The sequence below is a fragment of the Ensifer sp. Root954 genome, from assembly GCF_001429005.1.
In the GTDB taxonomy this organism is placed as follows: Bacteria; Pseudomonadota; Alphaproteobacteria; order Rhizobiales; family Rhizobiaceae; genus Ensifer; species Ensifer adhaerens.
Window position 1 is genome coordinate 440,772 of the sequence record NZ_LMJM01000052.1, and the last position, 108,331, is coordinate 549,102.

122 protein-coding genes, 2 tRNA genes and 1 pseudogene (1 of these 125 running past the window's edge) are annotated in these 108,331 nt (G+C 63.5%); 63 read left to right on the forward strand and 62 right to left on the reverse strand.

The features are described from left to right. Positions 1–53 precede the first annotated feature (53 nt). Positions 54–608, reverse strand: coding sequence for a GNAT family N-acetyltransferase (locus ASE71_RS32630; RefSeq protein WP_060519651.1), 555 nt, complete (start codon positions 606–608; stop codon positions 54–56). Positions 609–692: 84 nt separating this feature from the next. Here ASE71_RS32630 and ASE71_RS32635 point away from each other — a divergent pair, with 84 nt between their 5' ends. From ASE71_RS32635 to guaA, 4 genes are all read left to right on the forward strand, one after another. Beyond that, positions 693–1,145, forward strand: coding sequence for a TspO/MBR family protein (locus ASE71_RS32635; RefSeq protein ID WP_060519649.1), 453 nt, complete (start codon positions 693–695; stop codon positions 1,143–1,145). Positions 1,146–1,221: 76 nt separating this feature from the next. Continuing rightward, positions 1,222–1,674, forward strand: a complete 453-nt coding sequence (locus ASE71_RS32640) for a PaaI family thioesterase (RefSeq protein ID WP_034805179.1) — start codon at positions 1,222–1,224, stop codon at positions 1,672–1,674. Continuing rightward, positions 1,671–2,309 carry a 5'-methylthioadenosine/S-adenosylhomocysteine nucleosidase gene (locus ASE71_RS32645; protein ID WP_060519647.1) on the forward strand — a complete coding sequence of 213 codons (639 nt, stop codon included), beginning with the start codon at positions 1,671–1,673 and terminating at the stop codon, positions 2,307–2,309. Before ASE71_RS32640 ends, ASE71_RS32645 begins: the two co-directional genes overlap by 4 nt. 207 nt (positions 2,310–2,516) lie before the next feature. Then, complete coding sequence (guaA, locus tag ASE71_RS32650; RefSeq protein WP_034804526.1) at positions 2,517–4,079, forward strand: glutamine-hydrolyzing GMP synthase; 1,563 nt, start codon at positions 2,517–2,519, stop codon at positions 4,077–4,079. Between the two features lie 101 nt (positions 4,080–4,180). Here guaA and ASE71_RS32655 read toward each other — a convergent pair whose 3' ends face one another. Continuing rightward, positions 4,181–4,627, reverse strand: a complete 447-nt coding sequence (locus ASE71_RS32655; protein WP_034804530.1) for a MarR family winged helix-turn-helix transcriptional regulator — start codon at positions 4,625–4,627, stop codon at positions 4,181–4,183. A gap of 146 nt (positions 4,628–4,773) precedes the next feature. Here ASE71_RS32655 and ASE71_RS32660 point away from each other — a divergent pair, with 146 nt between their 5' ends. From ASE71_RS32660 to ASE71_RS32685, 6 genes are all read left to right on the forward strand, one after another. Beyond that, a complete protein-coding gene (locus ASE71_RS32660; RefSeq protein ID WP_060519645.1) occupies positions 4,774–5,532 on the forward strand; it encodes an alpha/beta hydrolase in 759 nt (252 codons plus the stop codon). A gap of 265 nt (positions 5,533–5,797) precedes the next feature. After that, a complete protein-coding gene (locus tag ASE71_RS32665) occupies positions 5,798–6,532 on the forward strand; it encodes an SDR family oxidoreductase (protein WP_060519643.1) in 735 nt (244 codons plus the stop codon). 124 nt (positions 6,533–6,656) lie between these two features. Further along, a complete protein-coding gene (locus ASE71_RS32670; protein WP_060519878.1) occupies positions 6,657–6,986 on the forward strand; it encodes an ArsR/SmtB family transcription factor in 330 nt (109 codons plus the stop codon). Then, positions 6,983–7,450, forward strand: a complete 468-nt coding sequence (locus ASE71_RS32675) for an SRPBCC family protein (protein ID WP_034804539.1) — start codon at positions 6,983–6,985, stop codon at positions 7,448–7,450. The genes ASE71_RS32670 and ASE71_RS32675 overlap by 4 nt, the downstream gene beginning before the upstream one ends. Positions 7,451–7,567: 117 nt before the next feature. Continuing rightward, a complete protein-coding gene (locus ASE71_RS32680) occupies positions 7,568–7,981 on the forward strand; it encodes a GFA family protein (protein WP_060519640.1) in 414 nt (137 codons plus the stop codon). A gap of 268 nt (positions 7,982–8,249) precedes the next feature. Beyond that, positions 8,250–8,681: a hypothetical protein gene (locus ASE71_RS32685; RefSeq protein WP_060519638.1), complete on the forward strand. Its 432-nt coding sequence runs from the start codon at positions 8,250–8,252 to the stop codon at positions 8,679–8,681. Positions 8,682–8,748: 67 nt separating this feature from the next. Here the strand turns inward: ASE71_RS32685 and ASE71_RS32690 are convergent, their stop codons facing one another. After that, entirely contained in the window at positions 8,749–9,375 is a 627-nt protein-coding gene (locus ASE71_RS32690; RefSeq protein ID WP_034804548.1) for a glutathione S-transferase family protein, read from the reverse strand. A 170-nt stretch (positions 9,376–9,545) separates the two neighbouring features. Between ASE71_RS32690 and ASE71_RS32695 the strand changes: the two genes are divergently transcribed. Continuing rightward, on the forward strand, positions 9,546–10,604 hold the full coding sequence (locus ASE71_RS32695) for a succinylglutamate desuccinylase/aspartoacylase family protein (RefSeq protein ID WP_060519636.1): 1,059 nt from the start codon (positions 9,546–9,548) through the stop codon (positions 10,602–10,604). A gap of 28 nt (positions 10,605–10,632) precedes the next feature. Here ASE71_RS32695 and ASE71_RS32700 read toward each other — a convergent pair whose 3' ends face one another. Together ASE71_RS32700 and ASE71_RS36130 are read right to left on the reverse strand one after the other, a co-directional pair. Beyond that, entirely contained in the window at positions 10,633–11,106 is a 474-nt protein-coding gene (locus tag ASE71_RS32700; RefSeq protein ID WP_089043352.1) for an Lrp/AsnC family transcriptional regulator, read from the reverse strand. Positions 11,107–11,134: 28 nt separating this feature from the next. Beyond that, the gene (locus ASE71_RS36130) at positions 11,135–11,332 is read right to left on the reverse strand and encodes a hypothetical protein (RefSeq protein ID WP_143106249.1); all 198 of its coding nucleotides are present in this window, start codon (positions 11,330–11,332) and stop codon (positions 11,135–11,137) included. A gap of 15 nt (positions 11,333–11,347) precedes the next feature. On the opposite strand from ASE71_RS36130, the gene tatA reads away from it, so the two are divergent. The 5 genes from tatA to ASE71_RS32725 all read left to right on the forward strand — a co-directional run bounded on the left by tatA (position 11,348) and on the right by ASE71_RS32725 (position 14,825). Further along, on the forward strand, positions 11,348–12,517 hold the full coding sequence (gene tatA, locus ASE71_RS32705; protein WP_060519634.1) for a tyrosine aminotransferase: 1,170 nt from the start codon (positions 11,348–11,350) through the stop codon (positions 12,515–12,517). 8 nt (positions 12,518–12,525) lie between these two features. Next, positions 12,526–13,158 (forward strand): YitT family protein, encoded by a 633-nt coding sequence (locus ASE71_RS32710; protein WP_113293181.1) that lies wholly within the window; start codon positions 12,526–12,528, stop codon positions 13,156–13,158. Positions 13,159–13,279: 121 nt separating this feature from the next. Then, positions 13,280–13,633: an ArsC family reductase gene (locus tag ASE71_RS32715; protein ID WP_060519630.1), complete on the forward strand. Its 354-nt coding sequence runs from the start codon at positions 13,280–13,282 to the stop codon at positions 13,631–13,633. 21 nt (positions 13,634–13,654) lie between these two features. Next, positions 13,655–14,128: a Cys-tRNA(Pro) deacylase gene (ybaK, locus tag ASE71_RS32720; protein ID WP_060519628.1), complete on the forward strand. Its 474-nt coding sequence runs from the start codon at positions 13,655–13,657 to the stop codon at positions 14,126–14,128. A 109-nt stretch (positions 14,129–14,237) separates the two neighbouring features. Next, complete coding sequence (locus ASE71_RS32725) at positions 14,238–14,825, forward strand: dual specificity protein phosphatase family protein (RefSeq protein ID WP_060519626.1); 588 nt, start codon at positions 14,238–14,240, stop codon at positions 14,823–14,825. Between the two features lie 282 nt (positions 14,826–15,107). Here ASE71_RS32725 and ASE71_RS32730 read toward each other — a convergent pair whose 3' ends face one another. Next, entirely contained in the window at positions 15,108–15,563 is a 456-nt protein-coding gene (locus tag ASE71_RS32730) for a MarR family winged helix-turn-helix transcriptional regulator (protein WP_060519624.1), read from the reverse strand. Positions 15,564–15,647: 84 nt separating this feature from the next. Between ASE71_RS32730 and ASE71_RS32735 the strand changes: the two genes are divergently transcribed. From ASE71_RS32735 to ASE71_RS32745, 3 genes are all read left to right on the forward strand, one after another. After that, positions 15,648–16,319 carry a glutathione S-transferase family protein gene (locus ASE71_RS32735; RefSeq protein ID WP_113544684.1) on the forward strand — a complete coding sequence of 224 codons (672 nt, stop codon included), beginning with the start codon at positions 15,648–15,650 and terminating at the stop codon, positions 16,317–16,319. Between the two features lie 93 nt (positions 16,320–16,412). After that, complete coding sequence (locus tag ASE71_RS32740) at positions 16,413–17,291, forward strand: MBL fold metallo-hydrolase (RefSeq protein ID WP_244496878.1); 879 nt, start codon at positions 16,413–16,415, stop codon at positions 17,289–17,291. Positions 17,292–17,379: 88 nt separating this feature from the next. Beyond that, complete coding sequence (locus ASE71_RS32745; RefSeq protein ID WP_060519620.1) at positions 17,380–18,633, forward strand: aminopeptidase; 1,254 nt, start codon at positions 17,380–17,382, stop codon at positions 18,631–18,633. A gap of 90 nt (positions 18,634–18,723) precedes the next feature. Here ASE71_RS32745 and ASE71_RS32750 read toward each other — a convergent pair whose 3' ends face one another. From ASE71_RS32750 to ASE71_RS32760, 3 genes are read right to left on the reverse strand one after another with little or no spacing between them, the layout of a single operon-like run. Then, a complete protein-coding gene (locus ASE71_RS32750; protein WP_034804610.1) occupies positions 18,724–19,122 on the reverse strand; it encodes a VOC family protein in 399 nt (132 codons plus the stop codon). A 21-nt stretch (positions 19,123–19,143) separates the two neighbouring features. Further along, on the reverse strand, positions 19,144–19,836 hold the full coding sequence (locus ASE71_RS32755; protein WP_244497397.1) for an RNA polymerase sigma factor: 693 nt from the start codon (positions 19,834–19,836) through the stop codon (positions 19,144–19,146). Between the two features lie 9 nt (positions 19,837–19,845). Continuing rightward, positions 19,846–20,724, reverse strand: a complete 879-nt coding sequence (locus tag ASE71_RS32760; protein ID WP_060519618.1) for an EamA family transporter — start codon at positions 20,722–20,724, stop codon at positions 19,846–19,848. 89 nt (positions 20,725–20,813) lie between these two features. Between ASE71_RS32760 and ASE71_RS32765 the strand changes: the two genes are divergently transcribed. Continuing rightward, positions 20,814–21,308, forward strand: a complete 495-nt coding sequence (locus ASE71_RS32765) for a MarR family winged helix-turn-helix transcriptional regulator (RefSeq protein WP_113135386.1) — start codon at positions 20,814–20,816, stop codon at positions 21,306–21,308. Positions 21,309–21,314: 6 nt separating this feature from the next. On the opposite strand, the gene ASE71_RS32770 is transcribed toward ASE71_RS32765, so the two are convergent. The 4 genes from ASE71_RS32770 to ASE71_RS32785 all read right to left on the reverse strand — a co-directional run bounded on the left by ASE71_RS32770 (position 21,315) and on the right by ASE71_RS32785 (position 26,208). Further along, positions 21,315–21,905: an NAD(P)H-dependent oxidoreductase gene (locus ASE71_RS32770; protein WP_060519616.1), complete on the reverse strand. Its 591-nt coding sequence runs from the start codon at positions 21,903–21,905 to the stop codon at positions 21,315–21,317. 153 nt (positions 21,906–22,058) lie between these two features. Further along, entirely contained in the window at positions 22,059–22,643 is a 585-nt protein-coding gene (locus ASE71_RS32775; RefSeq protein WP_060519615.1) for a chloramphenicol phosphotransferase CPT family protein, read from the reverse strand. A 66-nt stretch (positions 22,644–22,709) separates the two neighbouring features. Continuing rightward, positions 22,710–24,314 carry an exodeoxyribonuclease VII large subunit gene (xseA, locus tag ASE71_RS32780; protein ID WP_060519613.1) on the reverse strand — a complete coding sequence of 535 codons (1,605 nt, stop codon included), beginning with the start codon at positions 24,312–24,314 and terminating at the stop codon, positions 22,710–22,712. 73 nt (positions 24,315–24,387) lie between these two features. After that, positions 24,388–26,208, reverse strand: a complete 1,821-nt coding sequence (locus tag ASE71_RS32785; RefSeq protein ID WP_113544677.1) for a hypothetical protein — start codon at positions 26,206–26,208, stop codon at positions 24,388–24,390. A 169-nt stretch (positions 26,209–26,377) separates the two neighbouring features. On the opposite strand from ASE71_RS32785, the gene ASE71_RS32790 reads away from it, so the two are divergent. From ASE71_RS32790 to ASE71_RS32805, 4 genes are read left to right on the forward strand one after another with little or no spacing between them, the layout of a single operon-like run. Further along, complete coding sequence (locus ASE71_RS32790) at positions 26,378–27,406, forward strand: glycosyltransferase family 2 protein (protein WP_113544676.1); 1,029 nt, start codon at positions 26,378–26,380, stop codon at positions 27,404–27,406. Continuing rightward, complete coding sequence (locus ASE71_RS32795; protein ID WP_029742895.1) at positions 27,403–28,110, forward strand: class I SAM-dependent methyltransferase; 708 nt, start codon at positions 27,403–27,405, stop codon at positions 28,108–28,110. Before ASE71_RS32790 ends, ASE71_RS32795 begins: the two co-directional genes overlap by 4 nt. 3 nt (positions 28,111–28,113) lie before the next feature. Continuing rightward, positions 28,114–28,482, forward strand: coding sequence for a transporter (locus ASE71_RS32800; RefSeq protein ID WP_234798717.1), 369 nt, complete (start codon positions 28,114–28,116; stop codon positions 28,480–28,482). A 17-nt stretch (positions 28,483–28,499) separates the two neighbouring features. Then, a complete protein-coding gene (locus ASE71_RS32805) occupies positions 28,500–28,709 on the forward strand; it encodes a hypothetical protein (protein ID WP_060519609.1) in 210 nt (69 codons plus the stop codon). Between the two features lie 4 nt (positions 28,710–28,713). Here the strand turns inward: ASE71_RS32805 and ASE71_RS32810 are convergent, their stop codons facing one another. Beyond that, on the reverse strand, positions 28,714–29,493 hold the full coding sequence (locus tag ASE71_RS32810) for a helix-turn-helix domain-containing protein (RefSeq protein ID WP_060519607.1): 780 nt from the start codon (positions 29,491–29,493) through the stop codon (positions 28,714–28,716). 77 nt (positions 29,494–29,570) lie between these two features. On the opposite strand from ASE71_RS32810, the gene ASE71_RS32815 reads away from it, so the two are divergent. Next, on the forward strand, positions 29,571–30,026 hold the full coding sequence (locus tag ASE71_RS32815; RefSeq protein WP_060519605.1) for a hypothetical protein: 456 nt from the start codon (positions 29,571–29,573) through the stop codon (positions 30,024–30,026). A 66-nt stretch (positions 30,027–30,092) separates the two neighbouring features. On the opposite strand, the gene ASE71_RS32820 is transcribed toward ASE71_RS32815, so the two are convergent. Continuing rightward, positions 30,093–31,079, reverse strand: coding sequence for a Gfo/Idh/MocA family protein (locus tag ASE71_RS32820; protein WP_060519602.1), 987 nt, complete (start codon positions 31,077–31,079; stop codon positions 30,093–30,095). A 199-nt stretch (positions 31,080–31,278) separates the two neighbouring features. Between ASE71_RS32820 and ASE71_RS32825 the strand changes: the two genes are divergently transcribed. Beyond that, the gene (locus ASE71_RS32825; RefSeq protein WP_029742451.1) at positions 31,279–32,229 is read left to right on the forward strand and encodes an aldo/keto reductase; all 951 of its coding nucleotides are present in this window, start codon (positions 31,279–31,281) and stop codon (positions 32,227–32,229) included. Between the two features lie 19 nt (positions 32,230–32,248). Next, the gene (locus tag ASE71_RS32830) at positions 32,249–32,722 is read left to right on the forward strand and encodes a GNAT family N-acetyltransferase (protein ID WP_060519600.1); all 474 of its coding nucleotides are present in this window, start codon (positions 32,249–32,251) and stop codon (positions 32,720–32,722) included. Here the strand turns inward: ASE71_RS32830 and ASE71_RS32835 are convergent. Continuing rightward, positions 32,674–33,309 carry a hypothetical protein gene (locus ASE71_RS32835; RefSeq protein WP_060519598.1) on the reverse strand — a complete coding sequence of 212 codons (636 nt, stop codon included), beginning with the start codon at positions 33,307–33,309 and terminating at the stop codon, positions 32,674–32,676. The two genes, ASE71_RS32830 and ASE71_RS32835, sit on opposite strands and share 49 nt — an antisense overlap. An 80-nt stretch (positions 33,310–33,389) precedes the next feature. Next, positions 33,390–34,280: a LysR family transcriptional regulator gene (locus tag ASE71_RS32840; protein WP_060519596.1), complete on the reverse strand. Its 891-nt coding sequence runs from the start codon at positions 34,278–34,280 to the stop codon at positions 33,390–33,392. A 249-nt stretch (positions 34,281–34,529) separates the two neighbouring features. Here ASE71_RS32840 and ASE71_RS32845 point away from each other — a divergent pair, with 249 nt between their 5' ends. The 3 genes from ASE71_RS32845 (at position 34,530) to ASE71_RS32855 (ending at position 36,381) form a co-directional block, all read left to right on the forward strand. Further along, positions 34,530–35,525 (forward strand): aldo/keto reductase, encoded by a 996-nt coding sequence (locus tag ASE71_RS32845; RefSeq protein WP_034804639.1) that lies wholly within the window; start codon positions 34,530–34,532, stop codon positions 35,523–35,525. A 98-nt stretch (positions 35,526–35,623) separates the two neighbouring features. Further along, positions 35,624–35,986 carry a nuclear transport factor 2 family protein gene (locus ASE71_RS32850; protein ID WP_034804642.1) on the forward strand — a complete coding sequence of 121 codons (363 nt, stop codon included), beginning with the start codon at positions 35,624–35,626 and terminating at the stop codon, positions 35,984–35,986. Then, complete coding sequence (locus ASE71_RS32855) at positions 35,983–36,381, forward strand: VOC family protein (protein WP_060519590.1); 399 nt, start codon at positions 35,983–35,985, stop codon at positions 36,379–36,381. The genes ASE71_RS32850 and ASE71_RS32855 overlap by 4 nt, the downstream gene beginning before the upstream one ends. Positions 36,382–36,443: 62 nt before the next feature. On the opposite strand, the gene pheT is transcribed toward ASE71_RS32855, so the two are convergent. The 9 genes from pheT to ASE71_RS32900 all read right to left on the reverse strand — a co-directional run bounded on the left by pheT (position 36,444) and on the right by ASE71_RS32900 (position 44,802). Next, on the reverse strand, positions 36,444–38,870 hold the full coding sequence (gene pheT / locus ASE71_RS32860; protein WP_060519588.1) for a phenylalanine--tRNA ligase subunit beta: 2,427 nt from the start codon (positions 38,868–38,870) through the stop codon (positions 36,444–36,446). Between the two features lie 33 nt (positions 38,871–38,903). Next, entirely contained in the window at positions 38,904–39,986 is a 1,083-nt protein-coding gene (pheS, locus tag ASE71_RS32865) for a phenylalanine--tRNA ligase subunit alpha (protein WP_029742442.1), read from the reverse strand. Positions 39,987–40,038: 52 nt separating this feature from the next. After that, positions 40,039–40,812, reverse strand: a complete 774-nt coding sequence (locus tag ASE71_RS32870; protein ID WP_060519586.1) for a hypothetical protein — start codon at positions 40,810–40,812, stop codon at positions 40,039–40,041. A gap of 145 nt (positions 40,813–40,957) precedes the next feature. Beyond that, positions 40,958–41,362 carry a 50S ribosomal protein L20 gene (gene rplT, locus ASE71_RS32875; RefSeq protein ID WP_029742440.1) on the reverse strand — a complete coding sequence of 135 codons (405 nt, stop codon included), beginning with the start codon at positions 41,360–41,362 and terminating at the stop codon, positions 40,958–40,960. 39 nt (positions 41,363–41,401) lie between these two features. After that, the gene (gene rpmI / locus ASE71_RS32880; protein WP_025425550.1) at positions 41,402–41,605 is read right to left on the reverse strand and encodes a 50S ribosomal protein L35; all 204 of its coding nucleotides are present in this window, start codon (positions 41,603–41,605) and stop codon (positions 41,402–41,404) included. Positions 41,606–41,826: 221 nt separating this feature from the next. Then, positions 41,827–43,194: a sensor histidine kinase gene (locus tag ASE71_RS32885; protein ID WP_060519584.1), complete on the reverse strand. Its 1,368-nt coding sequence runs from the start codon at positions 43,192–43,194 to the stop codon at positions 41,827–41,829. Then, positions 43,191–43,856 carry a response regulator transcription factor gene (locus tag ASE71_RS32890; protein ID WP_029742438.1) on the reverse strand — a complete coding sequence of 222 codons (666 nt, stop codon included), beginning with the start codon at positions 43,854–43,856 and terminating at the stop codon, positions 43,191–43,193. The genes ASE71_RS32885 and ASE71_RS32890 overlap by 4 nt, the downstream gene beginning before the upstream one ends. Positions 43,857–43,865: 9 nt before the next feature. Continuing rightward, a complete protein-coding gene (locus ASE71_RS32895; RefSeq protein ID WP_060519582.1) occupies positions 43,866–44,333 on the reverse strand; it encodes a PepSY domain-containing protein in 468 nt (155 codons plus the stop codon). A 280-nt stretch (positions 44,334–44,613) separates the two neighbouring features. Beyond that, positions 44,614–44,802: a hypothetical protein gene (locus ASE71_RS32900; protein ID WP_029742436.1), complete on the reverse strand. Its 189-nt coding sequence runs from the start codon at positions 44,800–44,802 to the stop codon at positions 44,614–44,616. Between the two features lie 15 nt (positions 44,803–44,817). Between ASE71_RS32900 and ASE71_RS32905 the strand changes: the two genes are divergently transcribed. Next, positions 44,818–45,120, forward strand: coding sequence for a hypothetical protein (locus ASE71_RS32905; RefSeq protein WP_060519580.1), 303 nt, complete (start codon positions 44,818–44,820; stop codon positions 45,118–45,120). Between the two features lie 174 nt (positions 45,121–45,294). Here ASE71_RS32905 and infC read toward each other — a convergent pair whose 3' ends face one another. Continuing rightward, positions 45,295–45,831, reverse strand: a complete 537-nt coding sequence (infC, locus tag ASE71_RS32910) for a translation initiation factor IF-3 (RefSeq protein WP_034804663.1) — start codon at positions 45,829–45,831, stop codon at positions 45,295–45,297. 220 nt (positions 45,832–46,051) lie between these two features. Here infC and ASE71_RS32915 point away from each other — a divergent pair, with 220 nt between their 5' ends. Then, entirely contained in the window at positions 46,052–46,855 is an 804-nt protein-coding gene (locus tag ASE71_RS32915; RefSeq protein WP_060519577.1) for an alpha/beta hydrolase, read from the forward strand. A 289-nt stretch (positions 46,856–47,144) separates the two neighbouring features. Further along, positions 47,145–47,765 carry a transglutaminase-like cysteine peptidase gene (locus ASE71_RS32920; RefSeq protein ID WP_060519575.1) on the forward strand — a complete coding sequence of 207 codons (621 nt, stop codon included), beginning with the start codon at positions 47,145–47,147 and terminating at the stop codon, positions 47,763–47,765. A gap of 72 nt (positions 47,766–47,837) precedes the next feature. Here ASE71_RS32920 and mbfA read toward each other — a convergent pair whose 3' ends face one another. Further along, positions 47,838–48,821, reverse strand: a complete 984-nt coding sequence (gene mbfA / locus ASE71_RS32925; protein WP_029742431.1) for an iron exporter MbfA — start codon at positions 48,819–48,821, stop codon at positions 47,838–47,840. Positions 48,822–48,986: 165 nt separating this feature from the next. Between mbfA and ASE71_RS32930 the strand changes: the two genes are divergently transcribed. Beyond that, positions 48,987–49,817, forward strand: a complete 831-nt coding sequence (locus ASE71_RS32930) for a lipo-like protein (protein ID WP_060519573.1) — start codon at positions 48,987–48,989, stop codon at positions 49,815–49,817. Here the strand turns inward: ASE71_RS32930 and ASE71_RS32935 are convergent. Both ASE71_RS32935 and efp read right to left on the reverse strand, forming a co-directional pair. Next, on the reverse strand, positions 49,807–51,048 hold the full coding sequence (locus ASE71_RS32935; protein ID WP_060519571.1) for an SAM-dependent methyltransferase: 1,242 nt from the start codon (positions 51,046–51,048) through the stop codon (positions 49,807–49,809). The two genes, ASE71_RS32930 and ASE71_RS32935, sit on opposite strands and share 11 nt — an antisense overlap. 160 nt (positions 51,049–51,208) lie before the next feature. Next, on the reverse strand, positions 51,209–51,778 hold the full coding sequence (efp, locus tag ASE71_RS32940) for an elongation factor P (RefSeq protein WP_029742428.1): 570 nt from the start codon (positions 51,776–51,778) through the stop codon (positions 51,209–51,211). A 160-nt stretch (positions 51,779–51,938) separates the two neighbouring features. Here efp and epmA point away from each other — a divergent pair, with 160 nt between their 5' ends. From epmA to ASE71_RS32970, 6 genes are all read left to right on the forward strand, one after another. Then, a complete protein-coding gene (epmA, locus tag ASE71_RS32945; RefSeq protein WP_060519569.1) occupies positions 51,939–52,991 on the forward strand; it encodes an EF-P lysine aminoacylase EpmA in 1,053 nt (350 codons plus the stop codon). After that, entirely contained in the window at positions 52,988–54,040 is a 1,053-nt protein-coding gene (locus ASE71_RS32950; protein WP_060519566.1) for a lysine-2,3-aminomutase-like protein, read from the forward strand. Before epmA ends, ASE71_RS32950 begins: the two co-directional genes overlap by 4 nt. Positions 54,041–54,209: 169 nt before the next feature. Next, positions 54,210–54,641 carry a carboxymuconolactone decarboxylase family protein gene (locus tag ASE71_RS32955; protein ID WP_034804671.1) on the forward strand — a complete coding sequence of 144 codons (432 nt, stop codon included), beginning with the start codon at positions 54,210–54,212 and terminating at the stop codon, positions 54,639–54,641. Position 54,642: 1 nt separating this feature from the next. Then, positions 54,643–55,536, forward strand: coding sequence for an RNA polymerase sigma factor SigJ (sigJ, locus tag ASE71_RS32960; RefSeq protein WP_034804673.1), 894 nt, complete (start codon positions 54,643–54,645; stop codon positions 55,534–55,536). A 90-nt stretch (positions 55,537–55,626) separates the two neighbouring features. Next, the gene (locus tag ASE71_RS32965) at positions 55,627–57,054 is read left to right on the forward strand and encodes an MFS transporter (protein ID WP_082566368.1); all 1,428 of its coding nucleotides are present in this window, start codon (positions 55,627–55,629) and stop codon (positions 57,052–57,054) included. An 85-nt stretch (positions 57,055–57,139) separates the two neighbouring features. Next, positions 57,140–57,955 (forward strand): class I SAM-dependent methyltransferase, encoded by an 816-nt coding sequence (locus ASE71_RS32970; protein ID WP_060519564.1) that lies wholly within the window; start codon positions 57,140–57,142, stop codon positions 57,953–57,955. Between the two features lie 71 nt (positions 57,956–58,026). On the opposite strand, the gene ASE71_RS32975 is transcribed toward ASE71_RS32970, so the two are convergent. Further along, positions 58,027–58,689, reverse strand: a complete 663-nt coding sequence (locus tag ASE71_RS32975; RefSeq protein WP_029742421.1) for an OmpA family protein — start codon at positions 58,687–58,689, stop codon at positions 58,027–58,029. A gap of 203 nt (positions 58,690–58,892) precedes the next feature. On the opposite strand from ASE71_RS32975, the gene ASE71_RS32980 reads away from it, so the two are divergent. Next, positions 58,893–59,531, forward strand: coding sequence for an exopolysaccharide biosynthesis protein (locus tag ASE71_RS32980; protein WP_060519562.1), 639 nt, complete (start codon positions 58,893–58,895; stop codon positions 59,529–59,531). 117 nt (positions 59,532–59,648) lie between these two features. Here ASE71_RS32980 and ASE71_RS32985 read toward each other — a convergent pair whose 3' ends face one another. The 4 genes from ASE71_RS32985 to ASE71_RS33000 form a co-directional block, all read right to left on the reverse strand. Continuing rightward, positions 59,649–59,996 carry a hypothetical protein gene (locus ASE71_RS32985; protein ID WP_060519560.1) on the reverse strand — a complete coding sequence of 116 codons (348 nt, stop codon included), beginning with the start codon at positions 59,994–59,996 and terminating at the stop codon, positions 59,649–59,651. A 99-nt stretch (positions 59,997–60,095) separates the two neighbouring features. After that, on the reverse strand, positions 60,096–61,121 hold the full coding sequence (locus tag ASE71_RS32990) for a histone deacetylase family protein (RefSeq protein WP_060519558.1): 1,026 nt from the start codon (positions 61,119–61,121) through the stop codon (positions 60,096–60,098). Between the two features lie 293 nt (positions 61,122–61,414). Beyond that, positions 61,415–61,942 (reverse strand): GNAT family N-acetyltransferase, encoded by a 528-nt coding sequence (locus tag ASE71_RS32995; RefSeq protein ID WP_060519556.1) that lies wholly within the window; start codon positions 61,940–61,942, stop codon positions 61,415–61,417. A 2-nt stretch (positions 61,943–61,944) separates the two neighbouring features. Next, on the reverse strand, positions 61,945–62,523 hold the full coding sequence (locus tag ASE71_RS33000; protein WP_082566367.1) for a helix-turn-helix domain-containing protein: 579 nt from the start codon (positions 62,521–62,523) through the stop codon (positions 61,945–61,947). Positions 62,524–62,741: 218 nt separating this feature from the next. Between ASE71_RS33000 and ASE71_RS33005 the strand changes: the two genes are divergently transcribed. Together ASE71_RS33005 and lepA are read left to right on the forward strand one after the other, a co-directional pair. Continuing rightward, positions 62,742–63,983: an MFS transporter gene (locus ASE71_RS33005; protein WP_029742415.1), complete on the forward strand. Its 1,242-nt coding sequence runs from the start codon at positions 62,742–62,744 to the stop codon at positions 63,981–63,983. 70 nt (positions 63,984–64,053) lie between these two features. Beyond that, a complete protein-coding gene (lepA, locus tag ASE71_RS33010) occupies positions 64,054–65,880 on the forward strand; it encodes a translation elongation factor 4 (RefSeq protein ID WP_370689543.1) in 1,827 nt (608 codons plus the stop codon). A 175-nt stretch (positions 65,881–66,055) separates the two neighbouring features. On the opposite strand, the gene ASE71_RS33015 is transcribed toward lepA, so the two are convergent. Beyond that, positions 66,056–67,522 (reverse strand): MFS transporter, encoded by a 1,467-nt coding sequence (locus tag ASE71_RS33015; protein WP_060519552.1) that lies wholly within the window; start codon positions 67,520–67,522, stop codon positions 66,056–66,058. Positions 67,523–67,651: 129 nt separating this feature from the next. On the opposite strand from ASE71_RS33015, the gene ASE71_RS33020 reads away from it, so the two are divergent. Continuing rightward, positions 67,652–68,266: a TetR/AcrR family transcriptional regulator gene (locus ASE71_RS33020; protein ID WP_060519550.1), complete on the forward strand. Its 615-nt coding sequence runs from the start codon at positions 67,652–67,654 to the stop codon at positions 68,264–68,266. A 189-nt stretch (positions 68,267–68,455) separates the two neighbouring features. Here ASE71_RS33020 and ASE71_RS33025 read toward each other — a convergent pair whose 3' ends face one another. Genes ASE71_RS33025 through ASE71_RS33040 form a run of 4 tightly spaced genes read right to left on the reverse strand, consistent with a single transcriptional unit; the run spans position 68,456 to position 70,786 of the window. Next, a complete protein-coding gene (locus ASE71_RS33025; protein WP_060519548.1) occupies positions 68,456–68,968 on the reverse strand; it encodes a GNAT family N-acetyltransferase in 513 nt (170 codons plus the stop codon). 26 nt (positions 68,969–68,994) lie between these two features. Next, the gene (locus ASE71_RS33030; RefSeq protein ID WP_060519546.1) at positions 68,995–69,558 is read right to left on the reverse strand and encodes a sugar O-acetyltransferase; all 564 of its coding nucleotides are present in this window, start codon (positions 69,556–69,558) and stop codon (positions 68,995–68,997) included. Then, a complete protein-coding gene (locus ASE71_RS33035; RefSeq protein ID WP_060519544.1) occupies positions 69,555–70,034 on the reverse strand; it encodes a GFA family protein in 480 nt (159 codons plus the stop codon). Before ASE71_RS33035 ends, ASE71_RS33030 begins: the two co-directional genes overlap by 4 nt. After that, positions 70,031–70,786 carry a type 1 glutamine amidotransferase gene (locus tag ASE71_RS33040; RefSeq protein WP_060519873.1) on the reverse strand — a complete coding sequence of 252 codons (756 nt, stop codon included), beginning with the start codon at positions 70,784–70,786 and terminating at the stop codon, positions 70,031–70,033. Before ASE71_RS33040 ends, ASE71_RS33035 begins: the two co-directional genes overlap by 4 nt. Before the next feature lie 354 nt (positions 70,787–71,140). Here ASE71_RS33040 and rnk point away from each other — a divergent pair, with 354 nt between their 5' ends. Beyond that, positions 71,141–71,545, forward strand: a complete 405-nt coding sequence (gene rnk / locus ASE71_RS33045) for a nucleoside diphosphate kinase regulator (protein WP_060519542.1) — start codon at positions 71,141–71,143, stop codon at positions 71,543–71,545. 95 nt (positions 71,546–71,640) lie between these two features. On the opposite strand, the gene ASE71_RS33050 is transcribed toward rnk, so the two are convergent. Next, entirely contained in the window at positions 71,641–72,096 is a 456-nt protein-coding gene (locus tag ASE71_RS33050; RefSeq protein WP_060519540.1) for a DoxX family protein, read from the reverse strand. Between the two features lie 214 nt (positions 72,097–72,310). On the opposite strand from ASE71_RS33050, the gene ASE71_RS33055 reads away from it, so the two are divergent. Together ASE71_RS33055 and ASE71_RS33060 are read left to right on the forward strand one after the other, a co-directional pair. Further along, on the forward strand, positions 72,311–72,592 hold the full coding sequence (locus ASE71_RS33055; RefSeq protein ID WP_029742402.1) for a SelT/SelW/SelH family protein: 282 nt from the start codon (positions 72,311–72,313) through the stop codon (positions 72,590–72,592). Between the two features lie 83 nt (positions 72,593–72,675). Next, a complete protein-coding gene (locus tag ASE71_RS33060; RefSeq protein WP_082566375.1) occupies positions 72,676–73,020 on the forward strand; it encodes a YqaA family protein in 345 nt (114 codons plus the stop codon). 14 nt (positions 73,021–73,034) lie between these two features. Here the strand turns inward: ASE71_RS33060 and ASE71_RS33065 are convergent, their stop codons facing one another. Beyond that, positions 73,035–73,661 carry a ribonuclease D gene (locus tag ASE71_RS33065; protein WP_029742400.1) on the reverse strand — a complete coding sequence of 209 codons (627 nt, stop codon included), beginning with the start codon at positions 73,659–73,661 and terminating at the stop codon, positions 73,035–73,037. A 107-nt stretch (positions 73,662–73,768) separates the two neighbouring features. Here ASE71_RS33065 and ASE71_RS33070 point away from each other — a divergent pair, with 107 nt between their 5' ends. The 3 genes from ASE71_RS33070 (at position 73,769) to ASE71_RS33080 (ending at position 77,473) form a co-directional block, all read left to right on the forward strand. Continuing rightward, complete coding sequence (locus ASE71_RS33070) at positions 73,769–74,080, forward strand: hypothetical protein (protein WP_029742399.1); 312 nt, start codon at positions 73,769–73,771, stop codon at positions 74,078–74,080. 209 nt (positions 74,081–74,289) lie between these two features. Continuing rightward, a complete protein-coding gene (locus ASE71_RS33075; RefSeq protein WP_060519539.1) occupies positions 74,290–75,318 on the forward strand; it encodes a hydroxyacid dehydrogenase in 1,029 nt (342 codons plus the stop codon). Positions 75,319–75,466: 148 nt separating this feature from the next. Further along, positions 75,467–77,473, forward strand: coding sequence for an adenylate/guanylate cyclase domain-containing protein (locus tag ASE71_RS33080; RefSeq protein WP_082566366.1), 2,007 nt, complete (start codon positions 75,467–75,469; stop codon positions 77,471–77,473). A 3-nt stretch (positions 77,474–77,476) separates the two neighbouring features. Here ASE71_RS33080 and ASE71_RS33085 read toward each other — a convergent pair whose 3' ends face one another. From ASE71_RS33085 to ASE71_RS33095, 3 genes are all read right to left on the reverse strand, one after another. Continuing rightward, entirely contained in the window at positions 77,477–78,424 is a 948-nt protein-coding gene (locus ASE71_RS33085) for an adenylate/guanylate cyclase domain-containing protein (protein WP_029742396.1), read from the reverse strand. 279 nt (positions 78,425–78,703) lie between these two features. Beyond that, positions 78,704–78,790 (reverse strand) — tRNA-Leu (locus ASE71_RS33090). 77 nt (positions 78,791–78,867) lie between these two features. Then, entirely contained in the window at positions 78,868–80,295 is a 1,428-nt protein-coding gene (locus ASE71_RS33095; protein ID WP_082566374.1) for a phosphomannomutase, read from the reverse strand. A 222-nt stretch (positions 80,296–80,517) separates the two neighbouring features. Here ASE71_RS33095 and ASE71_RS33100 point away from each other — a divergent pair, with 222 nt between their 5' ends. Next, the gene (locus ASE71_RS33100) at positions 80,518–81,027 is read left to right on the forward strand and encodes a BA14K family protein (protein WP_060519870.1); all 510 of its coding nucleotides are present in this window, start codon (positions 80,518–80,520) and stop codon (positions 81,025–81,027) included. A 233-nt stretch (positions 81,028–81,260) separates the two neighbouring features. After that, on the forward strand, positions 81,261–82,016 hold the full coding sequence (locus ASE71_RS33105; protein ID WP_060519535.1) for a hypothetical protein: 756 nt from the start codon (positions 81,261–81,263) through the stop codon (positions 82,014–82,016). Here ASE71_RS33105 and ASE71_RS33110 read toward each other — a convergent pair. Beyond that, positions 82,005–82,346, reverse strand: a complete 342-nt coding sequence (locus ASE71_RS33110; RefSeq protein WP_060519533.1) for a DUF6665 family protein — start codon at positions 82,344–82,346, stop codon at positions 82,005–82,007. The two genes, ASE71_RS33105 and ASE71_RS33110, sit on opposite strands and share 12 nt — an antisense overlap. 338 nt (positions 82,347–82,684) lie before the next feature. Between ASE71_RS33110 and ASE71_RS33115 the strand changes: the two genes are divergently transcribed. Further along, positions 82,685–84,199 carry a hypothetical protein gene (locus ASE71_RS33115; RefSeq protein WP_156400720.1) on the forward strand — a complete coding sequence of 505 codons (1,515 nt, stop codon included), beginning with the start codon at positions 82,685–82,687 and terminating at the stop codon, positions 84,197–84,199. A gap of 136 nt (positions 84,200–84,335) precedes the next feature. Here the strand turns inward: ASE71_RS33115 and rpsA are convergent, their stop codons facing one another. The 4 genes from rpsA to aroA all read right to left on the reverse strand — a co-directional run bounded on the left by rpsA (position 84,336) and on the right by aroA (position 89,021). Beyond that, a complete protein-coding gene (rpsA, locus tag ASE71_RS33120) occupies positions 84,336–86,060 on the reverse strand; it encodes a 30S ribosomal protein S1 (RefSeq protein ID WP_082005877.1) in 1,725 nt (574 codons plus the stop codon). A gap of 149 nt (positions 86,061–86,209) precedes the next feature. Further along, positions 86,210–86,848 carry a (d)CMP kinase gene (gene cmk / locus ASE71_RS33125; protein ID WP_060519525.1) on the reverse strand — a complete coding sequence of 213 codons (639 nt, stop codon included), beginning with the start codon at positions 86,846–86,848 and terminating at the stop codon, positions 86,210–86,212. Beyond that, positions 86,845–87,651 (reverse strand): hypothetical protein, encoded by an 807-nt coding sequence (locus tag ASE71_RS33130; protein ID WP_060519523.1) that lies wholly within the window; start codon positions 87,649–87,651, stop codon positions 86,845–86,847. The genes cmk and ASE71_RS33130 overlap by 4 nt, the downstream gene beginning before the upstream one ends. Before the next feature lie 23 nt (positions 87,652–87,674). Further along, positions 87,675–89,021, reverse strand: coding sequence for a 3-phosphoshikimate 1-carboxyvinyltransferase (aroA, locus tag ASE71_RS33135; protein ID WP_060519521.1), 1,347 nt, complete (start codon positions 89,019–89,021; stop codon positions 87,675–87,677). A 297-nt stretch (positions 89,022–89,318) separates the two neighbouring features. On the opposite strand from aroA, the gene ASE71_RS33140 reads away from it, so the two are divergent. Continuing rightward, positions 89,319–89,711 (forward strand): TIGR02300 family protein, encoded by a 393-nt coding sequence (locus ASE71_RS33140; protein ID WP_029742385.1) that lies wholly within the window; start codon positions 89,319–89,321, stop codon positions 89,709–89,711. A 200-nt stretch (positions 89,712–89,911) separates the two neighbouring features. Further along, positions 89,912–89,987, forward strand: a tRNA-Ala gene (locus ASE71_RS33145). A gap of 32 nt (positions 89,988–90,019) precedes the next feature. Here the strand turns inward: ASE71_RS33145 and ASE71_RS36135 are convergent. Further along, positions 90,020–90,550 carry a hypothetical protein gene (locus ASE71_RS36135; RefSeq protein WP_143106248.1) on the reverse strand — a complete coding sequence of 177 codons (531 nt, stop codon included), beginning with the start codon at positions 90,548–90,550 and terminating at the stop codon, positions 90,020–90,022. Between ASE71_RS36135 and ASE71_RS33155 the strand changes: the two genes are divergently transcribed. The 3 genes from ASE71_RS33155 (at position 90,519) to ASE71_RS33165 (ending at position 92,577) form a co-directional block, all read left to right on the forward strand. Continuing rightward, positions 90,519–91,304, forward strand: a complete 786-nt coding sequence (locus tag ASE71_RS33155; protein ID WP_034804736.1) for a YdcF family protein — start codon at positions 90,519–90,521, stop codon at positions 91,302–91,304. The two genes, ASE71_RS36135 and ASE71_RS33155, sit on opposite strands and share 32 nt — an antisense overlap. 107 nt (positions 91,305–91,411) lie before the next feature. Further along, positions 91,412–92,047: a trimeric intracellular cation channel family protein gene (locus ASE71_RS33160; protein ID WP_029742382.1), complete on the forward strand. Its 636-nt coding sequence runs from the start codon at positions 91,412–91,414 to the stop codon at positions 92,045–92,047. 104 nt (positions 92,048–92,151) lie between these two features. Continuing rightward, positions 92,152–92,577 (forward strand): plastocyanin/azurin family copper-binding protein, encoded by a 426-nt coding sequence (locus tag ASE71_RS33165; RefSeq protein WP_034804743.1) that lies wholly within the window; start codon positions 92,152–92,154, stop codon positions 92,575–92,577. Between the two features lie 45 nt (positions 92,578–92,622). Here ASE71_RS33165 and irrA read toward each other — a convergent pair whose 3' ends face one another. Beyond that, the gene (gene irrA / locus ASE71_RS33170) at positions 92,623–93,045 is read right to left on the reverse strand and encodes an iron response transcriptional regulator IrrA (protein ID WP_029742380.1); all 423 of its coding nucleotides are present in this window, start codon (positions 93,043–93,045) and stop codon (positions 92,623–92,625) included. Positions 93,046–93,366: 321 nt separating this feature from the next. Here irrA and fabA point away from each other — a divergent pair, with 321 nt between their 5' ends. The 3 genes from fabA to fabI are packed head-to-tail and all read left to right on the forward strand — an operon-like array spanning position 93,367 to position 95,964. Beyond that, positions 93,367–93,882, forward strand: a complete 516-nt coding sequence (fabA, locus tag ASE71_RS33175; protein WP_029742379.1) for a 3-hydroxyacyl-[acyl-carrier-protein] dehydratase FabA — start codon at positions 93,367–93,369, stop codon at positions 93,880–93,882. Positions 93,883–93,929: 47 nt separating this feature from the next. Further along, a complete protein-coding gene (gene fabB / locus ASE71_RS33180; protein WP_060519519.1) occupies positions 93,930–95,153 on the forward strand; it encodes a beta-ketoacyl-ACP synthase I in 1,224 nt (407 codons plus the stop codon). 4 nt (positions 95,154–95,157) lie between these two features. Next, on the forward strand, positions 95,158–95,964 hold the full coding sequence (fabI, locus tag ASE71_RS33185) for an enoyl-ACP reductase FabI (RefSeq protein WP_029742377.1): 807 nt from the start codon (positions 95,158–95,160) through the stop codon (positions 95,962–95,964). 113 nt (positions 95,965–96,077) lie between these two features. On the opposite strand, the gene ASE71_RS33190 is transcribed toward fabI, so the two are convergent. Further along, positions 96,078–97,583, reverse strand: a complete 1,506-nt coding sequence (locus ASE71_RS33190; RefSeq protein ID WP_060519517.1) for a winged helix-turn-helix domain-containing tetratricopeptide repeat protein — start codon at positions 97,581–97,583, stop codon at positions 96,078–96,080. 139 nt (positions 97,584–97,722) lie between these two features. Here ASE71_RS33190 and ASE71_RS37245 point away from each other — a divergent pair, with 139 nt between their 5' ends. Then, complete coding sequence (locus ASE71_RS37245; protein WP_060519868.1) at positions 97,723–97,974, forward strand: DUF1127 domain-containing protein; 252 nt, start codon at positions 97,723–97,725, stop codon at positions 97,972–97,974. A gap of 13 nt (positions 97,975–97,987) precedes the next feature. Then, a pseudogene (locus ASE71_RS33200) lies at positions 97,988–99,187 on the forward strand (MFS transporter). A gap of 36 nt (positions 99,188–99,223) precedes the next feature. On the opposite strand, the gene ASE71_RS33205 reads toward ASE71_RS33200, so the two are convergent. The 9 genes from ASE71_RS33205 to infB form a co-directional block, all read right to left on the reverse strand. Further along, positions 99,224–99,445 (reverse strand): hypothetical protein, encoded by a 222-nt coding sequence (locus ASE71_RS33205; protein WP_029742372.1) that lies wholly within the window; start codon positions 99,443–99,445, stop codon positions 99,224–99,226. Positions 99,446–99,602: 157 nt separating this feature from the next. Next, positions 99,603–100,619, reverse strand: a complete 1,017-nt coding sequence (locus ASE71_RS33210) for a class I SAM-dependent methyltransferase (protein ID WP_060519515.1) — start codon at positions 100,617–100,619, stop codon at positions 99,603–99,605. 81 nt (positions 100,620–100,700) lie between these two features. Next, positions 100,701–102,854: a polyribonucleotide nucleotidyltransferase gene (gene pnp / locus ASE71_RS33215; RefSeq protein WP_060519513.1), complete on the reverse strand. Its 2,154-nt coding sequence runs from the start codon at positions 102,852–102,854 to the stop codon at positions 100,701–100,703. A 354-nt stretch (positions 102,855–103,208) separates the two neighbouring features. Then, the gene (rpsO, locus tag ASE71_RS33220) at positions 103,209–103,478 is read right to left on the reverse strand and encodes a 30S ribosomal protein S15 (RefSeq protein ID WP_029742369.1); all 270 of its coding nucleotides are present in this window, start codon (positions 103,476–103,478) and stop codon (positions 103,209–103,211) included. Between the two features lie 270 nt (positions 103,479–103,748). Further along, positions 103,749–105,461, reverse strand: coding sequence for a sensor histidine kinase (locus tag ASE71_RS33225; RefSeq protein ID WP_162251849.1), 1,713 nt, complete (start codon positions 105,459–105,461; stop codon positions 103,749–103,751). 183 nt (positions 105,462–105,644) lie between these two features. Beyond that, positions 105,645–106,580, reverse strand: coding sequence for a tRNA pseudouridine(55) synthase TruB (truB, locus tag ASE71_RS33230; protein WP_034804752.1), 936 nt, complete (start codon positions 106,578–106,580; stop codon positions 105,645–105,647). 8 nt (positions 106,581–106,588) lie between these two features. Further along, positions 106,589–106,996, reverse strand: a complete 408-nt coding sequence (rbfA, locus tag ASE71_RS33235) for a 30S ribosome-binding factor RbfA (RefSeq protein WP_029742366.1) — start codon at positions 106,994–106,996, stop codon at positions 106,589–106,591. 79 nt (positions 106,997–107,075) lie between these two features. Continuing rightward, a complete protein-coding gene (locus ASE71_RS33240) occupies positions 107,076–107,528 on the reverse strand; it encodes a hypothetical protein (protein ID WP_060519511.1) in 453 nt (150 codons plus the stop codon). Continuing rightward, on the reverse strand, positions 107,528–108,331 hold the 3' end of the coding sequence (gene infB, locus ASE71_RS33245; protein WP_034804758.1) for a translation initiation factor IF-2. 1,908 nt of this gene lie beyond the right edge of the window; 804 of the gene's 2,712 nt are visible here — the last part of the coding sequence; the start codon falls outside the window, past its right edge — the gene reads right to left on this strand; its stop codon occupies positions 107,528–107,530. The genes ASE71_RS33240 and infB overlap by 1 nt, the downstream gene beginning before the upstream one ends.

Genomic DNA, 108,331 nt, shown 5'->3' on the forward strand with positions numbered 1-108,331 from the left:
CCGCGTCGCCTGGGACCAGCACATCGTGCGGTTGGCTTAGGCCTAAGACGATCTCAGGCGGAAAAACGGCCGTCGCCGGAGAGTTTTGCCAGATCGCTCCAACGATAGGCGGTCTGGTCGTGGTTTTCGCCGCCGAGGCTCACCTGGCCCTGGCCAACGGCAATGGCGCCGAGATGCTCGTAGAAGCCCCGATTCGGGTTGCTGGAAAGCACCCAGGCAAAGAGCGACTTGCCGCCAAGCTCCCGGCAGTGACCGGCGACGCTGCGCACCAGTGCCGAGCCGATGCCCGCGCCTTGGAACTCTTTCAGGATGTAAAGCGCATAGAGCTCGCGGTCGAACCGCGGCGGCATCGAGCGCGCCTTGCCGTAATTGGCAAAGCCGATCACCTTGTTCGTGCTCACGTCAACCGCAACCAGATGGAAGACGTCGGCGATGCGCATGCGTCTTGCGTGGCGCAACGCCTGCTCCTCGATGCTCATGGCGTCGAGAAAGGCATCGGAAATCAGCCCGCGGAAGGTCGATCGCCAGGTTTCGACGATAACGGAGGCGATCATCATGATGTCATCCGGGCCGGCCGGCCGGATGTCGATACGTCGGAAGGTCTTCATGGCAGCTCATATAGGTGGTGCATGATGGCTTCAAAACGGCGGCCCCGCTGGAAAGACGGAAAGTCTGTTCTATCTGGCGAGATCATGAACAAAACCATCGTATACGTAGTCTTCATCGCCGCCGTTCTCGGCCTCGGCCTTCTCATCGGCACCAACAACATCCCCGGCGAATGGTACCGATCGCTCACAAAGCCAGCCTTCAATCCACCGGACTGGATCTTCGCGCCGGTCTGGTCGATCCTCTACGTGATGATCGGCGTTGTCGGCGCCCGCATGTTTCTCGATCATCGGCGCAGCGCCGCCATGCGCCTGTGGCTGGCGCAGATGATCCTCAACTTCCTCTGGTCGCCACTGTTCTTTGGCATGCAGGATATAGCGTCGGCGCTGATCGTGATCATCGCGCTCGTGATCGCGGTTGCCGGCTTCGTCGTCGCAAGTTGGCAACGGGATCGCATTTCAGCCCTGCTGTTCCTTCCCTATCTCGCCTGGGTTGCGTTTGCGACGGCGCTCAACAGCGCGATTTTGCTCATGAATTGAACTTGTCCGACCTTCACGACCGTGCCACTGTCCCGCGGTCATAATGATGCCGCCCGACACAAAGGCCCATGGACTGATGGACGACCGTGATCCCCCCGATTTCCGAAAGCGCATTCGCGAGAGCTTCGCGCGGCAGGCGGCGATGCGCACGATCGGAGCCGAACTGACACTTGTCGAGCAAGGCACGGTCGAAATCGAGCTGCCCTTCGACGACAAGCTGACGCAGCAGCACGGCTTCCTGCATGCCGGCGTGATCTCCGCGGCGCTGGATTCAGCCGGCACCTATGCGGCCTATTCGGTGATTGATCCGGATGCCTCGATCCTGACGATCGAGTTCAAGGTCAACCTGCTTTCGCCCGGGCGCGGCGAACGCTTCCTCTTCCGCGGCGAGGTGACAAAGCCCGGATCGACGATCATCGTTTCCGACGGTCGCGGCTATGCGATCCGCTCCGACGGACCGGCAAAGCTGATCGCCTCGATGACCGGAACGATGATGGTTGTGCGCGGACGCGAAGGGATCGAAGGATGAGTTTTGCCGTCAAGGACGTTGCCGGACGCAAGGTGCTCTACGTCATGGCCGTGGATGCCGAGTACGGTCCGCACCTGAAAGGCCGGATCAAGCCGCTGATGACCGGCGTCGGGCCGGTCGAGGCGGCCGTCGTGTTGACGCGCACGCTTGCCGAACTCACCGCCGAGCGGGCCCTGCCCGATCTCGTCGTTTCGCTCGGCTCGGCGGGTGCCGCCACGCTCGAGCAGACCGAAGTTTACCAAGCGGTTTCCGTCGGCTACCGCGACATGGATGCCTCGCCGCTCGGCTTCGAGAAGGGCGCAACGCCGTTTCTCGACCTTCCGGCCGTGGTGCCGCTGCCGCTGCGCATCCCCGGCGTTCCGGAAGCGCGGCTTTCGACCGGCGCCAACATCGTCTCGGGCGCTGCCTACGAGGCGATCGACGCCGACATGGTCGAGATGGAGACCTTCGCGGTGCTGCGCGCCTGCCAGTCCTTCGGCATTCCTTTGATTGCGCTTCGCGGCATTTCCGACGGCAAGGCCGAACTGAAGCACGTCAACGACTGGACGGAGTATCTTCACGTCATCGACGAGAAGCTTGCAAGCGTGATCGACCGGTTGGAGAATGCGGTTTCGAGCGGCGTGATCCCGCTCTAGACCCCGATGGCTTCGGGTCTGGTCGACCCAAAGCCATAAACGTGATCGATGCTCACAAGTCAGAGCGGGATGCGGGCGGAAAACCGCACGCACTTTTCCTCATCCCGCTCCAAAACCCCGGAATTGTCCGGGTGCAATTGAATCGTTGCGTCGATGGCGGGCTTTCATTAAAGGCTCGCCATGATCAAGCTTGTTTGAAGGCACCCAATGACCCAGACAGCCCATCCCGACACCGTCCTTATCGTCGACTTCGGCAGCCAGGTAACGCAGCTCATCGCCCGGCGCGTGCGCGAATCCGGTGTCTATTGCGAAATCGTGCCGTTCCAGTCGGCCGAAGAAGGTTTTCAGCGGCTGAAGCCGAAGGCCGTCATCCTTTCCGGCAGCCCGGCCTCGACGCTCGATATCGGCTCGCCGCGTGCGCCCTCGGTGATCTTCGATTCCGGCCTGCCGGTGTTCGGCATCTGCTATGGCCAGCAAACCATCTGCGCCCAGCTCGGCGGCAAGGTCGAGAGCGGCCATCACCGTGAATTCGGCCGCGCCTTCCTGGAAGTCGAAAAGGAATGCGCGCTGTTCGACGGTCTCTGGTCCCTCGGCTCGCGCCACCAGGTCTGGATGTCGCATGGCGACCGCGTCACCGCGATCCCCGAAGGCTTCGAGGTCGTCGCGACCTCCGCCAACGCCCCCTTCGCCTTCATCGCCGACGAGAAGCGCAAGTACTACGCCGTGCAGTTCCATCCGGAAGTCGTGCACACGCCCGATGGCGCCAAGCTGATTTCCAACTTCGTGCACAAGATCGCCGGCATCAAGGGCGACTGGTCGATGTCGGCCTATCGTGCCAAGGCGGTCGAGGCGATCCGCCGTCAAGTCGGTGACAAGAAGGTGATCTGCGCGCTCTCGGGCGGCGTCGACAGCTCGGTTGCGGCACTGCTGATCCATGAAGCCGTTGGCGACCAGCTCACCTGCATCCTCGTCGACCACGGCCTGATGCGCAAGGACGAGGCGAAGAACGTCGTTGCGATGTTCGAGGAGCACTACAACCTCCACCTCCTGCACGTCGACGCTTCCGACCGGTTCATCGGCGAGTTGGAAGGCCAGAGCGATCCGGAAACCAAGCGCAAGATCATCGGCCGCCTGTTCATCGAGGTGTTCGAGGAAGAGGCAAAGAAGCTCGGCGGTGCGGACTTCCTCGCCCAAGGGACGCTCTATCCCGACGTGATCGAAAGCGTCTCGTTTACCGGCGGCCCGTCGGTGACCATCAAGTCGCACCACAATGTCGGCGGCCTGCCGGAGCGCATGAACATGCAGCTCGTCGAGCCGCTGCGCGAACTCTTCAAGGACGAAGTGCGCGTGCTCGGCCGCGAACTCGGCTTGCCCGACAGCTTCATCGGCCGCCACCCCTTCCCGGGTCCGGGCCTTGCCATCCGTTGCCCGGGCGGCATCACCCGCGAGAAGCTCGAGATCCTGCGCGAAGCGGATGCGATCTATCTCGACGAAATCCGCAAGGCCGGCCTCTATGACGCCATCTGGCAGGCTTTCGCTGTGCTTCTGCCGGTGCAGACCGTCGGCGTCATGGGCGATGGCCGCACCTACGAGTTCGTCTGTGCACTTCGCGCCGTCACCTCGGTCGACGGCATGACGGCGGACTTCTACCACTACGACATGGAATTCCTCGGCCGCGCGGCGACGCGTATCATCAACGAGGTCCGCGGCATCAACCGCGTCGTCTACGACGTCACCTCGAAGCCGCCGGGCACGATCGAGTGGGAATAAACGCGCGGACGCATCTGCTGCGTCGGTGATAAAAAATGTTAAAGGGCGTGCTTCGGCGCGCCCTTTTTGCTTCCCGGCACAGTCGCGGCCCGGGTGCAGCGCTACTTCACCGCGTCGCGCATGCCATCGCGGAGTTTCCGCACCCGCTCGTTCAAATCGATCATTTCCGGCACCGTGAAGCCGGAGTTTTCCAGAAGCGCATCGGTCAGGCAGCCGGTCTTCACGTGGAGGCCGCGCCCTTTCGCGGTGAGGTGGACCTCGACCTGCCGCTCGTCGGTGACGCTGCGATGCCGACCCAGGAAGCCGGCAGCTTCGAGCCGCTTCACAGCCGGCGTGATCGTGCTCGATTCCAGACCCAGCCGATCGGCAATCGCCGAGATCGTCAACCCATCCCTCTCCCAAAGCGTGCTCAGGACGAGATACTGCGTGTAGGTCACACCGAGCGCATCGAGCATCGGCTTGTAGACGCGGTTGATGGCGATCGACGCCGAGTAGATCGAAAAACAGAGCTGGCTGTCGAGCGGCAGCGTTGTCGGTTCGTCAGGCATTCCAACCTCCTTGTGGCGCTTTGCGGCTTCTTCCGCGAAAATAGATATCGCGATAATTAATATCTTTACAAGAAACCGGAGTCGCCGTATACGATGCTTATCGCGATAATGAATATCGCAAAACAACTCAACGAAGGAGACCCGAAATGCTCAAGTCCCTCATCACCGCCGCCGCTTTCGCCCTCTCCGCAAGCGCGCTGACGCCGGCCCAGGCCGCCCCCGCCACCAAGAATGTCGTGCTCGTTCACGGCGCCTTTGCCGACGGCTCCGGCTGGCAGGGCGTCTACAACATCCTGAAGAAGGACGGCTATAACGTCACCATCGTGCAGAACCCGACCCTGACGCTTGCCGGCGATGTCGCGGCCACCAAGCGTGCGATCGCCGCTCAGGACGGCCCGATCGTGCTCGTCGGCCACTCCTATGGCGGTGTGGTCGTTTCGGAAGCCGGCACCGATGAGAAGGTGAAGTCTGTCGTCTACATCGCCGCCTTCGCGCCGGATAAGGGCGAGTCCGTTTCCTCGCTCATCGCCAACCCGCCGGCCGGCGCGCCCGTTCCGCCGATCCTGCCGCCGGTCGATGGTTTCCTCTCGCTCGACAAGGAAAAGTTCGCCGCCGCCTTCGCGGCCGATGTCGATCCTGAGATTGCCGCCTTCATGGCCGACTCCCAGGTCCCGTGGGGGGTCGAAGCGGCAGCCGGCGCCGTCACCGCTCCGGCCTGGAAGGAGAAGCCGAGCTTCTATCTGGTCGCGACCGACGACCACATGATCCCGCCGGCCGCCCAGCGCCAGATGGCAAAACGCGCCGGCTCCACCGTGATCGAAACATCCGGCAGCCACGCCATCTACGTCTCGAAGCCGGAAGCGGTCGCCAAGCTGATCGAGCAGGCAGCGCAGGCGAGCGAATAAGCGATATCAAGCGGCAACGAAGGCAAAAGGGCGAAGCGCGACGCGTCGCCCTTTTGCTTGTCCCGAAGACAATCCGGAAGATCCTGGTGGACGCCGTTGCCGGCCCCGTTGCCTCCAGATCTTTGGTTAGAATTTCTGACCGCCCCATGCTCGATCGGCACCTCGATCGAACGGATCGCCCTTTCTATCTTCTGTCTCACCGGCGCTCAGGCCCAACGCCCGAGCCGGACTCAAACAGAAACGCACCTTTCGAAAGGGCATATCCATGGAAAATGTTCACGGAAAAGTCGTGGCCGTGACCGGCGCAAGCAGCGGCATCGGCGAAGCCGCTGCGAAGCTGCTGGCGGCTGCCGGAGCCAAAGTCGTGATTGGCGCACGCCGGTCCGACCGGCTGGAACGCATCGCCGGCGAAATCGCCGGCGCCGGCGGCGAGGTCCGCTTTCGCGTGCTCGACGTTACCGACCGCGGCGACGTCGCGGCCTTCGCCCGCTTTGCCCAGGCCGAATTCGGCCGCCTCGATGTCATCGTCAACAATGCCGGCGTGATGCCGCTGTCGCCGCTGGCAGCGCTCAAGGTCGACGAGTGGGATCGCATGGTCGACGTGAACATCAAGGGTGTGCTCTACGGTATCGCCGCGGCCCTGCCGATCATGAGCGCGCAAGGGGCCGGGCAGATCATCAACATCTCCTCGATCGGCGGCCATTCGGTGTCGCCGACGGCCGCCGTCTATTGCGCCACCAAGTTCGCCGTCCGGGCGATCTCGGACGGCCTGAGGCAGGAGACCGACCGCATCCGCGTTACCGTCATCTCGCCCGGAACGACGACCTCCGAACTCGCCGATACGATCAGCGATTTGACCGCACGAGAAACCATGAAGGAATGGCGGGCCGTCTGCATCAGTCCTGACGCCATCGCGTCGTCGATCGCCTACGCCATCGGACAGCCCGACGATGTCGACGTCAGCGAGATCATCGTGCGCCCGACGGCGAGCCCGCATTGAGGCAATGTGCTCCGGGGATCAAAGCGACGGAAGGCACGCCTCGAGCGTGCCTTTTCGTTCTGCAGCAGCATTCAAATCAATAGCGTTGACTAATCAATTAGTATCCGCTATTTATTTATCCATGATGATCGAAACCGCTCCCATCACCGCCGTCATGCGCGCCCTTGCCGATCCGACCAGGCGCGCCGTGTTCGAGCGCATCGCCAATGCCGACGAGATCACCGTCGTCGAACTGACGCGCGGCAGCGGCGTGACGCAGGGCGCGATTTCACAGCACCTCAAGTCGCTGAAACAGGCGGGTCTCGTCGCCGAGCGTCCGGAGGGCCGCAACGTCTATTACCGCGCCGAGCCCGAGGGCCTGGCGCCGCTCGTCGACTGGATGAGCCACTACGGTACCTTCTGGCGTGACCGCTTCGCCAATCTGCGCACCCTTCTCAAGGAGATCGATCCATGACCGACGCAGCAGCCTTGAAACTCGAGACCCAGGATATCGTCGTCGACGAGGTCTTTCCGCATACGCCCGAGACGATCTGGAGGACACTGACCAACGGCGAATTGATGGGCCGATGGATCATGCCGCCGACCGGCTTCCAACCGGTGGAAGGCACCCATTTCACCTTCCGGACGACGCCCGCCGGCGCATGGGACGGGACCATCCGTTGCCAGGTGCTGGAGGTGCGCCCGCATGAGCGTTTCGTCTACTCCTGGAAAGGTGGCGACGAAGGCAACAGCGGCTATGGCTCGCGTCTCGATACGGTCGTCACCTGGACGCTGACGAAGGTCGACAACGGCACCCGCCTCCGGCTCGTTCATTCCGGCTTCGTCACGCCGAAGAACGACAGTGCCTATGCCAACATGAGCAATGGCTGGCCGAAGGTCCTGTCGCGGCTCGGCACCATTACCGACGAACAGCATTGAAGCCCAGGCCGGGTCGCCATAGCGATCCGGCCCCCCCGAAACAGGCAAAGTGATTGGTCGGCGTCGCCCTCGCAGCCACGCGAAAGGCTTTGCCGTGCCCGAGACTGGAGCGAATGTATGAGCAAGTCCTATATCGGCGGATGCGCCTGCGGTGCGATCCGCTACGAGATCTCAGGAGAACCGGTCTTCTCCAACGACTGCCAGTGCCGTGATTGCCAGCACGAAAGCGGGACCGGGCACGGATCGCATATGACGTTCCGCCGCGAGGGCGTGAAGCTCGAAGGTCAGGCCTCGCATTGGGACATGGTCGCCGACAGCGGCCATGTGAAGACGCGCGGCTTCTGCCCCAGTTGCGGCTCTCCGGTCTACATGACCTTCTCAGCCATGCCGAAGTTCTTCAGCGTTCGCGCTGCAAGCCTCGACGATCCCAGCCGTTACAGACCGCAAGCGGTGACCTACGCCGTGCGCGGCCTTGCCTGGGACCGTCTCGATCCGAATTTGCAGAAATTTGGCCGGATGCCGACGGAGTAGCGAAGCAACAGCGTCAGCCAACGGGTGAAGTCTTCCATTCCCCGCCGGATGTCCTTGGCATTGTCAGCCGGCATCCCCATCTCCGGTCGAGACCACATGTAGTGGCGCGCGACCCGGGCGGCGGAGGGTACCATGTCGTCGAACCAATTCGCATTCGATCTCGGCTGTCCCCAGCCAGCGCCGGCAATCGACATTCTCTACTTCGCTTCCGGACGAGCCGGCTGCCACGAAGGCACTGGCGATTGCCGAAAGGGATTTTGCCGACCAGATGGCGGATGGCTTCATCTATCGGCCCGATCGCCTGCACGTCTCTGTCGACAAGCGCTGGCAGGGCCGCGGCTTGCCCGACTTCGCGGTTGCTGATGCGCTGCGGCAGGGTGACCGCGTCGACGTGCCAGCGGTCGAGATCCGCCTCGACAGGTTGGTCAGCAACGGCAATGGCCGCGACCGACCGCGCGCCCTGACGGCGCGCGACGCCGCACCGGGCTTCAGCGCGCTGGTCCGGCAGATCGAGGCGCTCAAACGCCCGCTCATGGCAATCCCCCATATGACGCTCTACCGGAACGATCGGGTCGCGCCGGATCTCCGCGTTTCCGAACCGGTCTCCTGGGTGGCGCGCGAACTCGTTCTGATCCATGCCCGCAAGGGGGCGGGCTCTGCGAAGATCCTCGCCCGCTGGCCGCTATTGCCGTCGCGCTGAAGTCCAGGCGGGGTAGCCGTACACCTTGGTGATGTGCCAGCCCGGCTCCGACGGGGAGCCACCCCCCTTACGCGGGCGGAATGAAGGGCTGGCTGATCGTCTGGAACACCGGAAGCGCTTCAAGCATGTCCGCATGCGCCTGCAGACGCGGATAGCGCCCCATCGCGACCAGATCGGGATGCACCTCCTTGAGGAAGCGCAACACGGCCGCAACGGCGATATCCACATGGCCGATGCGCTCGCCGAACCAGTAGGCGCCCGTGCTTTGCGCGCGGCTCGTTTCGAGCACTTGAAGCGTCTCTTCGATCTGGCGGCGGCAGCGGTCGACCCAGAGTGCCGAGACCGCCCCGTGCAACCGCTTCTCGTAGAACAGGCTGACGGCCTTGTCGCCGAGGCCCGTGGCAAGCGTCGCGATTCTCAGCACCCGATGGCGCGCCGGTTCCGTTCGCGGGAACAGGACCCGGTCGTCGGAAACGAGACTGTCGAGATAATCGAGAATGATATGGCTGTCGGTAAGCACCGTCCCATCGTCCAGCACCAGCGTCGGCACGCGCGTCAGCGGATTGTAGGCCCGAAGCTCGTCGGCATTGCCGAAGGACGACCAGGGACGGTGTTCGAACGGGATGTCGTAAAGGCTGAGCGCGATGCCCACGCGTCGCACGAAGGGGGAGTCATATTGGCCGATCAGGATCATCTTGGTGTCTCCACCTGTGCTGGATGCTTCACAGAACAATAGGACTGCCGATCATGTCAAAGCCAGAGCGACGTCGGCGCAACCCGAAACCGCACCCTAGTTCTTAGCGACTTGCGGAGCGCCTTGGGAATGCCGATAAGCGCGACCAACGAACGATACGGGAGGAGCCCATGGACGTTTCCGAAATCATCATCGCCGGCGATACGCCCGGTATCGAATGGCGCCTGCCGGTTTTCCGTTTCAAGGGCAGAACGGCCGCTGCACCGAAGACCTACATCCAGGCGGCGCTGCACGCCAACGAACTGCCGGGCACCGCACTTGCCCATTTCCTGCTGCAGCGGCTGCAGCAGGCGGAGAAGGACGGCGCCATCCTCGGCGACATCACCGTCGTGCCCCAGGCAAACCCGATCGGCACCGCGCAGTCGCATTTCGGCGAGTTGCAGGGCCGCTTCGACCTCGGCTCACGCACGAACTTCAACCGTGATTTTCCGCTGATCACGCTTGGCGACCGTGACCGGCTGATCGACGATCTCGACCGCTACTCGGCGACGGATCGGCTGAAACGGCAGCTGCTGCATATGGCGCTCGGCGCCGACCTGATGCTCGATCTTCATTGCGACGACGAGGCGCTGCAATACGCCTATATCGACGACGCCTTCTGGCCGGAAGCGGGCGACCTCGCCTCGGCGCTCGATATGGAGGCGGTCTTCCTTTCGGACGGCGAAAGCTCCGCCTTCGAGGAGGCTGTCGCCTATGCCTGGAAATACGAAACCGGGCAGAAGAAGACACGCCTGCCGGGACGCCTCTCGGTGACGGTCGAGCTTCGCGGCACGCGCGACGTCTATCCGGAGCTTGCTCGCAAGGATGCCGAAGGGGTCTTCCGCTTCCTCGTCGCCCGCGGCGTCATTACCGGTGACGAAGAAACGATTGCACCCTTCGCTGGCATCATCGCACCGCTCGACAACATCGAGATGATCCGGGCCCCTGAGGCCGGCGCCATCCTGTTCCACCGGGATATCGGCGAGAGCGTGAAGGCAGGCGATCTGCTCGCAACGATCCTTACGCGCCCCGGCCAGGCGGACGGCGCCCTCGAGGTGCGCGCGCCCCAAGACGGGCTGATTGTCACCCGCGTCTCGACCCGCCTTGCACGCCGGCGCTCGGACTTGATGAAGATCGCCTGCGCTGCGCCGTCGAGCGCCGGGCGCAAACCCGGGTCGCTCGAAGCCTAGGACTTGGGATTGAATGTTCAAGCGGCCGTCACGCCCCCGTGGCGGCCGTCATCTTTGGGCTGTCGAGCAGAATGGTCGAGCGCAACGTCTTGATCTCGGCGATCTGCTCGAATTCGCTCCAGAGCAGGCGTTTGTAATCCGCGACGTCGCGCACCGCGATCTTCAGAAGAAAATCGAAATCGCCGGCGACCGTGTGGCATTCCACCACCTCCGGCATGCGCGACACCAGCTCGATGAAGCGCTGGCCGACCTTGCTTGCGGTGCGCTCCAGCGTCACCTCGACGAAGGCCTGGAAGCCGATGCCGGCTGCCTTCGGATCGACGACCACCGTCTGGCGGATGACGCCGGCCGCATAGAGCCGGGCAAGGCGGCGCGACAGCGGCGCCGGCGAGAGCCCGACTCTCGCCGCAAGCGCGTTGTTGCTGAGCGATGCATCCTCCACCAGAAGGCGGATGATCCGCCGGTCGATCTGATCCAGTTCCACCGCCATCTTCTCGACCATCATCGCCCCCAACGCTTCGATTTCGGCTTCAGGAAATATGCCGCAGCACGCAAATCAGCAAATGAATTGCAGAATTTTGCGCAAATAGCACGCTGTCGATATTGTCTCTGTGGCAAATATCGCATCGATTTTGCGCTTGCGCTGACTTAAGAAGAAAGCCGCAGGGCAGCCGGAGGAACGGCGGCCGGCAGGCTTTCTCGACCGATAACGCATCGCTGCCACTCAAGGGGGAATTTCCGGCATGTTCGACGCTCTGACCCGCCAACCCGATGATCCGTTGCTGGCCCTGATCGGGCTTTACCGCAAGGACGAGCGCCCCGGAAAGGTCGATCTCGGCGTCGGCGTCTACCGCGACGAAACCGGCCACACCCCGATCTTTCGCGCCGTCAAGGCAGCGGAGAAGCGCCTGCTCGAAACGCAGGACAGCAAGTCCTATGTCGGCCCTGAGGGCGATCTCGTCTTTATCGATCATCTCTGGACGCTGGTCGGTGGCGATACCATCGATCGCAGCCATATCGCCGGCGTGCAGACGCCGGGCGGTTCCGGCGCTCTCCGGCTCGCGGCCGACCTCATCCACCAGATGGGCGGCAAGCGCATCTGGATCGGGCTGCCGAGCTGGCCAAACCATGCCAGCATCTTCAAGACCGCTGGCCTTGAGCCCGCCGGTTACCCGTTCTTCGACGTGCCGACGCAGAGCGTGCTCTTCGACAACATGATAACGGCGCTCCAGAGCGCTGCCGCCGGCGACGCCGTGCTGCTGCATGCGAGCTGCCACAACCCGACGGGCGGCGTCATCACGCAAGCGCAGTGGATGGAGCTTGCCGCCGTCATCGCCGAGCGCGGCCTGCTGCCGCTCGTCGACCTTGCCTACCAGGGCTTCGGCCGCGGTCTCGACGAGGATGTCGCCGGTCTCCGCCACCTGATCGGCGTCGTTCCGGAAGCGCTGGTTGCCGTTTCCTGCTCCAAGTCCTTCGGGCTCTATCGCGAGCGCGCCGGCGCGATCTTCGCGGTGACGGCCTCGCCGTCTTCGGCCGATACGGTCCGCTCCAACCTCGCCGGCCTTGCCCGCACCAGCTACTCGATGCCGCCGGATCACGGTGCTGCAATCGTGCGGATGATCCTTTCCGACGCCGAGCTCAAGCGTGACTGGCAAGCAGAACTCGAAACCATGCGGCTGCGCATCACCAACATCCGCCGCGCGCTCGCCGAAGGCTTGCGCGATCGCTGGCAGGCGCTCGGCGCCGTCGCCAGCCAGGAAGGCATGTTCTCGCTGCTTCCGCTTGCCGAGGTCGACGTCATGCGGCTTCGGAACGAGCACGGCATCTACATGCCCGGTTCCGGCCGCATCAACATTGCCGGCCTGAAGACGGCGGAAGTCGACGGCGTCATCGCCAACTTCAAGAACCTCTGAGGACCATGATGGCCGAGCACAGCATCGACGCGACAGTAACCCCGACTGAACGCCATCGCCTCTACGAGGATGCGCTGGCGATCCTGACGGGCACGCTGATCATGTCGCTCGGCATCATCATCTACAGCAAGGCGATGCTGCTCACGGGCAGCACGTCGGGCCTGGCACTGCTTCTGCAATATGCGACCGGCGCCGAGTTCTGGCTGGTCTTTTCGCTCGTCAACCTGCCCTTCTACGTCCTGGCGGTCAAACGGCTCGGCTGGATGTTTGCACTGCGCACCTTCATCGCCGTCAGCCTCGTCTCGCTGTTTTCTCGGCTGACGGCCGGCTGGGTGGAGATTGCCCGGCTTGACCCGATCTATGCGGCGGTCGTCGGCGGCGGGCTGATGGGCATGGGCCTGTTGATCCTCTTTCGCCATCGCACCGGGCTTGGCGGCATCAACATCGTCGCGATCTATCTCCAGGAAAGGTTCGGCGTCCGAGCCGGCTATTTCCAGCTGGCGGTCGATCTCACCATTCTGGCTGCCGCCTTCTTCGTGTTGCCGCCATCGAACCTGGTGCTCTCGGTGATCGGGGCCGCTGTCGTCAACATGACGCTGGCGATCAATCACAAGCCGGGACGCTACGCCGGCGTGACCTGACGCAAGGTCTCGGTCTTCCCTCCCGCGCATCGGGCGGCTATCACTCCTGCCACGCTTTGAAATTGCGCGATTCCCAGCGGCGCGGCCGTTCGGAATTGCTCGCTGTGGCTGGAGCATGGGAATGACGGTTACGATTTACGGCATCAAGAACTGCGACACGATGAAGAAGGCCCGCACCTGGCTCGACGGCCGGGGCATCGCCTATCGCTTCCACGACTACAAGGCCGAAGGCATCGACCGCCCGCATCTCGAGCGCTGGTGCAAGGAGGCCGGATGGGAAACGGTGCTGAACCGCGCCGGCACGACCTTCCGCAAGCTCGACGAGGCCGACAGGCAGGACCTCGACGAACACAAGGCGATTGCGCTGATGCTCGCCCAGCCCTCGATGATCAAGCGTCCGGTGCTCGAAGCGGACGGCAATCTGCTGATCGGCTTCAAGCCGGACCTCTACGAGGCCGTGCTCGCCAAAGCCTGACCCCCATTTGGAGCGACGACGATGTCGAAGACCACGCGCGCCACGCAGATGCTTTCGAAGGCCGGCGTCACCTTCAGCGTGCATGCCTATGACTATGATCCCAATGCGGAGCGCGTCGGCCTGCAGGCGGCCGAGGCGCTCGACGAGGATCCGAGCCGGGTGCTGAAGACGCTGATGGCTGAAGTCGACGGCAAGCCGGTCTGCTGCGTCGTTCCCTCCGATCGTGAGGTCAGCATGAAGAAGCTCGCCGCCGCCTTCGGCGGCAAGTCGGCGGCGATGATGAAGCCGGCGGATGCCGAGCGGCTGACCGGTTACCATGTCGGCGGCATCAGCCCGTTCGGCCAGAAAAAACACGTGCCGACGGCAATCGAGGAGGCCGCACTTGCCGAAGTGCAGGTCTACGTCAATGGCGGACAGCGCGGTCTGCAGGTGCGGCTTGCACCCCGCGACGCCCAGGCCGCGCTAAAGGCGATCGCCGCACCGCTCATCGCCTGAGGCACTGCCATCAAAATATCACAGATGCCTTATACGAGCCGCTGATGCGGGGACGAAATGTGCAATTTTTGCATGCACGCCCGCCTTGGAACGGCGTCGGGTCTCTCACATGGCATTTGCAAGATTTCCCAGCGCGAAGCGTCTTTTGAAGCGCCTCGCCGTCGGCACGGCTGCGCTCGTCGCGGCCCTGGTCATCTACCTCGTCGGTCTTCAGTGGACCGGCAATTTCCATACGCTCGTGGCCGGTGAGGTCTACCGTTCGGCACAGCCGACGCCGGAGGCGATCGCCGCCTATTCCAAGGCCTACGGCATCCGCACCATTCTCAACCTGCGCGGCGAAAAGCCGGACGAGCGCTGGTATCGCGAAGAGGTTGCCGCCGCCGAGCGCAACGGTATCCGGCTCATCAACTTCCCCATGTCCGCTTCGGCCGAGATCGACCGCAAGGAAACCGACGCGCTGATGGCGATCCTCAGGGACGCGCCAAAGCCGCTTCTGATCCACTGCAAGGCCGGCGCCGACCGCACCGGCCTCGTCTCGACGATCTACCTGCAGCAGATCGCAGGGGTCGACGAGGAAACGGCCGAGTGGCAGCTTTCGCCGCTCTATGGACACGTGGCCATTCCCTATCTCTCCGGCACCTTCGCCATGGACGAGACCTGGGAAGCGCTGGAGAAGTCGTTCGGGCTGAGCAGCTAGGCGACGACGGCGTCCCAGATTGACGCTCGACCCGTCGGGGCCCCTCATCCGGCCTGCCGGCCACCTTCTCCCCGCAAGCGGGGCGAAGGAGACGCATGGCACCCGTTCGTCTCAGCAACGACGACCTCCCTCTCCTGTGACGGCTCCGGTCGGCGGCGCTACGAACAGCACGCCAGCACGCCCCCTCTCCCCCCTGCAGGAAGAGCGCTAAGGTGAGGGGTAACTTGCCTGGAAGGCGCTACCCGATCGTTCGCCGGTACCCTCTTTGAGAACTGACGTGCTCTACCTGAGCTTCGCCAGCAGCCCCGTGAGCTGCCGCGCCTCCGCTTCTGTCAGCCGGGCGCCGACATGGGCCTCTATCGAAGGCCCATAAGTCTGCCACATGCGCGCGCGCAGCGCCCTTCCGGCCTCGGTGACGACAACCCATTGGCCGCGACCGTCGGCGTCGAAGGCTTCGCGACGGACCAACCCCTCTTTGACCAGGCGATCGATCAGGCGCGACAAGTTATACTGCGCGAGCAAGGTGCGCGCCTCGATCTCGAAGGGCCGCAGCCGGCCGTCTTCGGCCTGAACCAGTTCCCACAACACGTCGTACCAGCCAAGCGGTGGCAGGCTGGCCCCCTTGAAATCGGCCTCGATCCGAGCAAGCACGCATTCCCGTGCGCGCATCAGGCAGATCCAGGCCGCGGTCGTTTCGGGGCCAGGGCCCTTCTCGTCGATTTTCGTCTCTTTGCCCATAGATGCAATTACATCCATCTTGAAAGTCGAAGCAAGCCCACATACATGCATATGCATCTACTTTACCTCAACCGGGAGATTGCCATGCTTACCCTCGTCAGCCACCATCTCTGCCCCTATGTGCAGCGTGCCTCGATCGCGCTCGACGAAAAAGGCGTCCGCTTCGAGCGGACCTATATCGACCTCAAGGCCAAGCCCGACTGGTTCCTGAAAATCTCGCCGCTCGGCAAGGTGCCGCTGTTGCAGGTGCCGCAGCAGAGCGGCGAAACGGTACTGTTTGAAAGCTCCGTCATCGCCGAATATGTTGAGGAAAGCCAAGCCGGCCCGAAGCTTCACCCCGAAGATGCGCTGGAGCGCGCCCGTCATCGCGGCTGGATGGAATTCGGCTCGTCGATCCTTTCGGATCTCTGGGGCTTCGAGACTGCGAAGGACCGGGAAACCTACGAACAGAAACGCCAGGCGGTGGCCGGCAAACTTGCGACCATGGAAGCGGCACTTGGCGAAGGTCCCTACTTTGCCGGTACACAATTTTCGCTCGTCGATGCGGTCTTCGCACCGATCTTCCGTTACTTCGATCTCTTCGACACGCTTGCAGATCACGGCATTTTCGACGGACTCGATCGTGTCGGCGCCTGGCGCAAGGCGCTCGCCGAGCGGCCGAGCGTCAAGGCGGCCGTGACGCCGGATTACGTTGAGCGGCTGATGACCTTCCTCAGGGAGCACGACGCCTATCTGCTGCGCGCCGGACAGGCATAGCGAAGAGCGCGAGATCACGCCGTCCTTCAGTTTGGCGCGCGCCTGCTCTATGACAGGGCGCAAGCCATGCTGGAGGAGCGCCTCGTGACCGACATGATCTCGACCCTTACGGTTCTTGAGCCCTATCCCGGCGTCTATGCCTACTATGACGGGCGCGTTGCCGGAGTGCGGCTCTATTCGCAGGCGGCGAACTGGCTCGATGACGGCGCCTACGAACTCGGCGTCGCCTCCTATGCCATCGTCGACGGCACGCAAGCGCTGGTCTACGACACGCATATCTCGCTCGATCACGCCCGGGCGATCCGCAACCATCTCGAAAGCCTTGGCGTCACCGCGATCCGCGCCGTGCTCAGCCATTGGCACAAGGATCATGTGGCCGGAAATGCGGTCTTTGCCGATTGCGAGATCATCGCCCTCAAGCTGACGGCAGCGAAACTTGAAGAAAACCGCGAGAAGATTGAAACGGCGACGCCGCCGATCCAGCCCCTCGTGATGCCGAACCGCCTGTTCGACGAGACGCTTGCACTGACCGTCGGCGCACGCCGGGTCGAACTGCATCACTTCGCCATCCATAGCGCCGACGGCAACGTGATCTGGCTGCCCGAGGAGAAGCTGCTGCTGGCGGGCGATACGCTCGAGGATACGACGACCTTCATCAGCGAGGCTGATCAGACGGCGACGCACATCGCGGAACTCAAGCGCCTGCGGCAATGGCCGATTGCTCGGATTCTACCCGCCCATGGCGACCGCGAACGCATCGCCAGCGGCGGCTACGGACCGAAACTGATCGATGCCAATCGCGGCTATCTCGAGCGGCTGACCCGCGCGATCGCGACCGGTGCTGCCATCGGCGCACTCAAGGAATTCGCCGCCGAGGATATCGCCTCCGGCGCGATCCTCTATTTCGCGCCTTATGAGGCTGTGCACAGGAGCAATGTCGAGCGGGTGCGTGCGGGGCTCGGCGCGCGCTGATTGCACTAAACCTCCCGGGCTCAGCCTTCATTTTCGCCGCAAAGCGCTCTAAGTCTTCTTCTTCCGATTTCAGAAAGACAGGTAGATCATGACCTTTCCCGCCAATACGCCCGATCCGATCGACCCGGTGAAACTCGACAAGCTCGCGGAAGTCGCGATCCAGGTCGGCCTGCAGCTTCAGCGCGGTCAGGACCTTGTCATGACTGCGCCGGTCGCGGCGATGCCGCTTGTTCGCCTCATCACCAAGCACGCCTACAAGGCCGGTGCAGGCCTCGTGACGACTCTCTATTCGGACGAGGACACGACGCTTTCGCGTTATGCCTATGCACCGAACGAGAGCTTCGACCGGGCAAGCGACTGGCTGTTCAAGGGCATGGCCGAAGCTTTCGCCGGTGGTGCAGCGCGGCTCGCAATCTCCGGCGACAACCCGATGATGCTTTCGGCGCAGGATCCGGCCAAGGTGGCGCGGGCCAACAAGGCAAATTCCATTGCCTATAAGCCGGCGCTCGAAAAGATCTCGAACTTCGACATCAACTGGAACATCGTTTCATACCCGAACCCGTCCTGGGCGAAGCTCGTCTTCCCGAACGACCCGGAAGAGGTTGCCGTCGAGAAGCTCGCCAACGCCATTTTCGCCGCCTCGCGCGTCGATGTCGCCGATCCGGTGGCCGCCTGGAAGGAACACAACGCCAACCTCGCTCGGCGCTCGGCCTGGCTGAACGGCGAGCGCTTTGCCGCGTTGCACTTTACCGGCCCGGGCACCGATCTGACCGTCGGGCTTGCCGATGGCCATCTCTGGTGTGGCGGCGCATCGGAGGCCAAGAATGGCGTCACCTGCAACCCGAACATCCCGACCGAGGAAGTGTTCACGACGCCGCATGCGCTGCGCGTCGAAGGCCATGTCTCCTCGACCAAGCCGCTGTCGCACCAGGGCACGCTGATCGACAACATCCAGGTGCGTTTCGAGGGCGGCCGGATCGTCGAGGCCAAGGCATCGCGCGGCGAGGAAGTACTGAACAAGGTGCTCGACACGGACGAGGGCGCGCGCCGGCTCGGCGAAGTGGCTCTGGTGCCGCATTCCTCGCCGATCTCGGCAAGCGGCATCCTGTTCTACAACACGCTGTTTGACGAAAACGCCTCGTGCCACATCGCGCTCGGCCAGTGCTATTCCGGCTGCTTCGTCGACGACACCAAGCTGACGCCGGAACAGATCCGCGCCCAGGGCGGCAATTCCAGCCTGATCCACATCGACTGGATGATCGGTTCGGGCCAGGTCGACATCGACGGCGTGCGCGCCGATGGTAGCCGCGTCCCGGTCATGCGAAAGGGTGAATGGGCCTGATCACGGCCCCTCCCCGGTCTCGTCCGACCTGAAAGGCTTGTGGCCGCCGCAACACATGCGGCGGCCTTTTCTATTGGGGGAACTGCCCCTTCAGCCGTTGGCAGCCCGCTTCAGACGCGGCATCTCCGCCGATTGGTAGAGAGACAGCACGTGGCCATCGGGATCGGCGAATTCTGCCGACCAGCCGCCGGGCGCATGGCTCACCGGCGTGACGATGGTGGTTCCCTTTTCAGCGAGGCCCGCGACCACATCGTCGATGCCGCCCTCGGCGAGATCGAACACAACGATCGGTGTGTTGCCCGGCTTGCTCTCCACGACGAAGAAGATCAACTCGACCTCGTCTTCTATCTTCGCCATCAGCCAGGAGCCGGCTTCGTCGTCCTCCATGCGCTGGACGTTGAGACCCAGAACATCACGGTAGAAGGCTTCCGTGCGGGTGAGATCCGAGACGAAGTAGCAGATGGCCCCGATACGTGGTTTCGACAACATTGGTTGCTTCCCTTGTGTTTGTTACGCCGGCTTGTTGCCGCCGGTTGCCGTTTCGTGAGACACGCGCGGCGAAAAATTGATCGCGAAGAGATGGCCGTCCGGATCGTGGCTGGCAAAGGCGGCGCGGCCGCCGCGGGTGACCGGCAGCAGGGCCTGACGAATACGGCCGCTTTCGAGCGGATAGCGAAGTCCGGTCAGCTCCAGATTGGTCTCGACATGGCCGGCATCGCGCCAGGCCCGGCGCAGCATCAGGATGCGCTGGCGCAGCGCTTCATCGGAAATGCCGAGGAGATGACGGATTTCGAGGCGATTGTGGCCGCCGATCGCCAGCAGCATCACGATCCTGAGGCTCGGGGAAAGCGTGACGGCGAAGGCCAGCGGATCGCCAGAGCGCCGCTCTTCCACTTCGGGAACGTCCGCTTGCAGCTCCCGGCGCAAACGGCGAGCAGCGGTGCGCGCCTGCATCGCGGCGAGCTTGCGGAGAACACCGCAGAACCAGGCGCGATCGCCGCCGGTTGGAAAACGCCCTGCCTTGAGCGCGACGATCAGCGCCTCATGCAGCAAATCCTCCGCTTCGGCCGCACGGCGGCTTTGCCGCCTCGCGAAACGGAGGAGATCGGAATAGTGCGCTGGCGTCAGATGCTCGGTCAGGGCGTGCGCTTCTTTGAGGAATGACGTTGCCGGCAATGTGAAGCGCATGCGCTGTGGTTGCAAGCCCTGCTTTCAGGCGCGCGCCGGTCGCACCTTCGGGGCGAGTTGCGCGCGCTGGCTGAGCCAGACGCTGACGAAGACGACGAGGATGCCGAGCGCCTGCACCGGCGTCAGTTGCTCGCCGAGCACGCCCCAGCCGAGCAGGATGGCAACGACCGGGCTCAGGAAACCGAGCGGCGAGACGGCAGAAGGTTCGAGGCGCGACAGGCCGCGGAACCAGAGCAGATAGGTGAAGGCGGCGCCGATCAGGCCGAGATAGGCGAGACCGAGGACGTTGGCGGTGGTCAGCGACGGCAGCGACGGCTCGAAGAACAGCGCCACCGGCACGAGCATGAGGCCACCGGCGGCCAATTGCCAGGCAGTGAAGGTGAGCGGCGGAACCGGCGGCGCCCAGTGGCGGCTCAGCACCGTGCCGAAGGCCATGGAGACGGCTCCGGCGAGACCAGCGAGCACCCCGAGCGGATCGAGCGCGGCGCCCGGCGTCAGCACCAGCAGGGCGACGCCGGCAATGCCCGCAAGGCCGGCAACCACGCTGAGCAGGCGGATCGGCGAGCCCAGGAAGACGCGCGACAACAGGATGACGATCAGCGGCTGAACGGCACCGACGGTTGCGGCGACGCCGCCTGGCAGCCTGTAAGCGGAAACGAACAGCATGGCCCAGAAGAAGGAGAAGTTGAGCGCGCCGAGCACGAAGGTCCGCGGCCACCAGATACCGTCCGGCAGGCGCCGCACAATCAGGAGCAGGAGTAACCCCGCCGGCAGCGCCCGCAGCATGGCAACCGTCAACGGATAGCCAGACGGCAGGAACTCTGTGGTGACGAGATAGGTGCTGCCCCAGATGGCCGGTGCCAGCGCGGTCAAGGCAAGGTCGATGGTGCGGTTCGAACTCATATCTTTACCTCAAGAATCTCTATGTCAAGATAAAATGAGGATAGCGCGGTTTATCTCTAAGTCAAGATACTCTATGCTGAGATAAATGCATGGAGGTTTTGATGGATCGCGTCGACAGGATTTTGGCCCAATGGCACCGGGAGCGGCCGGACCTCGATGTTTCGGCCATGGGCCTGCTTGGCCGGCTCTCACGGGTTTCGACACATATCGCCCGGGAAATCGAGAAGTCGTTTTCCGAGCGCGGATTGAATGCGTCGAGCTTCGACGTGCTCGCGACGCTTCGTCGGTCCGGACCGCCCTATCGGCTTTCGCCCGGAGACCTTCTGGATACGACCATGGTCAGCTCCGGCACCATGACCAACCGCATCGACCAGCTTGAAAAGGCCGGGCTCGTCGAACGGATCGCCAATCCCGAGGACAGGCGGGGGGTGATCATCGCCTTGACCGACGAGGGCTTGCGCCGTGTCGACGAGGCCGCGACCGCGCATGTGGCCAACCAGCATCGCGTCGTTTCCGCGCTGTCGCCCGAGGAACGCGTGGTGCTCAACGCATTGCTGCGCAAATATCTCGCGACCTTCGAGTAGCCGCGATCACAAACTGGAGGCAAGCCGACGGACACGCTGCAGATGCGCCTTGCGCTTGGCGTCGGTCGCCCGGTCCATGTCGTGCAGCGCGAGCATGCGGAAGTTCAGTCCCTTGGCGCAGAAGGCGGCGATGCCGCGCTTCAAAAGCCGCTTCACCGGATTGCCCATGTAGAGATGCACCACCCACCAGGGCGAGCCGGTCGTCGTCAGCGCCCAGAAGAGCTTGATATTGTGGAGCCGCGGGATGATGCGGCCGCCGGCCGGGTCGTTGTCGAAGGCGATGCCCGGCGCAAAGACGCGATCGAAGAAGCCCTTCAGGATCGCCGGAAAATTGAACCACCATTGCGGGAAGACGAGCACCAGCCCATCGGCCGCCTGCAGCCGGCCGATCCAATCTGCCGCGCCTGACCGATCATAGGTGTCGGTGAAGTAACTGCCGCGCTCGGCGACGCTGAGGCGCGGATCGAAATCCTCGCGATAGAGATCGAGCAAGTCGACCGAATGTCCCCTCGCCTCCAAGGCGGCGCACGTTTCACGCGCCACGTTCGCGGCAAAACTGTCTTCGAGCGGGTGGGCAAGCACGAGCAGGATGCGCATGCGGTGTTCCTAACATATTGATCTGGAATCAAGATCCGTCGCCGGGAAAATGAGCTGAAAAATCAACCGAATACAATGCCGTTTTTCGCGACCATCAGGCCGCGCCGAGGAGGCAGTCATGCTCGCTCCCTAGACCGCCAGCAGCCGCCTTCTTCAGAACGGGGATTTGCCCGATCCTGGCCGGGCTTCCAGCCCCAGTGTGTCGAAGACGGAGGGCGAGCGGCGCACCGACCAGGCGGAAATCAACTGCGCGGCGGCGTCATCGGCGGCCTGTCCCGAACCAAGCTCCAGATCATAACACTGTCCGACGTGAATGCGGTGAAAATCATCTGCGGCGCTGCCGATCGGCCGGTCGGCGCGAAGCCGTTCGCGCCGGACCAGTTCGTCGAGTTCACAGTGAAGCGCGACAAAAAACACATCGAACGGCTGAAGCATCACCGCGAGCTCAGACGCCCAGCCGGGCTCTTCGAGAATGTGCTCCAGCAGGAGATTGTTGCCGGCTGACGCATAGGCGACCAGCGAGCGGTGAAAACCGTCGAAGAAACGCGCCCGGTGTTCCTTCCAACGAAAATCGCCGCGGCGGAACCTTTCCATTGGCACCGTCCCCGAATCGCGAAGATGGTCGATCGAAACATGCCAGAACGGCGCGCCGATCTGCGCCTGGACCGCCCGCGCCAGCGTCGATTTCCCGCTGCTGGAAGCGCCGTGGATGAAGATAATCTTGGCTCGCTCGACCATGCCGGGCTCCGTCACTTTCTTGCGAACGCTGGCGTTATGTCGTCGGCATGACAGCGGGATGACGCGCTAGAACAGGTTGCCCTGTTTCGGCGGGTCTCCCGCCGGGTCTGCGGGCTTCGGCTGCTTCTTGCGGGGCGCCGTCGGCGGAGAACCTGGCTCGCCCTCCCCGTCGCCGGCAATCGCCGACACGCGACCGTCGGCAAATTCCAGGCTGAGCGTCATGCCGACCGAGACGGACGCAGCCTGGCGCACCGGCCCGCCTTCGGCATCGCGCACCAGCGCAAAACCGCGCTGCAGGACGTTGCGATAGGAAAGCGACTGCAGGATGCGATCCTGGGCGACGATGACGCTGCGCAGGCGTCGCACGTCGGCGCGCACGGCCGCATCGGACCGGGCAGCAAGCCCGGCGACGCGATCGGATGCCCGATGGATCTGGCCGATGAGGCGCGAGGGTAAGGCGCGCAGCGCAGCGTCGGCCGCAGAAACCCGCGCCTCGCCGCGATGTACCTGCCGCTCGACGATGCGGTCGGCCTTGTTCATGGCATCGACCAGGCGCTGGCGACGCTCGGAAAGCTTGCCCTTGAGAAGGTCGGCACGCAGCTCGGTAGACACGCGTTCGAACTGACGACGCTTGTTCGCCGTGTTCATCGTGAGCCCGCGCCCGAGCCCGAGTGCAGCCTCGTCGAAACGGCGGCGCGGCAGCGCCAGCAACTGGTCGAGCGACGGCAGCGCCCGCGCCAGAGACCGCACCGCCTGGCGGCGATTGTCCATCTGGCGTCCGACAGCCGACTTGAGGCGTGCCGACAGGCCGGAGAGACCGGCTTCGAGATCGGCCCTGACCGGCACCGCCATTTCCGCTGCACCCGTCGGCGTCGGCGCGCGCTGGTCGGCGGCATAGTCGATCAGCGTCCAGTCCGTCTCGTGGCCGACGGCCGAAATCAGCGGGATCCCGGAGGCGGCGGCGGCGCGCACGACGGCCTCGTCGTTGAAGCCCCAGAGGTCTTCGAGGCTGCCGCCGCCACGCGCGACGATCAGGACATCCGGCCGCGCAGTCGGCCCGCCGGGCTCGATCGCGTTGAAGCCGCGGATCGCCGCTGCCACCTCGTCACCCGAGCCATCGCCCTGCACCCGAACCGGCCAGACGACGACATGGACGGGAAAGCGGTCGGCGATGCGGTGCAGGATGTCGCGGATGACGGCACCGGTCGGCGACGTCACGACACCGATCACCTTGGGCATATAGGGCAGCTGCCGCTTGCGATTGGCGTCGAACAGCCCTTCGGCGGCGAGCTTGCGCTTGCGCTCCTCGAGCAGCGCCATCAGCGCGCCGGCGCCGGCCGGTTCCATCGTCTCGATGACGATCTGATACTTCGAAGAGCCCGGGAAGGTCGTGACCTTGCCGGTCGCGATCACCTCCATGCCCTCTTCCGGACGGAAGCGCAGGCGCGAGAAGGTACCCTTCCAGATGACTGCATCGATGCGCGCCCGATCGTCCTTGAGCGCGAAATAGGCGTGGCCCGACGAATGAGGGCCGCGATAGCCGGAGATTTCGCCGCGCACGCGCACCTGGTCGAAGGCCTGTTCGACCGTTCGCTTGATCGAGCCCGAAAGCTCGGACACCGAATATTCGGTGAGGTTGCTCGGAGAATCGCTGTCGAAGAAAGAGGCCATTGCCTCTTTTACCGCACCCTTCGCCGAAGGCCAGCACATCCCTCACGCTTTCCACGCGCCAGGGGCGTGGCGCTCAAGGCGCCAGCGTATAGAGCCGGATGGGCGAGCCTTCCGAAACCGGCAGGGGCGACAGGAATGCCGGCACGCGCCCGGCGGCGAGATCCGCATAGAGACCACGCGGAGCGCGGGCAGCTATGACCTGCGTTTGAGCGTCAACGGCGCAGAAGGCGAGCACCGGCTGCCCGAGCTGGTGCAACAGGACGGCGGCGGCTCCAGGCTCGGCCAGGCCGATCTTCAGTTCGCGGAGCATGCCGGCGGCATTGCGATGATAGGGCGCGCTGAGCACGCGGTGTTCGGTGCGGCGAAGCAGCGTCGCGCCGATATCCGACGGTCCGACGACCAGCGACGGCGCCAGCCGCCCAATATCGGCAAGGGCGGCGTCGGTCAGGCACGCCTCGCCGTTCGTGACCGCTGCTTCCGCGGCAGCAAACCCGCTGATCCCCTTTTCCGCAAGCGTTCCGGCAACGGCCCACATCGCCGGAACGGAAACGAGCAGTGCTCCGACATAGAGAAGGGAGGCGCGGGCGCCAGCCGTTCCGCCGCTCGACCGCGCACGCAGGTCGGTAAGCAGCAGGGCCATCGGCACGATGGCGAGCAGGTTGGAAAATGCCATGCCGCGGACCTGGACGAGGGCGATCGCCAGGCTCGAAAGCACCAAGGCAAGGAGCACCAGATGGAGATCGATCCGGTCGCGACGCAAGATGCGCCAGAGGCAGATGGCCGAGGCAAAGGCGCCGGTGAAATAGTAGGCGCCGATATTGGTCGGCTCCTGCACAGCGATCAGCGTGACGGAACGGGCTTCGGAGATATGGTCGAGCCAGAGCTCGATGAGCAGCGGATCGAGACCGGCCAGTGGATTGCCGAGGCATTGTGGCGCCACAGACAGGGCGACCGCGGCGACGACGAGACCGCAGAGAGCGAGCGCGCCGAAGCGCAGCGCTGGCGCGCGGTGGCTGACAGTGGCGGCGGCGAGCGCGAGGAGGACGCCTCCCGTCAGCGCCAGCGAATAGAAGGCGATCGAGAGATTGTCGCAGGTCGCGACGAAATAGAGGCGCGGCGGCACGGTCGAAAAGAAGATGACGCTGAGGCCGGCTGTCAGCGACAGGCCGAAGGCGACGGTCGAACGCGCGGCCGTCTGGCCGGCCCAGAGCCACTGGCAGGCAACGATTGCGCAGACGATCGCCACGAGTGGCGTGGTTTCGGCACCTACGGCGATCGCGAGTGCGGCCGCCGCTCCCGCAAGCGCATAATTTAGGGCACGATACCGTCGATCGACGAGCATCGCCGCCATGACCGCGGCCAGCACCAGTTGCACATTGTGGTGATCGATGGCGCCCCCGAGGAAACGGTTCGAGGTGGCGATGAAGATCGCGGTCAGCCCCAGGCAGAAATGCATGGCGACCGTGCCGCCGGCACGGCGTCCGGCGAGCCCCATCGCCGCAAGCAGCCCGACCGCGAGCGCCATCGGCCAGATCGCAAGCGCCAGGACTTCCGCCTGCTCCACGCCGACAAAAGGCCGAAAAATCGACATGAGCCCGGCGATCGGCAGATCGATCAGGCGCGACCAGTGCATCAGCGTTCCGCCCTCGAGCCCCAGGCGGGGCTGGGTGAGGTCGAACCAGCTCTGTCCGGCGAGGAGGTCGCGCACCTCGACCAGGCGCATGGCATCGTCATTGTCGCGGCCGAGATAATCCGGCGCCCGCATGAACTGGGTGACGAGGAAAAGAACCGTGGGCACGCCATAGGCGAGCACCATCCCAAGGAGGCTCGACGAGAGCCGCCGCTGCCTGGGCGTAGCCGCCATTTCCGGTAGTGCCGCCATTCCGCTCGACATAGGTTCCCGCCCTCTAGATCGCGTGGATCTTACGTCCCTGCGATCAAGAAAGCGTAAAGCGCGCGGCGGCGAGGCCGGTCGCTTCAACCGGCCCGCGCGGCGCACCTTGGCGTCTTGTTAACACCCTGATCCTATGATGGCGCGATCCAACAGCAACCGAGCCACCTTGATGTTCGACCGCTTCAACATCGCCGTTCTCCTGCCTTGCTACAACGAAGCATCGACCATCGGACAGGTGGTCGAGGGTTTCCAGACGGCACTGCCGACGGCGCGAATTTACGTCTACGACAACAACTCGACCGACGGCACGGCGTTGAAGGCGATGCTTGCCGGCGCGACCGTCGTACGTGAACGCCGGCAGGGCAAGGGGCACGTGGTGCGCCGCATGCTCGCCGATATCGACGCCGACATCTATGTCATGGCCGACGGCGACAGCACCTATTGCCCGACCGATGCGGAAGACCTGATCCGCACCTTGATCACCGAGCGCGCCGACATGGTCGTCGGCACGCGGCGCGGCGTTCACGACGATGCCGGCAGGCAGGGTCACGCCTTCGGCAACAGGCTTTTCAACATTCTGTACCGGGAAATTTTCGGCACCGATTTCAACGACATCTTCTCCGGCTACCGCGTGCTCTCGCGCCGCTTCGCCAAGAGCTTCCCGGCGATTTCCAACGGCTTTGAAATCGAGACGGAGATGTCCGTCCATGCCTCGCGTCTCAAACTGCCGGTCGCGGAGCTTGAACTGGACTATGGCCGGCGCCCGGAAGGTTCCCATTCCAAGCTGTCGACATACAAGGATGGCGCCAAGATCCTCTGGACCTTCGCCATGCTCATGAAAGAAACGCGGCCCTTCACGTTCTTCGGCGTGATCGCCATGGCGTTCTTTGCGACGAGCATCGGCTTCATGATGCCTGTCTTGCTCGAATATTTCGCCACAGGCCTCGTGCCGCGCATGCCGACCTGGGTCCTCGCCCTGGCCATGCTGATGATGTCGATCATCATGTTCACCGCAGGCCTGATCCTCGATTCGGTCTCGCGCGCACGCACCGAGCAGCTCCGGCTGCACTACATCGCGACACCGGTACGGGCTGCGCCGCTGGAGAAGGTCGATAGCGGCGTCGCCCTGCCCCGGAGCGAGGACCAGGAAGCCGGCTTGCAGTCGGCACCACGCATTGTGCGGGAGCGCCGCGGATGAACCGGGAAACGACCAACCGCATACGCTTCCTGATCGAAGACGTAATTCCGCCGATCCTCAGGGATTCACGCCTGTTCAAGGGCATGGCGAGCCTCGCCTGGGGCAAGCACATCGCCCACCTCGCCGACTTTCGCGCACGGGCGCCGTTCCTGTCGGCGAACGAGTACGAGGACCTCTACCGGCAGCACCCGAGAGTGCACGAGGGAACGGACAATTCCGAAGCCTGCGTGCGCAAGATCGCGGCAAGCGTCGTCGGCGACAGCGTCTGCGACGTCGGTTGCGGCACCGGCGTTCTGTTGAAGCGTATCCGGGAAGCCAAGCCCGACCTTAAACGCCTCGCCGGTGTCGACTTCGCCATCGACGATGCGGCCCGGATCGAAGGCATCGAATATCACGCCGCGATGATCGAGGACCTGCCCTTTGCGGACGGCGAATTCGACACGGTCGTCTGCACGCATGTGATCGAGCACATTCTCGACTACCGCAAGGCGATCGCCGAGCTTCGCCGGGTCACCCGCCGGCGCCTGATCATCGTCGTGCCGCGCGAGCGCGAGTACCGCTACACCTTCAATCCGCACTTCAATTTCTTTCCCTATACCCACTCCTTCCTGCGGGCGATGCATCCCGTTCCGGCCGAGCACACATGCGTCGATATCGGCCGCGATATCTTCTATTGCGAAGACAGAACTGCCGCGGCGGAGTGAGGCATGGCGATGAACCTCAATCTCACGCCCACCGTCTGGTTCGGGCTGTTCTTCACGCCGGTGCTGATCTCGGCCGGGCAGATCCTCTTCAAGCTGACAAGCGCGAAGACCGGGAATGCCAGTGCCCAGGGGCTCTTGGCTCTGGCCCTCAGCCCCACCCTGCTGATCGCGCTCGCCGTCTATGGCATCGGCACGATCATCTGGATCTTCACGATCAAGTCGGTGCCACTGACGATCGCCTATTCCTTCATGGCGCTTACCTTCTGCATCGTGCCGCTGCTTGCCGCCGTCTTTCTCGGCGAGGCGGTGACGCTGCGCTACGCCTTCGGCGCCGCGCTGATCATCAGCGGCATGATCATCATCAACTCCTAAGGGGATAAGCGGGCCTCATGATCGTCACCGCATCCTTCGTCCTCGGCATTGCCGTATGCGGCCTCAAATCCGCCCGCGCCTGCCTGTTTGCCGGCACGGGGTTGCTGGCGCTTGCCGGCGCAAGCGGCGACTGGATCCAGGCGGCGGCAGCGATCGGCGCTTACAACATGGGCGTCGCGCTGATGATTTGCGGCGCGATTGCCATCGGCCTGGAGCGCGACCGATAGCCGATCATCCCTTGCGTTCGAAAAACGCCTTGGTCTCCTCGTCGGCCGGAAAGAAAGATTCGATCAGCACCCCCTCGACCAGCGCATCCTGGGTCGAGCCGAAGGTCTGAAGCGTGGTGATGAAGCTTAAGCGCAAGCCGCCGATGTCGAGCTCGATCGGCAGCACCGGCAACCGGTCAGTGTCCGGATGGTTTTCGGTCGCACGCGCCACGGCCGGATTGGACGCCGCTTTTTCCAGCCGCTTGCCGAGGCGGCTGCGGGGACCCTGCAGCCAGGCTTCGGTTCTGACCCGCTGCACCAGATCGGCGGCCGCGGCCTCCCAGTTGACGACCAGCTTGCGCACATTGTCGTTACCGAGAAACGTGTCGAGAAAGTTCTCGCCGGGCTGGAACGGAATGTCGGCGGCAACCGCGAGGCTCGCCAGCGCCGGATTGACGACCAGCAGCGTATACTCGTGGTCGAGCACCAGCCCCGGATAAGGATCGTGGCGCGCCAGGATCAGCCTGATGGCATTGGCAACGACCGGCGGCATGGCGTCCAGCCCGGCGGCGGGCCGCGTCGCCATGCGCGGTCGATAGCCGGCTGCCGAAAACAGCGTGCCCTGGTCGCGGGCGGGGACTTCCAGCACGGAGGCCAGCCGCAGGATCATGCCCTCCGACGGTTTCGAGCGGCCGGTTTCGAGAAAGGACAGGTGGCGCGCCGAGATGCCGGCGGCAACCGCAAGATCAAGCTGGCTCATGCGGCGATGCCCGCGCCATTCCTTCAGATGTTCACCAAACTGCATGGATCGTGATTCTCCGTTCTGCCGGAGAGTGGCGCGCGCCGGTCGTAAAATCCATTACCTCAGAGGTAATTGGTTTGATGACACCGAACCGGCAATCTCCGGTCATCGACAAACCGATGGAGCCGACGATGAACCTCTCGAACCGCAGCCTGCTCAACAAGACCTTCCTTGCCGACGGCGTCTACTCTCTTGCCGTCGGCGCCGTGCTGATCCTTTTTGCCGCCCCGCTTGCTTCGCTCTTCAGCCCCGCCGCGACAGCGCCGATGATGAAGACCCTCGGCGTCGGGTTGGTATTTTGGGGGATCTTCCACCTTGCCGCGGCGCGCAACGGCGGGCCGGTCGCAGCAGCGGCACGCGTCAGCATCGCTGGCGACATCCTTTGGCAGGTGGCAAGCGTAGCACTGCTGGTCGCGGCTTACCCGTTCCTCACAGTCGCGGGTATCGGCTTCATCGTCATCGGCCTGATCACGGTCGCCGACTTTCTGATCTTCAAGCTGCGCGGCCTTGCGCGGGAACAGGCAGCGATTGCCTGACGGGATGATCGCTGGAGATGAAGAGGAAAGGGCCTGCCGGCAAAACCAGCGGGCCCTTTCCGTTGATCAGATGGTCTCCCAACCGTCCCTGGCGCTGGCGCGGTAGATCGCGTCGATGAATTTCTGATTGAGGCGGGAGTTTTCCAGCGTCACCACTTCCTCGTCCTCGCCCTTGGCCGCGCGGGCGAAAGCCTCCGCCTGGAGCTTGTACTGGCGCGCGTCCTGGAAGCGGAAAAGCTGGGATTGGGCGTGGTTCTGGTTCGTCAACTCCACTTCCTCGCGGCCATAGCGGTCAGCGTTGAAGGGCGACTTCACCTCGATGAAGCCCTTGTCGCCGTGGAAGACCATGACCTGGCGGGCCGCCAACTGGGTGGAGATGTAGAAGCTCAGCTCGAAGTCGCCGAAATCGGCGCGCACGCTCGAATAGATATCCGTGCCGAATTCCGGATCGCGATCGGTGTTTGCCTGGACGCGCACCGGCTCCTTGGCCGTGACGAAGCGGGTGGTGATCGTCGGGTATACGCCGATATCCGGCAGGCCGCCGCCACCGAGCGCCGGGATGTTGCGCATGTTGTTGGGGTCGCGGTTGAAATAGGTGAAGGCGCCCTGGACGTGGCGCAGCCGGCCGATCGCGCCTTCGGCGATCAGGGAGCGGACCTTTCGCCAGACCGGGCTATAGGTGACCATGAAGGCTTCGGCGATTACGACGCCGTTGCGGTCACGTGCGGCGATGAGCTGGTCGATCTCAGAGGCGCGCAGGGCAATCGGCTTTTCGCAAAGCACATGCTTGCCGGCATTGGCGGCCTTGACCGACCATTCCACATGTTGCGCCGTCGGCAGCGGAATGTAGACCGCATCGATGACATCGGAAGCGAGCATCTCTTCGTAGGAACCGAAGGCGTGCGGCGCGGAGAAGCGATCGGCCATTGCCCGGGCCTTGGCGAAGTCGCGGCTGGCGACAGCCGAGACGACGGCGTTTTCCGCATCCTGAATGGCCGGCACGACGAGGTCGCGGCCGATCCTGGCCGTGGACAGAATTCCGAAACGTAACATGACAAGGCTCCCTGATTTGGTGGCAGAGACTAGCGCCGAGGTACGTACCTAGCAAGCGGCAGTGAGCGGTTTGGCGAAGAAGTACGACGTGCAGAAAATTGCCGAAAGGCGGGTGACAATGTCAGCTTTTCTGCCCTATCTTTCCTTCGCAATCCTCCCGATCGCAACATGCCCTCATCCAGTCCAATGGAGCGAAACCATGGAAAAACTGAGACTTGGCCGCACCGACCTGACAATCGCGCCCCTCGTCTTCGGCGGCAATGTCTTCGGCTGGACCGCCGACGAGAAGACCTCTTTCGCGCTGCTCGACGCCTTTTTCGATGCCGGCTTCAATGCCATCGACACCGCCGATGTCTATTCCTCCTGGGCGCCCGGCAATCAGGGCGGCGAGTCCGAAACGATCATCGGCAAGTGGCTGAAACAGTCGGGCCGGTCGCGCGACAAGGCCGTCATCGTCACCAAGGTCGGCTCGGAGCTCGGCCCCGACCGCAAGGGGCTTTCGCGCCGCTGGATCCTGCAGGCGGTCGAAGATTCGCTGAAGCGGCTACAGACCGACCATATCGATCTTTATCTCTCGCACTGGCCAGACCCCGACACGCCTTACGAGGAGACGCTTGCGGCCTACGACCAGCTGCTGTCCGAAGGCAAGGTGCGGGCGATCGGCGCCTCCAACCTGAACTCGCTGCAACTGCGCGAGGCGCTCGACGTGTCCGCCAACCAGGGCCTGCCCCGCTATCAGGTGCTGCAGCCGGAATACAATCTCTACGACCGCGACGCATTCGAAGGACCGCTGCGCGACCTCTGCATCGCCGAGGAGATCGGCGTCATCAGCTATTTCGGGCTGGCGCGGGGCTTCCTTTCGGGGAAATACCGCACCCACAAGGACCTCGAAGGCTCCGTGCGCGGCAGCGGAGTCGAGAAATATCTCGACGGACGCGGCATGCGCATCCTTGGCGTTCTCGACGACATCGCGGCCGACACGGGCGCGACCCAGGCGGAAATCGCGCTCGCCTGGATCCGGACACGCAAGGGCGTCACAGCGCCGATCGCCAGCGCCACCAGCCTTGAGCAATTGCAAAGCCTCATTCGCTCCGCGGAACTCAAGTTGTCGGACGAGGCGGTGCAAAAACTCAACGACGTCGGTGAGTGACGGGAGCAAAAACCACACAATGGCATTGACGATACGCGCCGCGACTGGCGGCGACGAGGCGGACTGGCGCCGCCTCTGGGCTGGCTATGTCGCCTTTTCCGGCACCGATCTCGCCGAAGACGTCATCGACCTCACCTGGAAGAGGGTTATGGATCCCGCCGCACCGCTCTTTGCGCGGCTGGCGATGCTCGACGGGCAGGTGGTCGGCTTTGCGATCTGCCAGGAGCAGCTCGCCACCTTCTTTCGCCGGCCGATCTGCTACATCGAGGATCTCTATGTCGATCCTGCAGCGCGCGGCCAGGGCGTGGCGCGGGCGATGATCGACGATCTCATTGCGCATTGCCAGGAGAAGGGCTGGGACCGGCTCTACTGGTACACCGAGGCCGACAATGCGACGGCGCGGCGGCTCTATGACCGCTACTCCGGCACCGACGAGCATGTGCGCTACAAGGTGAATATCGGCGCGGCCCTCAAATCCGGAAACCCGGCATAGGCCTCGGCGTGGCGGCCGGCCTGGTTCGCCATGCCGGCCTTGGTCAGGACACCGCGCGGCTCAACGAAGCTCATGATCCGGCGCGCCGGCCGCTCGTGCCACTGGATGTTGAAAGCCCATAGCTTTGGGAAAAAGCAGAGCGAGGCGTAGGGCAGATGGTCGTGGATCCACCAGGCGATCGACTGCCAGCCGCCGATCTCGCCGCGTCGATCCCAGACCCAGGGAATGACGATGCAGGCGGTGGCGCCGATGCACCCGTCGGCATCGCGCATGTCCCAGATGTGGTCGGCGGCAGAGGCCGCATTGGTCGAGCAGTTGAGCCCATTGGCATTGCCGAAGCCGTTGACGGCGCGGTTGCGGTAGCCCGAGCGGATGACGAGGCGGCCGAAGGTCGCTTCCAGCGGTTCCAGCAGTTCCTCGCAGAGACGGCGCCCGGCCTCGATCGCCAGATCCGGATCATCGGGAATGTTCGGGATACGGTAGAAGTCGGCGATTTCCGAATGCAGGAAATCGCGAAAGAAGAAGTTTCGAGAAAGCCGCACCCGGCCGAGATCTTCAAGACCCTTCATCGAACCGGGCTTTTTCATAGGCCTTCCTCTCATCAAGACACGAAACCAATGGCATTCCAGATCCGGGCCCGTCGCGCCACCCGATTTTGCGCCGGCTGCTATCCGCTGTGCCGGAAGAAGTCGATGAAAGCGCGCAGTGCCGGCCGCATCTGCCGGCGGCTCGGATAGTAGAGATAGGGGCCGGCATAGGGCGCGCACCAGTCCTCCATGACGCGCACCAGCTTCCCTTCGGCAATCGCGGTCTCGACCCGTAAGAGGAAGAGATAGGCGAGACCGGCGCCGCCCATTGTCGCCTTGATGATCGGCCGGTCCTCGCCAAGGATCAGCGGTCCCTCGACCGATACCGTCAATTCCTCGCCATGCTTCTCGAATTCCCAGCGATAGAGCGTGCCGTTGGAGAAGCGCCGGCGGATGCAGCGATGCTGCGCGAGGTCGCGCGGATGCTGCGGCCGGCCATAGCGTTGGAAATATTCGGGAGACGCGACGACGGCGCTTTCCAGCTCCGGGCCGACCTTCACCGCGATCATGTCGGCCTCCAGGCTCTCGCCGAGCCGGATGCCGGCGTCGAAACCTTCTTCGACGATATCGGTGAAGCCGTCCTCGTTGGCGATTTCGAGCACGATCTCGGGATACCGATCCAGGAAGGCGCCCAGGCGCGGCGCCAGGATCAGATCGGCAGCGAACCGCGGTGCGGTGATGCGCAGATTGCCGGCCGGGCGCTCGCGGGCGTCGGCGGCTGCCTCCAGTGCATGGGCGATCTCGTCGAGCGCCGGCGCCAACCGTTCGAGCAGCCGGCGCCCCTCCTCCGTCGGGGCGACGCTGCGGGTGGTACGGGCCAGCAGACGAATGCCGAGGCTCGCCTCGAGGCTGCCGATGGCGTGGCTGACGGCCGAAGGTGCGACACCCAGTTCGCGCGCGGCACCACGAAAGCTGCCGTGGGCGGCGACGGCGGCCAATACCGCGAGTTGGGAGAGCTGTGTTCTGTTCATTGATCGAAATAATAGAACAGCCCGTGAGAATTGACAGTGATTTTCAGCCGCCCCATCGAGCCCTATTCTTCACATGTCGCCAGCGTCAGGACGAAGCGAGGAGCTCGTCTGGCGATGAGGCAGAGGAACCCGTCGCGCCGCCACAAAAGGGCGTGGGCGGCGGTGCCACCCACCATTTCATGCCTCGGAAGATAGACGTGCGCTCCCAACGCGCTAGCTCCGACGCATGGCAGCCATAAAGGACACGACATGAAGACCCGCAAACTCGGAAGTGAGCTTACCGTCTCCACCATCGGCCTTGGATGCATGGGCATGAGTTTCGCCTATGGCGCTGCGGACGAAGCGGAATCGATCCGCACGCTGCAGCGCGCCGTCGATCTCGGCGTCACCTTCTTCGACACGGCCGAAGTCTATGGTCCCTTCGAGAACGAAAAGCTCGTCGGCAAGGCGCTCGGCCCGGTGCGTGACAAGGTGGTCATCGCCACCAAGTTCGGCTTCCGCATCGAGACCGGCGTGCCGAGCGTCCAGGCGATCAGGGGCGTCGACGGCCGGCCGGAGCATGCGAAGGCGGTAGCGGAAGCCTCGCTCAAGCGGCTCGGCACAGATGTCATCGATCTCTACTACCAGCACCGCGTCGACCCTGACGTACCGATCGAGGACACCGTCGGCGCCATGGCCGAGCTGGTGCGCGAGGGCAAGGTGCGCGCGCTCGGCCTTTCGGAAGCGAGTGCCGCCACCATCCGCCGCGCCCACAAGGTTCATCCGATCGCCGCGGTGCAGAGCGAGTATTCGCTGTGGACGCGCGATCCGGAAGAAGACGTGCTTGCCACTTGCCGCGAACTCGGCATCGGTTTCGTGCCATACAGCCCGCTTGGACGCGGCATGCTGACCGGCGCGATCCGCAAAGCCGAGGATCTGGAAGCCGACGATTTTCGCCGCTCGCTGCCGCGGTTCCAGGCGGAGAACTTCGACGCCAACGTCCGACTGGTCGAGACGCTGCAGGCGCTGGCCGAGGAGAAGGGCGTGACCGCCGCCCAGCTGGCGCTCGCCTGGGTCATCAACCAAGGCGATTTCATCGTGCCGATCCCGGGTGCCCGCAAGCTCGACCATCTGGAGCAGAACGCCGCCGCTGCGGAAATCCGGCTCACGGTCGAAGAAACCACCCGGCTGTCCGACGCACTCTCGCCGACCCTGGTCGCAGGAAAACGCTACACCGACGCCTCGCTGGCACTCACCAATCGTTGAGCCAAAATTTCTCTCCGCTCCCGCAGCGGAGAGAATGCCCATCGAAATTCCCGCTGAACGCACTACCTCTGAGCAACAAGCAACTGGGGAGGAGCGGGATGTCCGACGAGCAGGCGATCAGTGCAGTGGTGCACCTCTATGTGGACGGCATGGCATTTGCCAACGAAGGGGCGCTGCGCAAGGCGTTCCATCCCGATGCGGCGATCATCGGCAACTACCAGGGCGCGCTCGAATGGATGACGCGTGACGGCTTCATCAAGGCGATCCTCGATACCGGTGCGGCACCACCCGGAACACAGCCGGAAATGGACGTGCAGATGATCGACATCACCGGCGACGCCGCCACGGTGAAGGTCATCGACAGCTTCGCCGGAGAGCGCTTCTCCGATTACCTGTCGCTGGTGAAGATCGACGGCCGTTGGCTGATCGTCAACAAGATCTATCACCTGCACGCGCAATGACGGACGGCGGACCCGAGGCCAGATCGGCCAGCCGGCTGCTTGCCATCGACCATGTGCAGCTTGCGATACCGGAAGGCGGCGAAGACTTGGCGCTCGGCTTCTATGGCGGGTTGCTCGGGCTGACGGAGGTCGCCAAGCCCGCCAATCTGCTTGGCCGTGGCGGCTGCTGGTTCGAGCGGGGCAGCATCCGCCTGCACCTCGGCATCGACCAGGATTTCGTGCCGGCGCGCAAGGCCCATCCGGCCTTTTTGGTCGACGATCTCGAGCGGATGATCCTCAGGCTCGAAGCCGGCGGCGTGACGATCGCCGAGGACGAGCCGCTTGCCGGCTACCGCAGATGTTATGTCAACGACCCGTTCGGCAACCGCATCGAGCTGATGCAGCGCGCGCAATAGGCCGCAACGAAAAAGGGCCGCTGCGGTGCAGCGGCCCTTCGGTATCCGTTTTGTCGATCGGATCAGGCGCGCAGTACGCCGCCGGTCGTCTTCGTCACATTGGCGACGATCTTGGCGGTGAGCGCCTCGAAATCCTCGTCGGTGAGCGTACGCTCGACCGGCTGGATGGTCACCTCGATGGCGATCGACTTCTTGCCTTCGCCGAGCGATGCACCCTCGAAGACGTCGAAGACGCTGACGCCGGTCACCAGCTTGCGGTCGGCACCCGAAGCGGCGCGCAGGATTGCGCCGGCTTCCACGGCCTTGTCGACAACGAAGGCAAAGTCGCGCTTGACCGCCTGGAACGGCGAGAGATCGAGCGCCGGCTTGGTGCGGGTCGCCTTCTTCTTCGGCTCCGGCATGGCATCGACATAGATCTCGAAGCCGCAGAGTGCGCCGGAGACGTCGAGCGCTTCCAGCGTCTTCGGATGGAACTCGCCGAAGGTGCCGAGAACGATCTTCGGGCCGAGCTTGATCGTGCCGGAGCGGCCCGGATGATACCAAGCGGGACCGCCCGGTTCGAACTGGACGTTGCCCATCGGCACGCCGCAGGCTTCGAGCACGGCAATCGCGTCGGCCTTGGCGTCGAACACGTCGACCGGCTTGCCGCCGCCCTTGGCGGCGTTCGACCAGAGACGACCTGCACCGTTCAAGGAAGCCGTGCCGCGACGAATGCCGCCGGCTACGCGGCGCTGCGCGTCCGCCGTATCGCCTTCATAGGTGCCGGAGACTTCGAAGATCGCGACGTCGCCGAAACCCTTGTCGGCATTGCGCTGGGCAGCCGTCAAAAGGCCCGGCAGCAGCGACGGGCGCATGTCCGACATGTCGGAGGCAATCGGGTTCGCAAGCTTCAGTGCCGGTGCGCCGCCGCCAAAGAGCTTTGCCTGCTCTTCGGAGATGAACGACCAGGTAACGGCTTCGAGCATGCCGCGGCTGGCAAGCGCGCGCTTGGCAAGGCGCGTGCGGATCTGCAGCGTCGTCAGGATCTTGCCGTTGACGGTACCATGGCTCGGCAAGGGGGCTGCGACGATGTTGTCGACGCCGTGGATGCGCATGACCTCTTCGACGAGATCGGCCTTGCCGTCGACATCGGGACGCCAGGAAGGAACCGACACCTTGAAGCGGTCGCCAGAACCTTCCACGCCGAAGCCGAGCTTTTTCAGGATCGAGACGCTTTCCTCGGAGGAAACCTCAAGGCCCGTCAGGCGCTTCACTTCGGAAACCGGGAAGTCGACGATCTTCGGCTCATGGCCGGCATAACCGACCACTTCCGCCTTGGCGGCGGTGCCACCGCAAAGCTCGAGCACCAGTTCGGTGGTGCGCTCGAGACCGGGCACCATATATTCCGGGTCGACGCCACGCTCGAAGCGGTAGCGCGCATCGGTGATGATGCCGAGCGTGCGGCCGGTCTTGGCGATGTTCATCGGGTCCCAGAGAGCCGATTCGATCAGGACGTCGGTGGTGTTCTCGTCGCAGCCGGAATGTTCGCCGCCCATGACGCCGCCGATCGACTCGATCGCCTTTTCGTCGGCGATGACCACGTTGTTGGGACCGAGCTTATATTCGCGCTGGTCAAGCGCCAGCACCGTCTCGCCGTCCTTGGCGCGGCGGACCGTCAGGTTGCCCTCGACCTTGGCGGCGTCGAAGACGTGCATCGGCCGGCCCTGGTCGAAGGTCATGTAGTTGGTGATGTCGACCAGCGCATTGATCGGGCGGAGGCCAATTGCCAGCAGGCGCTGCTGCATCCACTTCGGCGACGGGCCGTTCTTGACGCCGCGCACCAGGCGCAGCGAGAAGCCCGGGCAGAGATGCCTGTCTTCGCCGAGATCGAGCGTCAGCTTGGTGGGCGTGTCGCCTTCCACCTTGAAGGCCGGCGCCTTGCGCGCCTTCAAGGTGCCGAGGCCGGAAGCGGCGAGGTCACGGGCAATGCCGTAGACGCTGGTGCAATCCGGCCGGTTCGGCGTCAGGTTGATCTCAATCATCGGATCGTCGAGGCCGGCATAGGCCGCATAGCTGGTGCCAACGGGTGCGTCGGCCGGAAGGTCGATGATGCCGTTGTGGTCCTCGGAGATCTGCAGTTCCTTTTCCGAGCACATCATGCCGCGGCTTTCGACGCCACGGATGGTGCCGACGGCGAGCGTCACGTCGATGCCGGGAACATAGGTACCGGGGGCTGCAAAGGCGCCGATAAGGCCGGCGCGCGCATTCGGTGCGCCGCAGACGACCTGGATCGGAGCGCCGGCGCCGGTGTCGACCATCAGTACCCGCAGCTTGTCGGCGTTCGGATGCTGCTCGGCCGAAACGACCTTGGCGATGACGAAGGGCTTGAAGGCGGCCTTGTCGTCGACGTCTTCCACTTCGAGCCCGATCATCGTCAGGCGCGCGCAGATGTCTTCCAGCGAAGCGTCGGTTTCAAGGTGGTCCTTGAGCCAGGAAAGCGTGAATTTCATGATTTCACCTGTGTCCTAAATATCTACGCGCGATCAGGCCGAGAGACCGCCGAACAGCGTCGGCATGTCCAGCGGGCGGAAGCCGTAATGGGTCATCCAGCGAACGTCGGCGTTGAAGAAGTCGCGCAGGTCCGGCATGCCGTATTTCAGCATGGCGATGCGATCGAGGCCCATGCCCCAGGCGAAGCCCTGGTACTCGTCCGGATCGAGCCCGCCCGAGCGCAGCACGTTCGGGTGCACCATGCCGCAGCCGAGGATCTCCATCCAGTCGGTGCCCTCGCCGAATTTCACGATCGGGCCGGAGCGGTCGCACTGGATGTCGACCTCGAAGGACGGCTCGGTGAAGGGGAAGAAGGACGGGCGGAAGCGCATCGTCACCTGGTCCACCTCGAAGAAGGCCTTGCAGAATTCTTCCAGCACCCAGCGCATATTGGCGACGTTGGCCGCCTTGTCGATGACCAGGCCTTCGACCTGATGGAACATCGGCGAGTGGGTCGCGTCCGAATCCTGGCGGTAGGTCTTGCCGGGGATGATGATGCGGATCGGCGGCTTCTGCGCTTCCATCGTGCGGATCTGCACCGGCGAGGTGTGCGTGCGCAGCACCTTGCGATCGCCGTTCTCATCCGGGTTGAAGAAGAACGTGTCGTGCATCTCGCGGGCCGGATGACCCTCGGGGAAGTTCAGCGCCGTGAAGTTGTAGTAGTCGGTCTCGATATCGGGACCTTCGGCGATCGAGAAGCCCATGTCGCCGAAGATCGCGGTGATCTCGTCGACGATCTGGCTGATCGGGTGGATGCGGCCGCGCTCGGCGGGCGACGAGCGGACCGGCAGGCTGATATCGACGGTCTCGCGCGCCAGGCGCTCGGCGATCGCCTGGTCCTTCAGCGCCGACTTGCGGGCGGCGATCGCTTCGGCGACCGTGTTCTTCAGCGCGTTGATCTGCGCGCCGCGGGTCTGGCGCTCTTCCGGCGTCATGGTGCCGAGCGTCTTCAGGAGCTCGGAGATCGAGCCCTTCTTGCCGAGCGCGTTGACGCGCACCGCCTCGATCGATCCTTCGTCGCCGGCGGCGTCGATGTCCGCCAGGAGTGTCCGTTCCAGTGTTTCCAGTTCGCTCATTCTGTCCTGCCTCGATGCGGGAATGGGTTCGGTTCTATATCGGTTCTTGTCTTCAGGAATGTGATCGCGTTGCACCCGCCAGATAGTCCGTCGCAGCGATGAAACGGATGATATCGTTGCCCTTGCGGAAGCGCAGGACGAAGCGCGCCAGCGGCAGGAAGCGGATGAAGAGCGGCATGATTTCGGTGAGCGCCCGGCTGGCTTCCGCCGGCGCTGCGCGCCTCCAGGCGGCAAAGGCCGCGGCCGGGGTTTCCGGCTGCACGGCCCGGCTCGCCACCTGCAGGAACAGGAGCCAGAGGTCGCGCGCCTGGGCGGTCGCCAACGGCATGACGCTCGCAGGCACCTCCTCGAAATCGAGGAAGCCGAATTCGCCGTTGTCGATGATGAAATCGCGCGGATGCGGACGTCCGTGGCAGAGACCTGCGCGGTGCAGGCGCCCGAGTTCCGCAGCGCAGCGCACCAGCAGCTGATCGTGCGCGGCGGCGTCGCTGTTGCGCAGCGGCCCCATATGCTTGCTGACCGGCAGACCAAGATGGGAGAGAACCAGCACCTTCGGCCCACGGTAGACAACCTCGGGCGTCATGAAACCGGCCGCGGAGAAGGTCGCGATCTGGCGAACTTCGCGCTCGATCATGCCCTCGACGTCGAGAAGCGGGGACGGCAACAGTACCGGAAGGCCACAGACCCGCGCGACGAAGGCTTGCGTGCGCAGCCAAAGACGAGGGCCCTGACGATGATAGCGCTTGATCCAGACCATACGATCCTTGAGCTCGCAGCGCTCAACGCGCTCCCGGCCGGCTGCAAGCGCTGCCAGCAGAGACGTCATATCGTCGTCATCAAGCTCCGGGACCGCGCATGGTCCCCTTCGATCGTGGTACACTTTCGTCCCGTAAAACAAGAAAAACCCGCGCCAGCCCTGCCAGCGCGGGTTTCCCAACTAATTTCAAAAACGATTTTGGGAAAACGCTGGCTTAACGAACAGCGCTTTCAAACTCGTTTGCCGTGCCGGCTTCCTTGAGATAGGCGAGCGCCTTCTTGGAAGCTTCGACGAGGGCGCCGAATGCTGCCGGCTCATGGATAGCCATGTCGGACAGAACCTTGCGGTCAACTTCGATGCCAGCCTTGTTCAGGCCGTCGATGAAGCGGCCGTAGGTCAGGCCGAATTCGCGGACGGCAGCGTTGATACGCTGGATCCAGAGAGCGCGGAAGTTGCGCTTGTTGACCTTGCGGTCGCGGTAAGCGAACTGCTTCGAACGGTCAACCGCTGCCTTGGCGGCGCGGATGGTGTTCTTGCGACGGCCATAGAAGCCCTTGGCTGCCTTGAGCGTCTTCTTGTGCTTGGCGTGAGCGGTTACGCCGCGTTTTACACGTGCCATGTCATGATCTCCTTAACGTGTCCAATATGCCTGAAAGTCTTAGAGACCGTTGGGCAGGTAGTTCTTGATGACCTTCTTGCCATCAGGCTCCGCGAGAACCATGGTTCCACGTGCGTCGCGGATGAACTTGTTGGAACGCTTGATCATGCCGTGGCGCTTGCCAGCAGCTGCTGCACGAACCTTGCCGGTCGCGGTGATCTTGAACCGCTTCTTGGCAGACGATTTCGTCTTCATCTTGGGCATTTTGCTACTCCATTGTTCTTAAGAATCGAAACGGACAGACGAGGTCCATTTCCAGCGTTAAGAACGGCCACGGCATGCCCTGCCGGACCGTTCGGACGGGGGCTTATAACCGCACATCCCGAAAAGCGCAACTGGGGAATCGAAAGAGCGGGCTGCAAGCGGCGATCCAGTGCCTTCGCCGCCTGCGCATGCCGCCTTTTTTTGCGACGACGCATTGCGCCTCAGGTCGGATCGCGCGGACGCCGGCTGCCGCCGCCGACGTCGAAGATCAGCGCGACCTCGAGACCGCCCAGGGCCGACTGCCCGAGCGACATGGTCGCGCCATAGGCCTCCGCTATATCGGCGCTGATCGCCAGCCCCAGGCCATTGCCGGAGGCCTGGCCCGGCGCGGCATTGGCACTATGCCCCCCGCGGCACATCGCCTGCTCGCGGTCGCCCTCGGCAACCCCCGGCCCATCGTCACCGACCGTGATCCGCACGCGCCCGTCGACCACCTCGGCCGATAGCCGGATCCGTGCCCGCGCCCATTTGGCGGCATTGTCGAGCAGATTGCCGAGACATTCGGCAAGGTCGGCCGGATCGACGTCGAGTGAAATCGACGGATCGATGTCGACCTCCCAGACGACGTCGCGCTCCGCGGTCACGGGACGCAGGACGCTGACCAGCTTGTTGCCGAGATCGGCGAGTAAGGTCGTTGCCATGCGCTCGACGCCCATGCGGGCCGCCTGAAGCTGGCGGTCGGCGCGCTGGCGTACGAGGTCGACCTGTTCGAGCGCGATGTCGCGCTGGTGTTTCGGCAGGCCTTCGGCGAGTTGCGCCAGCACCGTCAGCGGCGTCTTCAGCCCGTGGGCGAGGTCGCTGGCGCGCGCCCGGGCCTGCGCCAGCGCCGTCGCGCGCTCCGCAAGCAGAAGATTGATTTCGCTGACGAGCGGCTGCACCTCACTTGGCCCGGCCAGGCCAAAATCCTTCTCCTCGCCGGACCGGACGCGGGCGGCTCGCTCCCGCAGCCGCACCAGTGGCAGAAGGCCGAGGGCACCCTGCAGGAATGCGGCGCCGGCAAGCACGACGGCCGTCGCCAGCAGCATCAGCCGGATACGGCCGTGAAAGGCGGAAAGAGCGTCATCGAGTTCGCTGCGCGCAAAGCCGGCAGTAACCGCGAACTGCCTGGCATCCGCGCCTTCGCCAAGCGTCAGGGCCTGGCGGTAGACAAGGATCGGCGCGCCATCCGGCCCCTCCGCTTCGAGGAAGCCCAGGTGGTGCGGCGCCGACGGGCGATCGGCATCGATTACCGTGTCCCACAGGGAGCGCGAACCCAGAGGAGTGCCGCCGTCGCGGTCGAGCTGCCAGTAGCGGCCGCCGGCCGGCAGGCTCAGGCGCGGATCGGCCGGCGCGCGCGGCAGCACCAATTCACCGTTGCGCACCCGCACCTGGGCGGCAACCGTATCGACGAGCGTTGCCATTTCGGCGCGGTAGCGCCCGGCAACGTAGTCGGTAAAAAGCCGGCTCAAGGAGAGCCAGACCACCAGCAGAACCAGGCAGATGGCGACCGATGCGCCGATTGCCAGCCTCAGCCGCAACGAGCGGATCATGCGCCACCGTCCGGCAGGACATAGCCAAATCCGCGCCGCGTTTCGATCGCACCGCTCTCCGTCTTTTTGCGCAGACGGGCAATCATCGCTTCCACCGCATTCTTGGCGGCATCGTCGTCGCGGCCCTGAACGTGGCTTGCCAGCTCGAGCGGCGTGACAACCTGCCCCTTGCGCTCCACGAACAGTGCAAGCATGCGGTATTCGAGCGGGCTGAGGTCGAGCGGCAGCCCGTCGAAGGTCACCCGGCGCCCCGCCTCGTCGAGGGTGAAGCGTCCGGCAGCACGCACCGACCCAACACGCGGACCGGCGCGCCGCAGAAGGGCGCGCAGCCGCGCCAGAAGCTCCTCGGCCCGAAAGGGTTTCGGCAGATAGTCGTCCGCCCCGGCATCGAAACCGTCGACGCGCTCCATCCAGGAGCCGCGCGCCGTCAGAACCAGAACCGGCGTCTCCAGCCCCGCCTGCCGCCAACGCTTCAGGATCGACAGCCCGTCCATGCCCGGCAGGCCGAGATCGAGGATGACCAGGGCGTAGTTACCGCTCTCCCCTTGCTCCCAGACATCCGGGCCATGGGTGAGCGTATCGACGCCGTAGCCTTCCGCCTCCAGCCGGCTTGCCACATGGGCCGCGATGTTGGGATCGTCCTCCGCCAGAAGAATCCGCATGTCGTTCCTCTAGAACCCGAAAATGTTCACGAACTTGCCGGTTCGAGCATTGATGCGCAGGTTGCGGATCGTGCCCTGCTCGTCGCGGGTGCGGAGCCGGTAAATCTCGCTGCCACCCGATCGCTTGAGATCGACCGCAATGACCTGGCCGTACCTGTCTTCGTCGACCAGCCGGAGAACCTCCTTCAGCGGCAGGATGTCGCCCTTTTCGACGCCGTCGCGCGCCCGCTCCTGATCGCTCCGACGGATACCGCCGGCACCGTCCGGCCCGAGGTCTTCGTCGTCATCATCATCATCATCGTCTTCGTCGTCATCGTCGTCATCGTCGTTGCCGTGCCCGCCGCCGCCATGCGAGCCACCGTCATCATCGTCGTCGTCATCCTTGGCGAGAGCCGCCATGCCGCCGGGCTGCGGCGCGAGCGAAAGCAGGAGCGAGCAGCAGAAGAGCGCGATCAGGTCTCGTCGTGTCATCGCCATGGCTTCATCCTGTCGCAACTGCTCCTCAGCGTCGGGTCCTTCCAAATGCGTTTGCGCAAGCATCCGCCAGGTGGTTCGTCTGCGGCGACGCCGCGGGCATCGTTCGGGGCGAGCCTATGCCAGCCTTGGCGAGAACGCCAGCGACGCGCATGCCCCCAGCGCCGTTTCGGGCACAGGGGGCATGCGCTTGCCGGGTCGGGCCGCCGGGCGGGCTGGTGACGGCCGACCATCGCTCCGGCGCATGGTGTGGGGCGAATGCGCCGGGCAAATTGTGACTTGATCAGAATGCCGGCCGGATGGAGACGCTGCCGACCGGTCCCGGATTGCGCCGGATATCGCTGTCGTGCGGCTCGACCGTCACGACGCGAACGCCATGTTCGTATTCCACCTCGACCTCGAGCACACGGCCGAGATTGTCGACGGCAACCAGCGAACCATTGCGCAGGCCCCGGAGATTTTCGTCGGTCACCCGCAGTTCAATCTCATGATCATCTCGGGCATCATCGAAGTCGTCGTCGATGTCGTCGAAGCGGTCATCATCATCGTCGTCGCGATGACCGGGGCCACGATCATCGTCATCGTCTCGATCGTTGTGACGACCGTCGTCGCGGTCGTCATTGCCGCCACCACGACCGCCGTTATCGTCGCCGTCATCGTCATCGTCGGCGAGCGCCGTGGTCGAGAAGGGATTCGACGCTCCGGTGGCAACGAGGGAAGCGCCAATCGGCGCCGAAACGAGGCCGCAGACGGCGACCGTAGAAACGAGCAAGGCCTTGCGCAGTACTGAAGTCATGATCTCGGCTCCTTCTCCCGATGCGATGCGGAGAGAATGGCACGGGACGCCTGACAGCTCGCTGAGGGCGATTGTCAGCATTCTGTCAGCAAAGCCCGAAGGATCCCGCAAACGAAAAAAGCCGCCCGGAGGCGGCTTTCGTCATCTCGACGGATGGGCGGCACGCGCTTAGCGCGGCGCGAGAACCATCATCATCTGGCGGCCTTCGAGCTTCGGCTCGGCTTCCACCTTGGCAATCGCCTGGGTGTCGTCCTTGACCTGCAGCAGAAGCTTCATGCCGAGTTCCTGGTGGGCCATTTCGCGACCGCGGAACTTCAGCGTGACCTTGACCTTGTCGCCGTCCTCGAAAAACCGGTTCATCGCCCGCATCTTCACGTCATAATCGTGCGTGTCGATGTTGGGACGCATCTTGATTTCTTTGATTTCGACGATCTTCTGCTTCTTGCGCGCTTCGGCCGCCTTCTTCTGGTTGGCGAACTTCAGCTTGCCAAGATCGAGGATCTTGCACACCGGCGGTTCGGAGTTCGGCGCGATTTCCACCAGATCAAGACCGGCTTCCTCCGCCATACGGAGCGCCTGGTCGATCGGGACGGCGCCGATGTTCTGGCCTTCGGCGTCGATAAGCTGAACCCGGGGCACCCGGATTTCCTTGTTTGAGCGCGGCCCCTCCTTGACGGGGGCGTCCGCTTTGAACGGTCTGCGAATGGTCGTACTCTCCTCGAGCTATTTCGAAAAATGTTGTTTAATTCGTTCGCCGGCGCGATCCCAAACGAAGCGCCTGAATCTGTCACCGACGGCAATGTGTGAATTGCGACGGGAGAGTCAATAGCACGGCTTGCAAGGAAAATCACCACCTGTCGATAGCAAGACGAATCTGTTTTAGAAAGAAAATCGCCAGCGAAACGGGCCTTTGGAGAGAATTTGCATGCAGGATACGCCAGCCGAGACGGAAATCAGCTTCATCGAGGTCGGCGCAGCGGAGGCCGCGCGCAAGATCGCGATGCGCGTGCGGCACGCCGCCAAGCCGGCGGATGGGCAGCCGACACTGGTCTGGCTCGGCGGCTACCGCTCGGACATGACCGGCACCAAGGCGGTCGAAGTCGAGCGCTATGCCATGGAACGGGGGGCTGGCTGCGTGCGCTTCGATTATTCCGGCCATGGCTCCTCCGGCGGCGCCTTCACCGACGGCACGATCTCGCGCTGGCTGGAAGAAAGCCTCGCCGTCATCGATCAGGCGGCACCGGGGCGCGTGGTGCTGATCGGTTCGTCGATGGGCGGCTGGATTGCCTTGCGGGTCATCCAGGAGCTCAGGCGCCGGGGCGACGGAAACCGGCTCGCCGGTCTCGTCCTGATCGCGCCGGCACCCGACTTTACCGCCGAACTGATCGAGCCCAACCTGACGGGTGCCGAGCGGGCCTCGCTTTTAGAACGCGGCTATTTCGAGGAGCCTTCCGAATACAGCCCCGAGCCGAACATCTTTACCCGCGCGCTCATCGAGGACGGGCGGGCCAACCGGGTGCTCGACGGCACGATCTCCACCGGCTGCCCGGTGCACATCCTGCAGGGCATGCGCGACCCGGATGTCCCCTACTCCCACGCCCTGCGGCTGATGGAGCACCTACCCGCCGACGACGTCGTCATGACGCTCATTCGCGATGGCGACCATCGCCTCTCGCGTGAAGAAGACATTGCTAAAATGAAACAGGCGATCGGCACGATGCTCGCCTGAGCCCATGCCGGAATAGCCCTTCCTTTTCGACCGAACCTCAAGGACAAAACCCGTCCTGTGCCGCAGATCCCCTGCGGCGCAACGGTTCGCGTGCACCCCGCTCCGGTTTTAACCATAAAGTCCGATGCCCCGATTCCGGAGATTGACTCCGCAGCCCCGACGTTATTAACTCTTTATTAACGATTAGAGCAGCGCCGGGGACGAACCTAAACAAGCTGCCTTCAACTCAGGATTGCGCGAATGGGTCCGGACAAAGAGCGTCCGGCATACCGCGCCGCAGGGGACTTGTATGGCGTCTTGGACTGGGGTTAAGGGAAGTATCGCGGCGTTCTGCGCACTTTTCATTTCAGCAAACACGGTAATCCCCGCACAGGCGGGATCGCCTCCCTGGATGCAGACCGGCTCCGCGACCTCGCAGCCGATCGGCCACTACGAATTCTGCCAGAAGTACAAGAGCGAGTGCAACGTACGCTCCAAGGGAACCGTCGCTGCGCGTGTGACCGAACGAGGCTGGGCAACGATCCGGCAGGTGAACGCGGCGGTCAACCGCGAGATCACGCCGATGACCGACCTGGAACTGCACGGCCGGGACGAAGTCTGGTCCTATCCGGACGGCGCCGGCGACTGCGAAGACTTCGTGCTCGAAAAGCGCAAGCGCCTGATGAGCAGGGGCTTCTCGGCAAGCGACCTGTTGATCACCGTGGTGCGCAAGCCTGACGGCGAAGGCCATGCGGTTCTGACCGTTCGCACCTCGCAGGGCGACTTCATCCTCGATAACCTCGAAAACGGCGTCAAGCTCTGGACCAACACGCCCTACCGCTACCTGAAGCGCCAGGCGTCGAACCACAGCGGCCGCTGGGTCACCATCCAGAACGGCGCGGAAGTCCTCGTCGGCTCGGTCGGCAACTGACCTCAAGGCGACAGAAGAGTTTCAAAAAAGGGCCGGTCGAACCGGCCCTTTTTCGTATCTCCCGCTCGCCCGTCAGGCGTTGCCGATCAGGATGCCGGCCGCGAGCACCAGACCGCCGCCGAGCACCACCTGGAATGCGGCCCTGAGGAACGGCGTTTCCATGTAGCGGTTCTGGATGAAGGCGATCGCCCAAAGCTCGACGAAGACGATTACCGCTGCAGTCGCGGTCGCCGTCCAGAAATGCGGGATCAGATAGGGCAGCGCATGGCCGAGACCGCCGAGCGCGGTCATGATGCCGGAGGCAAGGCCGCGCTTGATCGGTGAGCCGCGACCGGAAAGCTTGCCGTCATCATGGGCGGCTTCGGTGAAGCCCATGGAGATGCCGGCGCCGACGGAGGCCGAGAGACCGACAAGGAAGGTCTGCCAGGTATCCTGGGTGGCAAACGCAGCGGCGAAGATCGGGGCCAGCGTCGAGACCGAGCCGTCCATCAGGCCGGCGAGACCGGGCTGAACGTAAGTGAGGATGAACTGGCGGCGCGCGGTCTGGTCCTCCTCGGCGCGCACGTCCTCAGGCGTATGCTCTTCGCCAAGCCGACGGGCGAGCGATTCATGCGACTTTTCGGCGATCGCGAGATCGCCGAGCAGTTTGCGGGTGGCGGCATCCTGGGTTCTGGTGGCGGCCTCGACATAGAAGCGGTGCGCCGCCTCCTCCATCGCTTCGGCCTCCTCGCGTGCCTTTTCGATCGGCATTTCGGCAATCAGCCAGTCAGGCTTGCGCTCGGGGAAGTCGCGCACATGTTCGCGCCGGATCAGCGGGATGCGGTTGCCGAAGCGCTGGACGTGCAGATCGATCAACCATTGCCTGTGGTGGCTTTCCTCCTCCGCCATCTCCTCGAACACTTTTGCCGAGTGGGGGTACTGCGCCCGAAGCGCATCCGCATATGCGAGATAGATGCGCCCGTCGTCCTCCTCGGAGGAGATGGCGAGCGCCAGGATTTCCTGTTCGCTGAGAGACAAAAACGGGCGTTTGGAACGGGAGAAGAGACGGGAAAACATTGGGAGGAAACCTTCTTTAGAATAATTCTAAAATAGAAATGCAGGATCGCACCGTCAAGCCCAAAGCTATGCAATCATGTAACAATCGCTCGACAGAGTGTCGCGGCTCGGCCACCATGCCCGCCAGTTTCGAATCCCTATCCCCTCCCCGGAGCGATCGCCTCGATGAGGACCATCTATCCACTTTCCGAAAGCAAGGACACGCTGCTCGATCGTGTCGGCGCCAGGCTCGCCGCCCGCCTGCAGGCGCAGACGTCGGGCTACGAGCCCTACACGCCATCCGATCAGGAAACGCTGGCGCGCACGCTGCGCCCGGGCGACATTCTCCTGATCGAAGGCAACCAGAAGGTTTCGGCAGCGATCAAGTATCTGACGCAATCGACCTGGTCGCATGCCGCCTTCTTTGCCGGTGACCAGATGCCGCTGACGCTCGATCAGGCGACACTACCCGTCATCGAGCGGCCGCAACTGATCGAGGTAAACATCGGCGAGGGCTGCGTTGCCGTGCCGTTGAAGAAATACGCCTCGTTCAACACCCGCATCTGCCGGCCTATCGCGCTGACGCCGGATGATCGCACAGCACTCGTCGGCTTCATGATCTCGAGGCTCGGGATGAAATACGACCTGAAGAACATTTTGGACATGCTGCGCTATTTCATGCCGACGCCGCCGGTTCCGGTGCGCTGGCGGCGGCGCCTGCTTGCCTTCGGTTCCGGCGACCCGACGCGCGCGATCTGCTCGACGCTGATTGCGGCCGCCTTCGAGCAGATCCGCTATCCGATCCTGCCCGAGGTTACCCGCGCGCCCGGACGGGCGTCCGCGACCTCGACCTATTCACGCGAGGAGATCCTGCATATCCGCCATCATTCGCTCTACACGCCCAGGGATTTCGACCTCTCGCCGTTCTTCGCGATCGTCAAGCCGACGCTGGAGTTCGGCTTCGACTACAAGCGATTACGCTGGCAAGGTGACGGAGAACACCCGTTCAAAGGTTGAGAGCGAGCGCCTGTTCGCGGGCCATGTAGTCGCGCTGGCGGTCGGTGATGTAGTCGCGAACGATCGGCGCCGCATCACGCGAGCGCGACAGCTGCATGTGGAAGACAAGCTGGCTGCCGGTGCGGAACATCATCTCGGCACTGATCAGATAGAACTCCCACATGCGGGCAAAGCGCTCGTCGTACAGGGCGATCACCTTGTCGCGGTTCGCGTCGAAGCGCGCGCCCCAATGGGCAAGCGTCGTCGCGTAGTGCACCCGCAGGAATTCGAGATCGCTGACCCAGAGGCTGTTGCGCTCGACGACCTCGAAGACCTCCGACAGTGCCGGCGAATAGGCGCCCGGGAAGATGTACTTGCGAAGCCACGAGCTCGCCATGCCGGGCGGGCTCATGTGGCCGATCGAATGCAGCACCGCCAGGCCGTCGTCCGGCATCAGCGCGTTCAGCTTCTTGAAGAACTCGTCATAGTGATGGACGCCGACATGTTCGAACATCCCGACCGAGACGATGCGGTCGAACGGCCCCTGCACATCGCGATAGTCCTTGAGCTCGAAGCGCACCCGGTCCGACAGGCCCGCCTTGCGCGCCCGTTCGGTGGCAAGCGCCTGCTGCTCCTTGGAAAGCGTGACGCCGAGCACCTGAACATCCGCCAGCTGCGCCAAGTACATCGCGAGATCGCCCCAGCCGCAGCCAATATCCAGCACCTTCATGCCGGGCTCCAGGCAAAGCTTGGAGGCAAGCAACCTCAGCTTGTTGCGCTGCGCCGTCTCGAGCGTCTCGTTGGGCTCGCGGAAGTAGGCGCAGGAGTAGAGCATGTTCTCGTCGAGGAACAGCTTGTAGAACTCGTTGCCGAGATCGTAGTGATGCGCGACGTTCTGCTGGGCCTTGCCCTTGGGGTTGGCCTGCTGACGCTTGCGGAAGCGCATTTTTACCGCGCGCAGCAACTTCTGGATCGGGTAGGAGCCGAGCGACAGGCGGTTGACCGAAAATAGCGTCAGGAAATCGCGAAGGGTGGAGCCCTCCTCGAAGCGCATGGTGCCGTCCATATAGGCTTCGCCGGCGGCCAGTTCGGCATTGAAGACGAGGCTGCGATAAAGCTTCTTGTCGGTGAGACGCATCGTCACTTCCGGTCCTGGCGTCCCGGAATAAACGTGCCTCTTGCCATCGGCATCGATCACCGTCAGGCGACCCTTGCGAATGAACGACTTCATCATATGCGACAATGGGAACATGCAGGCCCTCTCGTGACACGTCGTAACGGCGCCGCATCCTAGCACCCGTTTTTCGAAATACGCCCCTTAAATTTCTGGTTGCTCATGCGGCCTGCCCGAAACGAAAACGGGGACGGCAACCTTCGCTGCCGTCCCCGTCCAAATTGACCTGGTCGATGCCTCAGTCCTTGGCGCGCTCGACGTAGGAGCCGTCTTCCGTCGCGATGATGACGCGGGTGCCGGCCTGGATATGTGGCGGAACCAGCGTGCGGACGCCGTTCGACAGAATGGCCGGCTTGTAGGACGACGAAGCCGTCTGGCCCTTGACGACCGGCTCGGTCTCGGTGATTTCGAGCGTCACGTGGCGCGGCAGGTCGATGGCGATCGCCAGGCCTTCGTGGATCGAAAGAATGACGGCCATGCCTTCCTGCAGGTAGGCCTTGAGATCGCCGATGTCCTCGGTGGTCATGACCAGCTGGTCATAGCTTTCCGGGTTCATGAAGTGGAAGCCTTCGGCGTCTTCATAAAGGAAGGTGTGCTCGCGGTCTTCGACGAAGGCGCGCTCGACCTGTTCGGTCGTGCGGTAGCGTTCGGAGACCTTCACGCCGTCGGAAATGCGGCGCATGTCGACCTGGGTGACCGGCGTGCCCTTGCCCGGGTGGAAGTTCTGGGCGGTAAGCACGACATAGAGCTTGCCGTCGACGTCGAGAACGTTGCCCTTACGGACAGATGAAGCGATGACCTTGACCATTAGTCTTCCTTGTAACAGAGGTATGCGCGACACCGCGGGCCGGAAACACGGGCCCTGAAGGACGCGGAAAGAAGGATTTCGCGCCGCCACTACCCTAATTTCGCGCAAATAGCCAGCCTGAGCCGGTATCTGCACGAAGAAAGCCTGGACTGAACCGATCATGTCGCATGCCTCACCCTGGTGGACACCCGATGTCCATGCCGACCGGCGCCCGTTTCTTCTCGGCCGCAACCGGATCCAATCGGTATTGCGCCGGTTCTTCGAGACACGCGACTTCATCGAGGTCGATACCGCGACCCTGCAGGTCTCGCCCGGCAACGAGGCGCACCTGCATGCCTTCGCGACCGAGGCGCTCAACCACGACGGAACCGGCCATCCGCTCTATCTGCACACCTCGCCGGAATTTGCCTGCAAGAAGCTGCTGGCCGCCGGCGAAGAGCGCATCGCCTGCTTTGCCCATGTCTACCGCAACCGCGAGCGCGGGCCGCTTCATCACCCCGAGTTCACCATGCTCGAATGGTACCGCGCCGGCGAAAGCTACGAGGCGTTGATGCGCGACTGCGCCGAGATCCTGGCGCTTGCGGCGGAAACCACCGGCACCAAGCAGTTCATTTTCCAGGGGCAGGACTGCGATCCCTTCGCCGCTCCGGAGCGCCTCAGCGTGGCGGACGCCTTCGAGCGCTTTGCCGGCATCGACCTGCTGGCCTCGATCGCCGCCAATGGCGAGACCGACCGCGACCATCTGGCTGCCACGATGGCGGCAGCCGGCCTTCGGGTCGCCCATGACGACACCTGGGCCGATCTTTTCAGCCGGGTGCTTGTCGAAAAGGTCGAGCCGCACCTCGGCTTCGGCCGCGCAACGATCCTCGACGAATATCCAACCGCCGAGGCGGCACTGGCGCGTCCTGCCGCACGCGACCCTCGCGTTGCCGAACGCTTCGAGCTCTATGCCTGCGGCGTTGAGCTTGCCAATGCCTTCGGCGAGCTGACGGATGCGCCGGAACAACGGCGTCGCTTCGAAATGGAGATGGCGGAGAAGGCCCGCGTCTACGGCGAGACCTATCCGCTCGACGAGGATTTTCTTGCAGCGCTCGCGATCATGCCCGAGGCAAGCGGCATCGCGCTCGGCTTCGACCGGCTGGTGATGCTCGCAACCGGAGCCTCACGCATCGACCAGGTGCTCTGGGCGCCAGTGGCGGAGACACGAGCATGAACGTCCACCGCCCGATCAAGACCGCACGCGAGCTGGTCGAAACTGGCCTCGTCGACAGCGCCAAGGAGGCGGCGGTTGCCGCCGTTGCCGAGCGTTATGCCGTTGCGATCAGCCCCGTCATCGCCGGTCTCATCGATCCCAACGACCCCAATGACCCGATTGCCCGGCAGTTCGTGCCGGATGCCGCCGAGTTGATCCTGCTGCCCGAAGAGCGCGAGGACCCGATTGGCGACAAGCCGCACAGTCCGGTGACCGGAATCGTCCACCGTTATCCCGACCGAGTGCTCCTGAAGGCCGTGCATGTCTGCCCGGTCTATTGCCGCTTCTGCTTCCGCCGCGAAATGGTCGGGCCCCAGGGGCTCGGCACGCTGACGCCAGCCGAACTCGATGCCGCGATCGCCTACATCGCCGAACACAAGGAAATCTGGGAGGTGATCCTCACCGGCGGCGATCCGCTGGTACTGTCCCCGCGGCGGCTCGCCGAACTCATGGAACGGCTGAAGCCGATCCCGCATGTGAAGATCGTCCGCTTCCACACCCGTGTGCCCGTGGTCGAGCCGGCACGCATCGACGCCGACCTGATCGCTGCACTCAAAGCCAGCGGCAAGGCGACCTATGTGGCGCTGCATGCCAACCACCCGCGCGAGCTGACGGACGAGGCACGTGCCGCCTCTGCCCGACTGATCGATGCCGGCATCGTCATGATCAGCCAATCGGTGCTCTTGAGGGGCGTCAACGACGATGCCGAGGTGCTTGCCGGCCTGATGCGCGCCTTCGTCGAAACGCGGATCAAGCCCTACTACCTGCACCACCCGGATCTCGCCCCCGGCACCAGCCATTTTCGCCTGACGATCGAGGAAGGCCAGGCGCTGGTTGCCGCCCTGCGCGGCCGCGTCTCCGGCCTCTGCCAGCCGACCTATATCCTCGACATTCCTGGCGGGCACGGCAAGGCGGTGATCAGCGCTGCCTCGATCGCGGACGAGGGCGGCGGCTGCTACACCGTCACGGATTTTCGCGGTCGCGAGCACAGCTACCCACCGAAAGCCTGATGCACGGCGAGAAATCGCGACTCTCCAAATTATTGAAACTTCTTCAAAATAATCAGCTCATGCATTTTTCTTCGCGTCCTGCGAGAAAAATCATCGTGCCCGCGTCACAGCTGTCCGGCGTCGATCGTCAATTGGTCATAGGCACCACGACAACGATGGAGTTGAGACCATGACCGATACCAAGGCCGTCCGCTACGAACAGGAAATCTCCGATGTGCTCGGCGCGCTCGCCGACGTGCACAAGACCATGGACCTGCACGGGCTCGACCGCACGATCCACAATCTCGTGCAGCTGCGCGCCTCGCAGATCAACCGCTGCGGCTTCTGCGTGAAGATGCACACCAAGGAATCCCGCACCGAGGGCGAGAGCAACGAGCGGCTCGACCGCATCATCGTCTGGGACCAGGTCAATGATTTCACGCCGCGCGAGAAGGCAGCGCTTGCCTGGACCGAAGCTCTGACCGAACTCGAGCCGCGCACCGACTTTGCGCCGCTTCGCGCCGAGCTGCGCCAGCATTTCAGCGAAAAGGAGATCAGCGTCATCACCGCGACGGTGGCGATGATCAACCTTTGGAACCGCATCCAGATCTCGAGGCACTGACATGAACGACCGGCAGCACATGCAGATCTTCGAGGAGGCGCGCCCGCGCCTTCTCGGCCTTGCCTACCGCATCCTCGGCTCGCGTGCCGATGCGGAAGATGCGGTGCAGGATACGTTCCTGAAATGGCAGGAGGTCGACCGGACAACGATCGAAACGCCGGCGGCGTGGCTGACGACCGCCTGCACGCGGCGCTGCCTCGACCTCCTGAAGGCGGCGCACCGCAAGCGCATCGATTATGTCGGCGCATGGCTACCGGAGCCGATCCATACGGCGAGCGATGACAATGCCGAGGAGAAGCTTGCGCTGACATCCTCACTGACGACGGCCTTCCTGTTGATGCTCGAACGGCTCACACCGAAGGAGCGCGCCGCCTATCTGCTGCACGAGATCTTCGGCCAGCCCTATGAGGAAGTGGCCGAAACGCTCGACATGCAGGAAACCGCCGCCCGCAAGCTGGTGTCGCGCGCCAAGACCAATATCGGGCTCGAAAAAGCCCGGCACCAGACGCCGCGTGAGCGACAGGACGAACTGCTTTCGGCCTTCCACCAGGCAATCCACGGCGGCAATGTCGCTAGCCTCTCGGCCCTGCTTTCGGCCGATGTGAAGCTGACAGCCGACGGCGGCGGCAAGGTGGCGACCGTGCTCGGAGTGCTCTCGGGCAAGGAGACGGTGCTCGCCTTTATCATCGATCGGCTTACCGAATACTGGTCGCATTACGTCTGGGAAATCGGCGACATCAACGGCGGCCGCGGCATCGTGCTTCGAGACGAAGCGAAAAACGAGATCGCGGCAACCGTCGCCTTCGGCTATGACGGCGACGGAAACGTCAACGACATCTTCATCATGCGCAACCCGGACAAGCTCACGCATTTCGGCGAGGCTGCGCTCCACTGATAATGGCGGCATCGCCCTTGCAAACGTGATCCTCCCCACCGGCCAGGCCGGCCGCACGTTTTCGGCAATACCGCTGCATGAGGTACTGACATGCTCGAAAAAACATCCGCAGCCCACCAGGAAACCGGCTGGCGCGCGCTTTTGACCGGCGGGAACGCCGTGCATTCGCTGGTGCTCAGCGGCGGCGTCGCGCTGCACGCGCTCAACATCTACGTCGTGACGACGATCATGCCGTCGATCGTGCGCGAGATCGGCGGGCTCGAATATTACGCCTGGAGCACGACCGTCTTCGTCGCCGCCTCGATCCTCGGCGCGGCCCTGTCGGCCCGGCTGCTTGGTGCCGTCGGCGCCGGCGGCGCTTATGCGATCGGTGCGCTGGTCTTCGGGCTGGGCACATTCCTCTGCGCTGCGGCCCCCTCGATGGCGATGCTGCTCGCCGGCCGCGCGATCCAGGGTTTCGGCGGCGGGCTGCTCTATGCGCTTGCCTATGGCGTGATCCGTGAGGTCTTCCGGCCAGAGCTCTGGACCCGCGCCATCGGCCTGATTTCGGCCACCTGGGGTACGGCGACGCTGGTCGGTCCGGCGATCGGCGGTATGTTCGCGGAGTTTTCCACCTGGCGCGTCGCCTGCTGGTCGCTCTTGCCGCTGACGGCGCTGCTGGCAACCCTCGCCTTCTCGACCTTGCCGCGCAAGGCTGCCGGCGAAGGCGCACGCACGCCGCTTCCCTTGGTGCAACTGGCACTGCTCCTCGCCATCGTGCTTGCGCTTTCCATCGCCAGCACGCTGACCACGGCGGTGGAGCAGGTAGGCTGCGTCGGCGCGGCGATCCTCATGTTCCTGGCACTGCTCGTCGTCGAGAAACGGGCGACAGGCAAGCTGCTCCCCTCCGGCAGTTTCACCCCGACCTCCCCGCTGGCAGCCCTTTATGCTACGATCACCCTGCTGATGGTCGGCCTGCAGCCGGAAATCTATGTGCCGTACCTCCTGCAGGAGCTGCACGGATTGTCGCCGCTGGTAGCCGGCTACATTGCGGCGCTGATGTCGATCGGCTGGACCGCCGGGTCGATGACAAGCGCCCACTGGCATGGGGAAAGGGCAAAGCAGACGATCTTTGCCGGCCCGGCCTTCGGCTTTGTCGGCCTGGCACTGATTGCGCTGTTCATGCCGATGGCAGGATCGGAATTCATGGTGATCGCCGCGCCGCTCAGCCTCGGCATCATGGCGGTCGGCTTCGGCATGGGCTTTGCCTGGCCGCACATCGTGACGGCCGTCTATGAATTTGCGCCGGAAGGCGAAGCGGAGAAGGCGTCGAGTTCGATTACCACGGTCCAGCTCTTCTCCGCAGCACTCGGCGCGGCGCTGGCCGGGCTTACCGCCAATCTCGCCGGCATCGAAACGCCGTCGACGGAAGGCGTGGCGATGGCGACACGCTGGCTCTTCTGGCTGTTTGCGCTGATGCCGGCGCTGGCCGTTCTGACAGCCGGACGAGTCTGGCGGGCGCGCCGAACGGCGAAATAGGCGCCATTGCGGGCCTTCCCCGGGGTGGAGGGCCTGCAAAATGCAAGCTGTGCGGCGGGGTGCATCACGCCCTTGGGAGGAGAGGATGGAAGCCGAGGAGATCGGCCTTCACGGCGTACGGGAGACCTTGCTGGTCACGCTCCAGGCCAAAGCCGCAGAGAGCGCGTTCCCGGATTCCCTGCTCAACGATCACTTTGCCGCCGATCTCATGCGGCAGCTCGCCGGCAGGCCGAAACCGCCCGATGCCGGCCACGACATGACCATCGGCATTGCCGTGCGCGCCCATATGCTCGACCGCTGGGCGCGCGCCTTTATCGGGCGCCACCCGGACGCAATCGTGCTCAACCTCGGCTGCGGTCTCGACACACGTATATTGCGGCTCGATCCGCCGGCGTCCATCGGCTGGTTCGATGTCGACTTTCCCGATGTGATCGCCTTGCGGCGACAGCTTTTCCCGGCGCGCGCCGGCTGCACGACGATCGCCTCCTCGATAACGGAGCGTGAGTGGATCGACCTCGTTCCGGCGGACCGCCCGGCGATCGTCGTCGCCGAGGGCGTGTTTCCCTATCTCTCAGAACACGAGGTCCGCGACCTCTTGCGACGGCTGACCTCCTGTCTTGCCGGCGGGGAAATCGTCTTCGACGCCTACAGCCATCTCGGTATCGAGCTTTTGCGGCTGAGCCCATCGCTGCGGGCAACGGGGGCGGAGCTTCGCTGGGGGCTGGAAAACGCGCAAACGCTGGAACGCGACGTGCCCGGGCTGACGTTGCTCGACGAGATCAGCGAGTATGATTCAGGCCAGGTCGCACGCCTGTCGCCGATGGCGCGGATAGCGGCGCATGTCGTCAGCGCCCTGCCGATGCTGCGCCGGATGGGCCGCCTGTTGCGCTACCGTTTCTAGCCCGGCAAGGCATGAAAAGGGCCGCGCCTTGCGGCGCAGCCCTTCGATTGCAAGCGGTCGCTTTCGGCCGATCAGGCCTTGATCGGCGCGATCGAGATTTCGACGCGGCGGTTCTGCGCGCGGCCGGCTTCGCTTCCGTTGGACGCGATCGGACGCTCCTTGCCGTAGCCCATGGCCGACATGCGGCGCTGGTCGACGCCCTGGCCCGCCAGGTAGTTGGCGACCGAAGCGGCACGGCGCTCGGAGAGGCCCTGGTTGTAGGAGGCGCTGCCGGTCGCGTCGGTGTGGCCATCGACGTCGATCATCGTCTTGTTGAACTTGCGCAGCACGATCGCCACCGAGTTCAGCGTGTCGTAGAAGGCCGGGATCACCTGGTCGCGGTCGGTCGCGAACGTGATGTTGGACGGCATGTTGAGGATGATGCGGTCGCCGGCGCGGGTGACCGATACGCCGGTGCCCTGCAACTGGGCGCGCAGTTCGGCTTCCTGGTTGTCCATGTAGTTGCCGATCAGGCCGCCGCCGAGACCGCCGATTGCGGCGCCGACGAGTGCGGAGTCACGCCGTCCTGCGGCACTGCCGCCAACCAGCAGACCGGTTGCCGCGCCGAGGCCTGCGCCGATCAGCGCGCCACCGGCCGTGTTCGACATCTTCTGCTCGCCCGTATAGGGATCGGTGGTGGTGCATCCCGAAAGATAGATGGCCGCGACAGCCAGAATGGCGCATTTCTTGATCATGGAATCAGTTGTCCCCATTGGTGCTCGAAGTTGCTTCATACTCGCGATTGCGGCAGGAAGATGAAGAGGCGTCCCATTCACGCCAAGGTTTACCGGCAAATCCAGCTTCGCCAGCGGCTGGCGTGGCCATCAGGGCACACAATAACCGATCCTTGACACGCTCTTGATAGGACGGGCACCAAAGAAAAGAGAGGCAAGCTCCAATGGCAATCGAGTTCGGCGACACGCAACGCAGTCTCAGCGACACGCTCAACGGCATGATTGCCTCGATCCGCGGCGAGACGATCACGCTACGCGAGCTGATGACGGAAATCGGCGAACAGGGCTTCCTGCTGCTGTGCGCCCTGCTGACGCTGCCGTTTCTGCTGCCGGTATCGATCCCGGGCGTCAGCACCGTCTTCGGCGCAGCGATCATCCTGATTTCCGTATCGGTCACGCTCAATCGCCTGCCGTGGATGCCGCAGCGCATTCTCGATCGCCGGATCGAAACCGAGAAGCTGGTGCCGACGCTGCAGAAAGGCGCGGATCTCGTTTCCAAGCTGGATCGTTACGTCCGTCCGCGTCTCGGTTTCCTGACGCAGGGCGCGCTGATGAACCGATTCAACGGCCTGATGATCATGGCCGGCGGCATTCTCCTGATGTTCCCGCTCGGCCTGATCCCGCTGTCGAACACGCTGCCGGGGATCGCGATCCTCTTACTCTCGCTCGGTATCATCCAGCGCGACGGACTGATGGTGGCCGGGGGCTATCTCTTCCTGATCGCGACCACGGTCTACTTCACCGTGCTTGCCTATATGGCCTTTGCCGCCGGTCAGGGCCTGTCATCGTTCTTCGTCTCCTGACACATATTCACATCAGGCGTGTGGATCGGCCCGGCCAACTGCCGGGCCTTTTCGTTCTGACCATCTGTGGCACGCAATTCCGGACCGAAACCGCTGTACACGTTTCCTGGAATTGCTCTAGGCAGCCAGACCGCCGAAAGCCCGGTAGCTGGCAAAGTCGGTGCGGATGTCGAGCACCTTCATCAGCGCCTCGCGATCGAGGCCGAGCTGGCGGTCGAACTCGATGAGCGCGGCTGCGACCTTCGGCGCGACGTCGGCATTGGCGAATTCGATCATGGTGATGAAGTCAAACTGGCCAGGACCGGCGTGCTGCTCCAGGAACAGGTCCTTCACATATCCATCCTGCTTGCGGATGACGGCCAGCGTCTTGTCGACCAGCTCGACGAACTGCGGCCGCGCTTCCGCCGGCACGGTGTATTTGTTGATGCGGTAAAGCGGCGCCACGCTATTTGATTGACTGCTCATAGCTCTTTTCCTCTCATCTCTTTTTGAACGAGAGCAGTCGTACGACCTCAAGTATAGTTGAGGTCAATAGTGGCAAAACGCTTTTCCGATGACGGAATCCTAGCCGGAAATACCTCTCAGCACGTTGGCGACGTTGAGGCCGATTTCCGGCACGCCGTAGCCCCCCTCCATGCAGACGACGACCGGCAGGCCGGTGCGCCGCAACGCCTCGCCCATGCGCAGATAATCTTCGGACTTCAGCTGGAAGAACGAGATCGGGTCGCGCTCGAAGGTATCGACGCCGAGCGAGACGACCAGGGCTTCGGCACCGAAGGCCTCGATGCGCGAGAGCGCGTCGGCCATGGCGCCCGACCAGGCATCAAACAGGGTGCCGCGCGGCAGCGGATAGTTTTTCGTCGTGCCGAGCCCGGCACCGGCACCCTCCTCGTCGGCAAAGCCGAGGAAATGCGGGAAGGCCTCGACCGGGTCGCCATGCAGCGAGGCGAAGTAAACGTCGCCGCGTTCGTAGAAAATATCCTGGGTGCCGTTGCCGTGGTGGAAATCGACATCGAGCACGGCGACCTTCTGGGCACCATGATCCCGCAAGCGCTGCGCGGCGCAGGCGGCATTGTTGATGAAGGAATAGCCGCCATAGAGATCGATCGCCGCATGATGGCCGGGCGGGCGGCAGAGCGCGAAGGCGGCACGGCTCCTGGCGTGGATGTGGTCGGCCGCCGAGATGGCGCAATCCATCGCCGCGCGGGCGGCGGCGTAGGTACCCTCAGTGATCGCCGTTTCCGCCGCGAAGGAATAGTAACCGAGCGCGCCGTCGATATCCCTCGGCGGATGCTGGCGCATGCGCCGCGCCGGGAAGCAGGCCGGGATCGCCTCCCCCCTGTAGCCATCGGCGACCCAGCGCGACCAGGCGGTTTCGAGGAAGTCGAGGTAATCGGGCGCGTGCAGCTTGAGAGCGACATCGAGACCGTGACGCTCGGGTGCCACGACATCAAGGAACCCCGCTTCCTTCACCGCCGCCAGGATCCATTCGGCGCGGAACGGCGCCTCGAAAGGCGGCACGAGTTCGCCGCCGAAAAGTTCGGTCTTGGCGTCGCGGAGCTTGTGGTCTTCGGAGTAGTAGATGCGCATGGGGGTATCCTGTTCGGGTGCGACTGGCGGGCGCGGGCAACCTACGACAGGAGTCGGGCTGCTGGCTATCTCGGCGTGCGCCCTCATCCGGCCTGCCGACCACCTTCTCCCTGCAAGCGGGGCGACGGAGACGCGCGGCACCCGCTCGCTTCAACAACAGCACTGTTGAAGGGCGATGGCTTCGCCCGACAGCTTTGCGAACTGGCACGTCCCCTCTCCCCGCCTGCGGGGAGAGGGCTAGTCCTCGGTTTCAACCCGAGGAGAGGGGCAATCGCGAGACACAATAAATGCCGCTAAGCCGCAATCCGCTTGTAGAAGAATGTCGTGGCGCAGAGGCCGCCTTCCGGCCACATCGCATAGTCGGGGATGACGCCGACGCGCTCCCAGCCCAGGCGCGGATAGATCGCCTCGGCATCGCTGCCAGTCGCGGTGTCGAGCACCAGTAGCGTCTTGCCACGGGTGGCGGCTTCGCGTTCGACCGCGTCCATCAGCCGGCGTGCCAGCCCTTTGCCGCGGGCGTCGCGATGCACCAGCAGCTTCTTCAGATCGCCGCGGTGCGGCTGGTTCGGCATCTGCGCGACACCGACCTGCACGGTGCCGAGGATGCGGCCTGCAACCTCGGCCACCATCAGCAACGTCTCGCCGCCAGCAACCGCCTCGGCGACGCCGCGCCAGTAGGCAAGCGCGCTCTCGGGCGGATAGGGCTGCATGAAGCCGACCGAGGCGCCACCCTCGACGCAATCGGACAGCACCTCGGCGAGCGCAGGGATGGCGGCCAGCGCTTCATTCGCAGACAGCAGGCGGATCTGAATATCGGACATGGTCAAACCTTGGTGCGGCAGAGGATGACGGCGTAGTGAGCCGGCTCATCGTGGGGGTTGTGAAAGATGTGTCCCGCCTCCAGCCCCATGAACAGGCAATCGCCTGGCTCGAGCGAATGGAAGCCGGATTCGGTCGTCATTTCGAGCCGCCCGGAAAAGAGCCAGAGGTGCTGGGTAATGCCGCGATCGGAGGGTTGCCTCTCGAAGACGACACGGGCACCGGGCGGAAACTCGACCTCGACGATATCGATCGGCGAGCCAAGACCATCCGGCGAGACGGAGCGGCGCAGATAGCCGGATTCCGGATCGCGCCAGAGCCGCTGGTCGGCGCGCCTGGCAAGCGGTGACGCCTCCTCGGCATCAAAGGCAAAGAGTGCTGAAAGCGTGGTTGAGAGCGCGCTGCAGAGCTTGGCAAGAAGCTGGGCGGTCGGGCTCGCCTCGCCTCGCTCGATGCGCGAAATCATCGCCCGGCTGACACCGGAACTTGCAGCAAGCTCGTCGAGCGTCAGGTTCTGTTGCGTCCGCAGCGTGCGAATGCGCTCGCCGATGGCATGTTCGAGGGGATCGGTGACGTTTTCCATTATTTGAGATTGCATTTCTCATATAGTGGAGTCAAGACTGCGAAAGACCGAAAATACAGGCATGCGATGCCGCTTTGGCGACAGCGCAACAAGGGTATTTCGGCTAAGGTGGCAGCTTCGGACCCAGAAACGAGAAAAGCTTTCACTTCAATACTTTAGACAGCCCTCATCCATCACGCCAGCGCACCCGCACGGGCGGCCTCATCGACAGGTTGGACATGACAAAACAGCCCTCCTCGCTGACCTCGATCGCCAGTATCGTCGCCTCGATGACGGCGGTGGCGATCGGCAACGGCATGATGCTCGCCTATGTGCCCTTCGCGCTGACGCGCTCGGACGCGCCGGACTGGGTGCCGGGTGCTGCGGTCACGATGATCGCCTTCGGCGGGCTGATCGGCTGCGTCATCGCCGGACCGATGATCCGTCGTGTCGGCCATGCGCGCGCCTTCTCCTGCTCGATGGCGCTCGTCATCCTCTCGGCGCTGACGATCGCGCTCGGCATGCATCCGCTCTTGTGGGTACTGGCCCGCGGGCTTTATGGCGCGTCCGGCAACACCAATTTCATCATCGCCCAAAGCTGGCTCAACCATGCGAGCGAAAACCACTGGCGCGGCAAGGCGATGGCGCTGTTCTACATGGCCTATGTCATCGGGCTCGGCACCGGCGCCTGGCTGTTCGGACAGATCCCGGCCGACGGCAACCTGCCGCCGCTCGTCACCATCTTCTTCACAGCGCTCGCGCTCTTGCCGATCGGGCTGACGCGGCTGCCGACGCCACCGCCGCCGGCCAAAGTGAGCATCGACATCCCGATGGTCTGGCGCAATTCCCCCGTCGCCTTCATCGGCGTGCTTGCCGCCGGCGGCCTTTCGATGGTGGTGCAGGGCTTCACGCCGATCTATGCGGCCGCCAACAATGTCAGTCAGAGCGACGTCGCCAATCTGATGTTCGTCATGCAATTCGGCCTCATCGCCATCCAGTATCCGATGGGAACATTGTCGGACCGGATCGACCGGCGCCTGGTGTTGATCGGCACGTGCCTGTTGATCCTTGCTGCCGGCTTCTTCGCGCTTTCGGCGTCGTTCAGCAATCTGCTCCTTCTGATGCTGGTCTTCGCGCTCTTTGCCGGCGCGGTCGAGACCGTCTATTCGATCGCCAATGCGCATGCCAACGACCGCACGGATCCCGCCGATTTCGTGCCGCTTGCCAGCACCATGCTGGTCGCCTGGTCGATTGCTGCGACCGTCGTGCCGATGCTGGTGACGCTGCTGACACCGGTGTTCGGGCAGCGCACGTTCATCTATGCGGCGATGGCCGTTGCCGCGCTTTATGCCTTCTTCGTGCTGCTCAGGTTGCGCAAACGTGATGAGGTGCCGGCGGCCGAGCGCGAGAGCTTCGAGATCAGGAGCGCGCAGGTGCCTAATGCCGGTGCGCTCGTCGATGCGGAAGCGGGGGCCGAATAGGCCGATTTATAGTGAACGAAGCCTTCATTTCCCGCTTTGCGGCGGTTGAAGGCACTGCTATATGCGGCCCATGAGCACAACATCTTCGAAGACGCCCCTTTCGCATATCCGCAACTTCTCGATCGTGGCCCACATCGACCACGGCAAGTCGACGCTTGCTGACCGGCTGATCCAGTCCACCGGTGGCCTCGCCGAGCGCGAGATGTCCGAGCAGGTGCTCGACAGCATGGATATCGAGCGTGAGCGCGGCATCACCATCAAGGCCCAGACGGTGCGCCTGCACTACAAGGCCAATGATGGCGAAACCTACGTGCTGAACCTGATCGACACCCCCGGCCACGTCGACTTCGCCTACGAAGTCTCGCGCTCGCTGTCGGCCTGCGAAGGCTCGTTGCTTGTCGTCGACGCGTCGCAGGGCGTGGAAGCCCAGACGCTCGCCAACGTCTACCAGGCGATCGACAACAACCACGAACTCGTCACCGTGCTCAACAAGATCGACCTGCCGGCGGCCGAACCGGACCGCATCAAGGAGCAGATCGAGGAAGTGATCGGCATCGACGCGTCCGACGCCGTGCTGATATCGGCGAAGACCGGCCTCGGCATCCCTGATGTCCTCGAAGCGATCGTCACCAAGCTGCCGGCGCCGAAGAGCGACGGCGGCGATGCGGCGCCCTTGAAGGCCCTGCTCGTCGACAGCTGGTACGACACCTATCTCGGCGTCATGGTTCTCGTGCGCATCATCGACGGCACGCTCAAGAAGGGCATGACCATCCGCATGATGGGCACCGACGCCAAGTACACGATCGAACGTGTCGGCGTGCTGACCCCGAAGATGGTGGCGATGGATGCGCTCGGCCCCGGCGAGATCGGTTTCATCACCGCCTCGATCAAGGAAGTGGCCGACACCCGCGTCGGCGATACCATCACCGAGGACAAGCGCCCGACCGCAACCGCGCTGCCGGGCTTCAAGCCGGCACAGCCGGTGGTCTTCTGCGGCCTGTTCCCGGTCGATGCTGCCGACTTCGAGGACCTGCGCTCGGCGATGGGCAAGCTGCGCCTCAACGACGCCTCGTTCTCGTTCGAGATGGAATCCTCGGCAGCACTCGGCTTCGGCTTCCGTTGCGGCTTCCTCGGTCTGCTACACCTCGAAATCATCCAGGAGCGTCTCGAGCGCGAGTTCGACCTCGACCTGATCGCGACGGCCCCGTCGGTCGTCTACAAGCTGTTCATGACGGACGGCTCGGAACGCGAGTTGCACAACCCGGCCGATATGCCCGACGTCGTCAAGATCGCAGAAATCCACGAGCCGTGGATCCGCGCGACGATCCTGACGCCCGACGACTATCTCGGCGGCATCCTCAAACTCTGTCAGGACCGCCGCGGCATCCAGATCGAGCTGACCTATGTCGGCACCCGCGCGATGTTGACCTACGACCTGCCGCTCAACGAAGTCGTGTTCGATTTCTACGACCGCCTGAAGTCGATCTCCAAGGGTTATGCCTCGTTCGACTACCAGATCACCGAGCACAAGGAAGGCAACCTTGTGAAGATGTCGATCCTCGTCAACGGCGAGCCGGTCGATGCGCTGTCGATGATGGTGCACCGGATGGCAGCCGAAAAGCGCGGCCGCGAAATGTGCGAAAAGCTCAAGGAGCTGATCCCGAAGCACATGTTCAAGATCCCGATCCAAGCGGCGATCGGCGGCAACGTCATTGCCCGCGAAACCATCTCGGCGCTGCGCAAGGACGTGACCGCCAAGTGCTACGGCGGCGACGCCACCCGCAAGCGCAAGCTGCTCGAAAAGCAGAAGGCCGGCAAGAAGCGCATGCGCCAGTTCGGCAAGGTCGAGATCCCGCAGGAAGCCTTCATCGCCGCCCTCAAGATGGGCGACGAGTAAGCGGCAGCGCCGCATGTTTCAACGTTTGAAAGGGCGGCCCTCGGGTCGCCCTTTTTGGTTTGTGAAGGTGAGGCGATGCTGGAGCAGCAGGATTGGTCGCACGCAGGCGTGGTTTCCCGGACTAGCTACTCCGTTATTCTGGGCCACGGCGTCTCACAGTGACCTCTCACGACGGTTACTCCGGCAGCTTCTTCGGCAGCCAGAGCCAGGCGATGATGCCCAATGCGAGCAGCGACAGGGCGCCGACGCCGGTCGCGATGTGAAGACCGGTGAGGAAGGCTTCCTTGGCCTGCAGCACCGTTTCAGAAGCAAGGCCCGGCTGATCGAGGGTTTCGTTCAGCGTGCCGGCCACGCCGGGGCCGAGCAGCCGGAAGCTGAGTGCCGCCAGTGAACCCAGAAGCGTGATACCGAGCGCATTTCCGAGTTCGTTGCTGGTCTCGGCGATCGAGCCCGCGGCACCGGCGCGTTCGGCAGGCACCGCCGACACGGCGATCTCGGCGACGAGGCTGAAGGAGAGGCCGTAGCCGATGCCCGCAACCACAGTCGAGGCGATGAGCGCTGCCACGCCCGCCTCGGTGCTGGTGAGGAGCAGCAGAAAGAGGCCGGCTGCGATCAGGAAATGCGTCGCAACAAGCGCCGTCTTGCGGCCGACCACATCGACGATGCGCGCTGTCCCGACACAAGTCGCCATCAGCACGACGGCGCCGGGCAAGGTCAAAAGTGCTGCGGTAAAAACATCGAAGCCGAGGACCGATTGCAGATAGATGCCCGAGAGGTAACCGACGGCGGACCAGACGACCAGCGGCAGGAGGCCGGTGAGAATGGCGATAGAAAAGATGCGGTCCCGGAAAAGGCCGAGGTCGAGCAGCGGATAGGCGATCCGCGTTTGCCTGCGAAGAAACAACGCGATGGCGAGGACGCCGACGAACCCGGAGAGCGTCTGCAGCGGCGTGAAGCCGTAGGCGGCTGCGGTCTTCAGCGAATAGGTGGTGAGCAGGATACCGGCAAAGGACAGGACAAGGCTTGGCAGGTCAATGCGGCCATAGGTCGTGGAGCGCACCTCGCGAAGCAGAATGGGTGCGGCGACCAGGAAGCCGAGCACGACGGGAACGTTGATCAGGAACACCACGCCCCACTCGAGCCGCTGCAACAGGATGCCGCCGATAACCGGACCGATGGCGAAGCCGGCTGCAAAGGTGGCGGCGAAGATGCCGATCGCCTGCGCCCGCAGTCGCGGATCCGGAAACAGCGCGCTGACGATTGCCAGCCCCGAGGGCAGCAATGTCGCGCCGCCGAGCCCCATCAGCGCCCGGGAAGCAATCAACGCCATGGGCGACTGCGCATAGGCCGCACCGAGCGATCCTGCACCGAAGATCACCGCGCCGATCATGATCAGCTTCAACCGCCCGTAGCGATCGCCGATATTGCCGAAGGCAATCAGCAGCGAACCGACGACGAAACCGTAGATATCGAGGATCCAGAGCGCCTGGTCCGCGGTGGGCAAGAGAGCCGAGGTCACGCGCGGCATGGCGAGATAGAGGATGGAGCCGTCCATGGCCACGATGAGGACCAGCGGCAGCACGGCGATGAGGCCGAGCCATGCGCTTCGGCCTTGGGAGTGAGGGAGTGAGACGTCAGTCATTGGGCACGAATCCTTTGCAAACGGCATGCGTCGGCATGCCGCTTCGCCGCCGCCCGTCAGGCAGGCGGATGGTTGTGGTTAGGAGATATCTTCTATATACTTAAGGTAAGTTACTTTTGGTATATAGTGATGTCAAGCACCATGGAAACAGACACGGTCACCGCCAAACGCGTTCGCCTCACCCGCGAGCAGCGGCTACGCCAGCTGCTGGACGTCGCCTGGAGGCTCGTTCGCGAGGAAGGGACCGATGTGCTGACGCTGCCGCGCCTGGCCGAGGAAGCGGCCGTCGCCAAGCCGGTCGTCTATGATCATTTCGGAACACGCAACGGACTGCTCGCCGCGCTCTACCAGGATTTTGATGTGCGCCAGACGGTGGTGATGGACGCTGCCATTGCCGCGAGCGACCCAACGCTGGAAGCGACAGTCAGGACGATTGCCGCCTCCTATGTCGACTGCGTGCTCACGCAGGGTCGCGAGATGCCCGGCGTGCTGGCGGCCCTCGCCGGCTCGCCCGAGCTTGCGGCCATCAAACGGGACTATCAGCTGGTCTATATCGAAAAGTGCCGAAAGGTGCTGGGCCCGTTCATCGGGCAGAGGGGCATCGCACAGGCCGGTTTCTGGGCAATGCTCGGCGCAGCCGATGGCTTGTCCCACGCTGCAGCGACGAGCGAAATCACCGCCGACGAGGCTCAGGACGAGCTTTACGAGACGATCATTGCCATGGTGAACAGAAGCTGCCGTTAGAGCGGCACGCTTTCAAGAGATGCCCTTTGCGAGCGTCGGCGCTCTTTTATCGCCGACGCCTCTCGCCAAGGCGTGGGCCGATCTCCTCAAGACCGATCCAGCCTATGATGTCAGCTGCCTCCCGGACTGAACTTCAGGCCCGGGGATGAAGACCGGGAGGGTGGCGCTGCCAGAGCGGCAGTGCTCGCCTCATCCGTCCTCAAGCACGTACCGCTTCGAAATGCGATCCACCAACTGCCCGTCCTTCAGCGGCACCGCCTTGTCGACCTTGTAGTCGACGAAACCCATCTTGCCGTAATAGGTGAGCCCGCTGACATTGTCCGCACGGATGGTGGCGTTGAGGGCTTTCAGGCCGATCGAGCGGGCGAAGTCGCAGGTGGCATTAAAGAGCGCCGTGCCGGCGCCGGGCACCTTGTTGTCGGGGCGCGAGAACGTGCCGATGTCGGCCCAATCCTGCGGTATGCCGTCCCACTGGTCGAGCGCCTGGAAGGCGCAAGGCTCACCCGCCTCGTCCTCGGCGACGAAGCAGCTGACGAAGCCCGGGCCGGCGAGATAGTGCGCCACGAAGCTCTCAGGCGTGAACGGCGTCTGATGGGCGGTGGTGCCACCGATCGCGATGATCTCGTTGAGGAAAGCGCACAACGCAGGTGCATCTTCTGGCCGCGCCGGGCGCACATGGATCGTCTTCATCTCATTCGTCATCAAAAATCATTCCTCCTGAAATCGCCTTACGTAGACACGCGGCGGAGCGGCCGCGCCGGGTTGCCGGCGACCACGGCGCCGGCCGCCACGTCCTTCGTCACCACCGAGCCCGCACCGACGATCGCGCCATCCCCGATCGTGACACCGCCGAGAATGATCGCGCCGCCGCCGATCCAGACATCGGCACCAATCGTCACCGGCTTGGCGACTTCGAGGCCTTGGCTGCGAAGCACGGCATCCCTGTGGTGCTCGGCGCAATAGATCTGCACGTTCGGCCCCAGCATCGTCCCCGACCCGATCGCCACGCGGCCGCTGTCGAGGATTGTGCAGCCGGCATTGAGATAGACGCGGGCGCCAAGGTGGATGTTGATGCCGTAGGAGCAATGGAATGGCGCCTCGATGAAGACGTCGTCAGCGACCGCACCGAACAGCACCCGCAGCGCCGACGCCATGTTTCCACGCTCGATCGGCGCCATGGTGTTGTGCTGATGGACAGCATCGCGCGCCGTCATCCGAAGCGCCTCGAGTTCGTCGACGAGGCAGGAGTACCATTCTCCGGCTGCCATCTTGTCGCGTTCGCTGGCTGTCACGCTTTTGCTTTCGCTTCCGCGGCTTCGCGCCGTGCCAGGCTTTCCGGCGGCCACATCGTCTTGATGTCGTAATAAATCTCGAAAGCCGGTGCGCCGCCCTCGAGCGACAGCCAAGCAACCTTGGAGCGGGTGAAGATATGCGCATCTGGCGGGAAGTCCGACGGGCGGTCAAGGCTTGCGATCCGGACGAAGGAAAGCCAGCCGCGCCGGCCGTAGTCGCTCCAGAGGGCCGTCTGGCATTCGGCACAGCGGTAGACATCATGCGGACGGCCGCTGTCCGTCGGAAGCGTCACGACGACCGGCTCGCCCTCAATGAGTTCGATATTGTCGCGCTCGATCACGCCGTTGACGACGAAGGCGCTACCGACCTGGCGCTGGCAATCGCTGCAATGGCAGCAGTTGACGAACATCGGCGCCGCCTTCAGCCGATAGCGGATCCTGCCGCAGAAGCAGCCGCCGTTTAATGCCTCGCTCATCCGGTAACCTCCTCCAACGCCGGTTCCTCATTCACCGCGCCGCCCTGATGGCGAACGATCGTCGCGACCCAGGCGCGAGCAAGAGACAGGCCCGCGGCATCCGCCTGGCGGCCGTGGCGCGCGGCGTGTTCGCGATAGCGCGCAAGCCAAGTGGGATCGAGCCGCTTGATGGTGTCCGGGAAAGCGCGGTTCCAGTCTTCGACCAGGTGTGTGTCGGCCTCGAAGTGGAATTGGGTGCCGTAGGCGGCGCGGCCGACGCGGAAGGCCTGATGTCGGGTGACGGCGTTTTCGGCGAGATGGACAGCCCCCTCAGGCAGCGTGAAAGTGTCTCCGTGCCACTGGAAGATCGGGAAGCTCTCACCGACGCTGGAAAGGACCGGGTCCTCGGCGCCTTCGCCGCGCACCTGCACCTCGCACCAACCGAACTCCTTGGCCTCGCCCAGCAGGTTCCGGCCCCCATAGGCGCGGGCGAGAAGCTGGCTGCCGAGGCAGATGCCGAGCACGGAACGGCCGCTGTCACCGAAGCGGCGCATCAGCGCGGCAAGATCAGGCAGATAGGGATAGGCGGCATCGTCGAGCGCGCTCTGCTCGCCGCCAAGCACCACCAGTGCGTCGTATCCTTCCGGTGTTTCAGGAACGGCCTCGCCGAGATAGGCGCGGCGGATCTCGATCTCGGCCTTTGCCTCGCGAAGCGCCGTGCCGACCTGGCCGAGCTCGGTCTTCGCCATGTTTTCAACCACCAGCACCCGCATCATCGCATTCCCTTCGCATCGACCGTGGAGATTGACCACGAGCGCGGCCACTGTTCAAGAGGTCACATAGCGATGCGATGATGCGGACGGGTTCATGCGGGCCTTGACTTCGTGAGCGAACTTTCCGACCCTTGGGGCATGATGATGCCGACGATTTCTTCTCATTGCTGCTTCCGGGTGTGCCCGATCGCAGGAACCTGACCCCAGCCCGGACGCTTGCGCTCTCCGGGTCAGGGGAGCCTTTCGCGTCGGCAGAAGAAATTTCCGAGCGCGGCTGAACGAGCGCCTAATCTCCAGAAAACCTATTCGATTGCGCCCTGTCGTGCGCTTCGATTGAACGTGTCAGGTCCCATCATGGCGGCAACCCGCAAGAAACTTCCCCCGATCATCATCAATGCCGAAGACCACAAGCGGCTGACGGCGCTCGCCTCCTCCGCGCTCGAGCGCGTGCCTGATGTGGCCGAGGCACTGCTCTTTGAACTCGACCGCGCCCGGGTCGGCGCGCCCGACGCGCTGCCCGCCGACAGCGTGCAGATGGGCTCCACCGTCGCCTTCGAGGCCGACAATGGTTTTGCCAAGCAGGTAACGCTCGTCTATCCCGGCGAGGCCGATATCGAAGCCGGCCGCATCTCTGTGCTGACCCCTGTCGGCGCGGCGCTGATCGGGCTCTCCGTCGGCCAGTCGATCGACTGGCACGACCGGTCGGGCAAGGTCCACCGGATGACCATTCGCAGCGTGACGGCGAAGGAAAGCGCCTGAGAGATCGCGACGGCGAAAGCCTCACCAGCTGCAAGACGAAAACGGGGAGGCCGGTTTTCACCGCCTCCCCGTTTTTCTAAGCGTCGTTCGTTCGATCAGAACTGCTTGCCGAGTTTGGCGTCGACAGACTGGCTGTTGGCGCCGCGGATGGCGAGGAAGAACAGGATCGCTGCCCAGAGGATCGACTTCTCTGCGCCGAAGAGGCCCTCACCCTGCACGATGCCATGGAAGTAGACGGTGACGAGCAGAACGATCATGCCGGCAAAGGCAGCCGGGCGCGTCAACAAACCGATCGCGATCAAAATGCCGCCGAAGAATTCGGTCGCGGCGAGCAGCGGCGACCAGAAGACGCCGGGATAGAAGCCGAGGCCCTCGACCATGCCGATCGCGCCGAAGGGATTGGTGATCTTGCCAAAACCGTGAACCGCAAGCAGAGCGCCGGCGAGCACACGCAACAGCGTTTCGGCGGATGTATTGAGCGGCAGATAGATCTTTTCCAGCGCCGGCAGGATGGCGCGCGGGCGGGAACTGGAAACGGTGACGTCGGTCATTAAGGGGCCTCTCCGGCGGTTGGGTGCGACAATTTGTGCAATGCCGCATTGTCTCGCCGCGACGACCGCGCAAAGCAAGCTATCCGCCGATAAAAACATGACTAAATTGGTTGACAATCGTGTGAGCGCAGCGTGAGCGTGAGCCCCGGAACGCAGTTGTTTCCAACTGAGGCGACCGCTATGGTCGCCGCCCGAAGCACATCCGAGACACCCGATGGACCAGAAGCCGCGCATCACCATCCTTTACTGCACCCAGTGCAACTGGCTGCTTCGCGCCGGCTGGATGGCGCAGGAACTGCTGCAGACGTTCGGGCAGTCGCTCGGCGAAGTGGCGCTCATTCCCGGCACCGGCGGCAATTTCGAGATCCGCGTCGATGACGCGCTCATCTGGGAGCGCAAGCGGGACGGCGGTTTCCCCGGGCCGAAGGAACTGAAGCAGCGCATCCGCGACATCATCGAGCCGGAGCGCGATCTCGGTCATACGGACAGGAGCTGATCCTGGATTTCGGAATTCTTGCCGGCGTCTTTTCCGCGGCCTTCCTGTCGGCGACGTTGCTTTTCGGCATGTCGGAAGCTGCGATCGTGGCCGCCGCCCTGCACGGCGAAACGAGCCGCCCTGCCCTCTTCATCGCCGCGACATCAGGCAACGTGCTCGGCGCCGTCGTCAATTTTGCGCTCGGGCGTTTTCTGATCCGCTTCGAGGGGCGCCGGTGGTTTCCGGTTTCGCCCACCAATCGGCAAAAGGCAGAGGCGCTCTTTGCCCGCTACGGCCAGCCGGTGCTGCTTCTTTCCTGGCTGCCGGTCATCGGCGACCCACTGACGCTGGTCGCCGGATTGCTGCGCATGAAGCTGCCGCTGTTCCTGCTGTTCGTCACCATCGGCAAGGCCGCACGTTATGCGGTCGTCCTTTACCTGACGCCATAACAGCCCCGCGCAACTCAGCTGTGCGCGAAGATATCCGTCTCGTCCCAGCCAAGCAGGTCAAGCTTGGAGCGCGTCGGCAGGAAGGCGAAGCAGGCTTCGGCATGCTCGATGCGACCATCGCGGATGAGGCGCGCCGTCAGCTTGTCGCGCAGCGCATGCAGGTGCAGCACGTCGGAGGCGGCATATTCGAGCTGCGCCTGCGACAGGGTCTCTGCTGCCCAGTCGGACGACTGCTGCTGCTTGGAAATGTCGACGTCGAGCATTTCCTTGAGGTTGTCCTTGAGGCCGTGGCGATCGGTGTAAGTGCGGGTCAGCCGCGAGGCGATCTTGGTGCAGAAGACCGGCGTCGTCGTCACCCCGAAGGTATGGAAGAGGACGGCGATATCGAAGCGGCCGAAATGGAAGATCTTCTGGCGGGCCGGATCGGCAAGCATGGCGACGAGGTTCGGCGCTTGCTTCTGGCCGGCTGCGATGCGGATCACGTCGGCCGTACCGTCGCCCGGAGACAGCTGCACCACGCAAAGGCGATCACGGCGGGGGATGAGGCCGAGCGTTTCCGTGTCGATCGCGATTGCGCCTCGATAACGATCGGCGTCGGCTGCGGAGATATCGCCTTCATGGAACCGTATTGCATTCGCCATCGAAAATCCCCAGATCAAACGAAGTGGTGTGGCCTATAGCGCAAGTTTGGCGTCGGCGATACCGTTGTCACGTTCCGCCCGCCGGCTGCCCTTTGAAAGTCCTGACGATGACGTCTTTTCAACCCGCCCTCGCTCTCTCCACGCTCGCGCTGGCGATCGGGCTGACGGCCATGCCGGCACCGGCGCAGACCTATCGGGACCTGCCGGGCGTGCGCCAGATGGATCCGTTGAATGGTGGTGGCGACCAAACCGTATGCGAGCAGACCTTTGTCGACCGAAACTATCCGTTCGAATCGTCGGCCCGCGGCGGCCCCATCTACGACACGATCTACAACTGCCGCCGTGGCGACGGGCCGGTCTTCCAGGGCAGCGACCTGCCGCCTTCGCTCTATCGGCAGAAGCGTGGTCTCGGCTACTAAGCAAAAACACGACAAGCAATCCTCGTGCGAAGACAGCATCGGGACCGCCACGCCGCTTGGCAAGCGGCGGAACTGTTCCTAGCCTCACGGCCAGAGCATGGGCGTCCTCCGTCTCAGCGCCGCGCAAAGGTCACGGTAGCGCTTTGAGGTGCTGCATGTTTTTATCCTTCGATCGACCCGATCAAAGGAAACCTGCAGTGGGAGGAACCATGCCCGACAACCGGCCGCTTGCCATCAGTGCACCCGCACCACGCACGCTCGATCTCATCTTCACACCGGAAACCCTCAAGGACCTGCATCGCCGCTACCGCATCGTCGAAGCGGACCCGGAGGATATCGCCGGCCTTGGCGACGACGTGCTCGGCAACGCCCACTACATCATCGGCCAGCCCCCGCTCGACCACGCCACCCTCAGGCGCATGAGCCAGCTGAAAGCGATCCTCAACGTCGAAAGCAACCTGATCAACAACATGCCCTATGAGGTGCTGTTCGAGCGCGGCATCCATGTGGTGACCACCGGGCAGGTCTTTGCCGAGCCGGTGGCGGAACTCGGCCTCGCCATGGCGCTCAACATCGCCCGCGGCGTCGTCGACGCCGACCTTTCCTTCCGTGAAGGCCGCGAACTCTGGGGTGGCGATGGCAACCGTTCGGCGCGCCTGCTTTCCGGCTCCGAGATCGGCATCATCGGCTTCGGCGATCTCGGCAAGGCCCTGAACCGCTTGCTCTCCGGCTTCCGGGCGAAAATCCGCGTCTTCGACCCCTGGATGCCGGCCTCGATCCTGCGGGACAATGGCGTTGAACCGGCATCGCTCGAGACCGTGCTGGGCGAAAGCGACTTCGTCTTCGTCGTTGCTTCCGTTACCAGCGAGAACGAAGGCTTCCTTGGCGAGAAGGCGTTTGTCCGCATGCGTCCGGGTGCCGCCTTCATTCTCCTCAGTCGCGCCGGCGTTGTCGATTTCGAGGCGCTGATGGCCGCAGTCGCAAGCGGCCATATCGTGGCGGCGAGCGACGTCTTTCCGGAGGAGCCCCTGCCGCTCGACCATCCCGTTCGCCGCATGCCGGGCTTCCTGCGTTCGGCGCACCGCGCCGGCGCGCTCGACAGCGCCTTCAAGAAGATGGGCGACATGGTGCTCGAAGACATGGACCTGATGGATCGCGGCCTGCCACCGATGCGCTGCAAGCGTGCCGAGCGCGAAACCGTCGCGCGCATGCGCTCGAAGCCGGTAACGGTGAACTGAGACATTTTTCGCTGCGGATCTCGGCGGGATCGTGCATCCCGCCAATTAACGTGTTTTATGGGATTCGCATTTAACTTTTCTTGCACATGCGATCAACCTTGCACGTTAAGGTCGTCGCCGAGGCATCGTTACGGATCAGAGAAACGCGATGGTAGACACGGCGCCCGGCGCTCGACAAGGCAAAGCACGCGATGGCTGGAACAGTTCGCTGCGATCGCTGTTCAGCCTCGTCATGGTCGCCATGCTGATCGTCGTTTCCGCGACGCTTGTCGGGCTCGACTACCATCGCTCGCGCAACGCCGCGATCGCTGATGCCGAGGCCAACATGCGCGGCTTCATGAACCGCCTTGTCGACCGGCTGGGCGTGCTCTCGGGCGACACTTCCGCCCTCGTCAATCTCGTCTCCTCCGTCGCCAATTCCTTCCTCGTGCCCCCGCCTGAACGCATGAACGACAAGGTGGCGGTGCTTCGTGAAGGCATCACCCGCTCGCCGCACATCGATGGGGTCTATGTCGGCTATCCCAACGGCGCCTTCTTTCAGGTCGTCGACCTCAAGCAGGTTGCCTGGCGCATGGCGCTCGACGCGCCCCGTGGCGCCGCCATTGCGGTGCGCTCGATGGAAAGGGACTCAAACGGCAAGCCGCTCCAGCGCGTTCTCTTCGTCGACAAGGACGGCACGCAATTCTCCGAACGGCGGCTACCGCCATCGAGCTTCGACCCGCGCACGCGGCCCTGGTATCGCGCGGCCGTCAACGGCAAGGCCGCGGTCTCGACCGGCCCTTATGAAAGCGCCACCACCGAAACACTGGGCATGACCATCTCGCAGGCCCATCGCGGCAATCCGCAGATCGTCATCGGCGCCGATGTCGTGCTCGATACGATCACCGACTTCCTCGCCCGCGAACGGCTGACTGCTGGTTCGGTGTCCTTCATCCTCGATGCCGTCGGCCGGCCGATCATCCATTCCGACCGGGTGATGATGCGACGCATCATGGCTGCCAAGGATAAGGACGCCCCGATCGTGCAGGCCGACAGCGACCCGCTGATCCAGAGCATCCGCCAACATCCACCAGCGCCCGACAAGGCCGACTTCGTCCAGGTCGGGGACCGCACCTACCTCGTCATGGTAACGCCGCTCGAATCCGCGCTGCTTCTCTCCGGCAACCGCGCCGTGGTGGCCGCACCGCTCGACGAATTGATGGCGGACGCCAACAAGACGCTCGTTCAGGGGCTGGCGATTTCCGGGGCCGTGGTAGCCTTGGCGGTACTCGCCTCGCTGGTGCTGGCGCATCTGATTACCAAGGGGCTCAACCAGCTGACCGCCAGCGCCAACCGGCTGCAGGACCTCGACTTCACCACCCCGATCGATGTTTCCTCGCATGTCAGCGAAATCTCGACCCTCGGCGGCGCCATGAATCGGGCCCGCGATGCAATCTTCACCTTTGCGCTCTATGTGCCGAAGGAACTGGTGCGCAAGGGCATCGAATCCGGCCATTTCAGCGGCCGCTCCGCCTGGCGTCAGGAAGTCACCGCGCTCTTCACCGACATCTACGATTTCACCACGCTCAGCGAACGGCATTCGCCCGAGGAGGTGGTGGCGATGCTGTCGGAGTATTTCGATATCTTCAGCGAGACGGTCGGCGAGCACGACGGCACGATCATCCAGTTCCTCGGCGATTCGGTCTTTGCCATGTGGAACGCCCCGGCACCGGACGACAAACACGCCGAGAATGCCTGTCGGTGCGCGCTCGCGGTCCAGCAGCGCCTCAGCATCTTCAACGAAGCACAGCGCAAGAAAGGACTGCCGGAGTTCCGCACACGCTTCGGCATTCACACCGGCACCGCCGTCGTCGGCAATGTCGGCGCCAAGGAGCGGCTGCAATATACCGCCATGGGCGACACGGTGAACGTCGCCTCGCGCCTCGAGGGCATGAACAAGAACTACGGCACGATGATCATGGCGAGCGGCGCGGTCGTTGCCCATACGGGTGGCACGATCCACTTCCGGCCGCTCGGCACAGCGCAGGCCAAGGGCCGGGCCTCGGCCCTGGAGATTTACGAAGTGCTGGGCGCGGAGCCGAAAGAGCCGGAAGCCCTCGATGACGGCCCGAAGACACACGACAACTTGTCGGCCGGCTCCGAAAGCCGCGAATAGACGTCAGGAGCCGAGGCGGCGGTTCTGCCGGGTGACCCAGCGAATGCCGCCGACCACGGCGAAGGCGAGCAGTGGCCAGACGGCCCAGAAGACGCCGCGCCAGGTCAAGAGATTGATGGTGAGAAGCACCAATCCCGAGAGCACCAGTATGCCGATGCTGCGGTCCACCCACGGGTTGGTCTTGATCCAGGCAAGGCCGGCAAGGATGGCGAGGCCAAGCAGCGGCCAGACGGACCAGAAGGTTCCGTTCCAGGTCAACAGGTTGAGAGCGACCAAGCCAGCGGCAACGATGTAGAGAACCGGGAGCGATCCGCTCCTGATTGCCGCAATCACGCCCACCGGCTCCGGACGCGGCTTGGCCGCCTCGGCAGCGGCTGCTTCAGCACGGCGGCCGAAGGTCTCTGCGGCAAAGGTCGGACGGGGATCGTCCGCGCCGATGCGCACGGCATAGCTCGGCACACCGCCATCGATGTTCTTGACCTCAAGAGGCCCCAGAAAATCGAAACCGACGGCGACCTTGTTGCGCACCTGGTCGTACACGGTATTGGAGATGACGATGCCGCCAGCCGGCGCGGACGCCTGCAGCCTGGCTGCAACATTGACGCCGTCGCCGTAGAGATCGTCGCCCTCGGCGATCACGTCGCCGAGATTGATGCCGATGCGAAACAGCATCTGCTCGTCGGCCGCGCATTTCTCGTTGCAGCCGGCGAGTTCGTTCTGCACGTCGATCGCGGTGCGCAGCGCTTCCACGACGCTCGGAAACTCGGCGATCAGTCCATCACCCCAGGTGTTGACGACACGGCCCTCATGCGCCTCGATGAGCCTTCCCATGGCATCGCGATGGCGCTTCAACGTGGCGAGCGTGCCCTCCTCGTCGGCGCGCATCAGCCGCGTGTAGTCCTGGACGTCCGCGGAGAATATGGTCGTCAGCTTGCGACGTGTCTCAGACATCGCTTCGTCCTTCTCAAAGCCGCCGCCCCGGCGGACGATAACATGGGGACGGCCCTCACGCGGAAAGCCTGCCCTTCATAGCCGATAGAATATCAATGCTGCCGGCCCAAGCTTCAAGGCGCACCACGCGAAAATATCCTGGGCATGCAACCATCCTGGTCGAAGAGCGAGGCTCGGAAGGCAGGAAATCGCCACGGAATCCGGCCAAACGCCAGAAACGAAAAAACCCCGGCGAACCGGGGTTTTTCAAAACCAAATCAAAGATTTGGTTTGGGAATTTGGTGCCCAGAAGAGGACTCGAACCTCCACACCCTTTCGAGTACCAGCACCTGAAGCTGGCGCGTCTACCAATTCCGCCATCTGGGCGACGAGCGGGTGTGTAAAAGGCTCGAGTCGAAGTGTCAACAGGCTTTTTGAAGTTTTCGTGTCGGAGGACAAAAAACTCAGTTCGAGGCGGTTTTTGCCCAATGCCGGATTGTGGATAGACCGCTCGACAGCAGTCCCTCGGCCGCCTCGGCCGTGTCCGCCTCGACATAGCAACGCATCTCCGGCGCATTTCCGGAGGGGCGGAAGTGAATGATGCGACCGTCGTCGAGCGTCACCCTCAGCCCGTCGATGTCACTGACGGCGACCGGCCGGCCGATCGGCGCCAGGAATGCCGCGAGATTTTCGTCGCCGCCGCGCAAATAGGCCATCAGCCGGGCGCTGGTTTCGACCGGGAAGTTTTCGAGCCGGTCGCTGAGCGCCACGGGAAGCCGATAGGAGGCGGCCAGCACCGACAGCGAGAGTTTGGCCTCTGCCGCCGCAGCCAGTGCGGCGACGATCGGCAGGACGCAGTCGCGGGTGGGCAGCGGCTGGAGGGTTGCGCCGTTGACGACGAAGGGGCTGGCCGTCAGCGTGCCGCCATTGGCCTCGAAGCCAGCGACCTTGGTCGACCCCTCGTCCAGGGCCTGCTGCATTCCGGCGATCACGAAGGGCGACCCGACGCGGGTGCGCAGCACGGAGAGCCCTTCCCTGCGCTCCAGGCCCGAATTCGAGGTGACCGGCGTGACGACAAGCGTCGCACCGAGGAAGCCGCAGGCAATCAGCCCGAGGAGATCGCCGCGCAGCGGCAAGCCGTTCTCGTCCGCGACCAGCGGCCGGTCGCCGTCGCCGTCCGCCGATACGATCGCATCGAGCCGGTGTTCGCGGGCCCATTCCTGAAGGCGTTCGATCGTGTCGGTGGACACCGCTTCGGTATCGACGGGGATAAAGTGTTCCGAACGTCCAAGGGCGACGACCTCGGCGCCAAAGAAGGCGATCAGATCGGCGAGAAGATCCCGCGCGACGGTGCTGTGCTGGTAGACGCCGACCTTGAGGCCGGCGAGCGCGCCGGCGGGCAACAACTGCCGGTTTCGCTCGATGAAGAGCGAGGATGCGCGGGACGCATGGTCCTCACCAATCCGCTGAGAGGCAACCGGCTCGATCTGCCCGGGAATTTCATCGGCAATCCGGCTGATGGCGACTTCATCTTCCTTGTCGATTTCGCCATCCGGCCGATAAAACTTGATGCCGTTTCGATCAGCCGGGATATGGGAGCCGGTGATCATCAGACCGGCCGCTCCGCATTCGCGGCCATAAAGCGCAAGCGCCGGCGTCGGCACCGTGCCGCAATCGAAGACGCGCAGTCCTTCGCGCGCGAGTGCCGAGGCACAGACTGCCGCGATTTCCGGGCTCGAATCGCGAAAGTCGCGGGCGATCACGATCGGGTCACCCGGCTGGCTGCGCCCGGACGTCAGAAGATAGCGCGCAAACGCGGTCGCGTAGCGGGCCGAAGGCTCACCCTTCAGTTCCTCTGAAAGGCCACGCAGGCCGCTGGTACCAAACTTCAACTGCATCGCATTCTCCGCTGCCCGCTGCCGGGCGAAAAGGGACAAAAACAAAACGGCGCGCACGCGGGACAAGCGCTTTCCGGGCAAGTTGGCCAAAGGCCGGAGCTCCGAGGCTCCCTTCTGCACGCTCCCTGCCCATTGCCATGAATAAACCAAGAAATGCAAACGTAATACAGGCAGGGACACAACCGGAAGGCAGTGCTTTCCGAAAGCGAGGACAAAATGACGGGATTTCGCAATTTCGTTATCGGCTGCAGCTTGGCCGCCGCCTCCCTGATCACCCCCGTCGGACCTGTACAGGCGATGCCGCTTCAGGCGCCCGACCTTCAGATCAAGGCACAAGGCGACGTCCAGAATGTGCAGTATTACCACCGCCGTTACGGCGGATATGGCGGATACGGCTGGCGAGGCGGTTGGGGAGGCCCCTATTACAGACGCGGATGGGGTAGCCCCTACTATGGCGGCTCCGGCCTGACCCTCTACTTCGGCTCGGGCGGATACTACGGTGGCGGTTACTATGGCGGCGGATACTACCCCCGCTACGGCTACAATCGCGGCTATTATCCCCGCCGTTACTACGGCGGCAACTACTACTATCGCGATCGGTATGTCGGTGGCGGCAACGCCCATGTCAGCTGGTGCCTGTCGCGCTACCGTTCCTACAATCCGGCAACCAACCGGTTCTTGAGCTACGGCGGCGCTTACAAGGTCTGCTATTCGCCCTATCGCTAGAGCGCGGCGCGTCCGCATGAACGCACGAGAAACGCTCTAGCGCCCTAATTGGGGCGCGGCCTGGCCGTACCGCCTGCGCACCTTCTCTCCGCCCCGCATTAGCGGGAGTTGGAAGTTTTGCGCGCCATCACCGGCGCTTGCGTGCCCCAACATCTCGGCAGCGCCAGTTAAACCGGCATTAACTGCAAGAGCCTACCGTTTCAAAACGATCCACTGTGCTGCCAGGATGAATCATGCTACTTCCGACCCAGCAATCTGCCGCCACCGCGACGACCAATCTGGTCGGCTCGATCCTCAAGGACATCGAAAAGCGGCAGACGGAGGAAGAAGAAAAGGCCAAGAGCACAAAGGACGACCGGCTCCTGAGGGCGCAGGTCGAGCCCGATGGCGCTCAAAAGGCCGCCAACGAGAAGATCAACGGCTACTTCTTCGATCATGCTCGTAACGACGCCAACAACAACCGCGCCGTGCTCATCCGTGAGGTCGGAAAATTTTTCGACATCGAGCGCGAAACGTTCAAGTCCGATTCCGCCTTTGCAAGGGAAATCGAGAACCAGCTGAAGCAGCTGGAATCGCCCGCCATTGCGAAAATCGAGGAAGAACTGGGGCTCGACAAGCTCGGACTGTCGCTTACGGAGCTGGTCGAGGCGCTCAAAAACCCCGGCGGCCCGGAAAACGACGCACTGAAGGTTGCGCTCGGCGAAACGAGTGACAAGGGACCTCAAAGCGCTGCACAAGCCGCAAATGCCGTCGACCGCCTGAAGAGCGCGACGGAGCCTGCGTCGACCGAGGAAGCCCAGCTCAACAGCCTGCGCGGTGACCCGACGCGCAGAACCGACAAGCTGTCGCTCGACGAAGAGGAGCAGCATCTGCGGGCGCTCCAGCTCAAGGACGAGATGGAAGATATCGCCGACCAACGCACGGCAGCCGGCCCCTTTCTGCGCTTCGACGACAACGGCCTCTATAGGCTCGCTGCGCTAAGCCTCTGACGGCTTTCGGCGCACGATGCCGAGCCGCGCCATGACCTCCTTGGGTATGCCATAGCGGCGAACCACATCGCGGCTGTCACGCAGGCCGCAAATCTCCCGCTGAATGAGGAAGGCCCATACGGCATCGGCCGCCTCGTCGAGGGCCCGCTCGCGTAGATCCCTCGCCACATCTCCCTTAAATGCCGCAAGCGCGGCAAGCGCCTTTTCGACCTTGAGGCCATGCCGGCCAAGCGCATCGGCGCGCTCGGACATCAATTCGTATTCGAGCACGTTGAAGGCGCCGGCCGTCGAGAAGTTCGGGCTTAGGGCTTTTGGGGGACGGACTGTCATCCGAAACTCCTGGCACAGACACCATTCGAGCCTGCAGAGCGGCTCCCTTAAAGATAGGCCCTGCCGACCCGTGCGCAAGCTGGGTCGCGACATGCCGGAAGCCGACATGGTTAAGAATTCATAAACCTCTTTGCCCTAACCTCAAACCATCATGCCGATTCTCCTATCCGCGGCCGAGCCGCGGCTGTCTGGCCATTCGCCACGACGCGCATGAGGCGCCAACCCGCAAGTGATGAACAGAAAGTCGCGCGCAAGCCGAAAAATCGGACCGCGCCCGAGCGCGTTTCGTCGTTCCACGACGAATGGTCAAACCGAGGTCAAGCGAGATGGAGACCAGAATGCTGATACCCATCCAGGCTCGAACCGCGGCCCCCACGGAAGAGACGAGCGCAAGGACGCTGCAGCCTGCAGCACCATTGACCGCCAGCCAGCGTGGCGAAGCCATACAGAAGATCCTCGATGCGCTGACGCGGCATCTTTCCGGTCGTGAGATCCTTTCGAAGGACGCGCTGGTGCGGCTGATGGAGGATCTCGCGCGCATCCTGAAGTTCCCGCCACTCCCGCAGGAGGGGGGGCGCGATTTCGTCCGGCGGTTGGTGGCCTTCCTCGAATCGATGCCGACGTCCGACCGGCTGCTTCTGGAGCGTCAGCTTGGCGGGCGCAATCTTTCAATCCGCGTCGGCCTGCTAGCGGACCTGCCGGCGATCCGCAACGGCACGAGCGCGCCGGGCGGCACCGCGACACCCATGCCGGCGCAGGCGCGCGACCTCATCCTGCGCAACCCCTCGCTCCAGCCGGCGCTGCCGTTCAGCCAGACCGCGGCACGCACGCCGCTTGGTGGTGAAGTCGCACTTCTACAGGCTGTGCTGCGGAAGACCTTTAGCGTCGGCAACGATGTGACCGAGCCGCAGGGCGAGGATCTGGACGCGGCCGGAACCGAAGCGCCATCAAAGAGCGGAAGCGAAAAGCCCACGGAGCGGGGTGAGGCGCGCGCGAACGCCGCGAAGAGCGCTTCATCGGGCGACACGCCGATCGGGAGCGCTGCTTCGCTGCTTGCGGGCGAAGGCGAGATCGCGGAAGCGGCATCGCTGTCTGGCCCCATCGCAACACCGCTTGAAGCGCATGGCGCCGATGAAATGGAGGCTGCCGACACGATCGAAGGCGAGGATCCCGACGGCACCTACGGCCCGCTGCCCGATGCCGACGAAGAAGACGGCCATAGGACCACCGCTGCCGGTCGCAACGATCCGGAGGTGCGCTCGGCACGGGTGCTCTCCGAGGCCATCAAGACGCTCATCCGCGACAGCGTGGCCTTGCCTGCCGGCGCGGCCGATGGCGATCCGAGATCGGCGACGCAGCAGACGGACGAGCCGGCTACGCAGCCCCAGCCCGCCGCCAAGGAAGCTGGCATGCGCGTCGCTGATGCCGCCGCCCGCCAACGCGCCGTAACGGACGCCGGCACGACCTTGCCGTCGCTGCTCGACGATCGCTCCGAGGAGACCGCTGCACCACCGCGCGGACCCGCGGACATTCGCCCGCAACGCGCCACGGACGAGCAGACGGTGCAGCAGATGATCGCCAGGCTGGTGGAAAACGGCCTGCCGCGCGAGGCCATCCCCTTCGCGATGATCCCCTATCCAGTGGCCGCCGGCGAGGTGGAAGGCGAAGACCATTCGCGCGGCATGCCCGGAGGCTCGGGCGAAGATGCAGCGGGTGAGGACGATACGACACAAGAGGGAAGCGACGGAAATCCGGAAGACGGAGAGCCGACCGGCGAAGCCATGCTGGAGGGCGAGGCACCGGAACCGCCCGACGCCTACGATCTTTACCGCAGGCTCGGCGGTCTCGGCTAAGACGCCGGTTCAGCCTTAAATTCGGGCCTAGCCCCATCCAGGGCTGGGGGCCGATTTCACAATTCGGACTGGTTAGAAAGAAAAACCCGCGGAGATCGCTCTCCGCGGGTTTTCCAATTCAAACGGCAGGCAACGATTACTCGTTGTTCTGGCGGTTCTTCAGAGCGGCGCCGAGGATGTCGCCGAGCGAAGCGCCCGAGTCGGACGAACCGAACTGAGCAACGGCTTCCTTCTCTTCAGCGATTTCCAGAGCCTTGATCGACAGCTGGATCTTTCGGTCCTTCTTGGAGAAGTTGGTGACGCGAGCGTCGACAACCTGACCAACCGAGAAACGCTCCGGACGCTGTTCGTCACGATCACGCGACAGGTCAGCGCGGCGGATGAACGAGGTGATGTCTTCGTGGTTGACGAGCTTCACTTCGATGCCGCCATCGTTGATCGCGATGATCTCGGCCGAAACAACGGCGTTCTTGCGCAGTTCGCCCGAAGCAGCGGCGTCGCCGACTGCATCCTTGCCGAGCTGCTTGATGCCGAGCGAGATGCGCTCCTTCTCGACGTCGACGTCAAGAACAACAGCGCGAACGACGTCGCCCTTGTTGAACTCTTCGATGACCTGCTCGCCCGGACGGTTCCAGTCGAGGTCGGAAAGGTGAACCATGCCGTCAACGTCGCCGTCGAGGCCGATGAACAGGCCGAATTCGGTCTTGTTCTTGACTTCGCCTTCGACTTCGGTGCCAGCCGGATGGCTATGCGCGAATGCCTGCCACGGGTTCTCGAGCGTCTGCTTGAGGCCGAGCGAGATACGACGCTTGGTCGGATCGACTTCGAGAACGACAACGTCGACTTCCTGGCTCGTGGACAGGATCTTGCCGGGGTGTACGTTCTTCTTGGTCCAGGACATTTCGGAGATGTGGATCAGGCCTTCGATGCCCGGCTCCAGCTCGACGAACGCACCGTAGTCGGTGATGTTCGTGACGGTACCGGAGATCTTCTTGCCGACCGGGTACTTCGCACCGATGCCATCCCACGGATCCGACTCGAGCTGCTTCATGCCGAGCGAGATGCGGTGGGTTTCCTGGTTGATGCGGATGATCTGAACCTTGACCTGCTGGCCGATGTTCAGGATCTCCGACGGATGGTTCACGCGGCGCCACGCCATGTCGGTGACATGGAGCAGACCGTCGATGCCGCCGAGGTCGACGAACGCACCGTAGTCGGTGATGTTCTTGACGACGCCTTCGACAACCTGGCCTTCTTCAAGGTTCTGAACGATTTCAGAACGCTGCTCGGCGCGGGACTCTTCGAGAACCGTACGACGCGATACGACGATGTTGCCGCGGCGCTTGTCCATCTTGAGGATTTCGAAGGGCTGCGGGTTGTGCATCAGCGGGGTGACGTCGCGGATCGGACGGATGTCGACCTGCGAGCGCGGAAGGAAGGCAACGGCGCCGTCGAGATCGACGGTGAAGCCACCCTTGACCTGGTTGAAGATGATGCCTTCGACGCGTTCGCCGGCTTCGAACTTCACTTCCAGGCGCATCCAGCTTTCTTCGCGGCGAGCCTTTTCGCGCGACAGAACAGCTTCGCCGAGCGCGTTTTCGATGCGCTCAACGTAGACTTCGACTTCGTCGCCGACCTTGAGCGAGCCGTCCTTCGCCTTCGCGCCGAATTCCTTCAGAGCGATGCGGCCTTCGACCTTCAGACCGACGTCGACAACGGCGACGTCCTTTTCGATGGCCGTGACAATGCCCTTGGCAACATAGCCTTCGGCGAGATCGGTCTTCGCGAAGGATTCTTCGAGAAGCGCTGCGAAATCGTCACGGGTTGGGTTGGTAGCAGACATGGAATCTCCTGCATGCATCTCACGGGGGAGACGCATATGCGCCGGGGGCTGGTGTTGAACAGGCCTGAACCCAGTCCGCCCCATCGAAGGGACAATCCGGCGCGTGGACGGAATTTCAGGCTTATGCAAGAAGAGCGATCCTGACAGTGTCGGGGATGGGCTCTTCTTCAGATCTTCTTGATCAGGGCCGCATCGATCAAAGACTTCGCGGCCTGAAACGCCGCCTCTATACTCATTTCAGACGTATCAAGCAAGTGCGCGTCGTCGGCCGGGCGCAAAGGACTGTCGGCGCGGCCCATATCACGCTCGTCGCGCATCTTCACATCTTCGAAAATCGTCTGGTAGTCGGCCGGCTGACCATTGCCGGTGATCTCGTTATAGCGGCGCTGCGCCCGCACTTCCGGCGATGCTGTGACATAGAGCTTCACCGGCGCATCCGGGCAGACGACCGTGCCGATGTCGCGGCCGTCGAGCACCGTGCCGGGCTCGCGCAGCGAAAAAGCCTGCTGCGCCTCGACCAGCGCCCGGCGCACGGCCGGCATGACCGCGATCTTCGAGGCGGCCTCGCCGATCGCGTGGGCGGAAAGCACCGAGCGATCGAGCCCGGCCAGTTCAACCTCGCGCGCCACCTTCTCGGCGACCGCCTCGTCGTCGAGCGGCAAGCCGCCATCGAGCAGCGCCTTGGCGGTGGCGCGGTAGGTGAGGCCGGTATCGAGATGATGGAAGCCGTATTCCTCGGCGATGCGGCGCGAGAGCGTGCCCTTGCCGGCTGCGGCCGGTCCGTCGATAGCGATGGTGAACGTCATTTTCCAACCTGCATATGTATGTGGTCGTCGTGCCTGGCGGCCCGGCAACCCTGAAACCGAATGGACTCCGCTTCGACGCCAAGTCTCTGCGCCAGATGCGGCTCCACGAAAATCTTCTCGATGCCGAAACCGCTCCCCTCGGCCGAGAGCCAGCGGAGCGCCTCTGCGGTCCGGCCTTCTTCCAGCGGCAAGGGCCGCCACAGCGATTGCAAGAAGTCCAAGTCCCAGCGCAAGGTCAAGAGGTCTTCGCGATCCCGGCATGGGAGAATGCTGTCCGGTCGCGGCTGCTCGAAGGCAAAATAGCCGATCGGCGAGCGGGTCGCCTTATCCTTATAATCGCCCTCGGCATCCTGATAGAAGAACGCGACATCGAGCTTCCGACCGTCCGAATGGGACAAATGCGGGAAGAGCGGAAAACCGTCGAAGAACGGAAAGTTGGCGTCGAGCGCCAAGGTGGTCGTTCCGGGGAATACCTGATCCACATGGCGTGACAGGGCAGCGGCCGCTTCCTTCAGTTCCGGAACGACATATTGGCGGTTCAGGACACAGAAGAGCGGCGACTGCATTTTCAGCCGCGACGTGCCGTCGTCGAAACAGGGCAGAGGAACGCGGCCGAAGATCGGCGCAATGGCATAGCTGAGCGCGGTCCCTGCCGCATAGAGGCCGAGAAAGAGCGCCAGAAATACGGCAACGCCGGCTCTCCTTCGACGCAGGAGCCCAAGAGTGACGATCCAGACGGCGCCGCCGACCTGCGTCAGCAACGTCAGAAGAACCACGACCGCGAGTGTCAGCAGCCATCTCATTGTTACCGCCGGAATCGTGGGTCTCACGCGATCCTCGCGCCGAGGCTGGTCATGAGGTGCATGAATTCAGGAAAGCTTGTCGCGACCATCGACACGTCGTCGACGGTGACCGGATGTTCGGATGCAAGCCCGAAAATAAGGAAGCTCATGGCGATGCGGTGATCGAGATGGGTGTTTACGGTCGCGCCGGCAGCGCTTCCGAGCCCCTTACCGTCGCGACGGCCGCGCACGACCAGCGACGAGGCGCCCTCCTCGCAATCGACGCCATTGCGCTTCAGGCCCGCGGCGATGGCGGCGAGGCGATCGGACTCCTTCACACGCAGTTCGTCGAGCCCGGCCATGACGGTATTCCCCTCGGCGAAGGCGGCGGCGATGGCGAGAGCCGGGTACTCGTCGATCATCGAGGCGGCGCGCTCTTCGGGAACGGTGACACCGCTGAGTTCCGAGTGCCGTACGCGCAGATCCGCCACGTCCTCCCCGCCAACCTGCCTGCTGCCGATCACCTCGATATCCCCTCCCATCTCCTTAAGCGTCAGGATCAGGCCCGTGCGCGTCGGGTTCATCAGAACGTTGGTGATCGTGATGTCGGAGCCTGGGACGATCAGGGCTGCGACCAGCGGGAAAGCCGCGGACGAGGGATCGCCGGGCACGTCGATCTCCTGGCCGGTAAGCTTGCCGCGACCGTCAAGGCGGATCGTACGGACGCCGCTGACGTCGGTCTCGACAGAAAGTGCGGCGCCAAATGCCTCCAGCATCCGTTCCGTATGATCGCGCGTCATGACCGGTTCGATGACAGTGGTGATGCCGGGCGCGTTGAGACCGGCAAGCAGGACCGCCGACTTCACCTGTGCGGAGGCGACGGGCACGCGATAGGTGATCGGGGCAGGCGTCTTCGGTCCGCGTAGGGTCACCGGCAGGCGATCGCCTGCGGCGGCCCTCACCTGCGTGCCCATTTCACGCAAGGGCTCGAGAACCCGCGCCATCGGCCGGCGGCTGAGCGAAGCATCGCCAAGGAATGTCGTTTCGAAGTCGTAGACGCCCGCCAACCCCATCGCCAGACGGCAGCCTGTGCCAGCATTGCCGAAATCGAGCGGCGCTTCCGGCGCAAGCAGCGCACCGTTGCCGACGCCATCGACGATAAAGGTATCGGCCTCCTTACGAATGCGGGCCCCCATCGCCTGCATCGCGCGGCCGGTGGCCATCACGTCCGCGCCTTGTAGCAGGCCGGTAATGCGCGTCTCGCCGCTAGCAAGCCCGCCCAGCATCAGCGCCCGGTGCGAGATCGACTTGTCGCCGGGGATGCGGATCGAGCCGCGCAGATCGGCGGACTTTCGGGCAGTGGCGGGTCTCGGGCCCGATCCATGAGACATGCGGCATCCTCTGGCCCGAAAGGGCGTTCTTACCGAAGGGCACAACCGCGCCCGCACCGCGGCACTCCTATCACACCCTCGCTGCGTGTTTCCATAAATTGCGGCCGCTCGAGGAGCGCCACAAGGGGCGGGCAAGAGCCGGAAAGCCAGCAACGCCGGGGCTTTGGCGATTTGTCTTTGACAGATGCGGCCAAGACGATTATGGGGACCGGCTAATCATCATAAGCTTGATACCCTTTCCACCCGCCGGCTTTCCGGCAAGCGCCGGCTCGGCCGGCCATTCAAGAGGCTTTGACTGTGGCAAAACCGGAACTTGGAACAAAGCGCATCGACCCGGAAACGGGGCGCAAATTCTACGATCTGAACAGTGATCCGATCGTTTCGCCTTACACCGGCAAGTCCTATCCGCTGTCCTTCTTCGAAGAAACCTCGGTCGCCAAGGTGCTCGAGAAGGAAGAAGAAGAAGAGGTAACGGAAGTCGACGCAGAGAACACCGAAGTCGAACTCGTTTCGCTCGAGGATGCCGATGATGAGGCAGCGGGCGGCGACGACCTGCCGGATCTCGGCGACGACGACGTCGAAATCGACGGCGACGACGATGACGACACCTTCCTGCAGACCGACGACGAAGACGATGACGACGACATGAGCGACCTCATTGGCGTGTCGGACGACGAAGAAGACGTCTAAGCGCTTCAAATGACAAAGAAATGCTCCCGTCCTCGGCCAAAGTGGCCCGGACGGGAGAAAAACGGCCCGGACAAAAAATAAATCCACGGGCCACGCATTTTTCGGCTTGCCATCCTCAAAAAGGGGAAGTAATAAGCCGCCACTCGCCGAGCACAACAGCTCGACGAACTTCCCGGACCGGCCTAGCCGGAACCCGATATGGGGCTATAGCTCAGCTGGGAGAGCGCTTGCATGGCATGCAAGAGGTCAGCGGTTCGATCCCGCTTAGCTCCACCAAAACCTTCCTTCGATTGATCAGTACCCAGTCCTCAGGGACCCTCGTTCGCGGCCATTTCGTCCAGCGAATCCAGGATCATCGTCAGCAACCGGATGATGTCGGCGGATTCGAGTAGAGCATTGCGGATTTCGCGCTCGGACCGTTTGGGTATGGAACCGGCAATGTCCAGCAGGATGTTGGTCACGTCCGGCGCTTCGGTGTTCGGTTCCATGCCTGTCTGCTCGCGCATGCAGCGGATCAGCGCCACTGCGCCTTCAAGCAAACGCTGTGCCTGCACCGGGGTGAGGTCATGGACCTCGTTGGCGGCACGAAACAGCTGCGATCGGAAGCCGGCTATCGTGGTCATCTCGCGGATGATACTCCTTTCGGCTTCAAATGAAAGTGGTGGCCGGGGCCGCCCACGCAACGTTCGGATGAACATGGTGCATGCGTTACCTTGCGCGAACGCGAACAGCCGTTTCGCGCGCAACATCCGGCCGCGCGCCATGCATTCATGATTTGTTAAGCAGCGGAACGCAGAAGCTGGTGCCATGTTTCTGATCTCGAAAATCTTCTGGCTCATTGTGCAGCCGCTGTCGTTCTCGCTGCTCGCCGTCATCGCCGGGCTGCTTGCGACGGCCATCGGCTGGCGCCGCATCGGCGCCGTTCTCGGCAGCCTGGGCGCGCTGGTTCTTTTCGTCAGCCTGTTCACCACCGCTGGCCCCTATGCCCTGCAAGCGCTTGAGGATCGATTTGTGCGCCCGACGCCGCCGACAGCGCTTTCCTGCATCATTGTGCTCGGCGGCGCCTTCGAAAACGAAGTCATGGCAAGCCGCGGCGGCACGGAGCTCAACCAGGCAGCAGACCGCTTCATCGAGACAGCGAGCCTCGCCAAGCGCTATCCCGAAGCACGAATCCTCGTCTCCGGCGGCGATGGCTCGATCAGCGGCGCCTACGAGGGCGATGCGCTGGCCTCGAAGGCGTTCTTCGACATCTTCGGCATTGCGGCCGATCGGGTGATCCGCGAGGAAGATTCGCGCACCACCTTCGAGAACGCGCGCTACACCAAGGATCTTCTGGCTGCAAACGGGCTGACGCAATGTGCGCTCGTCACCTCGGCGTATCACATGCCGCGCTCCGTCGGGCTGTTCCGCGCCAACGACATCGACGTCCTGCCCTGGCCGACCGACTACCGCACCAGCGGCAAGGTGCGGCTTGGCTTCGATTTCACCCAGCCCTCACTGAACGCGCAGCTGACGACGACGGCCGCCAAGGAATGGACCGGGCTCGTCGCCTATTACCTGCTCGGCCGCACTCAGACGGTGCTGCCGCGCTAGACGACCATGACACGCCCCAGTGCAGCAAACGGCAGCGCGCCTCCTGACTTCATCCCGACGGTGCGCTAATGATCTGCGGGAGCCAATCGGGCTGAAACGGAGCGCCCATGCCGATCCTCGAAATCCTCGACTATGCCGGTGTGGCCGTGTTTGCCGCAACCGGGGCGCTGTCGGCCTCGCGCAAGCAACTCGACATCATCGGCTATCTGTTCCTGGCCTCGGTCACCGGCATCGGCGGCGGCACGATGCGTGACGTCGTGCTCGGCGCAACGCCCGTCTTCTGGGTCACCAATCCGACCTATCTTCTGGTCTGCGCGACGGTCGCCGTTCTCCTGTTCTTCACCGCCCATCTCTTCGATTCCCGCTACCGGGTCCTCGTCTGGCTCGATGCGATCGGGCTGTCGGCCTATTGCGTGATGGGTGCGGCGAAAGGCTATGCAGCGACGGGGTCGCCGAGCGTCGCGCTCGTTACCGGCATGCTGACGGCGACGTTCGGCGGCGTGCTTCGCGATCTGCTGGCCGGAGAACCCTCGGTGCTGCTGCGGCCGGAAGTCTATGTGACGGCAGCGCTGATCGGTGCCAGTGCCTACGTGCTGGCGACGATGGTAGGACTACCACTTGTGGCCGCCTCAACGCTCGGCGTGGCCTCGGCCTTTGCCGTGCGTGCCGGTGCGCTCAAGTTCGGATGGACGCTGCCGACCGGCAAGGCGCTGCCGGGCCGCGATCCGGACGACGTGATGTGAGCCTTTCGCACGTGCGTGCCTATGACAGGCGGCGGACAGCGCCGGTATCGTAGTTGATGCGGTGTCGGCCGCCACCCGGGCGGCTTCAGCGAAAGGGATACAGCATGCGTTTCTTCAGCAACAAGCTTGCCGCACTCGCCCTTCTTTGCATGGCCTCGCCGGCATTTGCCGCCACGACCGTCAAGGTCGTCGAAGGTGGTGAAGCGGGCGGCCCGATGACACTGACACTCGACCAGTCGACGATAAAGGCCGGAGAGACTGTCTTCCTGGTGCACAACGACGCCATGACGGAAGAGCACGAGATGGTGCTGGTGAAGCTGAAATCAGCCGACCAGAAGATCAATCTCATCGCGGCCAAGCATCGGGTCGACGAAAAGCAGCTCAAGAGCCTCGGCGAGGTTTCCGAGCTGAAGCCCGGAGCCGACGGCCAGCTGAAAGCCAAGCTCGCGCCGGGCAGCTACGTGCTCCTTTGCAACATCAAAGGACACTACGAGGCCGGCATGCGCGCCAATCTGACGGTGACGGAATAGCGGCGATCGATCGCCATCGCGGCCACCATGACGGTGGCCGCCGGATCAGCGGTCGTTTTTACGGCGCAGACGAATGACCACGTCGACATGGGCGATCTCCATGCCCTCGGGCGGTTCCGGCAGATTGTCGATGTGGATGTTGCTGACCGGAATATCGAGAACCTCGTTCTGGCCCTCGACGAAGAAGTGATGATGGTCCGACACGTTGGTGTCGAAATAGGTCTTGGCGCTTTCCACCGCCAGCACGCGGATCATGCCGGCTTCGGTAAACTGGTGCAGCGTGTTGTAGACGGTCGCCAGCGACACTGGCACGCCGGCCATGACGGCCTCTTCGTGCAGTTCTTCGACGGTCAGGTGGCGATCACCCTTGGCAAAGATCAGATCGGCGAGGGCAACGCGTTGACGGGTCGGACGCAGGCCTGAGTGGCGTAGCCTTTCTTCCGAACTCACTTCTGTTGCTTTCGTCATCAAGGGTCGTTCCATGTATCCCGGCGAAATTCACAATACTTCCTCCGCGATATAACTTTTACGTCCTCGCCTTTCAATAGATTCCAGCCCTGACAGGCGTTGCAAAGCCCGAAAAACCGGTCAAACTCGGGGAATGCTGGCAATTAACTCTGGTCGCGCCCACATTGATCCTGTAAGCGACGGCGGAGTGAAATCGCCATCAGAAGCGATGGAGACCGGACGGAAAACCGCAAGATCCGGGTCGCCACGCTTCATTTCAAGCCGAACTTGCTCTAAAGCAGGTCGGACAACACAATTTGTTACGCGGGGAAACATCTATTCATGACGACCAGACAATCCAGCTTCAGCTACGAGGAAATCCTGGCCTGCGGCCGTGGTGAGTTGTTTGGCCCCGGCAATGCCCAGCTGCCGCTGCCGCCGATGCTGATGGTCCACCGCATCACCGAAATCTCCGAGACCGGCGGCGCCTTCGACAAGGGTTACCTGCGCGCCGAATACGACGTGCGGCCGGACGACTGGTATTTTCCCTGCCACTTCCAGGGTAACCCGATCATGCCCGGCTGCCTCGGCCTCGATGGCATGTGGCAGCTGACCGGTTTTTACCTCGGCTGGCTTGGCGAGCCCGGCCGCGGCATGGCGCTTTCCACCGGCGAAGTGAAGTTCAAGGGCATGGTGCGTCCCCATACCAAGCTTCTCGAGTACGGCATCGACTTCAAGCGCGTCATGCGCGGACGACTCGTGCTCGGCACGGCCGACGGCTGGCTGAAAGCCGATGGCGAGACTATCTATCAGGCAACCGACCTCCGCGTCGGCCTGTCGAAGGATAAGGCCGAGTAAAATCCAGGCCTTTCCGCAGCCAACGAAATAAAGAAAAGGTCAGTACCATGAGACGGGTTGTTGTCACGGGCCTCGGCATCGTTTCCTCGATCGGGAACAATGCAGACGAAGTTACGGCGTCGTTGCGCGATGCCAAGTCGGGCATCACGTTTTCTCCCGATTTCGCCGAGAATGGCTTCAAGTGCCAGGTCTGGGGCGCGCCGTCGCTCGATCCGACCGAACTCGTCGATCGCCGTGCCATGCGCTTCCTGTCTCAGGGCGGCGCCTGGAACCACGTGGCGATGAAGCAGGCGATCGCCGACTCCGGTCTGGAAGAAGCCGTCATCGCCCGCAACGAGCGTACCGGCATCATCATGGGCTCGGGCGGACCGTCCACCCGCACCATCGTTGAAGCGGCCGACATCACCCGCAAGAACGTCAGCCCGAAGCGCATCGGCCCGTTCGCCGTTCCCAAGGCGATGTCTTCGACGGCGTCGGCGACGCTTGCCACCTGGTTCCAGATCCACGGCGTCAACTATTCGATCTCGTCGGCCTGCTCGACCTCGGCCCATTGCATCGGCAACGCCGCCGAGATGATCCAGTGGGGCAAACAGGACGTGATGTTTGCCGGCGGTCACGAAGACCTCGACTGGACCATGTCCAACCTGTTCGACGCCATGGGCGCCATGTCGTCGAAGTACAACGAAACGCCGGAGACGGCTTCGCGCGCCTATGACGCCAACCGCGACGGCTTCGTCATTGCCGGTGGCGCAGGCGTTCTCGTTCTCGAAGAACTGGAGCACGCCAAGGCCCGCGGCGCGAAGATCTACGCCGAAATCGTCGGCTACGGCGCCACCTCCGACGGCTACGACATGGTGGCTCCGTCGGGCGAAGGCGCGATCCGCTGCATGCGTCAGGCGCTCTCGACCGTGAAGGGCGAGGTCGACTACATCAACACCCACGGCACCTCCACCCCGGTTGGCGACAGCAAGGAAATCGGCGCGATCCGCGAAGTGTTCGGCAGCAAGATGCCGCACATCCAGTCGACCAAGTCGCTCACGGGTCACTCGCTCGGTGCGGCCGGCGTGCAGGAATCGATCTACGGCCTGTTGATGATGCAGGCGGGCTTCATCGGCGAAAGCGCGCATATCAGCGAGCTCGACCCGGAATTCGATGGCGTTCCGATCGTTCGTAAGCGCATCGACAATGCCAAGATCGATACGGTTCTTTCGAACTCCTTCGGCTTCGGCGGCACCAACGCAACGCTCGTCTTCCAGCGCTACAACGGATAACACCATGACGGGACTGATGACTGGAAAGCGTGGCCTCATCATGGGTGTGGCCAACAACCATTCTATTGCCTGGGGCATCTCCAAGGCGCTTGCAGCGCAAGGCGCGGAACTGGCCTTCACCTTTCAGGGCGAGGCGCTGGGTAAGCGCGTCAAGCCGCTGGCGGCCGAGCTCGGTTCCGACTTCCTGCTTCCTTGCGATGTCGAAGACATTGCGTCTGTCGATGCGGTCATCGATGCGATCAAGGAACGCTGGGGCAAGCTCGACTTCATCGTTCATGCCATCGGCTTTTCGGACAAGAACGAGCTGAAGGGCCTCTACGCCGACACCTCGCGCGACAACTTCAGCCGCACGATGGTGATCTCCTGCTTCTCCTTCACCGAGATCGCCAAGCGGGCTGCCGAACTGATGGATGAGGGCGGCTCGATGCTGACGCTCACCTATGGCGGCTCGATGCGCGTCATGCCGAACTACAACGTCATGGGTGTCGCCAAGGCAGCGCTCGAGGCGTCGGTGCGCTATCTCGCCGCCGACTATGGCGTTCGCGGCATTCGCGTCAACGCGATCTCGGCGGGCCCGATCCGCACGCTTGCCGGCGCCGGCATTTCCGACGCCCGGGCGATGCTTTCCTGGCAGCAGAAGAACTCGCCGCTGCGCCGCACTGTCACGATCGACGATGTCGGCAGCTCGGCCCTCTACCTTCTTTCGGACCTTTCGCGCGGCGTGACCGGCGAAATCCACTACGTCGATTCCGGCTACAACATTACGTCGATGCCGGCACTCGATGCGCTCAGGACCGCCGACGCAGAGTGACGGCAGCGGCAAAGCCGCTGACTGACGACCCAGCTTCTCTAGAAAACCCCGGCGAGACACCTCGCCGGGGTTTCTTTTTTGAGGTCGACAGGGCCCGACGGCCCGAGAAATCATCAGTCCGGAAGGCCGGCCTTGTGGAATCCGTCCACGAAGTGCGCGAGCGTCGCTGCGTCACGAAACGGCTCGGTCGTCGCCCAGAAACCGGTCGTGAAATGCGGGTTGGCGACGAGGAACAGGTCGACCTCGGCGCGTGCCTCGTCGAACCGCCCCAATTGCGCGAGGCTCGCCGCCAGGAAGCGACGCGAGCTGGTGCGGTAGGTCTCGTCCTTGCGCAGCGTCTCGACCGCGGCTTCGTAGTCTCCGGCCGCATACTGCGCCTGGCCGAGTGTCAGATAGTACCAGCTTGCCGGATAGGGGTTCAGCCGGAACGCCTTGCGAATGTGCTCGAGCCCTTCCTCGACCCGGCCTGCCAGGATCGTGATGTCGGACAATGTCGCCCAGGTGTCGGCTTCGTTCGGGTCAAGCTCGATGGCCCTGGCAAATTCCGCGTCGGCCTCGGCGAAGTTGCGCTCATAGGCAAGCAGATTGGCCAGCACCCAGCGGCAACCGGCGTCGTTGGGATCGATCGCGACGGCTTTGCGCGCCAATTCCAGGGCGATGCCGCGGGTCGGTACGATCGGCTCGCCCCAGTGCACCCACCCCATCCAGTGGTTCATGGCGAGCCAGCGATAGGCCTCGGCATAATCAGGGTCGAGCGAAACGGCGCGAGTGAGCATCAGATGCGCTTCCCGGGCGGTCTGCGGCGAATCGTCGATCAGCTTGCGCGCCCGCACGCAGAGATCATAGGCCTCGAGGCTCCTGGGGCGATTGCGTGACGGCGGGGTACGCAGCCGACCGAGCAACGCCTCGACGATCTTGGCCGTCACCTCGTCCTGAACGGCAAAGATGTCTTCCAGGTTGCGGTCGAAGCGTTCGGCCCAGAGGTGCTCTCCGCTCAGCGCATCGACCAGCTGGGCGTTGATGCGCACGCGTCCGGAGGCGCGCCTTGCGCTTCCTTCCAGGAGGTAGCGCACGCCGAGGTCTTCGGCGATCGCGCGCACATCCATCGCCCTGCCCTTGTAGGCAAAGGTGGAATTGCGGGCGATGACGAACAGACCACCGCTCCGGGAGAGATCGGTGATCAGATCCTCCGTCAGCCCGTCCGCGAAGGAATCCTGATCGGGATCGTTGCTGAGATTGACGAAGGGCAGCACCGCGATCGAAGGCCGGCCCGGCAACGGCAGCGGCTTTCGCCCGCCTGCCAGCCGCTCGATACTGCCCATGAAACGGTAGCCGATGCGCGGAACCGTTGAAATCCACTCGCCGCCGTCGGCAGCCCGGCCGAGCAGCTTCCTGAGCTGTGCGATCTGTACGGTGAGATTGCCTTCCTCGACGGCCGTACCCGGCCAGGCCGCGTCCATCAGCTCGGTCTTGGCGAGGATTTCGCCCGGCCTTTCCACGAGCGCCGCAAGCAGCTTCACGCCGCGATGCCCGACCGCAACCGGATCATCGTTCCGCAGGAGCGTTCCCGCACCCGGATCAAGCACGAACGGACCAAAGGCAAAACGTGTATCCTGCATGCGGCGATCTATAGCCCGTTTGGAAGTTTTTGAGAACTTTTTGGAAGGGCTTAAGTACGGCGCCGATCCTATTCCGCAGAATCCAACCTCCTTCAGATCGAGGGTCCCCCCGACCCTCAAAGCCGATAGCGAGGTTGTCATGAACAACGCCCCCTTTTCTCCCATTGCATCGCCTCAGGCGGCGGCGCCTGAGACGCCGAGGAGCCCGACGCGTTCGCATTCCCCTGTCGAGACGCTGAAACGGATGGTCGCCGCCTGGCGTGAACGGAACCAATTTCACCTAGAGCTCGATCGAAAGCTCAAGGGCGATCCGCATCTGATCGACGATATCGGCCTGACGCGACGTCAAGTCGAGGAGGAGCTCGCCAGGCCCTTCTGGCAAGTGCTTTGAGGTGAGCCGCGCAATGACATCGGACCAGCGACCGCCACCGGCGCCGACCCTTGGCGAGGTGATCACGACGTTCCGCGAGGATCAAGCCCCCTGGGCGGCGATGGCGGGTATCATCGCCACCGTTACCGTCTTTGCGGTGGCGCAAGGGCTCACCTATCCGCTGCTCAGCTTCATCCTGGAGCGGCAGCGGACGGCACCCGCCCTGATCGGCCTGTCAGCGGCCATGACGCCGCTGGGGTTCATCCTGTCGGCGCCTCTGATCCCGATGCTTTCGCGGCGGCTGGGCGGCGCCCGGCTCGCGATCCTCTGTTCGGTGCTGGCCGCCAGCACGCTTGCCGCCATTGCGTGGACTGACGACGTCTGGGCCTGGATGCCGCTTCGCTTTCTGCTAGGCGTTTTCGCCAATCCGCTTTCCGTGATCAGCGAGACCTGGCTGGTGGCCATTACGCCCGCGTCCCGCCGGGGCCGCATCATGGGTCTCTATTCCTCGGTCGTTTCAGCCGGTTTCGCCATAGGGCCGCTGTCGCTCGGGATGGTCGGAACGGCGGGCTGGTCGCCGTTCCTGATCGGCATCGTGGCCTTTGTCGCCTGCGGCCTGATCTTGCTTGCCCTGGTGTCGCGCCTGCCGGAGATGCCGCAGGATGGGGAAGCAACGTCCGTCGCCGGGTTTTTCGCGCTGGCGCCTTTGTTGCTGTTTGCAGTCGCAACGGCTGCGGCCTTCGAGCAGACCCTGCTTTCGCTGCTTGCGGTCTATGGCGCAGCGCTTGGCAGCAATGAGGAGCGCGTCGCGCCGCTCATCACCTGCTTCATTGCCGGCAACGCGTCGTTGCAGATCCTGCTCGGGCGCCTCTCCGAACGCAGGGGATCGAGGCAGACGATGCTGTTCTGCGTGCTTTCCTCCCTGGCCGGCTGCCTGCTGCTGCCATGGCTGTTCGAAAGCTGGCTCATCTGGCCGCTTGTTTTCGTCTGAGGCGGGGTGACGTTCGGGATCTATACCCTGTCGCTGATCCAGCTCGGCGAGCGGTTCAGCGGCCTGACCCTGATCGCCGGCAACGCCGCCTTTGCCTTCGCCTGGGGCCTCGGCGGCATGGTTGGCTCGCCAGCAACGGGACTTGTCATGCAAGTGACGGGACACCACGGGTTGCCGTTGTCACTCGGCCTGCTCTGCGCCGCCCTTGCGGGGCTATTGGTCGTCGCGAGAAGGCGCGGCTGAGGCGCGCGCCGGTCCGCCTGCCTTTTGCCGGCAAGCTCAAATCAGGACGAACAGCACGAGCAGAGCCACGATGACCGCCAGCACGACGAAGCCCGTATGGGTCCGGCGCGCCGGGTCAAGCGGCGAGCGATAGAGGCTCTGCAAGAACGACATGGGCACCTCGGAGGTCGCGCCATGTCCCTCGCCCTGCTTGATGTCCTTGGCAATAGCTTCGGCCGCATCCTCGCTCAAGGGCGGCCTGTTCACTCCCGACGTCATGGAACTCATCCTCCGGCAGTAAAACCGGGCACATGGTGAGCCGGATCTGCGACGAAGGCAACGGGCTAAGTCTGACTTGCAGCCAGATGCAAAAAAGCCGGGTCATCTGCCCGGCTTTTTCCATTCTCGGATGGCGCAAAATGCGTCCTGCGGCGTCTCAGCGCTTGGCCCAGAGCACCTTGAATCGGGCGTTGCGGCAGGTCTCGCCATATTCCTTGGAATTTTCCGCCAGCACCTGCTCGTAGGGAAGGCCACGATTGGCGACCATCATCAGCTTGCCACCCTGCTTCAGCGCCTTCAGCGCCGTCTTGATGATGGCGACGCCGAGCGACGGCTCAGCCGCGTGGCCTTCATGGAAGGGCGGATTCATGACGATGAGGTCGTACTTGTCGCGCGGCTCTTCGCTCGTCAGGTCGAACCAGTAGAAACGGGCCGGCATGCGCGGCGCGTTCGCCATCATGTTGACGCGGGCCGCCTCGAGCGCCTCGTGATCGGCCTCGAAGAGATCGACCCCCTTGGTGCCCGGTGACGCTTCAGCAAGCTTGGCTGCGAGATAGCCCCAGCCAGCGCCGAAATCGGCGGCGTGGCCATGGAAATCGTTCGGCAGACGCGACGCCAGCAGCTCGGAGCCCGCATCGATGCGGTCGTGCGAAAACATGCCGGGCGAGGCCTCGAACAGACCGTCGACGCGTACCGGCACCTTGGCAAGCTTTTGTACTGCCTCGGTGACATCTTCCGGGCGGGTGAACCAGAAGGCGACGCCGTGATACTTCGGCAGATGGTCGCCGTCCCATTCGAACTTGGCGATGCGCTTCTTCAGCGACTGGATGCCATCTTCCTTGCCGCCGGCAACAACGATCAGACCGCCCTCGCGCGTGCGCTTCAGCGCCTCGGCGATCCGGTCTTCGTTCTCGCCCTTGTGCTTGCCGCAGAGGATCAGCGTGACGTCGTAGTCCTCGCCGGTGATTTCAGGCGCCACGTCGGCGCGGGCGGCTTCCAGGGCGCGATAGAGCGGCCGCAGCGGCTGCACCGCCGAGATCGACGCCTCGAAGCCCTGCGGCAGCCTGTAGCCCGCCTCGGCGCCGAGGAACAGCACGCGCTCGCCCTCGCCCGGCGGGTCGATCACGCCGCTGTCGAACGGGTAAAACAGGGTCTTCAACGAATCTCGGCTCATCGGTCTATCCGTCATCTTCCTACAAGAAAGGGGCGCGGAGCGATCCGCCCCGCGCCCCAAATGCATTCGGGTGAAGCGCGCTTATTCAGCGGCTTCGCCGTCGCCCTTCTTTTCAGACTTTTCGGCAACGATTTCCTTGCCGGTGGCCTGGTCGACGACCTTCATCGACAGGCGAACCTTGCCGCGCTCGTCGAAGCCCATGAGCTTGACCCAAACCTTGTCGCCTTCCTTGACGACGTCGGTCGTCTTGGCGACGCGCTCGGAGGCGAGCTGCGAGATGTGGACGAGACCGTCACGGGCGCCGAAGAAGTTGACGAAGGCGCCGAAGTCGGCGGTCTTCACAACGGTACCTTCGTAGACCTGGCCGACTTCCGGCTCGGCGACGATCGAGTGGATCCACTTGCGGGCCGCTTCGATTTCCTTGCCGGACGAGGAGGCGATCTTCACGGTGCCGTCGTCTTCGATGTTGATCTTGGCGCCGGTCTTTTCGACGATTTCGCGGATGACCTTGCCACCCGAACCGATGACTTCGCGGATCTTGTCGACCGGAATGTTCATGACTTCGATGCGCGGGGCGAACTCGCCGAGCTGGCCACGGCTTTCGGAAATGGCCTTGGCCATTTCGCTGAGGATGTGGAGACGGCCGCCCTTGGCCTGGTTGAGCGCGATGCCCATGATCTCTTCGGTGATGCCCTCGATCTTGATGTCCATCTGGAGCGAGGTGATGCCGGCGTCGGTACCGGCAACCTTGAAGTCCATGTCGCCGAGGTGGTCTTCGTCGCCGAGAATGTCGGAGAGAACGGCGAAGCGCTCATCTTCCTTGATCAGGCCCATGGCGATACCGGCAACCGGCTTTGCGAGCGGAACGCCGGCGTCCATGAGAGCGAGCGAGGTGCCGCAGACGGTGGCCATCGAGGACGAGCCGTTGGACTCGGTGATCTCGGAAACGACGCGCAGCGTGTAGGGGAACTGCTCGGCTTCCGGGAGCATCGGGCGGATAGCGCGCCAGGCGAGCTTGCCGTGACCGATTTCGCGACGGCCCGGGGAGCCCATGCGGCCGGTTTCGCCGACCGAGAAGGGCGGGAAGTTGTAGTGCAGCATGAAGCGTTCTTTGTACATGCCGGTCAGGCTGTCGACGTACTGTTCGTCTTCGCCGGTGCCGAGCGTGGCAACGACGATCGCCTGCGTTTCGCCGCGGGTGAACAGCGCCGAACCGTGGGTGCGCGGCAGAACGCCGACTTCCGACACGATCGGGCGAACGGTTTCCAGATCGCGGCCGTCGATGCGGCTCTTGGTGTCGAGGATGTTCCAGCGAACGATCTTGGCCTGCAGGTGCTTGAAGACGGCGCCGATTTCTTCGGCCGAATGGGCCGGGTTCTCGATGCCCTCAGGCAGGAAGTGTGCCTTCACCTTGGCCTTGACGGCGTCGACGGCAGCGTAACGGGCAGCCTTCTCGGTGATCTTGTAGGCGTTGCGCAGCTCGTCTTCGGCAAGCGAGAGCATGGCGTTTTCGAGAGCGGAATGATCTTCGGCTTCGAATTCGCGCGGCTCCTTGGCAGCGACTTCAGCGAGCTTGATGATGGCGTCGATGACCGGCTGGAAGCCCTTCTGACCGAAGACGACGGCGCCGAGCATAACGTCTTCCGGCAGTTCCTTGGCTTCGGATTCGACCATCAGCACCGCTTCCTGGGTGCCGGCGACGACGAGGTCGAGGGTCGATTCGTCCATCTCGTCGAGATGCGGGTTCAGAACGTACTGGCCGTTGATGTAGCCGACGCGCGCGCCACCGATCGGGCCCATGAAGGGGATGCCCGACAGCGTCAGCGCTGCAGAAGCGGCGACCATCGACAGGACGTCGGGGTTGTTTTCGAGGTCATGCTGCATGACCGTGACGATGACCTGGGTGTCGTTCTTGTAGCCATCGGGGAAGAGCGGACGGATCGGACGGTCGATCAGGCGCGAGACGAGCGTTTCGTTTTCGCTCGGACGACCTTCGCGCTTGAAGTAGCCACCCGGGATCTTGCCGGCGGCGTAGGTCTTTTCCTGGTAGTTGACGGTCAGCGGGAAGAAGTCCTGGCCCGGCTTCGGCGACTTGGCCGAAACGACGGTGGCGAGAACGACGGTTTCGCCGTAGGTGGCGAGAACGGCGCCGTCAGCCTGACGGGCGATCTTGCCGGTTTCGAGCTTGAGCGGACGCCCAGCCCATTCGATTTCAACCTTGTGGGTATCGAACATGTTCTGTCCTTCGTGTGCGGCGGACCTCTCCGCGGCTGTTACAGCGCGGGCGGTCGAAGGGCCGCATGAAATGGCGCATCACGGGCAAGACAACGGGAGGCTTCACGCTTTAATCGGCTGTTTTCCGCTTTGCCCGACCATCCGCTTTCAGCGGCGTTTCCGGCAAGCAGGGGCCGAAGCATCCTGCAATCCTGCCCCATGACGGGCCATCGGTTGATCCGCGATACCGGCCCATCCGGCTCGCTGGATTCTCTCGTTTAGCCACGTTCCTATGCGGCTGGAGAGTTTAATCGTCGAGCGTTCAACGCTCCATAAAAAAGCCGGCGGGCCGCAAAGACCCGCCGGATAAGTCGCTTAGCGACGGATGCCCAGGGCACCGATCAGCTTGGTGTAGCGCGCTTCGTCTTTCTTCTTCAGATAGTCGAGGAGCGAACGACGGCTGGAAACCATCGCGAGCAGACCACGGCGGGAATGGTTATCCTTCTTGTGGCCCTTGAAGTGTTCGGTCAGGTTGTTGATCCGTTCCGTCAGGATAGCAACCTGGACTTCCGGAGAACCGGTGTCGCCTTCAACGGTTGCAAATTCCTTGATGAGCTGAGCCTTACGCTCTGCAGCAATCGACATCGGATGATCCTTTCGATTTCGAGGATTTCGGGACGCCGTCAGCCGGGATGTCGTCCAGCTGCGGCCGTGAATGCAACGGGCATGCGCCTTTTGCTGGCGTGCCTATAAACGAATTGGATGAAAAAGGAAAGGGTCATGGACCGGCGCCCGGGAGGGCCGGCGGAAGACCTCAATTGCCGGTCGGGAACGGGTGCATCGGCGGCGATTTCATTCGGCCGCGATCGGGAGGAGTTCGGCCCCGATCGAGGGAGAAAAAGTGACGGCGGCAGGTCATGGCGCGTCATCCCCTTCGGCCGGTCGCGGCACGGTGATCCGCCACTCGATGCCGTCGGCATGCATCATCCGCTCGAGCCCCGCATTCAGGGCCATGCCGAGCATGCGTTCGAGCACGAGCGTGCCAAACCCCTTGCGGATCGGATCTGAGGGCTTGCCCGCGAGATCGGCTCCCTCCTCCCGCCAGCGTATAGCAATGCCCTCATCCTCCAGCGACCAGCTCAGCTTGACGACGCCTGAGGTGTTGGCGAGCGCGCCATATTTGGTCGCATTGGTCGCGAGCTCGTGCAGCGCCATGCCGAGCGTCTGGGCGATCTGGGTCTCGAGCCGCAAAGGCGGGCCGGACAGGATCACCCGCCTCGGATCGTCAGGCGTGAATGGCTGCAGCTGGTTCTGGGCCAGTTCCCGGAAATCGACCCCTTGGGCGGCGTTGGCGATCATAAGGTCGGTGGAGCGGGCGAGCCCGGCGATGCGCTTGCGGAAACTGTCGGCGAAATCAGCGGCACTCTCGGCCGAATAGACCGACTGGTTCAGCATGGACTGGATCACCGTCAGCTGGTTCTTCGAGCGGTGCGCCACCTCGCGCATCAAGAAACGGATTTCGCTCTCCGCCTTGGTGCGCGCGGCCGCCGCACGGGCCAGAGCTGCCGAGACCTGTTCGACCTCGGCGATCATATGCGGGCGCGGCTCGATCCGCTCGCCGGCGCCAAGGCGGCGGGCATCCTGCGCCACGAGCTTGACGCCCTGCGACAACAGCCGCGCGATTGCCAGCGAACCGGCGATCGCGATGCCGGCAAAGATGATGCCGCCGAGCGAAAGCCACAGGAACGACCAGACGGCCGGAGCATCGACGATCGCCCGCGGCGCCCAGGCGATGATCCGCCAGCCGGTGATCACCGAGAATTCGGTCGCCACCCGGTACTCCGTGCCGTTCTCCTTGATGTTGCGAACGCCGATGCTGATCGCCGGAACCTTGTCGAGGAAGAACGGCTCCCCGGCCTTGACCGCCGCGTCCGAGGAGATGATGACCTTTCCCGCGCCGTCGACGAGGGCCGCGTTCCAACCAGGCGACAGCGTATCGCGGTTGACGGCCTTGGCCATGTTCTCGGCGTTTTGCGTCAACGCCAGCAGATACTCCTCACCGGTCGAGAGTTTTGCCGGCAGATAAACGTTGAACACCCATTTTCCGGCGGTCTTGCCGAAGAAGACGTTGGAGACGAGCGGCGCGCCGCTATTGGTGAAGGCGCGCTCGATGGAGTCCGCATCCGACCCCTTGCCAAGCTCAGTGCCGAAGGGGACGCGGGTGTTAAGCCGCTGCTCGTGCTTGCGATCCATGACGATCAGGTAGGAATCCGTCTGCGCGAGCGCCGTCGAGGCTCTCTCGTAGAAGGCTTGCAAATTGTCGTCCTCAATCGCCCGCGAGGTCGACAGCACCTTCAGCGTCGTCAACATGCCCTCGATATCGCGCTCGACGATGCGCGTCACCGATCCGGTCGAGGCCTGCAGCAGCGAGGTGATGACCTGTTCCTGCGCGTCGACGCTGCGCTTCAGCACGACCAGCGAGAAGATGAAGGCCGGAACGATGGCGACCAGCAGCAGCGACGTCAGATAGAAACTGAACGGGCGGGTCAGCCGATGACGGGCGCGATCAACCATCGCCGCCAGGCCATCGCTTGCCCTGCGCTTTCCTTCCTCCGTCACACCGGTCACCTGCAACGTCCCTTGCGGTTCCCTGCCGGCGGCATCAACGCCTTCGGCGCACGCCGCCGCAAGCGGCGCAACCGCCAAACGGCAACGAAACGCGATACGGAAACGGAATCACCTCGGATGGACTGGGAACCCATGCCGGGATCATGCGTCAAGGATAAAGCAAAGGCAAATGGTTCCGGGTGCTTAGCTTCCGGCGAAGACGCGCTTGGGGCGGAATTCGCCCTCGGCGATCTCACCGATCGCGACCAGCTTGCCGCGCGCCGTGGCATAGGCCTCGGGCGTCGCCAGCGGTGCGTCGCGGCCGCGCAGGATAATGGGATTGCCCATCCTCAGACGGTGCGCCTGGTCGTCATTGACAGGCACGTGCGGCAGGCTGGAAAGCGCCTCGCCGGTCTCGATCAGATAGGCATCGAGTGCCGCCAGACGTTCCTGGTCGTCCTCGATCTTTTCCAACGCCACCAGGTCGGCAAGCGGCACCATGTCCTCTTCGCCGAAGGGCGCGACGAAGGTGCGGCGCAGCGACGCGATGTGGCCGAAACAGCCGAGGTCGCGGCCCATGTCGCGGGCGAGCGAGCGCACATAAGTGCCCTTGCCACATTCGATTTCGAAGTGGGCCAGGTTGGGTGCGGCACCCAGCAGAGTCAGCCGGTGGACCTCGACCTCGCGGGCCGGGATTTCGACCGTCTCGCCGTCGCGGGCGAGATCATAGGCGCGCTCGCCATCGATCTTGATCGCCGAGAACTGCGGCGGCACCTGGCTGATGACGCCGGTGTATTTCGGCAGAAGCGCGCGGATTGCCTCTTCGTTCGGCCGTTCGGCCGAGGAATGGGTTACTTCGCCTTCGAGATCGTCGGTGGAGCGTTCCTCGCCCCAGGCGACGGTGAATTCGTAGATCTTGCGGCCGTCCATGACGTAAGGAACGGTCTTCGTCGCATCGCCAAGCGCGATCGGCAACATGCCGGAGGCCAGCGGATCGAGCGTGCCGGCATGGCCGGCCTTCTGGGCCTTGAACAGCCACTTGATCTTCGAGACAGCTTCGGTGGAGCCGAAGTCGAGCGGCTTGTCGAGGATCAGCCAGCCCGAGATCGGACGGCCCTTGGGCTTACGCGGTTTGGACATGAAATCTACTATTCTTCGTCTTCGCTGGTCTGGTCGAGATCGCGGCTAACTTCCGGCGAACGCAAGAGCTCGTCGATCTTCTTGTAATTGTCGAAGCTCGTATCGTCGCGGAAACGAACGTCGGGCATGTATTTCATCTGTCGCAGCTGCGGGCCGAGGCGGCCGCGAATGTACTTGGCATTGCGGTTGAGCGCGTCGATGACCTCGGCATGGTTGGGCACGCCAAGCGGCGTGACATAGGCCGTGGCGATCTTCAGATCCGGTGACATGCGCACTTCCGAAATCGCGATGACGGTCTTCTCGATCACCGGATCGCGGACCTCGCCGCGTTGCAGAACCTGGGTGATGGCAGCGCGCACCTGTTCGCCGACGCGCAGCATGCGCTGTGAGGGGGCAGAGGATGTGGCTTTGCTCATGGTCGTTGCTTTCCAAGGTATTGCGCCCGCTCGGGGCGGCAAACCGTTTTACTCTTCAGCGTAATATACCTTCCGTGCCTCAGGCACGGGTAGCTCTGATTTCCTGCGCCCGCTTTCTTCGACGCAGTCCCAGAAAGACGCCCGTAGCCGTCAACACGAGCGCGGACAGCAATTGGATCAGTTCGAACTGCGGATGTGCGCAACCCTCATTGATGGCCGACTGCCATACCTGGTGCTCGGCATCTCCCCAGGACATGATGGCCACCAGGAGGAGGAGGCCGCCGAGAAGGCTCCCGACCCAAAGCAGCGCCCGAAGGCGCAAAACCGCTGAACCGGTAACCAGACAGAAAAGCGCCGCCAGGCCGACCCAATTGGTCAGAAAAGCGGCCACCTCGTTGAGAACCGAGAATTTCTGACCATCCCATTCGGGATAGATCTTGTCGCAGACTTCCGCGAAGACCGGCGTCCACCAAAACGACACAACAGCGGCCAAGGCCGCCGTTGTGCAGATTTGCCGGGCTTTCAGGCCCATTAGAGCGTCCGGGTGATATGCTCGACGCGGAAGCACTCGATCGTATCGCCGGCGCGGATGTCTTCGTAGTTCTCGAAGGCCATGCCGCATTCCTGACCGACATTGACTTCCGAGACTTCGTCCTTGAAGCGCTTGAGGGTCTTGAGCTTGCCTTCGTGGATAACGACGTTGTCGCGAACCAGACGGACGCCGACGCCACGCTCGACCTTGCCTTCGGTGACGCGGCAACCCGCGACCTTGCCGACCTTGGTGATGTTGAACACCTCCAGGATCTCGGCGTTGCCGAGGAAGGTTTCGCGACGCTCTGGCGAGAGCAGGCCCGACATCGCCGCCTTCACGTCATCTACCAGATCGTAGATGATGTTGTAGTAGCGGATTTCGATGCCGGCACGCTCGGCGGCCGAACGGGCCTGCGAGTTGGCGCGGACGTTGAAGCCGATGATCGCGGCGTTCGATGCCTCGGCGAGCGAGATATCGGACTCGGTGATACCGCCGGCACCCGAATGCACGATGCGCGCACGCACTTCGTCGGTTCCGAGCTTGTCGAGAGCACCGGCGATCGCTTCGATCGAACCCTGCACGTCACCCTTGATGACCAGCGGGAACTCCTTGAGACCGGAGGTCTGGAGCTGGGTCATCATCTGCTCGAGCGAACCGCGCGAGCCGGACTGACGGGCAACCTGCTTCTCACGGGCGAGACGCTGGCGGTACTCGGAGATCTCGCGAGCACGGCTTTCGTTCTCGACGACGGCGAACTTGTCGCCGGCTGCCGGCGTACCGGACAGGCCGAGAACCTCGACCGG

Excerpts from the sequence above, each read along its gene's own strand:
- ASE71_RS32740 (WP_244496878.1), top strand. The coding sequence starts at position 16,413 with ATGATCTCGACCCTTACGGTTCTTGAGCCCTATCCCGGCGTCTATGCC.
- ASE71_RS33165 (WP_034804743.1), top strand. The coding sequence starts at position 92,152 with ATGCGTTTCTTCAGCAACAAGCTTGCCGCACTCGCCCTTCTTTGCATG.
- ASE71_RS32930 (WP_060519573.1), top strand. The coding sequence starts at position 48,987 with ATGAGGACCATCTATCCACTTTCCGAAAGCAAGGACACGCTGCTCGAT.
- ASE71_RS32775 (WP_060519615.1), bottom strand. The coding sequence starts at position 22,643 with ATGGTCGAGCGAGCCAAGATTATCTTCATCCACGGCGCTTCCAGCAGC.
- ASE71_RS33080 (WP_082566366.1), top strand. The coding sequence starts at position 75,467 with ATGGTAGACACGGCGCCCGGCGCTCGACAAGGCAAAGCACGCGATGGC.
- ASE71_RS32675 (WP_034804539.1), top strand. The coding sequence starts at position 6,983 with ATGACCGACGCAGCAGCCTTGAAACTCGAGACCCAGGATATCGTCGTC.
- rbfA (WP_029742366.1), bottom strand. The coding sequence starts at position 106,996 with ATGAGCAAAGCCACATCCTCTGCCCCCTCACAGCGCATGCTGCGCGTC.
- ASE71_RS32890 (WP_029742438.1), bottom strand. The coding sequence starts at position 43,856 with ATGCGGATTCTTCTGGCGGAGGACGATCCCAACATCGCGGCCCATGTG.
- ASE71_RS32985 (WP_060519560.1), bottom strand. The coding sequence starts at position 59,996 with ATGAGCAGTCAATCAAATAGCGTGGCGCCGCTTTACCGCATCAACAAA.
- efp (WP_029742428.1), bottom strand. The coding sequence starts at position 51,778 with ATGGTCAAGGTCATCGCTTCATCTGTCCGTAAGGGCAACGTTCTCGAC.
- ASE71_RS33085 (WP_029742396.1), bottom strand. The coding sequence starts at position 78,424 with ATGTCTGAGACACGTCGCAAGCTGACGACCATATTCTCCGCGGACGTC.
- ASE71_RS32810 (WP_060519607.1), bottom strand. The coding sequence starts at position 29,493 with ATGCAGTTTGGTGAACATCTGAAGGAATGGCGCGGGCATCGCCGCATG.
- ASE71_RS32935 (WP_060519571.1), bottom strand. The coding sequence starts at position 51,048 with ATGTTCCCATTGTCGCATATGATGAAGTCGTTCATTCGCAAGGGTCGC.
- ASE71_RS32630 (WP_060519651.1), bottom strand. The coding sequence starts at position 608 with ATGAAGACCTTCCGACGTATCGACATCCGGCCGGCCGGCCCGGATGAC.
- mbfA (WP_029742431.1), bottom strand. The coding sequence starts at position 48,821 with ATGTTTTCCCGTCTCTTCTCCCGTTCCAAACGCCCGTTTTTGTCTCTC.
- ASE71_RS32665 (WP_060519643.1), top strand. The coding sequence starts at position 5,798 with ATGGAAAATGTTCACGGAAAAGTCGTGGCCGTGACCGGCGCAAGCAGC.
- ASE71_RS33190 (WP_060519517.1), bottom strand. The coding sequence starts at position 97,583 with ATGCAGGATACACGTTTTGCCTTTGGTCCGTTCGTGCTTGATCCGGGT.
- ASE71_RS32850 (WP_034804642.1), top strand. The coding sequence starts at position 35,624 with ATGTCCGACGAGCAGGCGATCAGTGCAGTGGTGCACCTCTATGTGGAC.
- epmA (WP_060519569.1), top strand. The coding sequence starts at position 51,939 with ATGTCGCATGCCTCACCCTGGTGGACACCCGATGTCCATGCCGACCGG.
- ASE71_RS33020 (WP_060519550.1), top strand. The coding sequence starts at position 67,652 with ATGTCAAGCACCATGGAAACAGACACGGTCACCGCCAAACGCGTTCGC.
- ASE71_RS32845 (WP_034804639.1), top strand. The coding sequence starts at position 34,530 with ATGAAGACCCGCAAACTCGGAAGTGAGCTTACCGTCTCCACCATCGGC.
- ASE71_RS33210 (WP_060519515.1), bottom strand. The coding sequence starts at position 100,619 with ATGAGCCGAGATTCGTTGAAGACCCTGTTTTACCCGTTCGACAGCGGC.
- ASE71_RS33070 (WP_029742399.1), top strand. The coding sequence starts at position 73,769 with ATGACGTCTTTTCAACCCGCCCTCGCTCTCTCCACGCTCGCGCTGGCG.
- ASE71_RS32955 (WP_034804671.1), top strand. The coding sequence starts at position 54,210 with ATGACCGATACCAAGGCCGTCCGCTACGAACAGGAAATCTCCGATGTG.
- fabA (WP_029742379.1), top strand. The coding sequence starts at position 93,367 with ATGACGACCAGACAATCCAGCTTCAGCTACGAGGAAATCCTGGCCTGC.
- ASE71_RS32820 (WP_060519602.1), bottom strand. The coding sequence starts at position 31,079 with ATGTTACGTTTCGGAATTCTGTCCACGGCCAGGATCGGCCGCGACCTC.
- ASE71_RS33115 (WP_156400720.1), top strand. The coding sequence starts at position 82,685 with ATGCTGATACCCATCCAGGCTCGAACCGCGGCCCCCACGGAAGAGACG.
- fabB (WP_060519519.1), top strand. The coding sequence starts at position 93,930 with ATGAGACGGGTTGTTGTCACGGGCCTCGGCATCGTTTCCTCGATCGGG.
- ASE71_RS32980 (WP_060519562.1), top strand. The coding sequence starts at position 58,893 with ATGGCAATCGAGTTCGGCGACACGCAACGCAGTCTCAGCGACACGCTC.
- ASE71_RS32745 (WP_060519620.1), top strand. The coding sequence starts at position 17,380 with ATGACCTTTCCCGCCAATACGCCCGATCCGATCGACCCGGTGAAACTC.
- cmk (WP_060519525.1), bottom strand. The coding sequence starts at position 86,848 with ATGACGTTCACCATCGCTATCGACGGACCGGCCGCAGCCGGCAAGGGC.
- ASE71_RS32840 (WP_060519596.1), bottom strand. The coding sequence starts at position 34,280 with ATGAACAGAACACAGCTCTCCCAACTCGCGGTATTGGCCGCCGTCGCC.
- ASE71_RS32715 (WP_060519630.1), top strand. The coding sequence starts at position 13,280 with ATGACGGTTACGATTTACGGCATCAAGAACTGCGACACGATGAAGAAG.
- ASE71_RS32695 (WP_060519636.1), top strand. The coding sequence starts at position 9,546 with ATGGACGTTTCCGAAATCATCATCGCCGGCGATACGCCCGGTATCGAA.
- aroA (WP_060519521.1), bottom strand. The coding sequence starts at position 89,021 with ATGTCTCATGGATCGGGCCCGAGACCCGCCACTGCCCGAAAGTCCGCC.
- ASE71_RS33050 (WP_060519540.1), bottom strand. The coding sequence starts at position 72,096 with ATGACCGACGTCACCGTTTCCAGTTCCCGCCCGCGCGCCATCCTGCCG.
- tatA (WP_060519634.1), top strand. The coding sequence starts at position 11,348 with ATGTTCGACGCTCTGACCCGCCAACCCGATGATCCGTTGCTGGCCCTG.
- ASE71_RS37245 (WP_060519868.1), top strand. The coding sequence starts at position 97,723 with ATGAACAACGCCCCCTTTTCTCCCATTGCATCGCCTCAGGCGGCGGCG.
- pheT (WP_060519588.1), bottom strand. The coding sequence starts at position 38,870 with ATGAAATTCACGCTTTCCTGGCTCAAGGACCACCTTGAAACCGACGCT.
- ASE71_RS32710 (WP_113293181.1), top strand. The coding sequence starts at position 12,526 with ATGGCCGAGCACAGCATCGACGCGACAGTAACCCCGACTGAACGCCAT.
- ASE71_RS32835 (WP_060519598.1), bottom strand. The coding sequence starts at position 33,309 with ATGAAAAAGCCCGGTTCGATGAAGGGTCTTGAAGATCTCGGCCGGGTG.
- ASE71_RS33040 (WP_060519873.1), bottom strand. The coding sequence starts at position 70,786 with ATGCGGGTGCTGGTGGTTGAAAACATGGCGAAGACCGAGCTCGGCCAG.
- ASE71_RS33155 (WP_034804736.1), top strand. The coding sequence starts at position 90,519 with ATGTTTCTGATCTCGAAAATCTTCTGGCTCATTGTGCAGCCGCTGTCG.
- ASE71_RS32725 (WP_060519626.1), top strand. The coding sequence starts at position 14,238 with ATGGCATTTGCAAGATTTCCCAGCGCGAAGCGTCTTTTGAAGCGCCTC.
- rpsO (WP_029742369.1), bottom strand. The coding sequence starts at position 103,478 with ATGTCGATTGCTGCAGAGCGTAAGGCTCAGCTCATCAAGGAATTTGCA.
- ASE71_RS32815 (WP_060519605.1), top strand. The coding sequence starts at position 29,571 with ATGACACCGAACCGGCAATCTCCGGTCATCGACAAACCGATGGAGCCG.
- ASE71_RS33065 (WP_029742400.1), bottom strand. The coding sequence starts at position 73,661 with ATGGCGAATGCAATACGGTTCCATGAAGGCGATATCTCCGCAGCCGAC.
- ASE71_RS33005 (WP_029742415.1), top strand. The coding sequence starts at position 62,742 with ATGACAAAACAGCCCTCCTCGCTGACCTCGATCGCCAGTATCGTCGCC.
- ASE71_RS32920 (WP_060519575.1), top strand. The coding sequence starts at position 47,145 with ATGGCGTCTTGGACTGGGGTTAAGGGAAGTATCGCGGCGTTCTGCGCA.
- ASE71_RS32800 (WP_234798717.1), top strand. The coding sequence starts at position 28,114 with ATGGCGATGAACCTCAATCTCACGCCCACCGTCTGGTTCGGGCTGTTC.
- rnk (WP_060519542.1), top strand. The coding sequence starts at position 71,141 with ATGGCGGCAACCCGCAAGAAACTTCCCCCGATCATCATCAATGCCGAA.
- ASE71_RS32730 (WP_060519624.1), bottom strand. The coding sequence starts at position 15,563 with ATGGGCAAAGAGACGAAAATCGACGAGAAGGGCCCTGGCCCCGAAACG.
- ASE71_RS32635 (WP_060519649.1), top strand. The coding sequence starts at position 693 with ATGAACAAAACCATCGTATACGTAGTCTTCATCGCCGCCGTTCTCGGC.
- ASE71_RS32685 (WP_060519638.1), top strand. The coding sequence starts at position 8,250 with ATGGCGGATGGCTTCATCTATCGGCCCGATCGCCTGCACGTCTCTGTC.
- ASE71_RS32640 (WP_034805179.1), top strand. The coding sequence starts at position 1,222 with ATGGACGACCGTGATCCCCCCGATTTCCGAAAGCGCATTCGCGAGAGC.
- ASE71_RS33160 (WP_029742382.1), top strand. The coding sequence starts at position 91,412 with ATGCCGATCCTCGAAATCCTCGACTATGCCGGTGTGGCCGTGTTTGCC.
- ASE71_RS32670 (WP_060519878.1), top strand. The coding sequence starts at position 6,657 with ATGATCGAAACCGCTCCCATCACCGCCGTCATGCGCGCCCTTGCCGAT.
- ASE71_RS32975 (WP_029742421.1), bottom strand. The coding sequence starts at position 58,689 with ATGATCAAGAAATGCGCCATTCTGGCTGTCGCGGCCATCTATCTTTCG.
- ASE71_RS32970 (WP_060519564.1), top strand. The coding sequence starts at position 57,140 with ATGGAAGCCGAGGAGATCGGCCTTCACGGCGTACGGGAGACCTTGCTG.
- ASE71_RS33240 (WP_060519511.1), bottom strand. The coding sequence starts at position 107,528 with ATGGGCCTGAAAGCCCGGCAAATCTGCACAACGGCGGCCTTGGCCGCT.
- ASE71_RS32965 (WP_082566368.1), top strand. The coding sequence starts at position 55,627 with ATGCTCGAAAAAACATCCGCAGCCCACCAGGAAACCGGCTGGCGCGCG.
- rplT (WP_029742440.1), bottom strand. The coding sequence starts at position 41,362 with ATGGCACGTGTAAAACGCGGCGTAACCGCTCACGCCAAGCACAAGAAG.
- ASE71_RS32950 (WP_060519566.1), top strand. The coding sequence starts at position 52,988 with ATGAACGTCCACCGCCCGATCAAGACCGCACGCGAGCTGGTCGAAACT.
- ASE71_RS33105 (WP_060519535.1), top strand. The coding sequence starts at position 81,261 with ATGCTACTTCCGACCCAGCAATCTGCCGCCACCGCGACGACCAATCTG.
- ASE71_RS32795 (WP_029742895.1), top strand. The coding sequence starts at position 27,403 with ATGAACCGGGAAACGACCAACCGCATACGCTTCCTGATCGAAGACGTA.
- ASE71_RS32690 (WP_034804548.1), bottom strand. The coding sequence starts at position 9,375 with ATGATCCTGATCGGCCAATATGACTCCCCCTTCGTGCGACGCGTGGGC.
- ASE71_RS32765 (WP_113135386.1), top strand. The coding sequence starts at position 20,814 with ATGGAGGTTTTGATGGATCGCGTCGACAGGATTTTGGCCCAATGGCAC.
- ASE71_RS32825 (WP_029742451.1), top strand. The coding sequence starts at position 31,279 with ATGGAAAAACTGAGACTTGGCCGCACCGACCTGACAATCGCGCCCCTC.
- ASE71_RS32760 (WP_060519618.1), bottom strand. The coding sequence starts at position 20,724 with ATGAGTTCGAACCGCACCATCGACCTTGCCTTGACCGCGCTGGCACCG.
- ASE71_RS33205 (WP_029742372.1), bottom strand. The coding sequence starts at position 99,445 with ATGACGTCGGGAGTGAACAGGCCGCCCTTGAGCGAGGATGCGGCCGAA.
- ASE71_RS32655 (WP_034804530.1), bottom strand. The coding sequence starts at position 4,627 with ATGCCTGACGAACCGACAACGCTGCCGCTCGACAGCCAGCTCTGTTTT.
- irrA (WP_029742380.1), bottom strand. The coding sequence starts at position 93,045 with ATGACGAAAGCAACAGAAGTGAGTTCGGAAGAAAGGCTACGCCACTCA.
- ASE71_RS32855 (WP_060519590.1), top strand. The coding sequence starts at position 35,983 with ATGACGGACGGCGGACCCGAGGCCAGATCGGCCAGCCGGCTGCTTGCC.
- ASE71_RS32680 (WP_060519640.1), top strand. The coding sequence starts at position 7,568 with ATGAGCAAGTCCTATATCGGCGGATGCGCCTGCGGTGCGATCCGCTAC.
- ASE71_RS36135 (WP_143106248.1), bottom strand. The coding sequence starts at position 90,550 with ATGAGCCAGAAGATTTTCGAGATCAGAAACATGGCACCAGCTTCTGCG.
- ybaK (WP_060519628.1), top strand. The coding sequence starts at position 13,655 with ATGTCGAAGACCACGCGCGCCACGCAGATGCTTTCGAAGGCCGGCGTC.
- ASE71_RS32735 (WP_113544684.1), top strand. The coding sequence starts at position 15,648 with ATGCTTACCCTCGTCAGCCACCATCTCTGCCCCTATGTGCAGCGTGCC.
- ASE71_RS33025 (WP_060519548.1), bottom strand. The coding sequence starts at position 68,968 with ATGACGAATGAGATGAAGACGATCCATGTGCGCCCGGCGCGGCCAGAA.
- rpmI (WP_025425550.1), bottom strand. The coding sequence starts at position 41,605 with ATGCCCAAGATGAAGACGAAATCGTCTGCCAAGAAGCGGTTCAAGATC.
- ASE71_RS32660 (WP_060519645.1), top strand. The coding sequence starts at position 4,774 with ATGCTCAAGTCCCTCATCACCGCCGCCGCTTTCGCCCTCTCCGCAAGC.
- ASE71_RS32785 (WP_113544677.1), bottom strand. The coding sequence starts at position 26,208 with ATGTCGAGCGGAATGGCGGCACTACCGGAAATGGCGGCTACGCCCAGG.
- ASE71_RS32885 (WP_060519584.1), bottom strand. The coding sequence starts at position 43,194 with ATGATCCGCTCGTTGCGGCTGAGGCTGGCAATCGGCGCATCGGTCGCC.
- ASE71_RS33075 (WP_060519539.1), top strand. The coding sequence starts at position 74,290 with ATGCCCGACAACCGGCCGCTTGCCATCAGTGCACCCGCACCACGCACG.
- ASE71_RS33000 (WP_082566367.1), bottom strand. The coding sequence starts at position 62,523 with ATGGAAAACGTCACCGATCCCCTCGAACATGCCATCGGCGAGCGCATT.
- pnp (WP_060519513.1), bottom strand. The coding sequence starts at position 102,854 with ATGTTCGATACCCACAAGGTTGAAATCGAATGGGCTGGGCGTCCGCTC.
- ASE71_RS32915 (WP_060519577.1), top strand. The coding sequence starts at position 46,052 with ATGCAGGATACGCCAGCCGAGACGGAAATCAGCTTCATCGAGGTCGGC.
- ASE71_RS32995 (WP_060519556.1), bottom strand. The coding sequence starts at position 61,942 with ATGTCCGATATTCAGATCCGCCTGCTGTCTGCGAATGAAGCGCTGGCC.
- ASE71_RS33100 (WP_060519870.1), top strand. The coding sequence starts at position 80,518 with ATGACGGGATTTCGCAATTTCGTTATCGGCTGCAGCTTGGCCGCCGCC.
- ASE71_RS32990 (WP_060519558.1), bottom strand. The coding sequence starts at position 61,121 with ATGCGCATCTACTACTCCGAAGACCACAAGCTCCGCGACGCCAAGACC.
- ASE71_RS33055 (WP_029742402.1), top strand. The coding sequence starts at position 72,311 with ATGGACCAGAAGCCGCGCATCACCATCCTTTACTGCACCCAGTGCAAC.
- ASE71_RS32750 (WP_034804610.1), bottom strand. The coding sequence starts at position 19,122 with ATGTTGTCGAAACCACGTATCGGGGCCATCTGCTACTTCGTCTCGGAT.
- xseA (WP_060519613.1), bottom strand. The coding sequence starts at position 24,314 with ATGGCCTCTTTCTTCGACAGCGATTCTCCGAGCAACCTCACCGAATAT.
- rpsA (WP_082005877.1), bottom strand. The coding sequence starts at position 86,060 with ATGCATGCAGGAGATTCCATGTCTGCTACCAACCCAACCCGTGACGAT.
- ASE71_RS32805 (WP_060519609.1), top strand. The coding sequence starts at position 28,500 with ATGATCGTCACCGCATCCTTCGTCCTCGGCATTGCCGTATGCGGCCTC.
- ASE71_RS32790 (WP_113544676.1), top strand. The coding sequence starts at position 26,378 with ATGTTCGACCGCTTCAACATCGCCGTTCTCCTGCCTTGCTACAACGAA.
- ASE71_RS32905 (WP_060519580.1), top strand. The coding sequence starts at position 44,818 with ATGATCATCTCGGGCATCATCGAAGTCGTCGTCGATGTCGTCGAAGCG.
- pheS (WP_029742442.1), bottom strand. The coding sequence starts at position 39,986 with ATGAGCGAACTGGAAACACTGGAACGGACACTCCTGGCGGACATCGAC.
- ASE71_RS32870 (WP_060519586.1), bottom strand. The coding sequence starts at position 40,812 with ATGACGTCTCTGCTGGCAGCGCTTGCAGCCGGCCGGGAGCGCGTTGAG.
- ASE71_RS32830 (WP_060519600.1), top strand. The coding sequence starts at position 32,249 with ATGGCATTGACGATACGCGCCGCGACTGGCGGCGACGAGGCGGACTGG.
- fabI (WP_029742377.1), top strand. The coding sequence starts at position 95,158 with ATGACGGGACTGATGACTGGAAAGCGTGGCCTCATCATGGGTGTGGCC.
- ASE71_RS32700 (WP_089043352.1), bottom strand. The coding sequence starts at position 11,106 with ATGGTCGAGAAGATGGCGGTGGAACTGGATCAGATCGACCGGCGGATC.
- ASE71_RS32895 (WP_060519582.1), bottom strand. The coding sequence starts at position 44,333 with ATGGCGATGACACGACGAGACCTGATCGCGCTCTTCTGCTGCTCGCTC.
- ASE71_RS33035 (WP_060519544.1), bottom strand. The coding sequence starts at position 70,034 with ATGAGCGAGGCATTAAACGGCGGCTGCTTCTGCGGCAGGATCCGCTAT.
- sigJ (WP_034804673.1), top strand. The coding sequence starts at position 54,643 with ATGAACGACCGGCAGCACATGCAGATCTTCGAGGAGGCGCGCCCGCGC.
- ASE71_RS32645 (WP_060519647.1), top strand. The coding sequence starts at position 1,671 with ATGAGTTTTGCCGTCAAGGACGTTGCCGGACGCAAGGTGCTCTACGTC.
- lepA (WP_370689543.1), top strand. The coding sequence starts at position 64,054 with ATGAGCACAACATCTTCGAAGACGCCCCTTTCGCATATCCGCAACTTC.
- ASE71_RS32770 (WP_060519616.1), bottom strand. The coding sequence starts at position 21,905 with ATGCGCATCCTGCTCGTGCTTGCCCACCCGCTCGAAGACAGTTTTGCC.
- ASE71_RS33130 (WP_060519523.1), bottom strand. The coding sequence starts at position 87,651 with ATGAGATGGCTGCTGACACTCGCGGTCGTGGTTCTTCTGACGTTGCTG.
- guaA (WP_034804526.1), top strand. The coding sequence starts at position 2,517 with ATGACCCAGACAGCCCATCCCGACACCGTCCTTATCGTCGACTTCGGC.
- ASE71_RS33110 (WP_060519533.1), bottom strand. The coding sequence starts at position 82,346 with ATGACAGTCCGTCCCCCAAAAGCCCTAAGCCCGAACTTCTCGACGGCC.
- ASE71_RS33015 (WP_060519552.1), bottom strand. The coding sequence starts at position 67,522 with ATGACTGACGTCTCACTCCCTCACTCCCAAGGCCGAAGCGCATGGCTC.
- truB (WP_034804752.1), bottom strand. The coding sequence starts at position 106,580 with ATGTCCAAACCGCGTAAGCCCAAGGGCCGTCCGATCTCGGGCTGGCTG.